This window comes from Trujillonella endophytica (assembly GCF_900110555.1).
Taxonomy (GTDB): Bacteria; Actinomycetota; Actinomycetes; order Mycobacteriales; family Geodermatophilaceae; genus Trujillonella; species Trujillonella endophytica.
The window spans coordinates 1-112,713 of record NZ_FOEE01000003.1 but is presented as its reverse complement, the minus strand read 5'-3'; the positions used below and the strand labels follow the sequence as shown (position 1 = coordinate 112,713).

Here is a 112,713-nt window from a genome sequence, read left to right as displayed (position 1 = left end):
CCGGGGCGCGGGGACAGAGCGTCATTCGGTGTACGGACCGCACCCGGGACATTGCTTCCCGTCACCCGAACGGGGCAAGCACCGACAATCACGAGAGAGTGACGAACCGTTATGTCGTTACGGTGTGTCACAGAAGTTCACGTGTGGGTCATCCATTTGCGTGACGAACGGGGCCTTTGGGATCTGGCGCACCGTCCACAGGTGGTGCCCATGGGACGCGCGGGTACGAGGTCCGTCGTCCACACCCGTCCCCAGCCCTGTCCACAACCGGTGGACGGCCACCTACGCTGCGCCGCGTGCGGGAGACTGACGGGTCGGCGACCGAACGGGGTTCGTCCCTGCCCCTGGTGCTGGTCTGCTGGCTCGTCGCCGCGCTGATGGCGCTCGGTGCGGTGGCCGCCTCCGACGCCTTCCTCGAGCAGCAGTCCCTGCAGTCGGTGTGCGACGCGGCGGCCCTGGCCGCGGCGAACCAGGCCGACGAGGCCGCCGTCTACGCGGGCGGGATCCCCGACGGCACGCTGCCGCTCACGCGGGCCGGGGCGCAGGCGGCGGTCGCCGACTCGCTGGCCGACGGCGGCACCACCCTGGACTCCTGGTCGGCGGAGACCGACGGCGCCGAGGTGACGGTGCGCTGCACCCGGCACGTCGAGATCGCCTTCGGCTGGCTGTTCCTCGGCGGGCAGCCGCTGGAGCGCACCGCCGTCGCCGGAGCCCGGGCCCCGACCGTCCCCTGAGCGGGCTCGAGCGGCCCCGGACGGCGAACGGCCCCCGACCGCGAGGTCGGGGGCCGTCGATGTACCGGTGGCGGGTGAAGGATTCGAACCTTCGTAGGCTAAGCCGACGGATTTACAGTCCGCTCCCATTGGCCACTCGGGCAACCCGCCGTGGTGGTACCCGGGGAAGAGTACAAGACGGGCTCCGTCCGTCCGCCGGACCCCACCGGTGGACCGCGGGCCGCAGGAGAGAGGTGGGGACGTGGCCGACTCGTCCTTCGACGTCGTCAGCAAGGTCGACCGGCAGGAGGTGGACAACGCGCTGAACCAGGCGGCCAAGGAGCTGTCCCAGCGGTTCGACTTCCGGGGCACCAACGCCTCGATCGCCTGGGCCGGCGAGGAGGGGGTCACCCTCAGCGCCGACACCGAGGAGCGGGTCAGCGCCGCGCTGGAGGTGTTCAAGGAGAAGCTGATCAAGCGGAGCATCTCGCTGAAGGCCCTCGACGCCGACGAGCCGCAGGCCTCCGGCCGGTCGTACAAGATCTCCGCCCGCATCAAGCAGGGGATCGAGTCCGACGTCGCCAAGAAGCTCGCCAAGCTGATCCGCGACGAGGGCCCCAAGGGCGTGCAGGCCCAGATCCAGGGCGACCAGCTCCGGGTCAGCGGCAAGAAGCGGGACGACCTCCAGGCGGTGCAGCAGCTGCTGCGCGGCGCCGACCTCGACGTCGCCCTGCAGTTCGACAACTACCGCTGAGCCGGCGCACCCGGGAGCCGCGCACGACGGCGGGGCTCCCGGGTCAGTGCTCCAGCAGGACGACGTCGAGGGCGACCACCGCGACCGGGTCGGAGACGACCTCGACGGCGATCACCCGACCGCCGGAGACGGTGAACTCCAGCGCCGCGCGCACCCGGCCGGCCGACACGACCACGGCCCCGGGGACCCCGTCGACCAGCGCGGCGCGCGCTGCATGCGCCTCACCGAGGAAGGCACGAGCGACCGCGTCGCGGCCGTCGAGCCGATCGACGCCCCCCAGCGCCGCGACCGGGGCGTCGGCGCGGACCACGACGTCCGGGTCCAGCACGGCCAGCAGCCGCGTCAGGTCGCCTCCGCGAGCGGCGGCCAGGAACGCCTGCACCACCTCCCGGCGACGCCCGGCGTCCGCGACCGCGGTCGCGCCCGGCGCAGCGTCCCGCACACGGCGCCGGGCACGGCTGGCCAGCTGACGGGCCGCGGCCGGCGTGCGGTCGAGCACCACGGCGACCTCGTCGAACGGGACGGCGAAGAGGTCGTGCAGCACGAAGGCGAGCCGCTCCGGTGGCGCCAGCGTGTCGAGCACGACGAGCAGCGCGCCGCCGACGGCGTCGACGAGCACGGCCTCGGCCTCCGGCTCGCGGCCGCCGCCGGGGTCCGACCCCCGTGCCTCCAGCGACTCCTCGCGTCGGGCGGCCCGGCGCCGGAGCTCGTCGAGGCAGATCCGCCCGACGACCGCGGTCAGCCAGGCACCCAGGTTGTCGACGCCGGCCGCACCGGTCCGCTGCAGGCGCAGCCAGGCCTCCTGGACGGCGTCGTCCGCCTCGTCCGCGGACCCGAGCAGCCGCTGGGCGACCGCTCGCAGGTGCCGGCGGTGGGCCTCGAAGCGCTCGGCCAGGAGCAGGTCGGCCCGCGCCGCGTCCTCGGTCACCCGTCACATCCTCCTGCCGCGTTCCGTCGAAGGGATGACGGCGACGCCGTCGAGCCCGTCCGGGCGGCCGGTGCCCGGCCGGCCGCCGACCCCCGCCGACAGGACCTCCCGTGACTCACGATCTCCGCAGCACCGTCCTCCTGCGCAGCGAGGAGACCGGCGGCGCCGTGTCCCTCGTCGAGAACGTCGTCCCGCCGCGCAGCGCAGGACCGCCGCTGCACCGGCACGACTTCGATGAGGCCTTCTACGTCCTGGACGGTGAGCTGGTGTTCCGTGTGGGCGAGGACCTGGTCGTCCGGACCCCCGGGCAGCTGGCCTTCGCCCCGCGCGGCGCCGCGCACGCGCTCGCGAACCGCCGCGACGCCCCCGCGCGGTACCTGCTGGTGTGCACCCCGGCCGGGTTCGAGCGCCAGTTCGCCCGGATGGCCGCCGAGGCGCGCGGCACCGAGCCGCCGCCCTGGGCCCTGCGGCCGGTCCCCGCCGTGGTTCCGCTCGGCCCACCGATCCCGCGGGACGTCCTCGACCGGCTGGGCTGAGCCGCGACGACCCAGGAAGCGCGACTCAGGCCAGCGGAGCCGTGCCCGCGGGGGCCGGCGTGACCGGCACCCAGTCCAGGTGCTTGCCGGTGCGCGCGTCGCCGGAGGAGCGGCCGCGCAGGTGGCGGCCCAGCCACGGCAGCACGTGCTCGCGGTAGTAGCGGACCTCGGCGCGCAGCCGGCGCGGGGTCTCGGGCCCCGGGTCGACGGCCGCGGCGGCGACGTCGTGGCCCAGCGTCGCCAGCACCAGCGACGCCACGCGCCGGTGCCCGGCCGGGCCGAGGTGGAGCCGGTCGGGCGACCAGTAGCCGGCGCGGCGGAGCTCGGCGTCGGCGAAGGCGTTGACGAAGGTCGCGCCGTGCCGGGCGGCGATCTCCTCCAGCGCGACGGTCAGCTGCGCGGCACGGCGGTGCATCGTGGCGCCGAACGGCAGCCGGCCCGACGGGTCCGCCCCGCTGATGAGCACCAGCTGCACGCCCGACTCGACGACCCGGCCCACCGCCTGCTCGGTCAGCCCCAGCAGGCGCCGCGCGTCGACCCCGGGCCGCATGATGTCGTTGCCGCCGCCGTTGAGGGTGAGGAGCGTGGGCGCCGGGGCCAGACCCAGCGCCGCCGGGACCTGCTCGGTGACGATCGGTGCCAGCAGCCGGCCGCGGACGGCGAGATTCGCGTACTGCACCGGACCGTCGGTGGCCGCGGCGAGCCCGCCGGCGACCAGGTCGGCCCAGCCACGGACCGCGCCGTCGGCCAGCTCGTCGCCGACCCCCTCGGTGAAGCTGTCCCCCACCGCCACGAACCGCACCGCACCGCTTCCCGTCCGCACGGGAGGCGAGCCTAGGACCGGTCCACGGCCATCTGCTCCAGCCGGGCGATGCGCTCGGCCATCGGCGGATGGGTGGCGAACCACGTGGCCAGCCCCCGGCCGCGGAACGGGTTGGCGATCATCAGGTGGCTCTGGGCGACCAGCCGGTCCTCCTGCGGCAGTGGCCGGGCGCCCGCCCCGCGTTCGATCTTGCGCAGCGCCGACGCGAGCGCGAGCGGGTCGCCCGACAGCTGCGCGCCCGTGGCGTCGGCCTGGTACTCGCGGCTGCGGCTGACCGCCAGCTGCACCAGTCCGGCGGCCACCGGGCCGAGGACGACCAGCAGGAGGGCGCCGAGCGCGTTGCCACCCCCGCGGTCGTCGCCGGCCCGGCCGCCGAACAGGGAGGCGAACATCGCCATGTGCGCCAGGTAGGTGATCACCGTGGCCATCGCGGCCGCCACCGAGCTGATCAGGATGTCGCGGTTGTAGACGTGGGACAGCTCGTGGGCCAGGACGCCGCGCAGCTCGCGGCGGTCGAGCAGCTCGAGGATGCCCTGGGTGCAGCACACGGCGGCCCGGCGCGGATTGCGGCCGGTGGCGAAGGCGTTCGGCTGCTCGGTCGGGCTGACGTACAGCCGGGGCATGGGCTGGCGCGCCTCGGTCGCCAGGTCGCGCACCATCGCGTACAGCTGCGGGGCCTGGGTCTCGGTGACGGGGAACGCCCGCATCGCCCGCAGCGCGAGCTTGTCGGAGTTGAAGTACGCGAACCCGTTGACGGCCAGCGCGACCACCAGGGCGACGGCGAGCCCGCCCCGGCCGCCGATGAGCGCACCCGCCGCGAGGATGAGCCCGCCCATCAGGCCCAGCAGCAGGGCCGTCTTCACGGCGTTGGTCCAGCGGTGCACGCCCGGTCAACGCGGCTCCGGGGGGCGCCGTTCCCCACGCCCCCGGACCGGTTGCGCCACGGCACGATGGACCGCGGGCCGAGGGGTTTCTGATGCGCGGGAGCCGCGGCCACGACGTCCGACGGCGGGCGATCGCACACCCTCACGTTCCCCCGAGTGTGCGATCCCACAGCACTGGTTCGTCACACCCACGTAACCTCGCCCGGTGGAGGTAATGCACTGATGACTGCGACCGACCCGGCCGTGACGGCGGGCAGCTCTGCGCCTGGTGGCCTCGTGAAGAGCGTCGTCGAGCTCGACCGCGTGGTGATCCGGCTCGCCGGTGACTCCGGCGACGGCATGCAGCTGACCGGAAACCGGTTCACGAGCGAGACCGCGTCCTTCGGCAACGACCTGTCGACGCTGCCCAACTTCCCCGCGGAGATCCGGGCACCTACGGGGACCCTGCCGGGGGTCAGCAGCTTCCAGCTGCACTTCGCCGACCACGACATCATGACGCCGGGCGACGCCCCCGACGTCCTCGTGGCGATGAACCCGGCGGCGCTGAAGGCCAACCTCGCCGACCTTCCCGGCGGCGGGCTGCTGATCGTCGACTCCGACGAGTTCACCTCGCGCAACCTGGCGAAGGTCGGCTACGCGGCCAACCCGCTCGAGGACGGGTCGCTGGAGGGCTGGCAGACCGTCGCCGTGCCGCTGACCAGCATGACGCTGGAGGCGCTCGCCCACTCCGGCCTGGGCAAGAAGGAGGCCGAGCGGAGCAAGAACATGTTCACGCTCGGGCTGCTGTCGTGGATGTACCACCGCCCGACCGAGGGCACGGTCCGCTTCCTCGAGCGCCAGTTCCGCCGCAAGCCCGACATCGCGGCGGCCAACATCGCGGCCTTCCGCGCGGGCTACAACTACGGCGAGACCACCGAGGCGTTCGCGGTCTCCTACGAGATCAAGCCGGCCCCGATGGCCCCGGGGAAGTACCGCAACATCTCCGGCAACCAGGCGCTGTCGCTGGGCCTCGTGGCGGCCGGCCAGCGCTCCGGGCTGCCGATCTTCCTCGGCGCCTACCCGATCACGCCGGCGTCGGACATCCTGCACGAGCTGTCCAAGCACAAGGCCTTCGGCATCCGGACGTTCCAGGCCGAGGACGAGATCGCCGGCGTGGCGTCGGCGATCGGCGCATCCTTCGGCGGCGCGCTCGGCATCACGACGACGTCCGGGCCGGGTGTCTCGCTGAAGTCCGAGGCGATCGCCCTGGCGGTGATGATCGAGCTGCCGCTGATCGTCGTCGACGTGCAGCGCGGCGGGCCCTCGACCGGCCTGCCCACCAAGACCGAGCAGTCGGACCTGCTGCAGTCGATGTTCGGGCGCAACGGCGAGGCGCCGCTGCCGGTGATCGCGCCACGCTCCCCCGGTGACTGCTTCGACGCCGCCATCGAGGCCGCGCGCATCGCGCTCACCTACCGGACGCCGGTGATCCTGCTGTCCGACGGCTACCTGGCCAACGGCTCCGAGCCGTGGGCGGTGCCGGCCGGCGCGGACCTCCCGGACCTCACCGGGGCGGTCGGTTTCGCGACCGAGCCCAACGGTGCCGACGGCGAGTTCCTGCCCTACCTGCGCAACCCGGAGACCCTCGCCCGCCCGTGGGCGATCCCGGGGACGGCGGGCATGCAGCACCGCGTGGGTGGGCTGGAGAAGGCCGACGGGACCGGCAACATCTCCTACGACCCGGAGAACCACGACTTCATGGTCCGCACCCGGCAGGCGAAGATCGACGGCATCGCCGCGTCGATCCCCGCCACCGAGGTCGACGACCCGGACGGCGACGCCCGGGTGGCCGTGATCGGCTGGGGTTCCACGTACGGGCCCATCGGTGCCGGCTGCCGGCGGGTCCGCCGCTCCGGCCGCAAGGTGGCGCAGATCCACCTGCGTCACCTCAACCCGTTCCCGGCCGATCTGGGCGAGGTCCTGCGGCGCTACGACCGGGTGGTCTGCCCGGAGATGAACCTCGGCCAGCTCGCGCTGCTGCTGCGGGCGAAGTACCTCGTCGACGTCCAGAGCCACACGCAGGTGCGGGGGCTGCCCTTCCGGGCCGCCGAGCTCGCCGCCGTGCTGCAGGACGTCATCGACTCCACCAGCGGCGCAGAACTCGCCGCGGACCCCACCGGAGGCGCGGAATGAGCACCATCGACCTCGGCATGCCCCTCGAGGGTCCGATCGCCGACGCCATCACCTCCTCGGTGGCGTCGCAGGGCGAGAAGCAGACCGCCCTCAAGGCGAAGGACTTCAAGACCGACCAGGAGGTGCGCTGGTGCCCCGGGTGCGGTGACTACGTCATCCTCAACGCGGTCCAGAGCTTCCTGCCCTCGCTCGGCATCGCCCGCGAGGACATGGTGATCGTGTCCGGGATCGGCTGCTCCTCGCGGTTCCCGTACTACATGAACACCTACGGGATGCACTCGATCCACGGCCGCGCGCCGGCGATCGCCACCGGCCTGGCCGCCTCCCGTCCCGACCTGTCGGTGTGGGTCGTGACCGGCGACGGCGACTCGCTGTCGATCGGCGGCAACCACCTCATCCACGCGCTGCGCCGCAACGTCAACATCACGATCCTGCTGTTCAACAACCGGATCTACGGGCTGACCAAGGGCCAGTACTCGCCGACCTCGGAGGTCGGGAAGGTCACCAAGTCCACCCCGATGGGCTCGCTGGACCACCCGTTCAACCCGGTCTCGCTGGCCCTCGGCGCGGAGGCGACCTTCGTCGGCCGGGCGATGGACTCCGACCGCAAGGGGCTCACCGACGTGCTGCGGCAGGCGGCCGAGCACCAGGGCACCGCGCTGGTGGAGATCTACCAGAACTGCAACATCTTCAACGACGGCGCGTTCGACCTGCTCAAGGACCCGACTACCGGCGTGCAGTGGTCGATCCCGCTGGTCCACGGCGAGCCGCTGGTCTTCGGGCCCGAGGGTGCCGCCTGCGTCGTCCGCGACGACGTCGGTGGTCTGCGGATCGCCGAGACCAACCAGGTCCGGCCCGAGGAGATCGTCGTCCACGACGCGCACCGGGCCGACCCGGCGTACGCGTTCGCGCTGTCCCGGCTCTCGAGCCAGGACCTGCGCTACACGCCGATGGGCGTCTTCCGCTCGGTGCAGAAGCCGACCTACGACGCGATGATGGCCGAGCAGCTCGACGTCGCCGCGGCGGAGGGGTCCGCCGACCTCGACGCGCTGCTGGCCGGCAACGACACCTGGACCATCTCCGCCTGAGGGCGGACCGTCCCGCAGGGCCCGTCTCCCGCTGGGGGGCGGGCCCTGCGGCGTTCCTACGCCGCGGTCACGCGGAGGAGCACGTCGTCGCCGCCGCCGTTGTCGGTGGTCACGTAGAGGGCGCCGTCGGTGCCCAGCCGCGGGCTGCGGAGCCGCCCGTGGACGTCCTCGAGCTCGGGGACGCGGAACTGATCCACCAGGACACCGTCCGCGTCCAGCCGTAGCGCCAGCAGGCCGGTGTCCTTCTGGACTCCGACGACCAGCAGCCCCTCGTAGGCACCCCAGCGGCCGCCGGTCAGGAACGTGCCGCCGGAGGTGGCGATCGTCGGGCGCCCGGAGCTCCACACCGCGCCGACGGCGCCGGGGAGGTCCGGGTCGGTCATGGGGACGGTCTCGTCGTAGCTGCCGCCGCCGTCCGGGTCCCAGCCGTAGTTGGCTCCCGGCCGCAGGAGGTTGACCTCGTCGTCGCGGTCGGGGCCGTGCTCGACCGAGAACACCTGCCCGCTGCCGGGACGCAGCGCGAGCCCCTGGACGTTGCGGTGCCCGAAGGTCCAGATCAGGTCCTGCGCGCCGTCACCGGAGCCGACGAAGGGGTTGTCGGGCAGGGCCGCGCCGGTCGCCGGATCGGCCCGTAGCACCTTGCCGGCCAGGGTGGTCAGGTCCTGCGGATTGGTGCCGACGGCGTTGTCGCCGGTGCCCACCAGCAGCGCGCCGTCGGCGGCGAACGCGAGGCGGCAGCCGCCGTGCCGGCCCGACCGCTCGTTCGCCGGGATGCCGCCGATCAGGGGATCGGCCACCCGCGTGGCCGTCGACCAGTCCTCGGCCATGGTCCACGCGACGACCTCGATGCCGGCCGCGGTGCCGTCCCGCGCGCCCTGGCAGGTGTAGAAGCGGCGGCTCTCCCCCGATGCCGGATCCGGCGCCCGGCCGAACGCCGGGTCCAGCGCCAGCCCCATCAGGCCGGTCTCGCCCTCGGCGAAGAGGTCCCCGAAGTCGGCGGCCACCTCCCGGACGGTGCCGTCGGGCAGGACGGCGGTCAGCCCGCCGGCCCGCTCGTCGACCAGGAGGGTGCCGTCGGGCGCCTGGGCGACGTCCCACGGGTGGTCGAGCCCGTCGAGCACGACGGTGACCTCCAGCGCGGGCGCCCCCTCCGGCGGACGGGCGGCCGCGGGGGCGTCGTCGCCCCCGCCCGTGCAGGCGGCGAGCAGCGCCAGCATCAGCACCCCCGCCGCCGACGCGCGCGCGGTGGGGGGCACGGGGTCACTCAGCTGGTGCGGGTCACGACGTAGTCGCAGAGCGCGGACAGCGCCTCGCGGACGTCACCGGGCGGCACCTCCGCCAGGCGCTCGCGGGCCCGATCCGCGTACTCCCGCAGGACCGCCGTGGCGCGCTCCAGCGACGCCGAGGACCGCAGGAGGCCCAGGGCCTCGGCGTGCTCGGCGTCGTCGGTCACCGGCGCGGCGACCAGCTCGCGCAGCCGCGCCTCGGCGGGGTCGTCCCCGGCGAGCACGAACAGCACCGGCAGGGTGGCGATGCCCTCCCGCAGATCGGTGCCCGGCGACTTCCCGGAGGTGCCGGCCTCGCTGACGATGTCGAGGAGGTCGTCGGAGATCTGGAAGGCGACGCCCACCTCCTCGCCGAACTCCGTGAGCGCCTCGACGAGCGCGGCGTCGACCCCGGCGAACGTGGCGCCGAACCGGGCGGCGGTGGCCACCAGGGAGCCGGTCTTGTCGGCCAGCACCTCGAGATAGTGGTCGACGGGGTCGTCGCCGGGCGCGGGGCCGACGGTCTCCCGGATCTGACCGGTGACCAGCCGCTCGAAGGTGCGCGCCTGCACGCGGACCGCCTCCGGGCCCAGGCCGGCCAGGAGGTCGGAGGCGCGGGCGAACAGGAAGTCGCCGGTGAGGATCGCGACGCTGTTGGTCCAGCGGGTGTTGGCGCTCGGGGCACCGCGGCGGACGGGGGCCTCGTCCATGACGTCGTCGTGGTACAGCGTCGCCAGGTGGGTCAGCTCGCAGACCACCGCCGACGCCGTCACCTCGGGCGCCGCCGGGTCTCCGAGCTGCGCGGCCAGCAGCGCCAGCATGGGCCGGAACCGCTTGCCGCCGGCGGCCATGAGGTGTCCGGCCGCCTCCCGCACGAAGGGATGCGGGCTGTCGACCGACGCCGTCAGCGCCGTCTCCACGCCGGCCAGCCCCTCCGCGAGGGAGTCCCCGAGGGCGCCCTCGGGGAGCCAGGCACCGATCGTGGACGCCGGGGTGGACGCGCGGTGCCAGGCCTGGACGGATGGCGTTGCGTCGACTGCGGCGCGGGCTCCGGTCATCAGCCGACGAGATTAGCCGCCTGGCCTGCGAGGTCGAGCACCGACCCGGGCACGACCCCCAGTACCAGGGTCGCCGCGGCCGTCACCGCGAGCACGATGGTCGTCGGCAGGCCGGGGACGCCGACCGTCGGGCCGTCGGGCGCCGGCTCGGAGAAGTACATGAGGACGACGACCCGCAGGTAGAAGAACGCCGCCACGGCGCTGGTCAGGAGCGCCACGACGACCAGCGGCCAGGCGCCGTCGTCGATGGCGGCACGGAACACCGCGAACTTCCCGGTGAAGCCGCTCGTGAGCGGGATCCCCGCCAGCGCCAGGAGGAACAGCGTCATGACGGCGGCGATCACCGGCGACCGCTGCGCCAGCCCCGCCCAGGAGGAGAGGTGGGTGGCCTCGCCGTCGCCGTCCCGGATCATGGTGAGGACGGCGAACGCGCCGATCGTCGTGAGCCCGTACACCAGCAGGTAGAACATCGTGGCCGACAGGCCCGGGCTGTCGCCGGTCGCGTCGAAGCCGAGGACACCGGTGAGCAGGAAACCCGCGTGCGCGATCGAGGAGTACGCCAGCATCCGCTTGAGGTCGGTCTGGGTGAGGCCCAGCACCGCGCCCACGATCATCGAGACGATCGCGATGCCGTAGATCAGCGGCCGCCACGTCCACTCGTCGGTGCCGAAGCCGACGTAGAGCAGCCGCAGGATGGCGCCGAAGGCGGCCACCTTCGTGCAGGCCGCCATGAAGGCGGTGACGGGGGTGGGCGCGCCCTGGTAGACGTCCGGCGTCCAGGTGTGGAACGGCGCGACGCTGGCCTTGAACATCAGCCCGACGATCAGCAGCGCCAGCCCCAGGACCAGCAGGGTGTCGCCGCCGCCGTCGGTCACCGCCTCCTGGACCGCGGACAGCCGCACGCTGCCGGTGGCGCCGTAGACGAGGGCGAGGCCGTACAGGAAGAAGGCCGAGGCGAAGGCGCCCAGCAGGAAGTACTTGACGGCCGCCTCCTGGGAGAGCAGCCGGCGGCGGCGGGCGAGGCCGCACATCAGGTACAGCGGCAGGCTGAGCACCTCGAGCGCGACGAACATGACCAGCAGGTCGTTGGCCGCGACGAACAGCATCATCCCGCCGAGCGCGAAGGTGGCCAGCGGGTAGACCTCGGTCTGCACCCGCTCGGAGGTGAGCAGCTCCCGGTCGCGCGGGCTGCCCGCAGGGACGGCGGCCGCGGCGACGAACGACGACCGCGCCGGGTCCAGCGCGCGCTCGGCGAACAGCAGGATCGACAGGGCGCCCAGGCCGGCGATGGTGGCCTGCAGGAAGATCCCGGCACCGTCGACGGCCAGGGCATCGCCCGCGGTCACGTCCGCGCCGTCGCCGGACAGCTCGCGGGTGCTGGCCAGCAGGATCGCGCTGAGGAAGCCGCCCACGGTGCCGACGAGCGCCACGGCGAGCTGCACCGGGTGGCGGACCTCGCGCCGCGCGAACGCCTCGACGAGCACGCCGATGCAGGCCGCGCCGAACAGGAAGAGCAGCGGCGCCAGGGCCGCGTAGTCGAGATCGGGTGCCTCGATCATCAGTTCCCCGCCTCCGTCCGGGCAGCGTCGGTGTCGGCCTGCGGCTCGGCGCCGCCCGGGTCGCCGCCGACGTCGGAGATCGTCGCGGCGACGGCCGGCTCGATCAGGTCGATCAGCGGCTGCGGGTAGACGCCGAGCACGATGATCAGCGCCACGAGGGGGGACGCCACGGCGATCTCCCGGCGGCTGAGGTCGGGGACCCGCCGGGCCGTCGCGGGCGCGGCGGTCACCGTGGCGGTGGCGGTCGCGCCGCCGGTGTCCCCGGCGGGACCGGCCGGTTCCCCGCCGTCCGGCGTCGCCAGGTCGTGCCCGCCCATCAGCCCGCGGGCCGGGCCGTGCATGGTGCGCTGGTACATGAGCAGCACGTAGAGCGCGGCCAGGATGATGCCGACGGTGGCCACGATCGTGAACACCGGGCGGCTGGGGTAGGAGCCGACGAGCACCAGGAACTCGCTCACGAAGCTGTTGGTGCCGGGCAGGGCCAGCGAGGCGAGTCCGGCGACGAGGAAGACACCGGCCAGCACGGGGGCCTGCGCGGCCACGCCGCCGTAGTCGGAGATGCGCCGGGAGCCGCCGCGGGCGATGAGCATGCCGACCACGAGGAACAGCAGGCCGGTCGCGAGGCCGTGGTTGACCATGTAGAGCACCGCGCCGGTGGCGGCCTCGGTGGTGAACACGAAGATCCCGAGCGCGATGAACCCGAAGTGGGCGACCGACGTGTAGGACACCAGCCGCTTCATGTCGCTCTGCCCCATCGCCAGCAGCGCCGCGTACAGCACCCCGGCGACGGCGAGGGCGAGCACGTACGGCGCGAAGTCGCGCGAGGCGTCGGGGAACAGCGGCAGGCAGTAGCGCAGGAAGCCGAACGTGCCCACCTTGTCCAGGACGCCGACCAGCAGCACCGCTCCCCCGACCGGGGCCTCGGCACCGGCGTCGGGCAGCCAGGTGTGGAAGGGCACCAGCGGCGCCTTGATCGCGAACGCGACGAAGAAGCCGAGGAACAGCAGCTTCTGCACGTCGGGGTCGATGTCGATGGCGTTCAGCACCTCGAAGGCGAAGCTGCCCTCGCCCTGGTTCGCGCTGACCACGTACAGGCCGATCACCGCGGCCAGCATGATCAGGCCGCCGACCAGGCTGTACAGGAAGAACTTGACCGCCGCGTACTGCCGTCGCGGACCGCCGAAGCTGCCGATCAGGAAGTACATCGGGACGAGCATCGCCTCGAAGAAGACGTAGAACAGGAAGACGTCGGTCGCGGCGAAGACCCCGACCATCAGCGCCTCGAGCAGCAGGATCCAGGCGAAGAACACCGTCATCGACCGCGTGCCGACCGGCTCGTCGTCCCACGAGGCCCCGATCACCACTGGCACGAGGACGCCGATCAGGAGCAGCATCACCAGGGCGATGCCGTCGACGCCCAGGGCGAAGGACACCCCGAAGTCCTCGATCCAGGAGACCGAACTGGTCAGCTGGAACCGGTCGCCGCCGGCGTCGAACGCCACGGTGGCCAGGACGGCCAGCAGCAGCACCACGAGGCTGACGCCGAGGGAGATCTGCTTGGCCAGCAGGTCGCGCCCCCTCGGGAGCGCCGCGACGACGGCCGCCCCGACCGCGGGCACCGCGATCATGAGCAGCAGGAACGGGAAGTCACTCATGGTCGCCTCCGCAAGCTACGGCTCGCCCGCCACGGTGGGCACGTTCTCGGCCGGTCGTCGTCCCGCGCGCAGTGCTCGGCTGTCCGCTCATCCGGCCGTCACCGCCAGCAGCGCGCCCGCGACCAGCACCGCGCCGCCGAGCATCCCCATCGCGTAGGTGCGCACGAAGCCGGTCTGGGCGCGGCCCAGCCGGGACGAGGAGCCGCCCAGCCCGGCCGCGAGCCCGTTGACCGCGCCGTCCACCCCGCGGTTGTCCACCCACACCAGCGCGCGGGTCAGCCACTGGCCCGGGCGCATGAACAGCGACTCGTTGATCGCGTCGGCGTACAGCGCCTTGCGCGCTGCGCGGGTGACCACCGAGACCCGCTCGGGCGCCACCACGGGCACCTCGCGCCGGCCGACGAACAGCCAGGCGGCCAGCACCCCGAGGACCATCACGGCGGTGACGACGGTCGCGACCACGGCGGGCGCGATGACGTGCTCGGCCTCGTGCGGCTCACCGAACACCGGGGCCAGCCACTCGTCGAGCGGGAAGACCTGCACGAGCAGGAAGCCGGCCGCGACCGAGCCGACGGAGAGCACGACCATCGGCACCGTCATGACCGACGGCGACTCGTGCGGGTGCGGCGCGGGCCGGCCGGGGGCCGAGGGCGCCCAGCGCGCCCGGCCGAAGAAGGTCATGAGCATGAGCCGGGTCATGTAGAAGGCGGTGAGCCCGGCGCCGAGGACGGCGACGCCGCCCAGCACCCAGCCCGACACCCCGCCGCGGTCGAGCGCGGCCTCGATGATCGCGTCCTTGGTCCAGTAGCCGGACAGGAACGGGAAGCCGATCAGGGCCAGGTAGCCCAGCCCGAAGGTGACGAAGGTGATCGGCAGCTTCCTGGCCAGCCCGCCGAAGCGGCGCATGTCCACCTGGTCGTCCATGGCGTGCATGACCGACCCGGCGCCGAGGAACAGGCCGGCCTTGAAGAACCCGTGGGTCAGCAGGTGGGCGATGGCGGCGGCGTAGCCGACCGGGCCGAGTCCGACGGCCAGGAACATGTAGCCGATCTGGCTGACCGTCGAGTAGGCCAGCACCTTCTTGATGTCGTCGTAGGCGCAGCCGGCGATCGCGCCGATCATCAGCGTGACCGCGCCGACGACCAGGACGACGGTGCGGGCCGTCTCGGTCAGGTCGTAGATCGGCGCCGACCGGGCGATCAGGTAGACGCCCGCGGTCACCATGGTCGCCGCGTGGATGAGGGCCGAGACCGGCGTCGGGCCCTCCATGGCGTCGGGCAGCCAGGCCTGCAGCGGGAACTGGCCGGACTTGCCGCAGGCGCCGAGGAGCAGCAGCAGCCCGATCGCGGTCACGGTGCCACCGGCGAGCAGGCCGACGGAGCCGAAGACGCCCTCGTAGGTGACGGTGCCCAGCTGGGCGAACATCACGAAGATCGCCAGGGCCAGGCCGACGTCGCCGACCCGGTTCATGATGAACGCCTTCTTGGCCGCCGTGGCCGCTGCCGGGCGCTCGTGCCAGAAGGCGATGAGCAGGTAGGAGGCCAGGCCCACGCCCTCCCAGCCGACGTACAGGGCGACGTAGTTGTCGCCGAGCACCAGCAGGAGCATCGCCGCGACGAAGAGGTTCAGGTAGGCGAAGAACCGCCGCCGGCGCGGGTCGTGCGCCATGTAGCCGATCGAGTAGACGTGGATCAGCGCGCCCACGCCGGTGATCAGCAGCGCGAAGACCGCCGACAGCGGATCGAACAGCAGCCCCGCGTCGACCTCCAGCGAGCCGGTGTCGATGAAGGTGAACAGGTGGACGGCGACCTGCCGGTCGTCGAGGGAGAACGCGCAGGCCAGCGCGATGACGAAGGCGATCGCCACGGTGGCGGTGCCCAGCAGGTGGCCCCAGCGGTCGGTGCGCCGGCCTCCGAGCAGCAGCACCGCGGCACCCGCGAGCGGGAGGGCGATCAGCAGCCAGGAGGCCGACAGCAGCCCGTCGGCGGGCACGGTGTCCATGTGTCCGGGATCCCCGTCTTCGTCAGTACTTGAGGAGGTTGGCGTCGTCGACCGACGCCGACCGGCGGGTCCGGTAGATCGACATGATGATCGCGAGCCCGACCACGACCTCGGCGGCGGCCACGACCATCACGAAGAAGGCCATGATCTGGCCGTCGACGGTGCCGGTGGCGCGGGCGAAGGTGACCAGCGTCAGGTTCACCGAGTTGAGCATCAGCTCCACGCACATGAACACGACGATCGCGTTGCGCCGCACGAGGACGCCGACGGCGCCGATCGTGAACAGCATCGCGGCGAGCACCAGGTAGTGGGCCAGGGTCACGAGCGGTTCCCCCCCGAGGCGCCGTCCCGGGTGCCCAGCGCGTCGTCCGGGCCGCCCAGCTGCGGCCGGCCCGTGGGATGTGGCATCTGGTCCACCTCCGCGGGCTCGATACCGGTGGCGAAGCTGTCCTCGGCCAGGGTCCCGTCGGGCAGCAGCGCGGGGGTCGCGACCGAGTTGGCGCGGGCGAAGACACCGGGGCCGGGCAGCGTCTGCGGCCGGTCGGTGGTGAGGAACCGGGCCCGCGAGAGCTCCTTCTGGGTGAGCCGGGTCCCGGGCTCGCGCTCGATGTGGGCGAGCACCATCGCGCCGAGGGCCGCGGTGATCAGCAGCGCGCTGGTCACCTCGAAGGCCAGCAGGTACCGGGTGAACAGCAGCTCGGCGATCGCCTCGATGTTGCTGGTCTCCCCGCCCTGGACGGCGTCCAGGCCCTCGGCGGAGAGGTCCTGCGTGGCCCGGGCGATCCCGGCGCCGACCAGTCCGGCGAAGCCGACGCCGAACACGATGGCCGCGATCCGCTGGCCGCGCAGGGTCTCCACGACCGAGTCGGAGGAGTCCCGGCCGACCATCATGAGCACGAAGAGGAACAGGATCATGATCGCGCCGGTGTAGACGATGATCTGCACCGCGCCGAGGAACGGCGCCTCCTGGACGACGTAGAAGACGCCGAGCGAGAGCATCGTGGTGACCAGCCACAGCGCCGAGTGGACGGCGTTGCGCGAGAACACCATCCCCAGCGCCCCGGCCAGTGCCAGGGGCCCGAGGATCCAGAAGACGACGGCCTCGCCCGTGCCCAGGGACACGCCCGTGTCCGCCGCCGCGGCCAGCGCCGTCACGGCGTCTCGCCGCGCTGGGTGGCGGCCAGGTAGTAGTCCTTCTCGTCCTCGCCCAGGCGCATGGGGTGCGGCGGCGACTCCATGCCCGGCAGCAGCGGGGCCATGAGCTGCTCCTTGGTGTAGATCAGGTCCCGTCGGTTGTCGTCGGCCAGCTCGAAGTCGTTGCTCATCGTCAGCGAGCGGGTCGGGCAGGCCTCGATGCACAGCCCGCAGAAGATGCAGCGCAGGTAGTTGATCTGGTAGACGCGCCCGTACCGCTCGCCGGGCGAGAAGCGGGCGTCCTCGGTGTTGTCCCCGCCCTCGACGTAGATGGCGTCGGCCGGGCACGCCCAGGCGCACAGCTCGCAGCCGACGCACTTCTCCAGGCCGTCGGGATGCCGGTTGAGCACGTGCCGCCCGTGGTAGCGCGGCTTGGTCACCTTGGGGACCTCCGGGTACTCCTCGGTCGTCACCTTGCGGAAGATCTGCGCGAAGGTGACGCCGAAGCCCTGCCCGGGGGCGGGGAGCAGGCTGCGGCGGCCCGCGGGCGCCGGGGCGGCGGACCGGCCGGCGGACCGCTCGACCTCGCCGCCCCGGGACGCCTGCGCGAGACCCTTCTCGCCGCCGCTCGTGGCCGGCGCGCGATCGGGTGCACGGTCAGGCATCGCCGTCCTCCTGTGCTTCGGGGCTGCGTGCGTCGGCGGGGAGCGCCGCACCGCTGGGGTCGTGGGCACGGCCGCCGCGGCGGCCGGTGGCCACCAGGCCGCCGTCGGCGCGGGCGGCCGCACCCACCGGCTCGGCGCGGCGCAGCCGCGGCGACGGCGGGACGACGAGGTCCATCGGCGGGACGGGGAAGCCGCCCTCGGCCCGGATCGGCCCGGTCCGCTGCGCCGGACGGCGCCGCGGCCCGGCCGGGGCCAGCACCTCGGGTTCGGGCTCGGTGGCCCGGATCGCGCCGGCGGTGGCCTTCTCCGCCGCGATCCGGGTGGTGCTGTTCTCCGCCCGGCCGAACATCCACAGGCCGCCCAGCACCAGCAGGGCGATCGGCACGCCGACGAACAGCGCCACCTGGCCGGTGGACAGGTCGGCCTCGCGGGACACGGTGCGCATGGTGGCGACGGCGAGGATCCAGACCAGCGCGGTCGGGACCAGCACCTTCCAGCCGAACCGCATGAACTGGTCGTAGCGCAGCCGGGGGAGCGTGCCGCGGAGCCAGATGAACACGAAGAGCGCGACGACGACCTTGAGGAAGAACCACAGCATCGGCCACCAGCCGGAGTTGGCGCCGTCCCAGATCGACAGCGGCCACGGGGCCCGCCAGCCGCCGAGGAACAGCGTCGCGGCCAGCGCGGAGACGGTGACCATGTTGATGTACTCGGCCAGGAAGAACAGCGCAAACTTCAGCGACGAGTACTCGGTGTGGAAGCCGCCGACCAGCTCGCTCTCGGCCTCGGGCAGGTCGAACGGCGCCCGGTTGGTCTCCCCCACCACCGCGATGGCGTAGATGACGAAGCTGACCGGGAGCAGCACGGCGAACCAGCTCGGGCCGGTGAACTCCCAGCCGAAGAAGGAGACCTCGTTGCCGTTCGCCTGGGCGGCGACGATCTCCGAGGTGGACATCGACCCCGCGTAGAGGAAGACGGCGACGATCGACAGCCCCATCGCGATCTCGTAGCTGACCATCTGCGCGGCGCTGCGCAGGCCACCGAGCAGCGGATAGGTCGAGCCGGAGGCCCAGCCGGCCAGCACGATGCCGTAGACGCCCATCGCCGAGCAGGCCAGGACGATCAGCACCCCGATGGGGGCGTCGGTGAGCTGGAGCGGGGTGCGCTCGCCGAAGATGCTGACGGACGGGCCCATCGGGATGACCGAGAACGCGAGGAACGCCGGGACGGCGGCGATCACCGGGGCCAGGAAGTACACCGGCTTGTCGGCCAGCGCCGGCATGATGTCTTCCTTGAACGCGAGCTTGAGGCCGTCGGCCAGGCTCTGCAGGTAGCCGCGGGGGCCGACCCGGTTGGGGCCGATCCGCTGCTGCATCCGCGAGACGACCTTGCGCTCGAAGACGATCGCGAACAGCGTCATCACCACGAGGACGACGAAGACGCCGACGACCTTGATGAGGACGATCCACCAGACGTCGGTGCCGAAGTCCTCGAGGGTCGGCTGCTCGGGGCTGGCCAGCAGGCTCACGCGGCACCTCCGGCGGCCGAGAGACGGACGACGCCGCCGGGGGCGGTGCCGAGCCCGGTGCGGACCTCGCTGCCCGGCGAGCGCATCGGCAACCAGACCACCCGGTCGGGCATCTCGGTGACCCGGACCGGGAGCGTCAGGGACCCTGCCGCGCCGGTCACCGTGAGGCGGTCGCCGTCGGTCAGTCCGAGCCGGGCCGCGGCCTCCCGGCCGATCCGGGCGACCGGCGGGCGGGCCGTGCCGGCCAGCTCGGGCTCGTCGCGCTGCAGGGTGCCGATGTCGATCAGCTGCCGCCAGGAGGCGAGCACCGCGTCGCCCTCCCCGAGCTCCGCGTCGGGGGCGGGGGCGACGTCCAGGCCGGTGACCGGCGCCTGGGTGGCGGGGAGGCCGAGCCGGCCCAGCTCCGCCCGCGCGGCCCCGACGTCGGGCAGGCCGAGGTCCACGCCCATGGCCTCGGCCAGCCCGTGCAGGACCCGGCCGTCGGGAAGCTGGCCGCTGCCGTGCAGCGTGGCGTCGAAGGACCGCACCCGGCCCTCCCAGTCGAGGTAGCTGCCGGCCTTCTCCGGCGCCGCGGCGACCGGCAGGACGACGTCGGCGTGGTCGGTGACCGCGCTGGGCAGCAGCTCCAGGCTGACCACGAACCCGGCCGAGGCCAGTGCCGCCTCGGCGAGCCGGGGGTCGGGCAGGTCCGCGGGGTCGACGGCGCCGACCAGCAGGCCGCCGAGCTCGCCGTCGCGGGCGGCGGTGAGGATGCCGGTGGTGTCCCGTCCGGGAGCGGTGGCCAGCGCGTCGGGGGCCAGCCCCCACAGCGCGGCGACCTCGCCCCGGTGCGTGGCGTCGGCGACGACGCGGCCGCCGGGCAGCAGGCCGGGCAGGGCGCCGGCCTCCACCGCCCCGCGCTCACCCGCCCGACGGGGCACCCACGCCACGCGGGCGCCGGTGACGCGGGCGAGCTCGGTCAGTGCGCTGAACGCGCCGGGGACCTCGGCCAGCCGCTCGCCGGCGAGCACGACGGCTCCCGGCTTCCGCAGCGCCTCGACCGCCGGTCCGCCCCAGGTGCCGGCGGCCAGCGCGGCCAGCGACCGGGCCTCGGTGCCCGGCAGCGTGCCCAGCACGGTGGCCTGCAGCTTCACGGCCGCGCGCGTGGCGAACGGGGCGAGGTCGAACACGGGCAGCCCGCGGGTGCGGACCGCGCGGCGCAGGCGGAGGAAGACGATCGGCGACTCCTCCTCCGGCTCGAAGCCGGCCAGCAGCACCGCCGGGGCCTCGCCCAGCTCGTCGTAGGTGACCGCGCCGGCCCCCGGGAACCGGCCGGCGACCCGGGCGGCGAGGAAGGCCTCCTCCTCGGCCGAGTGCGCGCGGGCGCGGGCGTCGACGTCGGCCGTGCGGAGGGCCACGCGGGCGAACTTGGCGTAGGCGTAGGCGTCCTCGACGGTCAGCCGCCCGCCCGGGAGCACGCCGACCCCGCCGGCGGCGCGGGCGGCCGCGAGCCCGGCGGCGGCCGCCGCCCACGCCTCGGGCCAGGAGGCCGGCTGCAGCACGCCGTCGCGCCGCACCAGCGGCGTCGTGAACCGCTCGGTGGCGGTGGCGTACCGGAACGCCCAGCGACCCTTGTCGCAGTTCCACTCCTCGTTGACCTGCGGGTCGTCACCGGCCAGCCGGCGCAGCACCCGGCCGCGGCGGTAGTCGGTGCGCTGGGCGCAGCCCGACGCGCAGTGCTCGCAGACGCTGTCCTCGCTGCGCAGGTCGAACGGGCGGGAGCGGAACCGGTACTGGGCGCTGGTGAGCGCGCCCACCGGGCAGATCTGGGTGGTGTTGCCCGAGAAGTAGGACTCGAAGGGCTCGTCCTGGTAGATCGCCACCTGCTCCAGCGCGCCGCGCTCGAACAGCTCGATGAAGGGGTCGCCGGCGACCTGCTGGGAGAACCGGGTGCAGCGCGCGCACAGCACGCAGCGCTCGCGGTCCAGCAGCACCTCGCTGCTGATGGGCAGCGGCTTGGGGTAGGTCCGCTTGACGTCGACGAACCGGCTCTCGGCGCGCCCGTTGCTCATCGCCTGGTTCTGCAGGGGGCACTCGCCGCCCTTGTCGCAGACCGGGCAGTCCAGCGGGTGGTTGATCAGCAGCAGCTCCATGGTGCCCTGCTGGGCCTTGTCGGCGACCGGGCTGGTCAGCTGCGTCTGCACCACCATGCCCTCGGTCACCGGCATGGTGCAGGAGGCCACCGGCTTGCGCTGGCCCTCCACCTCGACCAGGCACTGGCGGCACGCGCCGACCGGCTCGAGCAGCGGGTGGTCGCAGAACCGGGGGATCTGCACGCCGATCTGCTCGGCCGCGCGGATGATCAGCGTCCCCTTGGGCACCGCGACGTCGAAGCCGTCGATCGTGCAGCGGACGGCGTCGGGCGGGGTGTGCGGGCCCGGGGCGCCGGGCGGGATCGCCGCGGCCGGCTCCGGAGAGGTCGGCGTGAGGGTCACGAGGCGGCTCCGACGGGCTCGAGGCGGAGGGAACGGCCCAGACGCGCCTGCTCCTCGGGGGGCAGCAGCGCGATGTACTCGTCCCGGAAGTACTTCAGCGAGCTGGCGATGCAGCTGGTCGCGCCGTCGCCGAGGGCGCAGAACGAGCGGCCGAGGATGTTGTCGCAGGTGTCGGTCAGCAGGTCGAGGTCGGTGGCGGTGCCGCGCCCCTCGACCAGCCGCTCCAGGATCTGGACCAGCCAGTACGTGCCCTCCCGGCAGGGGGTGCACTTGCCGCAGCTCTCGTGCGCGTAGAACTCGGTGAACCGCAGGGTGGCCTCGACGATCGAGTCGGTCTCGTCGAACACCATGAGCGCGGTGGTGCCCAGCATCGAGCCCGCGGCGGCGACCGAGTCGAAGTCCAGCGGCACGTCGAGGTGCTCGGCGGTGAAGTACGGCGTCGACGAGCCGCCGGGGGTCCAGAACTTGAGCTCGTGGCCCGGGCGGATGCCGCCGGCCATCTCCAGCAGCTCGCGCATCGTCGTCCCCATGGGGGCCTCGTACTGGCCGGGACGCACGACCCGGCCCGACAGCGAGTAGATCTTCGGACCGGGCGATTTCTCCGGGCCGAAGGCCTTGAACCAGTCGGCCCCGCCCCGGACGACGAAGGGCACGCTGGCCAGCGTCTCGACGTTGTTGATCACCGTCGGGGCGCCGTAGAGGCCGGCGACCGCGGGGAACGGTGGCTTGAGCCGCGGCTGCCCGCGGTAGCCCTCGAGGGAGTCCAGCAGCGCCGTCTCCTCGCCGCAGATGTAGGCCCCGGCGCCGGCGTGCACCACCAGCTCGAGGTCGTAGCCCGAGCCCAGGACGTCGGTACCGAGGTAGCCGGCGGCGTAGGCCTCCTGCACGGCCGCGACCAGCCGGCGGTGGGCGTGCACGGCCTCGCCGCGGACGTAGATGACCGCGTAGTGGCAGCGGATGGCGTACGCGGAGATGATCACGCCCTCCACCAGCGAGTGCGGGTCGGTCATCATCAGCGGCAGGTCCTTGCACGTGCCCGGCTCGCCCTCGTCGGCGTTGACCACGAGGTACTTGGGCTTGGCCGCCGGGCCGGTCGGGGTCTCCCCCGGCTTGGGCTGCGGGATGAAGCTCCACTTCATGCCCGTCGGGAACCCCGCGCCGCCGCGCCCGCGCAGGCCTGAGTCCTTGACCAGGGTGACCAGCTCGTCGGGCTCCATCGTCAGCGCGGTGCGCAGCGCGGCGTAGCCCTCCAGCGACTCGTAGGTGGCCAGCTTCCAGGGCTGGTCGGCGCCCCAGCGCGAGGTGAGGACGGGGGTGAGGGGCATCGGTCAGGCCTTCCCGGTGGCGGGGCCCGGGGCGGACCGGGGGCGGGTGGCGGGGCCCGGGGCGGACCGGGGGCGGGCGGCGGGGCCCTGGCCACTCGTGCCCGGCTCGGTCCCCGCGGGGGTGTCGGTGCCGTCGTTCGCGTCGGCGAGGGAGCGCCCGGACGGCTCCGGGGCGCCGCGCTGGGCGGACTCGATCCCCGCCGCCTCCGCGGCCTCCCCGCCGGAGGAGGAGGTCGCCGACGCGCGGGGCATGGGCGGAGCCGCCTCGCCGCGCTCGTCGGCGAGGTGGACGCCGATCAGCGTGGGGCCGGCCGACCACGGGGCGTCGACGGCGGCTGCCTCGGCGCCGGCGTCCGCCCACTGGGAGAAGCCGGCCAGCTGCCGGGAGATGCCGCGGAAGTCGCTCAGCGGCGCACCCCGGGTGGGGTGCGGCTTCTCGCCGCGCCGCAGGGCGGCCACCAGCTCGCGCGCGCTCTCGACGTCCTGCTGGTCGTAGAACTCGTAGTCGACGGTCACCACGGGCGCGTAGTCGCAGGCCGCGAGGCACTCGGCGTGCTCGAGGGTGACCGAGCCGTCCGGCGCGGTCTCGTTGTGGTGCACGCCGAGGTCGGCGCTCAGGGCGTCCATGATCCGCTGGCCGCCGAGCACGTTGCACAGCGTGTTGGTGCAGACGCTGACCAGGTGCCGGCCGGTCGGGCTGCGCTTGTACATCGTGTAGAACGTCGCGACCGCGCCGACCTCGGCCTTGGTCAGGCCGAGCTCCTCGGCGCACAGCGTCACGCCCTCGGGCGAGACGTAGCCCTGCACGGACTGGACCAGGTGCAGCATCGGCAGCAGCGCCGAGCGGGCCTGCGGGTAGCGGGCCATGATCTCCCGCGCCTCGAGCCGGGTCTGCTCGGTCAGCGGCGGCAGGTCGGCCAGTGTCTCGGGCGAGGAGTCCACCGGGCTGGAGTCCAGCCCGGTCACCGCCGTGCCCTCCGCCGATCCGGGGAGTGCGCTCACGTCGTCTCCTCGCTGGCGCTCGTCGCCGTCGCTCGCGGCGCTGCTGTGTCTCCGGGGTGGCTCGCGAGCTCGCTCACCGGTCGACACCTCCCATCACGGGGTCGATCGAGGCGACCGCAGCGATGACGTCGGCGATCATGCCGCCCTCGCTCATGGCGGCCGTGGCCTGCAGGTTCACGAAACTGGGGTCGCGCACGTGGACGCGCCACGGGCGGGTGCTGCCGTCGCTGACGACGTGGTAGCCGAGCTCGCCGCGCGGGGACTCCACGGGCACGTACACCTGCCCGGCCGGGACCCGGAAGCCCTCGGTGACCAGCTTGAAGTGGTGGATCAGGGACTCCATCGAGCCGGCCATGATGTGCTGGACGTGCTCGTGCGAGTTGCCCATGCCGTCGGCGCCGAGCGAGAGCTGGGCCGGCCAGGCGATCTTCTTGTCCGCGACCATGACCGGCCCGGGCTCGAGCCGGTCCAGCGCCTGGGCGACGATCTTCAGCGACTCCTGCATCTCGGCCATCCGGACCAGGTAGCGGCCCCAGGCGTCGGAGGTGTCGGCGGTGGGCACCTCGAAGTCGTAGGTCTCGTAGCCCAGGTAGGGCTGCACCTTGCGCAGGTCCCACGGCAGGCCGGCGGCGCGCAGGATCGGGCCGGTCACGCCGAGGGCGACGCAGCCGGTGACGTCGAGGTAGCCGACGTCCTTGAGCCGGCGCTGCCAGATCGGCTGACCGGTGAGCAGCTTGTGGTACTCCGCCAGGCGCTTGGGCATGATCGTCAGCCACTCGCGGATGGACTCCACCGCGCCGGGCGGGAGGTCCTGCGCCAGCCCGCCGGGGCGGATGTAGGCGTGGTTCATCCGCAGGCCGGTGATCTCCTCGAGGAGGTCCAGGCACAGCTCGCGCTCGCGGAAGCCGTTGGTCATCGCGGTGAGGGCGCCGAGCTCCATGCCCCCGGTGGCCAGGCCGACCAGGTGCGAGGCGATCCGGTTGATCTCCATCACGAGGACGCGGATGGTCTGCGCGCGCTGCGGGATCTCGATGCCGAGCAGCTTCTCCACGGCCATGCAGTAGCCGGCCTCGTTGTAGAGCGGGGCCAGGTAGTCCATGCGGGTCACGAAGGTCGTGCCCTGGGTCCAGTTGCGGTACTCGGTGTTCTTCTCGATGCCGGTGTGCAGGTAGCCGATGGTCACCCGGGCCTTCGTGACCGTCTCGCCCTCGAGGTCGAGGATCAGCCGGAGCACGCCGTGCGTGGAGGGGTGCTGCGGGCCCATGTTGACGACGAGACGCTCCTCGCCGCCGCGGTCGGCGCCGAAGGTCTGGTCCCAGTCGCCGCCGGTGACGGTGTAGACCCGGCCCTCGGTGGTCTCGCGGGAGCCGGCGTACGGGTCCTGTGTGGTGGTCATGCGATGCCCCTCACCGGTAGGCGCGGCGGGTGTCGGGCGGCGGGATGGTGGCGTCGTGGTACTCCACCGGGACGCCGCCGAGCGGGTAGTCCTTGCGCTGGGGGAAGCCGTCCCAGTCGTCGGGCATGAGGATCCGGGTCAGCGAGGGGTGGCCGTCGAAGACGATGCCGAACATGTCGTAGGCCTCCCGCTCGTGCCAGTCCGCCGTCGGGTAGACGCCCGTCACCGACGGCACGTGCGGGTCCTCCGCGGTCACGGCCACCTCGAGGCGGATGCGCCGGCGGTAGGTCATCGACGTCAGGTGGTAGACGACGTGCAGCCGCGGCCGGCCGGGGGTGACCTCGGGGCCACCGCTGTCGAGGTAGTCGACGCCGGAGAGGCTGCTCAGCAGCTCGAAGCGCAGCGCGTCGTCGTCCCGGAGCGCCTGGACCAGGGTCGGCAGGTGCTCGCGCGCCACGAAGTAGGTGATCTCGCCGCGGTCGACCAGCACCCGCTGCACGGCGGCGGCGTAGGTGGCCTCCCCCACCGCCTCGATCAGCACGTCGGTGATCTCGTCGAACCAGCCGCCGTAGGGCCGGTCGGTGGAGTGCAGGGCGACCGCCCCGCCGGGCTCGACCCGGACGAGACCGCCGAACCCGGAGGTGTCGCCGCTGCCGCTGACGCCGAACGCGCCGCGCCGGAAGCCGTCGTCGCTGGTCACGACCGGCCCCGCACGTACGGCTCGGGCAGCAGCACCGCGTTGCCGCCGCGCTGATCGATCGCGAACTGGCCGGCGCGGCCCTCGGCCGCGGCCTGCTCGTAGGCCCGCCGGGCCGCCTTGTCGGCGCGCACGCTGGAGGGCATCTCCACCAGCAGGTCCGGCGCCGTGCCGTCCTCCCGGGCGCGAGCCAGCGCCTTCTCCCGCTTCGGACCGAGCGGCTCGTGCTGGATCTTGTAGTGCAGCTTGAGGATCGCGTCCATCAGCATCTCCGGCCGCGGCGGGCAGCCGGGCAGGTACATGTCCACCGGGACGACGTGGTCGACGCCCTGCACGATCGCGTAGTTGTTGAACATCCCTCCGGAGCTGGCGCACACGCCCATGGCGAGCACCCACCGCGGCTCGGGCATCTGGTCGTAGATCTGCCGCAGCACCGGCGCCATCTTCTGGCTCACCCGGCCGGCCACGATCATCAGGTCGGCCTGCCGCGGCGAGGCCCGGAAGACCTCCATGCCGAAGCGGGCCAGGTCGTAGCGCCCGGCGCCCGTGGCCATCATCTCGATGGCACAGCAGGCCAGGCCGAAGGTGGCCGGCCAGAACGACGACTTGCGCGTCCAGTTGACGAGCTTCTCCACCGACGTCAGCAGGACGCCGGAGGGCAGCTTCTCCTCGAGACCCATTATCGAACCGCCAGTCCCACGCTCAGTCCCATTCCAACCCCCCACGCCGCCACACGTATGCGTAGGCGATGAACACGGTCGCGATGAACACGACCATCTCGACCAGCCCGAAGACGCCGAGCGCGTCGTTCGCGACCGCCCACGGGTAGAGGAAGACGATCTCGATGTCGAAGATGATGAAGAGCATCGCGACGAGGTAGTACTTCACCGGGAAGCGGCCGCCGTGCAGCGACTGGTCGACCGGTTCGATGCCGCACTCGTAGGCCTGCAGCTTGGCCCGGTTGTAGCGGCGCGGGCCGATGAACGGGGCCGCCGCGACGGAGAAGAATGCGAACGCCGCGGCCAGGGCGAACAGGCCGACGATCGGCACGTAGGACGACAGCATCAGCGGCAGCCTACGGTGACGGCCATCACGGCCCGCGCGTGTCGCGGACGTTCGGTGGTCATTCGGTATCGGATCGTCATGTCGACCTCACGCTGCCGGGGTCAGTCGGGTCAGGACGGCCAGCGCCCGGTCGAACCGGTCGCCGTCGCGGCCGTCGGAGAGGTTGCCCATCAGCCGCAGCGCCCGGTGCACCAGTGCGGGGCGCCGGAGGCCGTGCGCGGTGGCGAAGCGGACCACCTCGGGGCGGGCGAGCAGTGCCAGGAAGCCCATGCCCAGCCGGTGGTGGGAGCCGTACTCCTCGCGCAGCCGGGCCGGGTAGCGGCGCAGCGCCGCCTCCCGCGCGGGGCCCTCGGGCAGCGCGAGCGCCGCGACGGCCGCCTCGGCGGCCATCCGGCCGGTCTCCAGCGCGTAGCTGATGCCCTCGCCGTTGAACGGGTTCACCGTGCCGGCGGTGTCACCGGCCAGCAGCAGCCCGCGGGTGTAGGCCGGGCCGCGGTGCAGCGCCATCGGCAGCCCCGCGCCGCGCAGCGGGGTGACGGCGTACTCCTCGCCGAGCTGCCACTCCGGCGGCAGCGTCGCCAGCCACCGGCGCAGCACCGCCCGCGGCTCCGCGCCGCTGCCCCGCCGGGTGTCGAGCAGGCCGAAGCCGACGTTGGCGGTGCCGTCGCCCATGCCGAACGACCAGCCGTAGCCCGGCATCGAGTCCGCGCTGGGCCCCGCCGCGGAGAGGTCGAAGGAGATGTCGAGGTAGGGGTCGGTGGCGCGCGGCGTGCGCACGTACCGGCGGACGGCGACGCCGAGCGGCCGGTCCTCGCGGCGGACCAGCCCCAGCGACTTGGCCAGCCGGCCGGACGTGCCCTCGGCGGAGACGACCAGCGGCGCGAGCCAGGTGGCGGGCTCGCGACCGGGGCCGACGAGAGCACGGACGCCGATCACGCGGCCCGCGTCGTCGAGGTGCGGATCGGTCACCTGGACGCCGGTGTGCACGCGGGCGCCCGCGGCCGCCGCGTGGTCGGCCAGCACGGTGTCCAGGTCGCTGCGGGTGCGGATGAGCCCGTAGGAGGGCCAGGACCGCAGCTGCGGCCAGTCGACCTCGACCACCTCGCCGCCGCCGAAGACCCGCAGCCCCCGATGGCGCACCCAGCCCGTGGTGTCGACCCCGAGGTCGTCGAGCGCCTTGACCCCGCGCGGCGTCAGGCCGTCGCCGCAGACCTTCTCGCGCGGGAAGTCGGCCTTCTCGAGGACCACGACGTCGAGGCCCGCCGCCGCCAGCGTCCGGGCCGCGGACGACCCGGCGGGCCCGGTGCCGACCACGACGACGTCGGCCCGCAGGCCGGCCCCGCGCGGCGCCTCGACGAGCGTGCTCGGCACGTCGATCCCCCTTCGCCGGTTCCCGGTGCGCTTGTGAACATTTTCACGAAGTCGCCGGGTCCGAGCCTACGCTGGCGTGTGAGCCAGGGAACAAGCCCCCCGTGACGAGGCTCACGTCGGCTGCTGCGGCCCGCCGGTCAGCGCGGCGCGCACGGCGTCGTCCTCGGTGGGCGAGAAGTCGGCGTAGACCTGACCGACCGCGCGGAAGCCGGCGGGCGCGGCGAGGCAGACCAGCGCGTCGACCTCCGCGGCCAGCTCCGCGACCACGTGCGGCGAGCCGACAGGGACGGCGACGACCACCCGGGCCGGCTGCTGCGAGCGCAGGGCGGCCAGGGCTGCGCGCACGGTCGACCCGGTGGCCAGGCCGTCGTCCACCAGCACGACGGTGCGGCCGCGGACCGGGACCGGCGGCCGCCCGGTGCGGTAGGCCTCGACCCGGCGGCGCAGCTCGACGAGCTCCCGGGCGCGCACGGCGGCGAAGGCGGCCTCGTCCACCCGGGCCGCCTCGAGGACCTCCGGGTTGCGGATCGTCTCGACGGCGTCGCCGACCGCCGCGATCGCGCCCATGGCCAGCTCCGGCCGCCCGGGCAGGCCGAGCTTGCGGACGACGAGCACGTCCAGCGGGGCGCCCAGGGCGGCGGCGACGGGCGCCGCGACGACGACCCCGCCGCGGGGGAGCCCGAGCACCACCGCGCCGTCGAGCCCCCGACCGGACAGCTCGACGGCGAGCGCCCGACCGGCTGCGGCGCGGTCGGCGAAGCGCATGCCCCAGCGTGGCACGCGGTGGGACTACGGGCGGCGGGCTCGGTGCAGGGCGACGATGCCGCCGGTCAGGTTCCGCCAGGCGACGTCGTCCCATCCCGCACCCTGGATGCGCCCGGCGAGCGTCGGCTGGTCCGGCCAGGCGCGGATCGACTCCGCGAGGTAGACGTAGGCGTCGGGGTTGCTGCTGACCGCGCGGGCGATCCGCGGCAGGGCCCGCATCAGGTACTCGAGGTAGACGGTCCGGAAGGGCGTCCACGTGGGGCTGGAGAACTCGCAGACCACCAGCGTGCCGCCGGGGCGGGTCACCCGGAGGAACTCGCGCAGGGCCGCGTCGGGGTCGGCGACGTTGCGCAGCCCGAAGGAGATGACGACGGCGTCGACGCTCGCGTCGGCCAGGGGCAGCGCCATGGCGTCGCCGGCCACCTTGGGCACCGCGCGGGCCGCGCCGGCGCGCAGCATCCCCTGGGAGAAGTCGCAGGCGATCGCGGTCACCCCGCCGGCGGCCAGTTCGACCGTGGAGACGGCGGTGCCGGCGGCCACGTCGAGCACCGTCTGCCCCGGGCGGGCGCGGACCGCCTCGCGGGTGGCCCGCCGCCAGCCGGCGTCCCGACCGCCGGAGAGGACCGTGTTGGTGAGGTCGTAGCGGCGGGCGACGCCGTCGAACATGGCCGCGACCTCGGCGGGCGCCTTGTCGAGCCCGGCCCGCCCGGGGCCGTGTGCGTCGTCTCGCCGGTCTCCCACGGCGACTGACGTTACAGAGCCTTCCACGGCGGCCCGGCCCCCCGGCTGCCTACTCTGGAGCCGTGACAGCAGCGGCCGTGACCTCGCGGAACACCGCCGCGTCCGCGGTCACCACGGTCGAGCTGCCCGACTCCCCCGACCTGCTGCGCCTGCTGCCGGCCGACGGCGGCCTGTCGTGGGTGCGCCGCGGCGAGGGCCTCGTCGGCTGGGGCGAGGCCGCGCGACTGGAGGTCTCCGGCCCGCGGGCGCTGGCCGAGGCCGCCGCCTGGTGGGACGACCTGTCCGGGCAGCTGTCGGCGCCGGACCCGGTCGGCGTCCCCGGCTCGGGGGCGGTCGCCTTCGCGAGCGTGGCCTTCGACCCCGCGGCGGGGACGTCGGTCTTCGTCGTCCCGGAGGTCGTCGTCGGCCGCCGCGACGGCGTTGCCTGGATGACCAGGATCGGCGATCCGCCTCCCCTGCCCGTGCGCACCGAGCCGGGCGCGGCCCCGGGGCGGCTGCGCTACGCCGACGGCGCGCTGGACCCTGCCTCGTGGTGCGCCGCGGTGGCCGCGGCGGTGCACCGGATCGGCGACGACGAGCTGGCCAAGGTGGTGCTCGCGCGGGACCTGCTCGTCACCGCCGACGTGCCGCTGGACCCCCGCCGGCTGCTGGACCGGCTGTCCGACCGCTTCCCCGACTGCTGGACCTTCGCCGTCGACGGCCTGCTGGGCGCAACGCCGGAGCTGCTGCTGCGCCGCACCGGCCGGGAGCTGTCCTCGCGCGTGCTGGCCGGAACGGCGCCGCGCGGCGCGGGGGCCGAGGACCAGCGGCTGGCCGCCGCCCTGCTCGGCTCGGCCAAGGACCGCGCCGAGCACGCCCTCGCCGTCGACTCGCTGGTCCGCGCGCTGGAGCCGTACTGCGGCGAGCTGGACGCCCCCGCGGAGCCCTCCCTCCTGACGCTGGCCAACGTGCGCCACCTGGCCACCGACGTCACCGGGACCCAGCGCCGGTCGGGCCGACGCGGCAGCGCGGGCCTGCTGGACCTGGTCGCCGCCGTCCACCCGACCGCCGCCGTCTGCGGCACCCCGCCCGACCGGGCCGCGGCACTGATCGCCGAGCTGGAGGGGATGGACCGCGGCCGCTACGCCGGACCGGTCGGCTGGCTCGACACCCGCGGGGACGGCGAGTTCGGCCTGGCGCTGCGGTGCGCGCAGCTCTCCCCCGACGACCCGGCGAGCGCCCGGCTGTTCGCCGGCTGCGGCATCGTCGCCGGCTCCGACCCGGCCGCCGAGCTGGCCGAGACTCAGTCCAAGTTCGCCGCGTTCCAGGCCGCGCTCGAGGGCTGAGCCGGCGCTACCGGTCGTCCTGGCCGCGCTCGATCTTCTCGGCCCTCTCGCGCATGGTCGGGCTCCGGCGCTCCAGCTGACCGTTCCGCCGCGCCAGCCGGGCCGCGTTGGCGATCCACGCGCCCAGCAGCCCACCGATCACCACGACGGCGACCACGATCCACACCCACGTCACGACGGAACCTCCTCCACCGGGCGCCCGCCGCGGAGTCCGCGGCCCCGATGAGCCCGTCCCCGACGCCCTACCCGCCGCGCCCCGGACCACGCATGGGTGGCGGGACGCGGCGGGCCGTCGATCAGGCCGTCACGCCCACCTCGGCGCAGTCCTGCGCCACCAGCACCTCGGCGTCGTAGATCTGCTCCGAGATCTCGTCGTCCGCGGGCTCGGCGCCGCTCGCCTGCGCCGCCGCGCGCTCGTAGGTGTCGGCCAGGTCCGCCATGTGGCCGCGCTGCGGCTCCGGCAGGGGGTCCAGCTCGCCCCGGATGGTGGACACCAGCTGCTCGATCGTCTCCAGGCCCGTGTCGAGGTCGGTGTCGTCGCTGAGCATCTCGCCGGCCTCCGCCACCGCCGGGATGACGACCTCGCAGGCCGCCTCGAGGGCGTCCTCGTCGCCCCCGGAGCCGGAGCTGGAGCTGGAGCCGGAACTGGAGCCGGAGTTGGAGCTGCTGCTGGAGCTCGTCGCGCTGCTCCCGCCGTCCTCGTCGTCGTCCTGGCTCAGCAGGAGGAACGTGACGACGCCGGCCGCGACGAGCACCACGGCGGCCACGATGGCCGCGATCAGGCCGGTGCGGTTCTTGCGGGGCGGCTGCCCGTACGGCGGCTGCCCGTACTGCGGGCCGTACGGCGACTGCTGGCCGTACGGGGGCTGCTGGCCGTACGGGGGCTGCTGGCCGTACGGGGGCTGTTGCCCGTAGGGGGGCTGACCGGGGGGCTGCTGGCCATAGGGTCCGGGCGGGCCGGGCGGTTGGGTCACGCCACGGACGCTAGGCCCGGTGGATCGGGCGGCGTCGCCGCCGCGCGGGTACGCCCGCCCGATCGGCTGACCCGGCCCGGCCCGCCGTCCACTCCCGGGTGAACGGCTCAGCGGCCGCGCCAGGCCGTCCACAGGGTGGCGTAGCGACCGCCGGCGGCGACCAGGTCGGCGTGGGTGCCCTCCTCGACCACCCGGCCGGCGTGGAGGACGACGACGCGGTCCGCGCGCACGGCCTGCGTCAGCCGGTGGGCCACGACGAGGGTGGTGCGGCCGGCCGTCGCGGCGAACGCCCCCTCCTCCAGCTCGCGGGCGCCGGAGCTGCCCGCCTCGGCCGTGGCCTCGTCGAGGACGGCGATCGGCGGGTCGGCCAGGACCAGCCGGGCCAGGGCGACCTGCTGTGCCTGGGCCGGGGTGAGCGCGGTGCCGCCCTCCCCCACGAGCGTCGCCGTCCCCCCGGGGAGCGCGGCCACCCAGCGGGCGCCGACCAGCCGCAGCGCCGCCTCGACGTCGTCGTCGGTGGCGTCGGGGCGGGCGAGCCGGAGGTCGTCGGCGAGCGTGCCGGCGAAGACGTGCACCTCCTGGCTGACCAGGGCCACCACGTCGCGCAGGCCCCGGCCCGGCAGCCCGGCGGCCGGCACCCCGTCGACGAGCACCTCGCCCGCAGTGGGGTCGAGCGCGCCGGCGAGGACGGCGGCCAGCGTCGTCTTCCCCGCCCCGCTGGCGCCGACCAGGGCCACCCGCTCGCCGGGGGCCAGGCGCAGGTCCACGTCGGCCAGCACCGGCGGCCCGTCGCCGTAGGCGTGCCCGATCCCGCGCAACTCGACGGCGGGGCGGTGCGAGCCATCCGGGCGCTGAGCGGGCACCTCGGTGTCGGGCAGGTCGACGACGCCGACGAGCCGCACCAGCGCCGCGCCCGCGGCCTGCACCTCGTCGAAGGAGAACAGCAGGGTGCCCAGCGGGCCGAACAGCCGGTGGAACAGCAGTGCCGCCGTCGTCACCTCTCCCACGGTGGCCCCGCCGCCGCGCACCAGCAGGAACCCGATGCCGAGGACGGCGGCCAGGCCGACGAACTCCGAGCGGTTCATCCGCCAGCCGAAGTCGGTGTAGAGCCGGAACACGCCGACGCCGACGTCGCGGGCGACCGCCGACCGCCGGGCGACCTCCGCCGCGTGCGGGCCGCTGCGCGCGTAGGCGCGGATGGTCTCGGCGCCCTGGACCGCGCCGAGCAGGCCGTCCGCGCGCTCGGCGACGACCAGCCGCTCCCGGGCGTACATCGGCGCCGACCGCGGCAGGTACCAGCGCAGGGCGAGGACGTAGGCCGGCAGCGCGAGCAGGCCGGCCACCGCGAGCCGCCAGTCGAGCACGCCGAGGCCGAGCAGGGTGAGCAGCACGGCGAGCGCGGCGTTGATCACCTCGGGCAGGCCCGTGGTCACCGACTCGCTGACCCGGGCGACGTCGTCGCCGACCCGGGACAGCAGGTCGCCGGGGCGCACCCGGTCCAGCGTGGCGGTGTGCAGGTGCAGCACGCGGGCGACGACGGCCTCGCGCACGCGTGCCAGCAGCGTCTCCCCGAGCCGGCTGACGGCCACCGCCGCGAGCCCGGTGAGGAGGGCGGCCAGCAGCGCCGCGCCGGCGAGCGCGAGCAGGAAGCCGCCGATCGACCCGCCCTCGGCCACCGCATCCACGAGCGCGCCGAGGACGGCCGGGGCGATCAGGCCGGCGGCGGCCGAGGCGATGCTCACGGCGAGCGCCGCGACCGCCAGCCCGGGGCGCTCCCGGGCGTAGCGACCGACGACCCGCGCCGCGCGCCGGCCGGTCGCCGTCGGCAGCAGGTCCGACGGCGGGGCAGCGGCGGCGGTCGACGGTCCCGCCGCGGTCGCCTCGGGGGCGGTCGCCTCGGCGGTCATCGCAGCACCGCCGTCCGGTAGGCGTCGGCCGCGGACAGCTCCGCGTGCGTGCCCTCGGCGACCACGCGGCCGCCGTCGATTAGGAGCACCCGGCCGCAGCGGCCCAGCAGCGCGGGGCTGCTGGTGACCAGCACCGTCGTCCGGCCGCGGCGCAGCGCCGCCAGCCCGGCGGCGATGGCCTCCTCGGTGACGGCGTCGACGGCCGTGGTGGGGTCGTGCAGCACGAGCACCGGCGGGTCGGTCAGCAGCGCCCGGGCGAGCGCGATCCGCTGCCGCTGGCCGCCGGAGAGGGTGCGCCCGCGGTCGGCGATCGCGCGCCGCTCGCCGTCGGGGTGCCCGGTGAGGACGTCGTCGGCCGCCGCGGCCGTCACGGCGGCGGCGAAGCGCTCGTCGGAGGCGGCGCCGGTGGGGTCGACCGCCGTCCGGACGGTGCCCTCGAACAGCACCACCGCGTGCGGCTCGACCAGCACCGCGCGGCGGGCGGCGGCCGGGTCGAGGTCGCGCGCGTCGACGCCGTCGACGAGGACCTCGCCGCGCACCTCCTCGGCGGCCACCCGCCCGGCGACGAGCGCGACCAGCGCCTCGGCGTCGCGGGGGTCGGGGGCGACGACGCCGAGCAGCTCCCCCGGCGCCGCGGTCAGCGACAGCCCGGTCAGCGGGCCGGTCGTGACCGCGCGCAGCTCCAGCCGGCCCTCGCCCCCGGGCGTCCGGGCGGCACCGCCCGAGGTGAGCACCGGCCGCGCCAGCACCTCGGCGATCCGGGCCGCGGACGCCCTCGCCTCGGCGAACTTCTGACCGGCGAAGCCGAGCAGGCCGATCGGCTCGGCGACGAACTGGGCGAGACCGACCACGGTGACGAGCTCGCCGATGCTGAGCTCGCCGTCGAAGGCCAGGGCCCCGGCGAACCCGGCGACGCCGGCGAGGAACAGGCCGCTGCCCAGCGTGGTGACGCCGCGGTAGACGCCGACGGCGCGCGCCGCGTGCAGCGTCGAGGCCAGCGCCGTGCCGCTGGTCCGCCGGTAGCGCTCGGTGGCCGCGTCCTCGGCGCCGATCCCCCGCAGGGCGCGGACGCCCTGCACGAGGTCGGTGGCCAGCCCGGCGGTGCGGGCGACGTCCTCCTGCTGCGCGGCGGTGCGGCGGGTCAGCAGCGGCGCCAGCAGCTGCAGCGCGCCGACCAGCAGCGGGGCGCCGACGAGCACGGCCACGCCCAGCGGGACGTGCACCACGAGCAGCGAGGCGGCCGCGACGACGAGGGCGGCGGTGCCGGCCACGACCAGCGAGGCGGCCTCGAGCACCCGGCCGACCCGGTCGGTGTCGGAGGTCGCGGTCGACAGCAGCTCGCCCGACGCGGGCGGGTCGGTCAGCCCGCGCGGGTCCAGCACCCGCTCGGTGAGCTCCACCCGCAGCAGGTGGGTCTCCTCCCACCAGGCCGCCACGACGGCCCGGGCGCCGAACCGGTAGGCCTGCGACAGGACGACGAACAGCAGGCCGGTGGCCAGCAGCGCGATCGCCAGCGCCGGCACGTCGCCGGTGGCCACCGCGCGGTCGATCGTCAGGCCGATGGCGACCGGGACGAGCGCCTCGCAGGTCTGGTGCAGCGACAGCAGGAGAACCGAGGCAGCCAGCCGGCGCGGGTGCCGGCGCAGGGCGCGGCGCAGCAGGGTGCGGGCCGTGGGAGGCAGGGCTCCTCCTCGGCAGCCGGACGATCAGGTCAGGGCACCCTAACCCGTGGCGTCCAGCGGGTTACTCCCGCAGCGCCGCCGCGGCCGCCTCCCGCAGCCGGCCGGCGAGCTCGGCCTCGGCACCCTGGTCGGTCCGGACCACGAGCACCCGCGGCCCGCCGGCGACCAGCGCGGCCGGGAGCGACGCCGCGTCCGGGACCGCGTCGGCCGCCCAGCCCAGGGCGCGGGCCACGGTGAGCAGGTTCCGGCCGTGCGGGGTGCCGAACACCCGGCGGTAGTCCGCCGCGTACTGGGGTCGGCCCGGCTCGAGCTGGGCGAAGATGCCGCCGCCGTCGTTGTCCGGGACCACGAGCGTGAGATCCGGCGCGGACTCCCCCTCGCCGAGCAGCAGGCCGGTCAGGTCGTGCAGGAACGTCAGGTCGCCCAGCAGCGCCGTGGTCGGCCCGCGCCCCGACCGCCGGTGCGCCAGCGCCGCGCCCACGGCGGTGGAGACGGTGCCGTCGATGCCCGCGACGCCGCGGTTGGCCAGCACGGCCAGGTCCCCCCGCGGCACCGCCAGCCGGTCCACGTCGCGCACCGGGGTGGACGAGCCGAGCACCAGCAGACCGCCGGCGGGCGCGGCGGCCACGAGGTCGCGGGCCAGACCGGCGGCCGTGGCGGGCGCCCGCGCGAGCACCGCGTCCACGGCCGCACCGACCCGGTCGGCGGCCGCCGTCCACGCCGCGGCCCAGCCGGCGTCGACCGGGCCACCGGCCACGGGCAGGCCACCGACGGCGCTCGCGCTGCGCCCGGCGTCGGCCCAGCGGGAGCCGGCGGGCACGACCTCCACCCGCACCGCGGGGTCGGCCAGCAGCGCGGCGACCGGGCGGGACAGCGTCGGCCGGCCGACCACGAGCACCCGCTCCGGGCGGTGCGCGGCCAGCCAGTCGGCCGCGCCGAGCAGCAGCGCCCCGCCGCGCAGGCCGGCGCCCCACGCGCCGCTGCTGGGCTCGGCCACGACGGGCCAGCCCTGCCGCCGGGCCAGCTCCGCGGCGGCCCGGCCGAGTGCGGCCGGGGCGTCGCCGGCGACGACGACCGTGCGGGCGGGGCCGGCCGGCAGCGGCGCGGGGTCCGGCGTTCCGGGGGCGCCGGCCGTCCACGGCGAGCCGTCGGCGCGACCGGCCCAGGCGCCGGTGGCGAGGGCCGGCCCGTCGGGGAGCAGCGGCTCGCGGAACTGCAGGTTCAGGTGCACCGGCCCGGGGTCGCCGGACACGACACCGCGGGCCACCAGCAGCGCGCGGGCCACCAGGGCGCGCCAGTAGCGGTTCTGCGGCTCCTCGCGACCGGCCTCGGGGACGCCGACGTCGGCCGCGAACCGGACCGCGCCGCCGTAGAGGCCGGGCTGGTCGATCGTCTGGTTGGCACCGGTGGCCCGCAGCTCCGGCGGGCGGTCCGCGGTCAGCGCCAGCAGCGGCACCCCGCTCGCATCGGCCTCCAGGACCGCGGCGTGCAGGTGCGCGGTCGCCGTCCCGGAGGTGGTGAGCACCGGTACCGGCCGGCCCGAGGCGCGGGCCAGGCCGAGGGCGAGGAAGGCCGCCGTCCGCTCGTCGACCCGCACGTGCAGGGCGAGCCGGCCGTCCCGCTCGGCGGCGGCCAGGGCCAGCGCGACCGGGGCCGACCGCGACCCGGGCGCGACGACGGCGTCGGTCACGCCACCGCGCAGCAGCTCGTCGACCAGCACGGTGGCCAGCGCGGTGGCGGGGTTCACGCGGCCGCCACCTCGGCCAGGCGCGCCCGCCAGCGGGCGTCGACGTCCGCGGGAGCGGCGAGCTCGGCCAGCCGGTCGGGGACGACGGCCCGCACCGGCAGCTCCCCGGCCACGGGCAGCAGGGGGTCGGCGGTGACGTCGCCGGTGAACAGCGCGACGGTGGCCAGGCCGCAGGCGAAGGGCAGGTCGGGCAGCGCGGCGGCCAGCGCGACCCCCGCGGCGATGCCGACCGAGCTCTCCAGCGCCGAGGAGACGACGCACGGCAGCCCGTGCGCCTCGGCCACCCGCAGCGCCGCCCGCACGCCGCCGAGCGGCTGCACCTTGAGGACGACGACGTCGGCGGCCGCGCGCAGGTCCACCCGCAGGGGGTCGGCCGAGCGGCGGACCCCCTCGTCGACGGCGATCCGCACGTCGAGGCGCCGGCGCAGCGCGGCCAGCTCCGGCAGGGTCGCGCAGGGCTGCTCGGCGTACTCCAGCCCGCCGGCCGCGGCGTCGAGCTCCCGCAGGCGGGCGACGGCGGTGTCGACGTCCCAGGCCGCGTTGGCGTCGATCCGCACCGCCCCGGCCGGCCCCAGCGCGGCGCGCACCGCCTCGACCCGGGCGAGGTCCTCGGCCGCGGCCTGTCCCGGCTCGGCCACCTTCACCTTCGCCGTCCGGCAGCCCGACGCCGCGACGATCGCGTGCGCCCGCTCCGGCCCGACGGCGGGCACGGTCACGTTCACCGGGACCGTCGCGCGCACCGGCGGTGGCCAGCCCTCGAGGGCGGCCTCCCGGGCGGCGGCCCACCAGCGGCGGCTCTCGGCGACGTCGTAGTCCCAGAACGGGCTGAACTCGCCCCAGCCGGCCGGGCCGCGCACCAGCACGCCGTCGCGGACGTCGATGCCGCGGAAGCGGGTGCGCAGCGGCACCGAGTACACGGACACGGCGTCGATCCCCGCCCCGTCCGCCATGGCCCGAGCGTAGGTGAGCCGCGCAGTAGCCTCGGACAACGTGGCCCGGCACCTGACCCTCGTGCCCGCGCCCGAGGACCCCCGCGCGCTCCTGGACCCGCTGCGCGCCTGCCTGGCGGGGAACGCGCCGCTGGCCGTGCTGCCGGCCGGGCCGCCGGCGACGGTCGCGTCCGCCCGCGCCGCGCTGCGCCCCGGCGAGCCGCTGGAGGAGGGTGCCGACCTCGTCGTCGTCACCTCGGGCTCGACCGGCGGCGGCCGCGGCGTCCTGCTGCCCGCCGCCGCGCTGCGGGCCTCCGGCCGGGCGACGCACGAGCGCCTGGGCGGGCCGGGCGCGTGGCTGCTGGCCCTGCCCGTCTCGGCGATCGCCGGGCTGCAGGTGCTGTGCCGCTCCCTGCTCGCCGGCACCGAGCCGACCGTGCTGCGCCGCGACGAGCCGCTGTCCGCCGCGGTCGACCGCATGCCCCCGGGCCGGCGGTACGCCTCGCTGGTGCCCACCCAGCTGCGCCGGTTCCTGGCCGGCGAGCCCGACGCCCTGCGCGCCCTGGACGCGGTGCTGGTCGGCGGCGCGGCCACGGACCCCGCCCTGCTGGCCCGCGCCCGCGCCGAGGGGGCGCCGGTGGTCACCACCTACGGGATGACCGAGACCGCCGGCGGCTGCGTCTACGACGGCGTGCCGCTGGCCGGGGTCTCGGTGCGCGCCGACGAGCGGGGCATCTCGGTTGCGGGGCCGGTGCTCGCGCTCGGGTACCGGGGGGAGCCTTCCGCGACCGCCGAGGCGTTCGGAGACGGCTGGTTCCACACCCGGGACTCCGGTGCACTGGTCGACGGCGTGCTGACGGTCTCCGGCCGGCTGGACGACGTCGTGGTGACCGGCGGGGTGAACGTCGCGCCGCAGGCCGTGGAGGGGGTGCTGCGCGAGCACCCGGCGGTCGCCGACGCTGTGGTCTTCGGCCGGCCCGACGAGGAGTGGGGGCAGCGGGTGGTGGCCGCCGTCGTCCCGGCGCCGGGCGCCGACCCCCTGCTCGCGCAGCTCCGGCCGTGGGTCGCCGACCGGCTCGGGGTCGCCGCGGCGCCGCGCGAGCTGCACCGCATCGCCGCCGTCCCGACCCTGCACACCGGCAAGCCCGACCGCCGCGGCGTCGCGGCCGCCGTGACCGGGGACGCGCGCTGATGGCCACGCCCGCGCAGTGGGTGGCCGGCGCCCGCCCCCGCACCCTGCCCGCCGCCGTCGCCCCGGTGCTCGTCGGCACCGGGGCCGCCGTCGCGCTCGACGGCTTCCGGCCCGCACCCGCCCTGCTGGCGCTGCTGGTCGCGCTCGCCCTGCAGGTGGCCGTCAACTACGCCAACGACTACTCCGACGGCCGCCGCGGCACCGATGCCGACCGCGTCGGACCGATGCGACTGGTCGGCTCGGGGGCGGCGACGCCGCGGCAGGTCCTCGCGGCCGGGCTGGCCTCCTTCGCCGTCGCCGGGGTGGCCGGGCTCGGGCTGGCCGCGCTGTCGAGCTGGTGGCTGGTCGCCGTCGGCGCCGTCTGCATCGCCGCCGCCTGGACCTACACCGGCGGCCCGCTGCCCTACGGGTACCGGGCACTCGGCGAGGTGATGGTCTTCGTCTTCTTCGGGCTGGTCGCGGTGGCGGGGACGACCTTCGTGCAGACCCGGGCCGTGGAGGGCCTCGCGCTCGCCGCCTCGGTGCCGATCGGCCTGATGTCGACCGCGCTGCTCGTGGTCAACAACCTGCGCGACATCGCCGGGGACGCCGTCGCCGGCAAGCGCACGCTGGCCGTGTTGCTCGGCGAGCGCGGCACCCGGGCCACCTACGCCGGGCTGCTGGTCCTCGCCTTCGCCGTCGTCGTCGCGATCGGCGTGATCCGCCCCTGGGCGCTGCTCGCCCTGCTGGCCGCGCCGCTGGCCGTGCCGCCGGTGCGGCTGGTGCTCTCCGGCGCCCGCGGGCCGGCGCTGATCGCCGGCCTGCAGGCCACCGGCAAGCTGACGCTGGCCACCGGCGTGCTGCTGGGCGCCGGCCTGGCCCTCAGCTGAGCCGCGCGGGCCTCAGTCCTCGTCGGCCGCGTCGCCGGACAGGCGGGCGCGCAGGTCCTCCTTCGCCGTCCGCCGGGCGATGCTGCGGGCGGCGAGGGCCTCGGTCAGCCGGTCGCGGACGCCGCGCAGCAGCAGGTACGAGGCCGGCATCGACAGCAGGAGCCCGAACAGCAGCGCCGGGATGCCCGGCAGGCCCGCCACCCAGATGACCGCGACCAGCGCGACCGTGATCAGCAGCCGGCCCACGGTGTAGAGCACCAGCGGCGGCCAGATCGACGGCGGCGTCGCCGGCCCGCCTGTCGGGGAGCCCGGGGTCGCCGGGTCGCTCGCGTCAGCCATGCCGGCCCTCCCACTTGGTCGAGAGCACCACGGTCGTCCGGGTGCGTGCGACTCCTCTGATCCTGTTCAACGCGCTGATGGCCTGCTCCAGTGCCGGGATGTCGGTCACCCGGACCTTCAGGACGTACCCCTCGCTGCCCGCGACCCGCCAGCAGTCCTCGACCTCCGGCATGGCGGCCAGCGCGGCCTCCACACCGGTCTCGTCGACCGAGTCGCTCTCGATGACGCTGATCAGCGCGGTGACGTCGAGCCCGACCGCCATGGGGTCGACGACCGCCCGGTAGCCGGTGATGACCCCCGCCGTCTCCAGCTTGCCGACCCGCTCGTGCACCGCGGGCGCGGAGAGGCCCACCTGGCGGGCCAGTTCGGCGTAGCTGGCCCGGCCGTTGGCCTGCAGCAGCTCGAGGAGCCGGCGGTCGACCGCGTCGATGACGTCCTCCGTCCCGGATCGGCTCCGGGGGCCCCGGCGCTCCCCCCGAGTATCGCCGCGGACGTACTGTGGTCCGTGCAGGGGGAGACGGAGAGGTGGCGCCGCATGGTGTTCCTGGTGTTCCTGGTGGTCTCGATCGCCGTGGTCGTGCTCGTCATGCGTGCCGCGGAGCGGTCCGGCGGTGCCGGCGGTCCCGGCCTGGGTGCTCCGCAGGCGCCGCGCCGTCCGCGGCCGCCGCGCAGCACGCGCCCGCTCGCCCCGGACGACGATCCCGACTTCCTGCGCGAGCTGGAGCGCCGCGCCAAGCGCGACGACGGCTCGCCCGCCTGAGCCCGCATCCCCCGGGGCGCCGTCCCCACCCCGGGTAGCGCGGCCCGCGACGCCGCACCTCCCGTGCAATTCCGCGCTTCTGCGCCGGGGCAGTTCCGCGCTCCTGCGCCGGGGCAATTTCGCGCTTCTGCGCCGGGGCAATTTCGCGCTTCTGCCCGGGGCGTCAGGCCGCGCGGCCGCCGAACAGCCGTCGCCAGCCCCGCGGGCGCTCCTGCTCGGGTTCGGCCTGGGGCGCGGGCCGCTCGGCAGGCTCTTCCGCGGTCGAGCCGGGCCAGCCCAGGGGAGAGCCCGCCGGCCCTTCGTCCTCGCGACCGGGCCAGCCGACCGGGCCGTCCCGCCGCTCCTCGGCGCCGCCCGCGTGCTGCGGGCCGGGCCCGGCCGTCTCCCGCCGGGCCAGCGCGGCGGCCACGAGCGGGTCGACGTCCGCGCCGACCGCTGCCGCGTGCCTACCCACCGTGACCAGTCCTTCGCCTGTCCATGCCTGCATCCCAGCACGGGCGAGGGGGTGCCGTCATCAACCGGCGTCCCCCGACCGGGGTCCGCTCACCCGGAGTGACGAGTCCGGCCCCGTTGCGGACCCCGGGCGGCAGGGCCCCCGCTCACTCGACGCCGGCGTAGCTGTGCAGCCCGGTCGAGACCATGTTGACGTAGAGCAGGTTGAAGATCATGACGCCGAGACCCACGACGTTCACCCAGGCGGCGGGCTTGCCGCGCCAGCCGGCCGTCGTGCGGGCGTGCAGGTAGGCGGCGTACACGACCCATGCGATGAAGGCCCAGGTCTCCTTCGGGTCCCAGCCCCAGAACCGGCCCCACGCGCTCTCCGCCCAGATGGCCCCGGCGATGACGGCGAAGGTCCAGATCGGGAAGCCGAAGACGGCGGTGCGGTGCGCGACCCGGTCGATCGCGGCCGCGCCGGGGAGCCGCCCCAGCAGGGTGCCCTCGGCGGCCGTGCCCGCGGCGACGCGGGCGTCGTGGCGCAGCCGCAGGAGGTACAGCACGCTGGCGATGCCGCTGACGAAGAAGATCCCGAAGCCCATGATCGCCGTCGACACGTGCACGGCCAGCCAGCTCGACCGCAGCGCCGCAACCAGCGGGCCGGCCTCCGCGTAGAGGAAGAGCCCGATCCCGACCATCGCCAGGACGACGGGCGCCAGGACGAAGACACCCAGGTGGCGCAGCGCGGGCCGGCGCACCGCCAGGACGACGAACGCCACGACCGCGACCAGCACGACGCCCGTCGCGAACTCGTACATGTTGCCCCACGGCAGCCGGTCGGTGGCCAGGCCGCGGAAGAGCAGGACCCCGGCGTGGGTGAGCGCGCCCAGGATCGTGAGCGCCATCGCGGCGATCCCGTAGCGCCGGACGGTGATCGGCTCCGCCGGGGCGGCGGAAAGGGCCGGCTCCGCGGGCGCGCCGGCGCCGACCAGCTCGCGCGCGGCGGCGGGGCGCCGGCCGAAGGCGAGCTGGGCGCAGAACGCCACGACCGCCAGCGAGTACAGCCCGACGCTGACGGAGAACAGGACGTTCGACAGGTCCTCGAGGGTCTGGTCGACGGTCACGGGGTGGGGACCTCCGGGTCCGGATCTGCCCCGCCGGGCGGCGGGGTGGGTCGTGCGGGTGCGCGGGCGGCGAGGGCCGCCCGGAGGTCGTCGGTCAGCCCGGCGAAGCGCTCCGTGCCCTCACCGCCGCCCCGCGTCAGCGAGCCGACGGTCAGCACGGTACCGGCGCCGTCCGCGGCCGGTCCGACGCGGGCGAACACGCGCTCGCGGCGCAGCAGGAGCATCGCGAGCAGGCCGACGAGGATCGCGATCGCCGCGCCCAGCACCCACCCCTGGCCGGGGTCGTGGGAGAGCTGGAGCGCGGCGAACTGGCTGTAGCCGGTGAACGTGATCGCGGTGCCGTCGGGCAGGGTCAGCGTCTCGCCCACGGCCAGGTTGGCCGAGCCGACCTCCTCGAGCGCGCCGCGGGCGATCTGCTCGGTGTCGATCGCGTACACCGACTGCGGCCGGCCGGTGTCCAGGCCGAGGTAGCCCTGGTAGGCGATGATCGCGACCCGCGGCTCGAGCGGCCGCGGATCGACGCTGGTGAGGATGCCGCCGCGGATCACGCCGGTCGGGGCGAAGAAGCCCTGCAGGGCGAGCTGGGACTCGGCGTCGGCGCCCAGGTCGGGCAGCTTCAGGGCGCCCTCGCTGGCCATCGTCGACTGGTTGGTCGGCAGGAACGGCGCGGAGACGTCGGTGAGCGTCGTGCCGCCGGGGGTGGCCACGGTGAAGCGGGGGGCGTAGCCGTGCCCGGTCAGGTAGACGCGGGCGCCGTCGACGCGCAGCGGGTCGTTGACCCCGATCGTCTCCGGCCGCCCGTCCTCGCCCGGCCCGCCGTAGGAGATGTCGGCGCGGAACGAGGACGCGGTCAGGTCGTCCTCGTACTCGGCGCGGAAGTCCTCGAGGTCGACGCAGAGCGGGGTGAGGTCACCGCCCTCCACGAGCGGGCCGGCGGAGTAGGTGTCGTACTGCTGGAAGGCGTTGCAGAAGCCCTGCCCCTCGGTCACGAGGATGCTGCCCTCGTACCCCCAGAGCTTCCCGCCGGCCAGCGCCACGAGCAGCGCCACGAGCGAGAGGTGGAACAGCAGGTTGCCGGCCTCCTTGGCATACCCCTTCTCGGCCGACAGTTCGTCGTCGGCTCCCCCGCCGCGGCGGACGACGCGGTAGCGCTTGCCCCGCAGCTCCTCCTCGACGGCGTCGAGGGCGGCCGGCCCCTCGAGCGGGCTGTCGAGCCGGGCGGCGTCGGGCAGCCGCAGCAGGTTGCGCGGCGCGGGCGGCGGGGGCCGGCGGAGCGCCCGCGCGTGCTCCAGGGCCCGGGGCAGCACGCAGCCGACGAGGGAGACGAACAGCAGCAGGTACACCGCGGCGAACCACGGCGAGCTGAAGACGTCGAACAGGTAGAGGCGGTCCAGCACCGGCGCGAGGTCCGGGTGGTCGGCGAAGTAGCGGGCGACGTTGGTCTGCGACAGCGAGCGCTGCGGCAGCAGCGACCCGGGGATGGCGGCCAGCGCGAGCAGGAACAGCAGGATGATCGCCGTCCGCATGGCGGTCAGCCGGCGCCACCAGCGCAGCAGCAGCGTCGCCGCGCGCCGGCCCGCGGACGGCGGGGCGGGCCGCGGCGGGGGCGCCGCGGCCTCGCGCGGCGGGGCGGTCACAGTCACGACCGACCTCGCTGACGCTCGGCCAGGCCGTGCCGTGGGGTGCTGTGCCACTGCTGTGACCTCGCGAGCTCGGTCACAGTGCGGACTCCCCGAGCCCGGTGGTGGCGAGCCAGGAGCGCAGCTGCTGCATCATCTCGGTCCACGCCCCGGTCACCAGCAGCAGGCCGACCAGTACGAGCAGGACGCCGCCGACCACGGTGACCGTGCGGGCGTGCCGGCGCAGGAACGAGGTCGCGCCCAGCGCCCAGCGGGCGCCGAGGGCGACCAGCACGAAGGGCACACCGAGGCCCGCGCAGTAGGCGACGGACAGGAAGGCCCCGCGCCCGGCGGTGCCCTCGGCGTAGGCGAGGCTGAGGACGGCGCCGAGCGTCGGCCCCAGGCAGGGCGTCCAGCCCAGGCCGAACACCACGCCGAGCAGGGGTGCGCCCAGGATCCCGGTGGCGGGGCGCACCGACAGCCGCTTGGTGCGCTGCAGCAGCGGCAGCCAGCCGAGGAAGCCCAGGCCGATCGCGATCACCACCACGCCCATGACCCGGGTGATGACGTCCTGGTGCACCAGCAGCAGCCGGCCGAGCGAGCCCGCGGCCGTCCCGAGCGCGACGAAGACGGCGGTGAAGCCGAGCACGAACAGCACCGCGCCGAGCACCACCTGCCGGCGGCCGGTGCGCCGGTCGACGGCGGTCGCCGTGGCCGTGCCCGTGCCGCTGCTCCCGGTGGCCGGGGTGCGCTCCGCCGTCCCCCCGGCCAGGCCGGCGACGTAGGAGAGGTAGCCGGGCACGAGCGGCAGCACGCAGGGCGAGGCGAAGCTGATCAGCCCGACCAGCGCCGCCACGGCCGCGGCGACGAGGAGCGGGCCGTCGGTGACCAGGCCGCTGAAGGTATCCCCCACCTCAGCCCTCCTCGAGCAGCCGGTCGAGCACGGTGCGCAGGTCCTCCTGCGGGATCCGGGCGGTGTACACGGCGGCCACCCGGTACTCGCGGTCGAGCACGATCGTGGACGGGATGGCGTTGGCCGGGAAGTCCCGGAAGGCCAGCGCCACCTCGCCGCGCGGGTCGAAGACCGACGGGAACTCGATGCCCTGGGTGTCGACGAACGCCTGCGCGAGCTGCTCGGGGTCCTTGACGTTGAGCCCGACGAACTCGACCCCGCGGTCGCGCACCTCGGCGTAGACCTCCTGGAACTCCGGCGACTCGGCCCGGCAGGGCGCGCACCAGGAACCCCAGAAGTTGAGGACGACGATCTCCCCGGACAGGTCGGCGGAGTCGAAGTCGCCCCCGCCCAGCAGGTCGCCGCTGAACTCGGGCGCGGTGGCCCGGTCGTCCACGGGGATGACCTCCCCGGAGGGGGTGCCCGCCTCGAAGCGGAACTCGCCGCCGTTGTTGACGTCGACGGCGGACCCCTCGCCGGTCGTGCAGCCGGCGGTGAGCAGCAGCGCGCCCAGCAGGGCGGGGATCCACCGGCTCCCGGGGGTGGTCATGCGCCCGCCACCGCGTCGGGGTCGGTGGCGCCCGCGGGCTCGGCGTAGGTGACGCCGGCGACCCGGTCGCCGGCGTAGGTCACCGAGGTGACGCTGGCCAGCGCGCACTCGCGGCGGCGCGGGTCGTGCAGGTAGCTGCGGCCCTCCAGGTGCAGCCGCAGCGTCCAGATCGGCAACTGGTGGCTGACGCACACCGCTGCGGACCCGCGGGCGGCGTCGCGCGCCGCCTCGACCGCGAGCAGCATCCGGGCCGCGATCTCGACGTAGGGCTCGCCCCACGAGGGCCGGAAGGGGTTGCGCAGCTTCCACCAGTGCCGCGGCTCGCGCAGCGCGCCGTCGCCGACGGCGACGCGCAGGCCCTCGAAGTCGCTGGCCGCCTCGATCAGCCGCGCGTCGGTGGTGATCGGCAGGCCGAGCGCCTCGGCGATCGGCGCGGCCGTCTGCTGGGCGCGCTCGAGCGGGCTGGCCACCAGGTGCGTGATCGGCGGGTCGGCGGCCACGCCGGTGAACCAGCGGGCGGCGTCGCGGGCCATCTCCTCGCCGGCGGTGGACAGCCGGTAGCCGGGCAGCCGGCCGTAGAGGATCTTCGCCGGGTTGTGCACCTCGCCGTGGCGCAGCAGGTGGACGACGGTCGTCTCGCTCATCAGCTGCTCACCTCGCTCGGGTCCTGACCGGTTGCCCGGGGCGCGTCGTCCGGCGTGGCCGCGGCCGCGGCCCGGGCGGCGGCCGGCAGCGCGTCGAGGACGTGCTCGACCGCGGCGTCGTCCAGGGCGGCGCTGACGAACCACGACTCGAACGCCGACGGCGGGAGGTACACGCCCCGGCCGAGCATGGCGTGGAAGAAGGCGGTGTAGCGGAACGCCTCCTGGCTGCGCGCGTCGTCGAAGTCGCGCACCTGCCGCTCGTCGGGGACGAAGAACACCGAGAACATCGACCCGGCCTGCTGCACCCGGTGCGACACCCCGGCGGCGAACAGCGCCGCGCTGGCCGCGCCGCGCAGGGTCACCGCGACCTCGTCGCAGCGGGCGTACACCTCGTCGGTGCACAGCCGCAGCGTGGTCAGGCCCGCGGCCACGGCGACCGGGTTCCCCGACAGCGTGCCGGCCTGGTACACCGGCCCGATCGGCGCCAGCTGGTCCATGAGGTCGGCGCGGCCGCCGAACGCGGCGGCGGGCAGGCCGCCGCCCATGACCTTGCCGAAGGTGAACAGGTCGGCGTCCACCGGGTCCAGGCCGTACCAGCCGGAGCGGGTCACGCGGAACCCGGTCATGACCTCGTCGAGCACCAGCAGCGCGCCGTGCGCGGCGGTGATCCGGCGCAGCTCGGCGTTGAAGCCCGACAGCGGCGGGACGACGCCCATGTTGCCGGGCGCGGCCTCGCTGACCACGCAGGCGATGTCGGCCCCGCGGGCGGCGAAGACGGCCTCGACCGCGGCCACGTCGTTGTAGGGCAGGACGACCGTGTCCGCGGCGGCGCCGGTGGTCACTCCCGGGGTGTCGGGCAGGCCGAGCGTGGCCACGCCCGAGCCGGCCGAGGCCAGCAGCGCGTCGACGTGGCCGTGGTAGCAGCCGGCGAACTTGACCACGAGCGGGCGCCCCGTCGCGCCGCGGGCCAGCCGGACGGCGGAGAGGACGGCCTCGGTGCCGGAGTTGACCAGCCGAACCCGCTCGACGGGCGGCATGCGGGCGATGATCTCGTCGGCGAGGTCGAGCTCGCCCTCGGTGGGGGCGCCGAACGAGGTGCCGCGGCGGGCGGCGGCCGTGATCGCCTCGACGACCTCGGGGTGGGCGTGGCCGAGGATGAGCGGGCCCCACGAGGCCACGAGGTCGACGTAGCGGCGACCGTCGGCGTCGGTGAGCCACGGCCCCTGGCCCTGGGCCATGAAGCGCGGGGTGCCGCCGACGGCCCGGAAGGCGCGGACCGGGCTGTTCACCCCGCCGGGGGTCACCTGGAGCCCGCGCGCAAAGAGCTCGGCGGAGACCGGGGCCTCGTAGGGGTAGGGAGAACTGTCCAGCGAGGTCACGGCCCCAGTGTCCCCTCCGTGCGGGGGGAGCCGGGTGAGGCCCCCGTCTCACCGGCACCCGGCACGGCGCCGCGGGCCGGTGCCGCGGCCAGCAGCGCCCGGGCGAGGGCGGCCGGGTCGCGGGTGGGCACGAGGACCGTGCGGCCGTCGGTCAGCCGCAGCGGCAGGCCCGTGCGGCCGCGCGGGAGCGACCAGCCACCGCCCAGCACCGGTGCGCCCGCGTCGACGCCGGCGGCACCCTCGCGGACGGCCTCGAGGTGGGCGGTGTCGACGTCGGCCACCAGCACGCGCTCCCGGCCGACCGAGAGGACGGGCTCGCCGACGTCGGTCCGGCCGACGCGCACCGTCCAGACCCGGTTGGCCGACAGCACCCCGGCCGCGACGACGCCGAGGACGGCGACCAGCGACAGCACCCACAGCAGCGGCGGCACGTCCGGGCCGGGCAGCGCCACGTCCAGGACCAGCAGCAGCCCGAGGGCCCCGGCGACCAGCCAGAACGGCCGCCAGGAACCCCCGGGCTCGACGTGCTCCATCAGTGCAGCGGGGCCTGCGCGCTCAGCGGCGCAGGAGGCGGGCCGCCTCGACCGCCCAGTAGGTGAGCACCGACCCCGCGCCGGCCCGCCGGATCGCGGTCAGCGTCTCCAGGATCGCCCGCTCGCGGTCCACCCAGCCGTTCGCCGCGGCGGCCTCGACCATCGCGTACTCGCCGCTGACCTGGTAGGCGCTCACCGGCACCCGGACCTCGTCGGCGACACGGGCGATGATGTCGAGGTAGGCCAGGGCGGGCTTGACCATGACGGCGTCCGCCCCCTCGGCGAGGTCCTGCCGGACCTCCCGCAGCGCCTCGTCGGCGTTGGGCGGGTCCATCTGGTAGGTCGACCGGTCGCCGAACTGCGGTGCGCCCTCGGCCGCCTCCCGGAAGGGTCCGTAGAAGCACGAGGCGTACTTGGCCGCGTACGCCAGCACCGGCAGCTCGGGGTACCCGTTGCCGTCCAGCGCCCGGCGGATCGCCGCGACCTGGCCGTCCATCATCCCGCTCGGGGCGATCACGTGGGCACCGGCCTGCGCCTGGGCCAGCGCCACGGAGGCATAGCGGTCCAGCGTCGGGTCGTTGTCCACCAGCCCTGCGGGGGTGACCACGCCGCAGTGGCCGTGGTCGGTGTACTCGCACAGGCAGAGGTCGGCCATGAGCACCAGCTCGTCGCCGAGATCGGCGAGCAGCTGCTGCAGCGCGACGTTCACCACGCCGTCGGCGGCGTCGGCCTGCGAGCCCACCGGGTCCTTGTCCGCGGGGATCCCGAACAGGATCAGCCCGCTGATGCCGGCCTCCGCGGCCTCGTGGGCGGCCTTCCGCAGCGACTCCTGCGTGTGCTGGACGACGCCGGGCATGGAGGAGATCGGCTGGGGGGCGTCGATGCCCTCCTTGACGAACACCGGCAGCACGAGGTCCGCCGGCGAGAGCCGCGTCTGGGCCGTCAGCCGCCGCAGCGCGGGCGTCGACCGCAGTCGACGCCCGCGCGCGAAGCCGGGACTGGCGCCGGTCACTTCCCGGAGCCCTCCTCCTCGGCGCGACGCGCCTCGGCGAAGGCGGCCAGCGCGTCGACCAGGGGCGCCACGGCCGCGGTCTCGGGCTGGACGTCGACGCGCAGGCCGAACTCCTGGGCGGTCGCCGCCGTCTGCGGGCCGATCACCGCGACCACGGTGCGGGCGTGCGGCTTGCCGGCGATGCCGACGAGGTTGCGCACCGTGCTGGACGAGGTGAAGCACACCGCGTCGAACCCGCCGCCCTTGATCGCCTCGCGGACCGCGGCCGGCGGCGGGGCGGCGCGGACCGTGCGGTAGGCGGTGACGTCGTCGATCTCCCAGCCGCGCTCCTTGAGCCCGGCCGCGAGGGTCTCGGTGGCGATGTCGGCGCGGGGCAGCAGCACCCGGTCGATCGGGTCCAGGACGTCGTCGTACTCGGGGAAGTCGGCCAGCAGGCCCTCGCTGGACTGCTCACCCGACGGCAGCAGCTCCGGCACGATGCCGAACGCGCGGACCGCCTCGGCGGTCTGCTCGCCCACGCAGGCCACCTTCACGCCGGCGAAGGCGCGGGCGTCGAGGCCGAGCTCGGCGAACTTCTCGCGGACGGCCTTCACGGCGTTCACCGAGGTGAACACGATCCAGCCGTAGCGGCCCGTGACCAGGCCCTTGATCGCGCGGTCCATCTGCGCGGGGCTGCGCGGCGGCTCGACGGCGATCGTCGGCACCTCGACCGGCACGGCGCCGTAGGCGCGCAGCCGGTCGCTCATGTCGCCGGCCTGGTCCTTGGTGCGGGGCACCAGCACGCGCCAGCCGAACAGCGGCCGGCTCTCCCACCAGGAGAGCTTGCCGCGCTTGTCGACGACGGTGCCGACCGTGGCCACGACCGTGCCGCCGACGGCGTCGAGGCCGGCGGTCTTCTCGGCCACCGCGGCCAGCCTGGCGGCGACGCTCTTCTGGTCGGTCGTCGAACCCGCGGTGGTGACGACCACGGGCGTGCTGCCGGGCAGCCCGCCCTCGACCAGCCGGGTGGCGGCGTCGGCCAGGTGCGCGGCGTCGCCGGTGAGCACCAGCGGCGCACCCAGGCCGTGCGCGGCCGAGGCCAGCGCGACCAGGTCGGCGGCGCCGCCCAGCTCGGCGGTGAGGCTCGTGCCTCCGAGGGCGACGCCGGCGAACGCCGGGACCGACGTGGTGGAGGCGACACCGGGCACCACGTCGAAGGGCACCGAGGTGCGGCCGACGGCGAGCACCTCCTTCACCACGGCGTCGGAGGTGAACGGGTCACCGGCGACGAGCCGGACGACCGTCTCGCCCTTCTTCGCGGCGGCGACGGCGGCCTTGGCCACCTCGTCGGGCTCACCGGTCGCGGTCGTCGGCTCGAGGTCGGGCCGGCTCTCGCGGACCGCCGCCGTGATCGCGGGCGCGACACCGGCGTCGACGACGAGGACGTCGGCGTCGGCCAGCGCCGCGGTCGCCCGGGCGGTCAGCATGCCGGGGTCGCCCGGGCCGGCGCCGACGAAGACGACCGTGCCGGCCGCTCCGCCGTTCTGCTTGCGGAAGCGCGTCATCGCGTGCTCCTGTTCCATGTCATTTGCTCTGCCCTCGTGCGGGCGTGTGCTGGGGTCTGGGTGGGAGCCGGGCCGCGGTGCCCGGCGGGGGGTGGGTTCGTGGGGTCGGTCACCGCGAGGCGGCCATCAGCTCGGCGGCGCCCCGGTCGAGCAGGTCGGCGGCGAGCTCGCGGCCCAGCCTCTCGGCGTCCTCGGCGGGGCCGGTGACCGAGCCGCGGACGCCGTCGCTGCCGTCCAGCGCCGTGACCGAGGCGCGGAGGAACAGCTCGGGGCCGTCCTCCCCCTCGGCGACCTCGGCGTAGGCGGCGACCGGCGCGCTGCAGCCGGCCTCGAGCGTGGCGAGGGTGGTGCGTTCGGCGAGCACGCAGGCCCGCGTGACGGCGTCGTCCAGCGGGGCCAGCAGCGCGCGGGTCGCATCGTCGTCCGCCCGGCACTCCACGGCGAGGGCGCCCTGCGCCGGCGCGGGGAGCACCTGCAGCGGGTCGAGCGTCTCGGTCACGGCGTCCAGGCGGCCGAGCCGGCTCAGCCCGGCGCGGGCGAGGACGACGGCGTCCAGGTCCCCGCTGCCCTCGACCCCACCGACCCGTGCCATGCGGGTGTCCACGTTGCCGCGGATCGGCACGACCTCCAGGCCGAGGCCGAGGGCGCGCAGCTGGGCGACCCGTCGGGGGGCGCCGGTGCCCACCCGGGCGCCGGCGGGGAGCTCGCCGAGGGTGAGGCCGTCGCGCGCGACGAGGGCGTCGCGCGGGTCCTCCCGCGGCGGGACGGCGGCGATGGTCAGCCCGGCCGCCGGCGCGGTCGGCAGGTCCTTGTAGCTGTGCACGGCCAGATCGACGGTGCGCGCCAGCAGCGCCTCGCGCAGCGCCGCCACGAACACCCCGGTGCCGCCGAGCTGGGAGATGGCGGCCCGGCTGCGGTCGCCCTCGGTGCTGATCGGCACCAGCTCCACGGGAACGCCGGTCGCCGCGGTGATCGCGTCGGCCACGGTCCGGCTCTGCGTGGTGGCCAGCCGGCTGGCGCGGGTGCCCAGGCGCAGGGGGACGGCGGACCCGGCGGTCACCGGCGAGCTCGCGGGCGCGGTCACGGGGCGCCTCCGGCGCGCAGGTCGTCGGGGTCGACGCTGACGGCCTCGGCCAGGCGGCTGCCCTCCGCGGGGACGTCGGTGTCGATGCCCAGGCCGAACAGCGCGCGCAGGGCGTCGGCGTAGTCGACCCCGCCCGGCGTGCTGGCCAGCTCCTTGACCCGCACGGTCGGCTCGTGCAGCAGCTTGTCCACCACGCGCCGGACGGTGCGGGCGATCTCCGAGCGGGCGCGCGCGTCGAGGTCGGGCAGCCGGGTGGACAGCCGCAGCAGCTCGGCGTCGACGACCTCGGCGGCCTGGCTGCGCAGCGCCGAGACGGTCGGCGCGACCGCGGCGGCCTGCCGCTCCGCGCGCAGCAGCGCGGTCTCGGCCTCGATCAGGGCGTGCGCCGCGGCGATGTCGTCGCGGGCGATCGCGCCGGCCAGGGAGCCGTGCCCCGCCCCGGCGTCGTCGTGCAGGAGCGCGCTCCGCTCGCCCTGCAGCAGCGCCAGGTCCACGACGTGCACGCCGGGCAGGCCCGCGACGGCGGGGTCGACGTCGCGCGGCAGCGCGAGGTCGACGACGGCCAGCGGCCGCCCGACGCGGTCGGTCATCGCGTCGGCGACCGTCTCGGTGCCGACGACGAGCCCGGTGGCCCCGGTGCAGGTGAGCAGCAGGTCCGCGGCGGCGAGAGCGGCCGGCAGGTCGTCGATGTCGACGGTGGCGCCGTCGACGGCGGCCGCGAGCCGGGCGGCGGACTCGGCGGTGCGGCTGGCCACGGTGACCAGGGCGCCGCGGCGCGACAGCGTGGCCGCCGCGAGCGCGCCCATCGAGCCGGCGCCGACGACGAGCACCGGCCGGCCGGCCAGCGGGCCGATCCGCTCCTCGGCGTGGTCCAGCGACACCGACACGAGCGAGGCACCGGCCTTGTCGATGCCGGTCTCGGCGTGCACCCGCTTGCCGACCCGCAGCGCATGCTGGGCGACCGGGTGCAGCGCCCGGCCCACGGTGCCGTGCGCGCGGGCCAGGGCGTAGGCGTTGCGCAGCTGGCCGAGCACCTGGGTCTCGCCGACGACCATGGAGTCCAGGCCGGCGGCGACGGTGAACAGATGGGTCACGGCCTGGTCCTCGTAGTGCACCGTGACGTAGGGCGAGAGCTCCTCGACGGTCGCGCCTGCCTGGCGGGCCAGCACGCGGCTCACCTCGGTGACGCCGCCGTGGAAGCGGTCGACCTCGGCGAAGACCTCGACCCGGTTGCAGGTGGCCAGCACGATGGCCTCGGCGACGTGGTCGTTGCCGATCAGCTCGTGCAGCGCCTTGACGGTGTCGTCGGCGTCCATCGCGAACTGTTCGAGCAGGGAGACCGGCGCCGTCTGGTGGCTGATCCCGACCGCGAGCAGGCTCATGCCATCCCTCCGAGCGCCGGTACGGGAGCGTCCCGCTGGGTGTCGAGGAACGCCAGCACCTGCAGCTCGACGGACAGGTCGACCTGACGGACGTCGACGCCCGCGGGCGCGGTCAGGGTCACCGGCGCGAAGTTCAAGATGCTCCTCACCCCGGCCGCGGTCAGCCGGTCGCACACCGACTGCGCCACCTCGGCCGGTGTCGCGATGACCCCGATGGTCGCCCGGGTCTCGGCGACGACCCGGTCCAGCTCGGTCACCGGGCGCACAGGCCGACCGCCGATGACCTGTCCGATCCGCTCCGGTGCGCTGTCGAACAGCCCCACGAACTCGAAGCCGCGGCTGCCGAAGCCGGCGTAGTCCGCCAGCGCCGAGCCGAGGTTGCCCAGGCCCACGAGCACGCAGGGGCGGGACCGCTCGACGCCCAGCACCCGGGCGATCCGGTCGCGGAGGCCGAGCACGTCGTAGCCCACACCCCGCACGCCGCACGGGCCCAGGTGGGAGAGGTCCTTGCGCAGCCCTGCCGGGTTCACTCCCGCCGCGCCGGCCAGCTCACCGGAGGAGACGCCGGCCCGGCCGCCGTCGGCGAGCCCGGTGAGCACCCGCAGGTACACGGCCAGGCGGGCGACGGTGGCCTCCGGGATGCGGGGCCGGGACGGGTTCACGGGGGAATGTCTCCACAGCGGGCGCGCCGTCTGCCCGGCGGCTGCCAGGGAGGGACGGACGACATCGGGGACCGGGCGGGAGACCGACCGGCGGTGCCCACGTTAACCGCTTGTGAACGCAGGAACAAAGTCACTGCCGGGCGCTCGGGCCTCCGGACAGCGCAGACGTCCGCCGCTGTGGTGGAGACCATACCCGGACGGTCGACGGCCCTCCTCGCCCCCCGCCACTCGCAGTCTCGCGGCGGGCCCCTGCGAGGAGGCCGTCAGGAGAGGCCGAGATCCCGGCGCAGCCGCGGGGCGTCGACGGTGAAGTAGGAGTGCTCCCGACCGTCCAGCAGCACCACCGGCACGCGGTCGCCGTACTCGGCCTGCAGGCCGGGGTCGGCGTCGACGTCCACCGGGATCACCGTGAGGCCGGCCTCCGCGGCGATCGGCGCCAGCCGGTCCGCGGCCTCCTCGCACAGGTGGCAGCCGACCCGGGTGAGCAGCCGCAGCCGCCCCTCGTCAGCCATCGCCGGCCGCCCCGGCCGGTTCCAGGTCCGGCTCGTCGGCGGCCCGGGTCAGGCCCAGCTCGCGCAGCCGCGCCCGGCTGACCTTGCCGGTCAGGGAGTGCGGCAGCGAGGCCAGGAAGTGCACGGAGGTGGGCACCTTGTACCGCGCCAGCGACCTCGCGGCGTGATCGCGGAGCTCCTCGAAGGTCGCGCCGGCGCCCGGCTCCAGGACGACGACGGCGCGCACGGCCTGCCCGGTCCGGGCGTCGGGTACGCCGATGACCGCGCTCTCGAGCACCGCGGGATGGGCGTCGAGCACCCGCTCCACCTCGGCCGGGTAGACGTTGAACCCGCTGACGAGAACGAGGTCGCTGCGCCGGTCGACCAGGTGCAGGTCGCCGTCGGCGTCGCGGTAGGCCAGGTCACCGGTGGCCAGCCAGCCCTCGGCGTCCGGCCCGTCGGCGCCGTCGGGCCAGAAGCCGGCGAACAGGTTGGCGCCGCGCACGCAGATCTCGCCGGGCCCCTCGTCGGCGACGTCCTCGGTGGGCGCCTCCGGATCGACCTCGTGGGTCGCGGTGTCCCGCAGCTGGATCTCCACGCCGGGCAGCGGGCCGCCGATGCACGCCGGCTTGGGCCGCCCGGTCGCCAGGGTGCTGGCCACCACCGGGCAGGCCTCGGTCAGGCCGTACCCCTCGTGCACGGTGATCGCGGCCCGCTCCCGCATCGCCGTCCAGATCTCCTCGGGCAGCGGCGCGGCACCGGAGGAGGCGATCCGCACGGCGGCGAAGGCGCGGCGCAGGTCCGCGTCGGAGCCCGCGGCGTCGGCCGCGGCCAGCCAGGCCTGGTACATCGGCGGCGCCCCGGGGACGGCGGTGACGTGCTCGGCGGCCATCAGCGCCAGCGACGACCGGGGGTCGAAGACCTCCATCAGCACCGCGCACGCGCCGGCCGCCGCGACCAGCCCGAAGCCGGCGTTGAGCCCGTAGACGTGGAACAGCGGCAGGACCAGCAGCACCCGGTCGTCGGGGCGCACCGGCGGCGGTTCCATCGCCAGGCACTGCTCCTGGTTGGCGCGCAGCGCCGCGGTGGTGAGCATCGCGCCGCGCGGCCGGCCGGTCGTGCCGCTGGTGTAGGCGAGGAACGCCAGCCCCGCGGGCTCGGCCTCGACGTCCGGGGCCGCGCCGTCGTCCTCCGGCGGGCCGACGCAGACCGGCACCCCGGCGACCTCCTCCCGCTCCTCCCCGGCCACCAGCAGCGCCGCGCCGGAGTCGCCGAGCACGTGCTCGAGCTCGGGATCGGTGTAGGCGGTGTTGACCGGGACGACGACGAGCCCCGCGCGCAGCGCCCCCAGCGCGGCCCGCAGCCAGGCGATCCCGTTCGGCAGCTGCACGGCGACCCGGTCGCCGGGGGCGAGCCCGCGACGGGCGTAGCCGGCGGCGGCGCGATCGACCAGTGCGTCCAGCTCGGCCCAGCTCAGCCGTGTCTCCCCCGTGACCACGGCGGGAGAATCCGGACGCTCGCGGGCCGCGGCGCGGACCAGCGCGGCCAGCGAGGGCGGGGCTCCGGACACTCGGCATCTCCTCGGGTCGCGCGCGGCGGGATCCACCCACCCGGAGGACCCGGCGCGGGGCCGCACCCGGGTCGCGTGGACGGGCTCGGTCGATGTTGTCACCATGTGACCAGCACCGCAGCACGCGCGCTCCCCCCGGCGGGCGCGATCTGCAGACGAACGGTCCCGGGTCCGCGGGCCGACGAGGAGGTCGACGCCCGCATGGCCGCCTCGCGCCCCGTGGACGAGCGCGCAGACGCCGTCCCCGAGGTGGGCGCGGGGCTGCCGCCCGCCCCGCGCCGGCCCTCCCCCGGGCCCCGGGCCCGGCCGACCCCGCACCCGCGGGTCAGCGAGGAGGTCGCGCCCCCGGACGCCGGGCCCACCGGGCCCGCCGACGACACGGCGCCGGCCCCCGAGGCCGATCCGGAGGACGCCGCGCTGGTCGCCGAGGTCGCCGCGCTCGAGGAGTCGCTGCCCGCCGGCTCGGTGGACGTGTGGGGCCTGGTCCGGGACGCCCAGCGGGGGGACGCCGAGGCGTTCGGCCGGCTCTACGACCACTACGTGACGATGGTCTTCCGGTACCTGTACCACCGGGTCGGGGACCGGACGCTGGCCGAGGACTTCACCAGCGAGACCTTCGTGCGGGCGCTGCGGCGCATCGACTCGCTGTCGTTCCAGGGCCGGGACGTCGGTGCCTGGCTGGTGACGATCGCGCGCAACATCGTCCGCGACCACGTGAAGAGCAGCCGGTACCGGCTCGAGGTGAGCACCGCCGACATGCGGGACGCCGACCGCGCCACCGAGGGCCCCGAGGACGCGGTGGTCTCCCGGCTGACCCACGAGCAGCTGCTCGCGTGCGTGCGGCAGCTGGGCAGCGAGCAGCAGGAGTGCATCTCGCTGCGCTTCCTGCAGGGGCTGTCGGTGGCCGAGACCGCGGCGGTCATGGGGAAGAAGGACGGCGCCATCAAGGCGCTGCAGCACCGGGCGGTGCGCCGGCTGGCCGCCCTGCTGCCGGAGGGACTGCGGTGATCCCCGGCACGCGAGAGGGCGATCTTCCAGTTACTCACGCGTACCCCGTAACGGCCACCCGGGGCTCGTCGTTGGCTGTTCGGAGGCGGGTCGGACCAGGCCGGACCCGTCCCGGACCGACCGGAGAGACGCGATGACGACGGAGGACGGTGGGGCGCGGGTGCGCGACCGCCGCGCCGGCGTGCGCGACCGGGACGAGGTGGTCGTCGGCCGGCTCGGGCACCTCGCGGCCGCCCTCGACGACGAGCCCTCACCGGGCTTCCGCACCGCGACGCGCGCGCGGTTGGTCGCCATGGCCGCCGTCCGGTCGCCCGAGCCCGAGCGACCCGGCGTCGACCGGCGGCTGCTCCGCGGCCGCGCCGCCGACGGACCGCCGCCGCGCTGGCGCACCCGGGTCACCGCCGGCCTGGCCGGCGCGGCGCTGGCGGTCAGCGCGCTCGGCACCCTCGTCGCGCTCGCCGCCGACGCCGAGCCCGGCGACCTCCTCTACGACCTCAAGCGCGGCACCGAGCAGACCCAGCTGGCGCTGGCCGGGGACGACCGCGCGCTGACGCTGCTGCAGTTCGCCGGTACCCGGCTCGAGGAGCTCGCCGCCGCCCGGGACGACGCGGATCTGGTCCGCGAGACCCTGGCCACGATGGACGCCCAGACCGCCGAGGGCGCCGCCCTCCTGGTCGGCTCGGCCGTGGACTCGGGGTCGTCGGAGCCGCTGGACCGACTGGCCGGCTGGAGCGATGGGCAGGCGGCGGGGCTCGCCGCGCTCCGGCCCGAGCTACCGGCCTCGACCGCCGACGCCGCACAGTCCTCGCTGGAGCTGCTGGACGCCGTCCAGGCCCGCGTCGCCGCGGTCGAGGCCGCGCTCGGCTGCCCGGGGTCCCCGGCCCCCGTCGGCAGCGACGACCTCGGGCCCATCCCCGGCATCTGCCGGGCGGAGACCCCGAGCGCACCGCCCTCGGCGGGCGGCGGCCCCACGCCGGCGGCGCCGACAGCGACCCCGAGCACGGCGCCCGCGCCGCCCGCAGCCCCGCTCCCCTCGGCGGTCCCGCAGCCCGGCGGCGGGACCACCGGCCCCGACGGCTCGGATCCCGGCTCGGATCCCGGCTCGGGTTCGGCTTCGGGCTCGGGCTCGGGCTCGGGCTCGGACGGGCCCGGTGCCCTGCTTCCGTCGCTGCCCGCGCTGCCCTCGCGGCCGGCCGCGGCCACGCCGCCGGTACCGAGCCCGACGCCGGCCGCGCCGCGCACGCCACCGCCGCTGATCGATCTGCCGCTGCCCATCTGCATCCCGCGGCTGATCTGCTGACCGTTCGGGCGGAGGGCGCCGCCGCGGCCCGTTAGGGTCGACGCGGAGTGTGTCCGCTGCGCCCGGCGGCGGGCGCGGAGCCGAGGAGGTCGCCCGTGCCGGTCCTGCCCTTCCGCGGCCGCCGGGCCCCCGAGACCTCAGGTGCCGGCGAGGAGACGAGGGCGTCGGTCGCCGGTGCCGCGTCGGCCGCCGCGGCCGACGTCGAGCCGCCGCCGGCGGTGGTCCAGGACCTCGCCGCCGCCGCGTTCTTCGACGTGGACAACACGATGATGATGGGCGCGTCGCTGTTCTGGTTCGCCCGCGGCCTGGCCGCGCGGAAGTACTTCACCGCCCGCGACCTGGCCCTCTTCGCCTGGCAGCAGGCGAAGTTCCGCATGGCCGGCAACGAGAGCGCCGACGACATGCACACCATCCGGGAGAACGCCCTGGCCTTCGTGACCGGGCGGCCGGTGAGCGAGATCATCGCGGCCGGCGAGGAGATCTACGACGAGCTGATGGCCGACCGCATCTGGGCCGGCACGCGGGTGCTGGCGCAGAAGCACCTCGACGCCGGGCAGCGGGTCTGGCTGGTCACCGCCACTCCGGTGGAGCTGGCCAGCATCATCGCCCACCGGCTCGGCCTGACCGGCGCGCTCGGCACCGTCTCCGAGATCAAGGACGGCCAGTACACCGGGCGGCTGGTCGGTGAACTGATGCACGGCGAGGCGAAGGCCGAGGCGGTCCGCGCCCTGGCCGAGCGCGAGGGCCTGGACCTCTCGCGCTGCACCGCCTACAGCGACTCGTCCAACGACCTGCCGATGCTCACGCTGACCGGTACCGCGGTCGCGGTGAACCCGGACACCGAGCTGCGCGCGGTGGCACGCTCGCGCGGCTGGCAGATCCGGGACTTCCGGACCGGGCGCAAGGCCGCCAAGATCGGCATCCCCACGCTGGCCGCGGCGGCGCTCTCGGGCGGCGTGGTGGGCGGCGCGCTCGCCTTCCGCCGCCGCAAGCAGCCGCTCCTGCTGCCGCCCCCACCCCCGAAGCGCCTGCTGTCCCGGTTGTTCTGAGGAGCGGGGGCCCGAAGGGTCCCGCGACGAAGAACAGGGAGGCGCGGCACGGTGCCGGGGACGGCACCTGCGCGCGGAGCCCGACGCGCGGCGCCCTGCGAGTGGTCGTGCCCGGTGACGGGCCCGAAGGGTCCTCGCCGGGTGCGACGGACGGGATCAACGCACGCCGGGGACGGCACGTGGCCGCGGTTGCGGTCCGGAGAACCGCGATGACATCGGGCTCAGCCGAAGACGGAGGAGCGCTTGAGCAGGAGCTGGTAGAGCGACTGCTGGATCGTCTCGCGGACCTGGTCGGTCAGGTTGAACACCAGCATCGGGTCCTCCGCGGCGGCGGGCCCGTAGGACGCCGTCTCGATCGGCTCGCCGAACGCGATCAGCCACTTCGACGGCAGCGGCACCAGGCCGAGGGGCCCCAGCAGCGGGAACGTCGGGGTGATCGGCAGGTAGGGCAGGCCGAACAGCCGCGCGACGGTCTTCGCGTTGCCGATCATCGGGAAGATCTCCTCGGCCCCGACGATCGCGCAGGGGATGATCGGCGCCCCGGTGCGCAGAGCCGCTGTGACGAAACCCCCGCGACCGAACCGCTGCAGGGTGTAGCGCTCGCGGAACGGCTTGCCGATCCCCTTGAAGCCCTCGGGGAAGACGCCGACCATCTCGCCGTCGCTCAGCAGCCGCTCGGCGTCCTCGCTGCAGGCGAGCGTCGAGCCGAACTTGCGGGCCATCGCCCCGACGAACGGCAGCTCGAAGACCAGGTCGGCGCCGAGCAGCCGGAACCGGCGGTGCGCGGGGTGGTCGTCGTGCAGGGCGACGGTCGTCATCAGCGCGTCGACCGGCACGGTGCCGGAGTGGTTGGCCACGATCAGCGCGCCGCCGGTGTCCGGCACGTTCTCGACGCCGTGGGTCTCCACGCGGAACCAGCGGTTGAACAGCGGCCGCAGCATCGGCAGCAGCACGTGATCGGTGAGGTCCGGGTCGAACCCGAACTCGTCGGTCGCGTAGTCGCCGGTCAACCGGCGGCGCAGGAACTCGAGGACGTCGGTGAGCTGCTCGTCCCAGCTCGGGGCCGACGGCGGGGGCAGGTGCGGCTCGTCGTCGTCCGGCCGCAGCGGGATCACGCGCGCCTCAGGCATCGCGCACCGCCCGGAGGCCGGGCATGGGCGGCGACGGACGCAACCGGCCCCCCACCGAGGCGGCCGTGGAGCCCAGCCGCCCGATCACCTGCTCTGCTCGCGCGGCCACGCCGGCGACGAGGTCGGGCGAGACGACCGGCGGCACGGTCCGCGCGTAGTCCGCGAGCGCCTGCACGGTGGTGTACCGGGGGGTGTAGCCGAACTCGGTTCGGAGCACGGAGGTGTCCACGACCCGGCCGAAGTTGAGGAAGCGCATCTGCTCGGGGGAGTAGTCGATGAACCCGAACCGGCGGGTGAGCCGGCCGAGGGACCCCAGGGTCGGCGAGGGCAGCGGCACCTGGAGGCGGCCGAGCCGGCGGATCACCTGGGAGAGCAGCAGCGTCCCCTCGCCGCCGACGTTCATCGTTCCGGTGAAGTCCCCCGTGGTGGCGCGGGTCAGGACGGCGAGGGCGTCGTCCTCGTGCAGCAGCTGCACGCGAGCGTCGTAACCGAGCGCCGTCGGGACCACCGGCATCCGCAGGAAGCCGGTGAGCAGCGAGTCGATCCGCGGCCCGATGAAGTTGGTGAAGCGCAGCACCGTCACGCCCACGTCGGGCCGGCGGCGCGCGAAGGAGCGGACGTAGCCCTCGATGTCGAGGCTGTCCTTGGCGAAGCCCCCCGACGGCACCCGGCGCGCCTGCATCGCCTCCGTGAAGACGGCGGGGTCTCGCGGGGAGGCCCCGTAGACGGCGCTGGTGGACTTGAGCACCAGGCGGCGCACCGACGGCGCCCGCTGGCAGGCCGCCAGCAGCTGCATCGTGCCGATGACGTTGAGCTCCTTCATCGGCCCGCGCCCCCCGGACCCGGCCGGGGTGGAGCTGATGTTCATGTGCACGACGGTGTCGACGCCCGCTCCGGCGATGACCTTGCCGATCAGCGGATTGCGGATGTCGGCGCGGACGAACTCGGTGCGGCCCAGCCGGCGCAGCATGTCGGCCGAGGGGGGCACCGTGTCGACCCCGATAACCCGCCCGATGGACGGGTCGTGCGCGAGCTCGGCCGCCAGCGCGCCCCCGAGCCATCGGCTGACGCCGGTGACCAGGACGACCGCGGGCGGCACGAGCGTCAGCTCACTTCTTGTTGCGACGCTGGACGCGCGTCTTCTTCAGGAGCTTGCGGTGCTTCTTCTTCGCCATCCGCTTGCGGCGCTTCTTGATGACCGAACCCATGGTCTGTGCTCCCGACGTCTGCTGTTGCGGCACCGTGGCCCGGTGGCCGGGAGGTACCGCGGAGGGTGATCAGCTCGCAGTGGCCGGACGAGGGCGCACCCCCGAGCCACATCGAGTCGAGAGTACCCGGCACCCCCGCGGCGATGATGCCGCGGGAGCCGGAGACACCCCAGGAGAGCGACGGCCCGTGCTACCCGGCCCCGTTCCGCCGAGTGGGCCCCGGAGGGGTCCGCGTAGGTGGGACGGTGGGGCTCAGCCCGACCGGGGGACGGCACGTGGCCGCGGTGTCGTTCCGCCGAGTGGGCCCCGGAGGGGTCCGCGTAGGTGGGACGGTGGGGCTCAGCCCGTCCGGGGGACGGCACGTGGCCGCGGTGTCGTCCGGAGGACGACGGTGTGATCGCTCAGGCGATGTCGGTGTAGGCGTCGCGCAGGTAGTCCTGCACGGCGCGCTCCGGGACGCGGAACGACCGGCCGACGCGGACGGCGGAGAGCTCGCCGGCGTGGACGAGGCGGTACACGGTCATCTTCGAGACGCGCATCATGCTGGCGACCTCGGCGACGGTCAGGAAGGTGACCGAGGCGCGGGGGGCAGGGGCGGCCGGGCGGCCGACGGGCATGGCGGCCGGGTGGGCCGGGCCGACCGGACGGGCCATGGTGGCCGCCGAGACCGGGCGACCGACGGGCCGCGGTGCGGGGATGCCCGGACGGGGGGCGTACTGCTGGGCGGAGTGGCGCTGGGGCATGGTCACGATGTCGTCTCCGGACTAGCACGTATCGGGCGCCGGCTTCCCCACCGGCTACGGGACACGCACGTGCTGATACAGAGAGTAGGGGGGCCGCCGTGACTGATGCGACGTATGAAACGGACATGCGGACCGGTCCGTCCTCGGCAGAACTACACCTATGTAGCTCTGTCGACATGTGTCCGGGCGAGTCGCACCGACCCCAGGCGTGACACGTGCCGCAGCCTCCCCACGCGCTCGCCGTCGGCCGCTAGTCTTCCGGGTTCGGCGCGGCGCCCAGCTCGCGCGACCGGGCGCACGAGGCCTCGGCGGCGGCGACCAGCGCGGCGCGGACGCCGAGCCGGTCGAGCTCCCGGATCGCGGCCGCCGTCGTCCCCCCGGGGCTGGTGACCGCCTCCCGCAGCTGGACCGGGTGCTCGCCGGAGTCCCGCAGCATCACCGCCGCGCCCAGCGCGGTCTGCACCACCAGGTCGGTGGCCAGCGACCGGGACAGCCCCAGGAGCACGCCGGCGTCGACGAGGGCCTCCACGGCGTAGAAGAAGTAGGCCGGCCCGCTCCCCGACAGCGCGGTGACCGCGTCCTGCTGGGCCTCGGGCACCCGCCGGACCTGACCGACGGCGCCGAGGAGCTCCTCGGCGCGGTCGAGGTGCTCCCCGCCGGCGTGCGCGCCCGCGGAGACGACGCTCATCCCCTCCCCCACCAGCGCCGGGGTGTTCGGCATCGCCCGGACGACGGGGACGCCGGGCGGCAGCGCCGCCTCGATGCGGGACGTCGGGACGCCGGCGGCCACGGAGAGGACGAGGTGCGCCGGGTCCACGGAGCCGGCCAGCAGACCGAGCAGCGCGTCGACGTCCTGGGGCTTCACCGCCAGCACCAGGACCTCGGCCCGGGCCAGGGCCTCGGGCACCTCGAGCACCTGGACGCCGTGCCGGGCGGCGAGTTCGGCGGCCCGCTCCGCGCTGCGCTCGCAGACGACGACGTCCGCGGCGCCGAGCCGGCGGACCAGGCCGGCCAGCAGCGCCTCGCCCATCCTGCCGCCGCCGAGGACGGCCACCCCCGACCGCCGCGCTCCCTGCGTCATCGCGTACTCCCACCCTCCGGCTCCGGCTCGTGCTCCGGCCGCAGGTCGGCGGCGCGCGCACGGTGCGAACGGTAGCCGGGGGCCGCCGCAGGACCGGGTGTGCCGTGCCAGGCGCCGGGGTAGCCGCCGCCCCATGGCGGACGAGCTGAACGGGATGAGGATCGCGGTGCTGGCCACCGACGGCGTGGAGCAGGTCGAGCTGGAGCAGCCGTGGCAGGTGCTGGAGGAGGCCGGTGCGGAGCCCGAGCTGATCTCGCTGGAGGGCGGCGAGATCACCGCGTACCAGCACATCGACAGGGGCGACCGGAAGAAGGTCGACACGACGGTGGCCGACGCCGACCCCGACGACTACGCCGCGCTCGTGCTGCCGGGCGGGGTCATCAACGGCGACTTCGTCCGCGCCGACGCCGACGCGGTCGCCTTCGTGAAGGCATTCTTCGACGCCGGGAAGCCCGTCGCCGCGATCTGCCACGCACCGTGGGTGCTCGCCGAGGCCGGCGTCCTCCGGGGGCGCCGCCTGACGTCCTGGCCGTCCCTGCAGACCGACCTGCGCAATGCCGGCGCCACGTGGGTCGACGAGGAGGTCGTGGTCGACGGCACGCTGGTCACCAGCCGCAAGCCCGACGACCTCGAGGCCTTCGGCGCCGCGATCGTGGAGGTCTTCGCGAAGGCCGACGAGATCGCGGACGACGACGAGGAGTGACGCGGGCCCCGGCCCCTAGGAGCTGCCCAGCAGGGCCGCGGCCGGCGCCACGGTGAGCAGCGTTCCGGCGAACACCAGGACGACGACCAGCCGCAGCCCCAGCGCCTCGCCCCCGAACCGGTGCCGCCACGCGCCGACCGCGCCCACGAGCGCCGTGACGGCCAGCGGGGCGATGAGGACCGTGACCCGCGGCAGCTGCTCCCAGAGCACGGTGAACAGCAGGTAGATGCCCACCCCGCCGGCGAGGGCGACGACGAGCTCGCCGGCGAAGCGCAGCCACGCGAGGGCGCCGCCGGCCGGCTCGTCGTCCAGCAGCGGCGGGTCGTCGTCGCGCACGACGGGGATCGGGCCGGTCGACGGATCCGCGCCGTCCGGGCCGGAGGCGCCGGGCACCCCGGGCTTGCGCGAGGTCCGCAACCCCGAGATGGCCGCCGTCGAGGGCCCCTCGGGCGCCCGGCCCCGGGGGACGGCCAGGTCGGCGGTCGGCCGGGCGGAGCCGCCCAGCGGATCGGCCGGCGTGCGGACCCGGGCCTTCACGGGGTCGGCGGGCGGGATCGGCGGCGTCTTGCCGGTGTCGGCCGCGCGGCGGCCGAAGGGCGCCGCCTCCGCGACCCGGCCGGTGTCGGCGTCCCCGCCGTCCCCGCCGCGCGTGCCCCGCTGCCGGACGGCGGGCTGCTCGCCCGTCTCACCGCGGCGGCGGCGGCCCGTCCGGGGGGAGTCGACCCCGGCCTCCCGCAGGATGTCCGCCAGCGACCGGCCCCCGGTCTCGGGGTCCCTGCGCGGGTCGGACATCACAAGCCTCCCAAGGAGTCCAGCCGCCGGAGGATGACGCCCTCCCGCAACGCCCACGGACAGATGCGGACGAACGGTACGTCCAGGACCCGCATCGCGGCCTGCGCCACCACGGCGCCGGCGGGGACCTGGTGCGCGCGGTCGGGCGACACGCCGCGCAACTCGGCCAGCGCGGAGCTCTCGATCCGCGCGACGAACCCCAGCAGCTGCCCCAGCCCGACGGTGGAGAGCTCCCGGGGCACCCGCAGCCCCGCGGAGTAGGGCGCCGCGCCGGTCAGCCGGGCGAGAGTCCGGAAGGTCTTGCTGGTCGCGACGACGAGGTCCGGCTCGCCCACCGCCCGCAGCTTCTCCGCGGCCGGCTCCAGCAGGTCCTCGGCGTGGAGCCTTAGCTCGTCCAGGGCGGCCAGGTCCGGCCGGCCCCCGCGCGCGGCGGCCGGCAGGAAGCGGCGGGTCATCCGGCCCGCCCCCAGCGGCAGCGACAGGGCGACGTCGGGGTCTTCGTCCATCCCGGCCGCGAGCTCCAGCGACCCGCCGCCGATGTCGAGCACCAGCAGCCGCCCGGCGCTCCAGCCGAACCACCGGCGGACGGCGAGGAAGGTCAGCCGCGCCTCGTCCTCCCCGGTGGTCACCTGCAGGTCGACGCCCGTCTCGGCCCGCACGTTCTCCAGCACCTCCAGGCCGTTGCGGGCGTCCCGCACCGCCGAGGTCACCAGGCCCAGGAGCTCCTCGCAGCCCAGCTCCTCCGCCTGGTCGCGCGCCTCGCGCACCGCCTTGACCAGTGCCTTCTCCCCCGCCGCGGACAGCAGGTCGTCCGCGCCGACGTGCTCGGCCAGGCGCAGCAGCCAGCGGTCGTCGTGCGTGGGCGTGGGGTGCCCGCCGCGGTGGGCGTCGACCACCAGCAGGTGCACGGTGTTCGATCCGACGTCCAGCACCCCGAGCCGCATGCGGTCAGTCTGCCCGGCGTGCCGTCCGGCGGCCGCGCGGGCGGTCCCTGGCGCGCCCGTCCCTACTCTGGGGCCGTGCTGCACGAGAGCCCGGCCGGGGTCCCCCCCGAGGTGGACCCCGACTTCGCCCGGGAGTGGCTGGAGTTCCCCGACCCCGCCGACCCCGGCCGGGTGGTCCGGGCGGACCTGACCTGGCTCACCTCGGCCTGGACCTGCGTGTTCGGCCGCGGCTGCGCCGGGGTCGTCGAGGGGCGGGCCGACGACGGCTGCTGCAGCCACGGTGCGTTCTTCAGCGAGGCCGACGACCTGCTCCGCGTGACGGCGGCGGTGGCCGAGCTCACCGACGAGGACTGGCAGCTCGCGCCGGTCGGGCGCGGCGCGTGGACCGAGGTGGACACCGCCGACGACCCGCCGGACCCCGATGCCGGGGCCGACACGGAGGACGCGGCCCGGTCCGTGCGCACCCGCCTGGTCGACGGCGCCTGCGTCTTCCTCAACCGGCCCGGCTTTCCCGGCGGGGCGGGCTGTGCCCTGCACCGGATGGCGCTGCGCGAGGACCTGCACCCGCTCACCACCAAGCCCGACGTGTGCTGGCAGCTACCGGTGCGCCGGGAGCAGGAGTCGGTGGAGCGGCCCGACGGCAGTCGGGTGCTCGTCACGACGCTCGGCGAGTTCGACCGCCGCGGCTGGGGCCCAGGGGGCGCCGACCTGCACTGGTGGTGCACCGGCTCCCCCGCGGCGCACGTCTCCCGCGAGCCGATGGTGCTCACCTACGCCGCCGAGCTGACCGCACTCATCGGGGCGGCCGCCTACGCCGAGCTCCGGCGGCTGGCCGAGGTGCGCCTGGACCTGGGCATGGTCGCCCCGCACCCGGCCAGCCCGGCGCCCGTCCCGGTGGTGCTGCAGGTCCGTCGTCCGGGTGGAACCGGAACGTCAGAGGTGCGGGATCGCTGACCTGCGCGGCGGCGCCACTACCCTCTCGGCAGACCGACCGACGAGTGAACGGCGAGGCCAGTGACCGAGGACCACGCGACCGCGGGCCCTCCCCCGGCTCCTCCTGCCGCAGGGCGGGCCGCTGCGCCGTCGGACAACGCGCTCAAGGCGCTGGTGCGCATCCCGGTGTTCCGCCGGCTCTGGCTGGCCATCACCGTCTCCAGCCTGGGCGACTGGCTGGGCCTGCTGGCGACCACCGCGATGGCCCAGCAGCTCACCCGCGAGGAATCCCTGGCCGTCCAGGGCGCGGCCATCTCCGGCGTCATCCTCACCCGACTGCTGCCCGACCTGCTGCTCGCCCCGCTGGCCGGCGCCTTCGCCGACAAGCTCGACCGCCGCGTCACCGCGGTGATCGGTGACCTGCTGGCCCTGACGCTGTACCTGTCGATCGCCTTCAGCTACGAGCTGACCTGGCTCTACATCGCCCAGTTCCTCGTCGAGGCGGTCGGGCTGTTCACCAACCCGGCCAAGCAGGCGATGCAGGTCGCGATCGTGCCGCGGGAGCGGCTCGCCGTGGCCAACCAGCTGATGCAGTTCTCCATCTACGGCGCCGTCCCCATCGCCGCGCTGGCCTTCGCCCTGCTCTCGACGCTGACCCGCGCCGTCTCCGACGGCCCCGGCGCGGAGCAGACGGCGATCCAGGTCGCGCTCGTGTTCGACGCCCTGACCTACGGCGTCACCGCCTCCACCATCTTCCTGTCCCGGCACCTCATACCCGGGCGAGCCGCCGAACGCAGCGAGTCGAGCAACGTCTTCACGCTGGTGGCCGAGGGGGTGCGGTTCCTCCGCAGCCAGCCGCACATGCGGGCGCTCTACATCGGCACGATCGGCGCCTTCGGGGCCGGCGGGCTGATCATCGGCGTCGCCCAGCTCTACATCGCGACGCTGCGGGCGGGGCCGGCCGGTTACGGCATCCTCTTCGGCATCGTCTTCACCGGGCTGGCGCTCGGCATGCTGGTGGGCCCGCGGATCCTGCCGACCGTCCCCCGGCGCACGCTGTTCGCCCGCGCGATCGGCATGGCGGGCGTGTTCCTGCTGGCGATGTCGCTGCTGCAGGACTTCGTCCTGGCCACCGGGGCCGCCTTCTTCGTCGGCCTGTTCGCCGGCATCAGCTGGATCATCGGCTACACCCTGATCGGCCTCGAGGTGGAGGACCGGCTGCGCGGCCGGGTGTTCTCCTTCGTCGTCTCGTCCGTGCGCATCGTGCTGCTGCTCGCGGTGGCGATCGGGCCCGGGCTGGCCGGCGTCCTGGGCTCGCACGACATCGGGATCGGCGACCTGGTCTTCAGCGTCACCGGCCCGGGGCTCACCCTGCTGGTCGGCAGCGCCATCGCGCTGCTGGTCAGCGTCTACGCGACCCGGCAGGTGGCACCCCGGCACCGCGGCCGCTCGCGGATGCTGCTGCGCCTGCTGTGGGGCGCCTCCGACATCCTCACCGTCGCGCCCCGCTCGGCCGGGCTCTTCGTCGTGGTCGAGGGCGCCGACCGGGAGCTGACCCGCCGCTACACCGAGTCGCTGGCCGAGGTGGTCCGCGACCGGGGCTGCCCCGTCGTCGTCACCTCCGAGCCGAGCGACACCGACCTGGGCCGCCGGGTCGGCCGGTTGCTGTACCCGCCGCCGGCGGCGACGTCGCACGAGCCGGGATGGCCGACGCCGGCCGCGCCACGGGCCGGCACCGAGGACGGCCCGCGGGTGGAGGCCTACACCGCGGCGCTGCTCGCGGCGGCCGACCGGGCCGAGCACGTCGCCACGGTCATCCGGCCGGCGCTGGCGGCCGAGCAGGTCGTGCTCAGCGCGCACTACGTCGACGCCTCGATGGCGTTCCACGGTGCCGGTCAGGGCCTCGACGCCGACCGCATCCTGCGGACGTCGATGTGGGCGACGCGCGGCCTGCTGCCCGACCTGACCGTGGTCGTGGACGCGCCGGTCACCGAGGCGCCGGCCGACGCCGACCCCGCCGCGGTGCGCCGGGCGTTCCTCGAACGGGCCGAGGCCGCGCCCGACCGGTACGTCGTCGTGGCCGGCGGGCGGCTCGATCTCGAGCTGAGGGCGACCGGCTCGATGGTCACCCTGGCCGTCCGGGAGCGGCTGGCCACGCTGCTGGCACTGCGCATGCCCGGCGCCACCGCCGTCCGGCCGGGCACGGCGGCACCGGCGCCGGTGGCCGACCCCGCGCGCTGAACCGGTCCCGCTACGCCGCCGCGTCGTCCCCGGCGGCCTCGCGGCGCACGGTGCGGAAGGTCTGCCGGAACGCCCGCGGGGAGACCCCCCGCCGCCGGGTGAACTGCTCGCGGAAGCCGGCGGCGGTGCCGAAGCCGACCAGCCGGGCGATCTCCTCGACCGGGGCGTCGCTCTCCTCGAGCAGCGCCTCGGCCGCGGCCAGCCGCCGGCCGAGCAGCCAGGCGTGCGGGGTGGTGCCGGTGGTCGCCTTGAACCGCCGGGCGAAGCTGCGCGGGCTCATCAGGGCCCGCCGGGCCAGCACCTCCACCGTGATCTCCTCGCCCAGGTGGCGCACCGCCCACTCGAGGACGACCCCGAGCCGGTCGTCCTCGCACGCGGCGACCGGCGCGTCGATGAACTGCGCCTGGCCACCGTCGCGGTGCGGCGGCACGACCATCTCGCGGGCCAGCGCGTTCGCCGCCGCCGAACCCCACTCCCGGCGCACGAGGTGCAGCATCGCGTCGACGCCGGCGGCCGTGCCCGCGCCGGTGATGACCTGGCCGCAGTCGACGTAGAGCACCGCCGGGTCGACGTCGACGGCCGGGTAGCGGGCGGCGAGCTCGCCGGCGTAGCGCCAGTGGGTCGTGGCCCGGCACCCGTCGAGCAGGCCGGCGGCGGCGACCGCGAACGCCCCCGTGCAGTGGCTGACGATGATCGCGCCGCGGGCGTGTGCGGCGCGCAGCGCGTCCAGCAGCTCTGCCGGCGGGGCCACGTGGATGCCCTCCCAGGCCGTCATGAGGAGGACGTCGGAGACGGCCAGCCGCTCGAACCCGTGCTCGACGGTGATCGGCAGGCCGATGTCGGTGCGCAGCACCCCCGGCGCCTCGCTGACCAGCGCGAAGTCGAAGCGCGGCAGGCCCATGTGGGTGCGGTCGTAGCCGAACACCTCCGCCGCGACCCCGATGCCGAAGGTGCCCATGAGCCGGTCGGCCACGATCGCGCTGACGACGATCGGCCGCTGCGTGTCGGTCATGACGCCACTATGGCAGGAATGACGCGATCGGTGTCACTCCCGCCACTCGTCGGCGGGACGTCCGCCGGACAGGCTGATCGCATGTTGCTGATCACCTGCCCCGTCACCCGGACCGACGAACTGGTCGCCGACCGCCGGATCCGGTCGGTCACCAGCCACCCGACCCACCTGGCCATGGCCGTGGAGTGCCCCGCGTGCGGGAGCGTGCACGTCTACCGGACGGGCCGGCGCTGGGAGGAGGCCCGCCGCCGCGTCGCCGAGTCCGGCACCGCTCGCGCCGCCACCGCCGCCGCGACCGCCGCCTCGGCCCGCGCTGCGCACGAGCTCACCCGCGCCTAGCATCGAACACATGAGCGAAGCCAACAGCACCGAGAAGGACCCGCAGGACTGGGTGACCGGCGACGAGCCGGCCACCGGCGCCCAGAAGAGCTACCTCGGCACCCTGGCCCGCGAGGCGGGCGAGGAGGTGCCCGACGACCTCACCAAGGCCGACGCCTCGGTGCGGATCGACGAGCTCCAGGAGGAGACCGGCCGCGGCCGGTGACCCGGCCTCAGGCCTCGAACTTGTAGCCGAGACCGCGGACGGTCACGAGGAACTCGGGGTTGGCCGGGTCCGGCTCGATCTTGGCGCGGAGCCGCTTGACGTGGACGTCGAGGGTCTTGGTGTCGCCGACGTAGTCCGAGCCCCAGATGCGGTCGATCAGCTGGCCGCGGGTCAGCACCCGCCCGGCGTTGCGCAGCAGGAGCTCGAGCAGGTCGAACTCCTTCAGCGGCAGCGACACCGGCCGGCCGGCCACGGCGACGACGTGCCGGTCGACGTCCATGCGCACCGGACCGGCCTCCAGCGCCCCGTCGTCCGTCACCTCGGGCTCGCCCCGGCGGCGCAGGACGGCGCGGATCCGGGCGACGAGCTCGCGCGCGGAGTACGGCTTCGTGACGTAGTCGTCGGCGCCGAGCTCGAGCCCGACGACCTTGTCGATCTCGCCGTCCTTCGCGGTCAGCATGATGATCGGCACGTTGCTGCGGCTGCGCAGCGTCCGGCACACCTCGGTGCCGGAGAGGCCGGGCAGCATGAGGTCGAGCAGGACGATGTCCGCGCCCTGCCGGTCGAACTCCTCGAGCGCCTCCGGTCCGGTCGCCGCGACGACGGCGTCGAAACCCTCCCGTCGCAGCATGTAGGACAACGCGTCGGAGAAGGACTCCTCGTCCTCCACCACCAGCACCCGGGTCATGTCCGTCCTTCCGTGGGTCCGCCCGCGGTCGAGGCGACGGACGTGGGTGAGCCGGGACCGGAGGCCCCGGGAAGAAGCTCGTCGGCGGGCGCGGCGTCCGGGGCCCCGGCGGGTGCGGGCTCGGTGCCCGGGCTGCCCGCCAGCGGGATGCGCAGGGTGAACGTGGACCCCAGCCCCTCCTCGCTCCACACGGTGACCGAGCCGCCGTGGTTGCTGGCCACGTGCTTGACGATCGCCAGCCCGAGGCCCGTGCCGCCGGTGCTCGAGGCGCGGGACTGGTCGACCCGGTAGAAGCGCTCGAAGACCCGGGAGCGGTCCTCGCGGGGGATGCCGATGCCGCTGTCGGTCACCGCGATCTCCGCGAAGCCCGAGCGGGCCCGCGCCGCCACCGCGATGCGCGTGCCCTCCGGGCTGTAGTGGACGGCGTTGGCCAGCAGGTTGGTCACCGCGGTCGTCAGCTGCGCCTCGACGCCGCGCACCACCAGCCCCTGCTCGCCGCCCACCACGAGGTCGATCCGCTTGGCCGCCGCGGCAAGGCCCGTGCGATCGGCCGCCTCGTGCAGCACGGTGTCGACGTCCACCGGCGCCAGCTCGGGCAGCGGGTCCCCGCCCTGCAGTCGGGAGAGGTCGATGAGCTCGCGGACGAGCCGGGCCAGCCGGTCGGCCTCGTGCGACATGCGGGCGGCGAAGCGCTGCACCGTCTCCGGGTCGTCGGCGGCGTCCTGGACGGCCTCGGCCAGCAGCGCCAGCGCACCCACCGGCGTCTTGAGCTCGTGCCCGACGTTGGCGACGAAGTCCCGCCGCACCTCCTCCACCCGGCGCGCCTCGGTGACGTCCTGCAGCACCAGCGCGACCGGGCCGGGCACCGGCGCCGGGCCGCTCTCCAGGCGCACACCGTGCACACCGACCAGGCGCGGCCCGGAGCCGACCAGGTCACCGGGCAGGGCGACGTCGGCCCGGCGGCTGCCGCCGTCGCGGACGTCGCGGACGACGTGCAGGAGCTCGGGCACCAGCAGGCGCGTGCCGCGCACGATGCCCAGGGCCCGGGCGGCCGGGTTGGCCAGCACGACGGCCTCGTCCACGTCCACGACGACCACCGCCGGGTCCATGAGATCGACCAGCCGCCGGGCGAGCAGCTGCTCGATCGTGGGCTCGGGGTGCACCGGCGCAGGTTCCTCGGCGAGTCGACGGCGCGTCACGACGACGACCGCGACCAGGGCAGCACCCAGGACGAGGCCGGTCACGAGGGCGACCAGAGGGCTCACGCGGCCGATGCTAGGCCGCGCCCGACCCCCGTCATCCCCCGTGCGAGTGGCGCCACGACCGGGCGGCCGGACTGTTCACGTGCCCGTGCCCCCGCGTTCACCTCGCAGGTCGGACGGCGTCGGGGGGCCCGGCCTACCCTCGGTTCCTGAGTGCGGGTGCCGGAACACCGGGCCCACCCGAGACCGCCCCGGCCCCGGCCGCGGGCCGGCGAGGAGGAGTCAGCCGTGCGCGAGCACTACCGCGAGGAACTCGAGGACATCAACGCCTCCCTGGTCGAGATGGCCAACTCGGTGGGCTCGGCCATGAGCACGGCCACCACCGCCCTCCTGGACGCCGACGTCGCCCTCGCCGACCGGGTCATCGCCGGCGACGAGCACATCGACGCGGTGCGGGAGAGCATCGAGCAGCGCTGCTTCGCCCTGCTCGCCCGGCAGCAGCCGGTCGCGACCGACCTGCGCACCGTCACCGCGGCCATGCGGATCGTCGCGGACCTCGAGCGCATGGGCGACCTCGCCGTCCACGTCGCCAAGGTGGCGCGGATGCGGTTCCCCGACCCCGCGGTGCCGCAGGAGGTCCGCCCGCTGTTCCTGGAGGCCGGCCACATCGCCGAGGGCCTGGTCAGCAAGACCGCGACGGTCATCGCCAAGCTCGACGTCGAGGCCGCCGCGCAGCTCGAGGCCGACGACGACCTCATGGACCGGATCCACCGGCAGCTGTTCACCGAGCTGCTCGCCGACACCTGGCCGCACGGCATGGAGCAGGCGATCGACGTGACGCTGCTCGGCCGGTACTACGAGCGCTTCGCCGACCACGCCGTCAGCGTGGCCCGCCGCGTCGTCTACCTGGTGACCGGCGAGATGGAGATGCGCGGCTCCGTCTGAGCGCAGCCCTCCCGGCCCCCGCTCGTCGGCGCTACTTCTTGCCCTGGTTCTTGACGGCCTCGATCGCGGCCGCGGCGGCCTCGGGGTCGAGGTACTGCCCGCCCGGCGTGGTCGGCCGCAGGTCGTCGTCCAGGTCGTAGCGCAGCGGCACCCCCGTCGGGATGTTGAGCCCGACGACCTCGTCCTCGCCCATGCCGTCGAGGTGCTTCACCAGCGCGCGGAGGCTGTTGCCGTGCGCCGCGACCAGCACGGTCTGCCCCGCCCGCAGGTCCGGGACGATCGCGTCGTACCAGTACGGCAGCATCCGGACGACGACGTCGGCCAGGCACTCGGTGGCCGGCCGGACCTCCGGCGGCAGGAAGGCGTAGCGCGCGTCGCCGTCCTGGCTGAACTCGCTGGCGGGGTCGATCGGCGGCGGCGGGGTGCCGTAGGACCGGCGCCAGGTCATGAACTGCTCCTCGCCGTACTCGGCGAGCGTGGCGGCCTTGTCCTTGCCCTGCAGCGCGCCGTAGTGGCGCTCGTTCAGCCGCCACGAGCGCTTCACCGGGATCCACTGCCGGTCGGCCTCGTGCAGCGCGAGCTCCGCCGTCATGATCGCGCGGCGCAGCAGCGACGTGTGCGAGACGTCGGGCAGCAGGCCGTGCTCGGCCAGGAGCCGGCCACCGCGGGCTGCCTCGGCGCGGCCCTTCTCCGACAGGGGCACGTCCACCCAGCCGGTGAAGAGGTTCGCCTTGTTCCACTCGCTCTCGCCGTGGCGGAGCAGCACCAGAGTCCCGGTCACGGCGGCCATCCTGCCCGACGGCGCCCGGCGCCCGTGGAGCCGGTCGGGGTCAGGCGCCCGAGCGCGGACGGCGGTCGGGGTCGGCGAAGTCCGCGAACGCCTCCAGGTTGCGCAGGGACTCCCCGCGCTTGACCCGCCACGCCCACTCCCGGCGGATCGACGTGCCGAAGCCGATCTCCAGCATCGTGTTGAAGTGGTCGTCGGCGTAGCTGAGCACGGCGCCGAGCACCCGGTCGAGCTCCTCGGCGGTCACGGCGGCGTGCGGCAGCCGGCCGGTCAGGTAGATGTCGCCGACGGCGTCGATGGAGAAGGCCACCCCGTACATGCGCGCGTTGTGCTGCAGCAGGTAGGTCCACAGCTGCTCGCGGTTCTCGTCGGGCTGGCGGCAGACGAAGGCCTCGACGCGCAGCGCGTGCTCCCCCACCACCAGCCCGCAGACCGTCTTCAGCTTCTTGGTGCCCGGCAGGTCGACCAGCCACTGCCCGGGCGCGGGGTGCTCGTGCTCCAGCTCGGCGTCGGCCAGGGCGGCCGCGATCACCGCGTCCAGCTCCTCGACCGGCCGCCGCGTCACCGGGCCACCTGCGCGCCGCCGACGACCCGGAGCCCGCCGCCGCGGTGCCCGAGCGCGGTGCCGGCCATCTCGGCGGCCGCGGCGGAGTAGGCCTCCACCAGCGAGTCGGCGGTGCGGTCCCAGGAGAAGGCGGCGGCGTGCCGGCGCGCTCCCGCGGAGAGCAGCTCCCGGCGGCCGAGGACGGCCCGGACGGCGGCGGCGTAGTCGGCCGGGTCGCGACCGGCCACCAGCACGCCCGACACCCCGTCCCGCACCGCCGTCGGCAGGCCGCCCACGGCCGCCGCGACGACCGGGGTGCCGCAGGCCTGTGCCTCCAGCGCGACCAGCCCGAAGGACTCGTTGTGACTGGGGACGACGGCGACGTCGGCGGCCCGGTAGTGCTCGGCCAGGCGGTCCGGGGGCTGCGGCGGGAGGAAGTGCACGAGGTCGGCGATGCCCAGGCGGGCGGCCAGCTCCTGCATCCGGCGGGGGGCGTCCAGGCCGGAGCCGCTCGGGGCGCCGATGACCTGGACGCGGAGCCGCTCGCGCAGCGCCGGGTCGTCGGCGAGCATCCGCGCCGCCGTCTCCAGCAGGAGGTCCGGCGCCTTGAGCGGCTGGATGCGGCCGACGAACAGCAGCACGACCGCGTCGGCCGGGACGCCGACCGACCGGCGGGCCGCGGCGCGGTCGCCGGGCCGGAACCGGTCCAGGTCGACGCCCGGGGGCACCACGAGCGTGCGGCGGGGGTCGGCGCCGTAGTGCTGCACCAGCTGGCGCGCCTCGTCCTCGGTGTTGGCGATCAGCCGGTCGGCCTCGTCGACCACCTGCTCCTCGCCGATCACGCGGGAGCGCGGCTCGGGCCGGTCACCGGCCGCCAGCGCCGCGTTCTTCACCTTGGCGAGCGTGTGCGCGCTGTGGATCAGCGGCACGCTCCAGCGGTCGCGGGCCAGCCAGCCGACCTGCCCGGAGAGCCAGTAGTGCGAGTGGACGACGTCGTAGTAGCCCGGCTCGTGCTGCGCCTCCTCGCGCAGCACCGCGGCCGTGAAGGCGCACAGCTGCGCGGGCAGCTCCTCCTTGCCGAGGCCCTCGAACGGCCCGGCGGGGACGTGCCGGACGACGACGCCGGGGCTCATCTCCACCACGGGCGGCAGGTCGCTGGACGTGGCGCGGGTGAAGACGTCGACGGCGATGCCCCGGGCCGCGAGCCGCCGCGACACCTCGACGATGTAGACGTTCATGCCTCCGGCGTCGCCGGCACCGGGCTGGTCGAGGGGGCTGGTGTGCACCGACAGGGTGGCCACCCGGCGAATCGGACCGGGGACGTGCAGGCGGGACACCACGCGCGTGCGACCTCCTGCTCGGACCGACGAGGGTCGGGTGCACGCGCCCCGCGGCACCCCTGTCGACCTCCCATCCTGCAACAGCGCCAGGATGTCCACATGTCCGGTGTGTCACTCCCCCCTGCTGACCTGCCCGGTTCCGGCCGCACCGCCGTGGTCACCGGCGCCTCCAGCGGCATCGGCGCCGCGACCGCGGAGCGCCTGGCCGCCGAGGGTTTCCACGTCGTCCTGGGCGCGCGCCGGCTCGACCGGCTGACCGAGCTCGCCGACCGGATCGGCGGGCGGGCCCTCCCCCTGGACGTGACCGACCCCACCTCGGTCGACGCCTTCGTCGCGGCGCTGGACCGGGTCGACGTCCTGGTCAACAACGCCGGCGGCGCCTTCGACGCGAAGCCGGTGGCCGAGGCCGACGTCGACTCCTGGCAGCGCTCCTTCGAGGTGAACGTGGTGGGCGCGGTCCGGCTGACCAAGGCGCTGCTGCCGGCGCTGCGCGCCTCGGGCGCGGGCGACGTCCTGTTCGTGGGCTCGACGGCGGGCATGATCAGCTACGAGGGCGGCGCCTCCTACACCGCCGCCAAGCACGGGGTGCACACGCTCGCCGAGACGCTGCGGCTGGAGCTGTGCGGCGAGCCGATCCGGGTCATCGAGATCGCGCCGGGCATGGTGCGCACCGACGAGTTCGCGCTCAACCGCACCGGCTCCGCCGAGGCCGCCGAGGCCGTCTACCGCGGGGTGCGCGAGCCGCTGGTCGCCGCGGACGTCGCCGACTGCATCGCCTGGACGCTCACCCGCCCGCACCACGTGAACGTCGACCTGCTCGTCGTCCGCCCGCGCGCCCAGGCCGCGCAGCACAAGGTCCACCGGGAGTAGCCCTCCCGGTCCCGCCGAGATCGGCGATCTCGGCGGCATCCCGTGCTCCAGGCGCCGAGACCGCCGATCTCGTCAGGTGCGGGCCTTCCGCAGGGCGCGGCGGATCGCGGCCACCACCTCGTCCGGGCGCCCCAGCACGTCGGCCGAGGTGAAACGCAGCACGACCCAGCCGGCGGCCACGAGGGCGTTCTGCCGACGGAGGTCGGCGACGAACACGTCCCGCTCGCGGTGGACGTCGCCGTCGAACTCCACGAGCACCCTGGCCTGGGGCCAGGCGAGGTCCGCCCGCCCGAGGAACCCGCCCTCCGCCGTCCGGACGACGTGCTGGAGCTCGGGCGCGGGTAGGCCCGCCGCATGCACGAGCCAGCGGGTGATGGACTCCATCGGGGACTCCGCTCGCGGGTCGCCCAGGGGCAGCACCAGGCGCGCACGGGCCACCCCCCGCCCGGTGGGACGCCGCTCGATCTGCGCGGCCAGCTCCTCCGGCCCGCACCACCGGGCCAGCACCTGGTCGGTGACCGCCAGCAGCGCCTGGGGAGGAAGCACGCCGGCCAGGTCCCGCCACGTCCGTGCAGGCGTCGTGACCGGCAGGTCACCGCGGCGGGTGACGTCGCCCTCGCCCAGACCCGTGCGGTGCACGCTGCGGTCCCGCCGGCCCTCGGCCCGGGACCCGGTCGGCACGATCAGGTGCACGCGGTGGTCGACGCGGTCGACCAGCGGCACCTCGACGCCCCACAGCGCGGCCGCGGTGAGGTGGCTGACGACCGTGTCCGCGGGCGCCGTCAGGAGGACCGCAGCCACGCGATGGCGCAGGTCCGCGCTCATGCCTCGGGGCAGGTAGGTGTCCCGCGACAGGCGTTCGACGGCGGGATGCCTCAGCTCGCGGTCGGAGATGCCGGCAGCCAGGGCGCCGGACCTGGTGACGGGACCGAGGACACGGGAGCGCGGACGTCGGCTGGGCACCGCGGCAGGGTGGCCGAGGAGGGCACCTCCCCGCTTGCGCCGTCCACAACCCCGCCGAGATCGGCGATCTCGGCGGCATGAGCCGGCGATGGTGCCGAGATCGCCGATCTCGGCGGGGGGAGCAGGCGGAAGGCCCACTCCCCTACGGCCGGACGGCGGTGGGTTCGCGCTCGAGCGTGACGCCGAAGCGGTTCTGCACCGCGGCGACGACGTCGTCGGCGAAGGCGAGCAGCTCGGCGGCGGTCGCGCCGGGCTCGGTGGTCAGCGCGAGGCTGTGCCGGGGGGAGGTGCCCACGCGGCCGCGGCGGGTGCCCCGGCCGAAGCCGGCGGACTGCACCAGCCAGGCGGCGCTGAGCTTGACCGCGCCGTCGCCCGCGGGCCAGCCGGGGCACCCCTCGACGGCGCGCTCGGCGGGCACCACGGGGTTGGTGAAGAAGGAGCCGGCGCTGCGGGTGTCGGGGTCAGCCGGGTCCCAGACCATGCCCTTGCCGCGGCGCAGGCCCAGCACGGCCTCGCGGACGGCGGCCAGCGGCGCGACCTCGCCCAGCTCCAGGCCCAGCGCCCGGGCCAGCTCCGCGTAGCCGACCGGCCGGGAGACCGCGGACTCCACCAGCGCGAACCCCACGGTGAGGACGACGAACCGGCCCGGGTCGCGCTTGAGCCGGCTGTCCCGGTAGGCGAACCCGCACTCGGCGTTGGTCAGCGTCCGCTCGCGCTTCTCGGCGCGGTCCCACACCCGCACGGCGGTGACGACCTGCGCGACCTCCTGCCCATAGGCGCCGACGTTCTGCACGGGCGTCGCGCCGGTGGACCCCGGAATGCCGGCCAGCGCTTCGATCCCGGCCAGCCCCGCGGCCACGGCGTGCGCGACCACGGCCTCCCAGGGCTCGCCGGCCTGGACCTCCAGCTCGGCGCCACGCTGCGCGATCCCGCGGGAGCGCACCCACACCACGTCCCCGGGCCACCCCTCGTCCGGCGCGACGACGTTCGAGCCGCCGCCGAGCAGCAGCAGCGGGCGGCCGGCCTCGTCGGCGTCACGTACGGCGGCGACGAGCTCGGCGGCGTCGGTGACCTCCACCAGACGCTCGGCCGGCCCGCCCACGCCGAGGGTGGTGAGCGTCGCGAGTGGGACGTCGGAGCGGACCTGCACGCGCCCACGCTAGCCGCGACTACCCTCGGGACCGGTGAGCGAGGCGAGCGGTGGCGACCACAAGCGCCGCGCCGTCCTCCCCGCGGGTGGCCCCCGCAAGGCCAACCCCCGGCTGGCGGCCGGGCGGGCCCGCGCGCTCGGGCTGCCGACGCGGGGGACGACGAACGCCAACCGGCTGCGGCGGGTGGACCGCTGGCTGGTCGCCACCCAGGTGCCCCGGCTGCGCGACGCCGCCCACCCCCTCGTCGTCGACCTGGGCTACGGCGCGTCGGCGGTGACCACGGTGGAGCTGGCCGAGCGGCTGGCGCCCCGCGTCCCCGGGCTGGAGGTCGTCGGCCTGGAGATCGACGCCGAGCGGGTCGCCGCGGTGGCCGCCGACCGGGATCCGCCCCGGCTGGACTTCCGGCTCGGTGGCTTCGAGCTGGCCGGCCTGCGCCCGGTGCTGGTGCGCGCGTTCAACGTGCTGCGCCAGTACGACGAGGAGTCCGCGGCCCGCGCGTGGCAGACCGTGTGCGCCGCGCTCGCGCCGGGTGGCCTGCTCGTGGAGGGCACCTGCGACGAGTGGGGCCGGCGCTCGGCCTGGGTCGCCCTCGACGCCGACGGGCCGCTCACGCTCACCCTCGCCGCACGCGTCTCGGACCTGGAGCGCCCGTCCGACCTCGCCGAGCGGCTGCCGAAGGCGCTGATCCACCACAACGTGCCGGGCGAGCCGGTGCACGATTTCCTGCGCGCGTTCGACGCCGCCTGGGCCTCCGCCGCGGGGCTGTCGGCGTTCGGCCCGCGCCAGCGCTGGGCCGCGGCCGCGCAGTCCCTGGCCGATTCCGGCTGGCCGCTGGTCGGATCCACCCGCCGCTGGCGCGACGGCGAGCTGACGGTGCGCTGGTCGGCCGTGGCACCGGCCGGGCAGGGGACGCCGCGGTGAGCCGGCGGGCCGCCGACCCGCTGCCGCCGCCGGGGCGCGTGCCGGTGGCCGGGGGCATCGCCGAGCTGCTGGGCGACGCCGACCGGGACGGCGCCTGGGTGCTGCTGGTCGGCGGCACGCCGCAGTCGCACGTCGACCTGGCCGATCCCGCGCACCTGGAGTTCGAGTACGTGCGGCGGATGGGCCACGTGCTGGACCTGGCTGCCGACCCGGGCGCCGCCCTGGACGTGCTGCACCTGGGCGGCGGGGCCCTGACGCTGGCCCGCTACGTCGCGGTGACCCGCCCGGGCTCCCGGCAGCGGGTGGTCGAGGTCGACGAGCCACTCACCGAGCTTGTCCGCGCGCACCTGCCACTGCCGCGGGGCGCGCGGGTGCGGGTGCGGGCGGCCGACGCCCGCGCCGGGCTGGAGGCGACGCACGCCGACAGCGCCGACGTCGTCGTGTGCGACGTCTTCGCCGGGGCGCGCACGCCCGCGCACCTGACGACGATCGAGTTCGCCGCGCAGGTCCGGCGGGTGCTGCGGCCGGGCGGGGTCTACGCCGCCAACGTCGCCGACGGCCCGCCGCTGCGCTTCGCGCGCGGCCAGGTGGCCACGCTGCGGGCGGTGTTCGACCACGTCTGCCTCGTGGCCGAGCCCGGCACCTTCCGCGGCCGCCGGTTCGGCAACCTGGTCGCGGTCGCCTCCGACCGCCCGCTGCCCGTCGCCGCGCTCACCCGGCGCTGCGCGGGGGACCCGATGCCGGCGCGGGTCGTGGAGGGCGCCGACCTGGACCGCTTCACCGGGGACGCCCTCCCCGTGACCGACGCGGCGGCCGTGCCCTCGCCGGAGCCACCGCCCGGCGTCTTCGCCTGAGGGCGCGGCCTACCAGCCGGTGTTGCCGCGGCGCAGGCCGCGGACGGCGGGGCGCACGTCGACCAGGTACACGATCGCGGCGATGACCGCGGGCAGGCCGAGGAACGTCAGCGGCGACTTCGTCAGGAAGATGACGGCCGCGGCCAGCCCGGTGATGGCCAGCCAGATCGGCTTGGTGAGCTTGCCGGCGGCGACGTAGCCCACGGCGGGGCGGACGAGCGCGTCGGCCAGGGCCCAGACGGTGAGCGCGAGGGTCCCGTAGTACAGCGCGAGGTACACGAGGCCCTGGAACTCCATGGCGGCAGGGTACCCGCGGCACCCGCCCGGCCGGTGTCCCGCGCGGGAGCGGCACCGGACGCGACAGGGCCCCGGAGCGCTCGTGGCAGCTCCGGGGCCCTGGCCGGTCCCGACGGTTCGTCGGTGCTCGCGTCGGTCAGACGGTCGGCTCGGTCCGCTTCGTCGAGCGGGTGCCGTTGACGCGGGCCGAGGTGCTCGCGGTCGCCTTCGAGCGGGCGGGGGTGGTGCGCTTCCTGACCGGCTTGGCAGCGGGCTGCTCGGCGGCCTCGAGGCCGGCCTTGGCGGAGTCCGCGGCCTCGTCGACGGCGTCCTCGACCTTGGCAGCGGCCTTCGTCGCCTTCGCCGCGGTCTTCTGCGCGACCGAGGTCACCTTGTCCGACGCCTCGGCGACGGTCTCGGCGCCCTCCTCGAGGACCTCCTCGAGGGAGTCCTCGACGGCGTCGACGGCGCGCTCTGCACGGGCGACGACCCTGCGGAAGGTCGGCTGGCGGCGGAGCTCGTCGACGACCCCGGCGCCACGCTCGGCGAGGGTCTCCAGCGTGCCGGCGGCCTGCGTGCGGGCGGTGTCGACCAGCCCGGTGACGGTGGCGCGCACGGTCTCCGGCTTCACCAGCCCGCCGAACTGGACGGCGGTGGTGCGGGCGGTCTGGACGGCGCCGCGGGCGCGGCCGGCGGCCTCCTCGGCGCGGGTGCGGGCCTCCTTGGTGGCCAGGTCGACCTGCACCTGGGCCTCGCCGGGCAGGGCCTCGGCGCGGGAGACCAGCGAGCCGACGAGGGCGCGGGCGCGCTCGACGGCCAGGTCGCCGGCGCCGACGAGGGCCAGGACGGGGGTGCGGCCGCGCTCGGCGAGCTGCTCGCCGTAGGTCTTGAGGATCTCGGTGGTGGTCATGCGGACTCCTTCGAGGGGTCGGGGGTCGTCGAGTTCGGGGTGCTGGGCTTCTGCGTTGCTGCGTGCTCGCGGACGTAGGTCTCGTACAGCTCCAGGAGCACGGCCCGGTGCCGCTCGGAGAGCGCCTCGTCGGCGCGGAGGGCGGCGATCGTGTCCGGGTTGCCCGACCGGCGGTCGAGGATCCCGGCCTGCTCGTAGAGCGTCTCGGCCGAGATCTGCAGCCCCTTGGCGATGGCCGCGAGGATCTCCGCCGACGGCTTGCGCAGACCACGCTCCACCTGGGACAGGTACGGGTTGCTCACCCCTGCCGTGCGGGCGAGCTCCCGGAGCGACACCCGGGCGGCGTTGCGCTGCTCCCGGATGAAGTCGCCGACCTGCGAGCCGGTCGCGCTGACCTCGGACTTCGAGGCTGCGACGGTGCCGGCGACGCTGCCCGCGAGCTGGTCCACCTTCTCGCGGACGGTGCTCACCTGCTCGCGGACGAACTCGGTCGGTGTCTGCACGGACACGACGCTAGCCGGATGTGCTAGCTCCTGCAAGCGGTTGAGCAAGCACTCGGCGTGAGACCCCTCACACCTCCGCGGTTCGGCTCAACTGTCCGCGCGGCCACCGGTCAGCGCGGCGGCCGCGCGGACCTCGCCGACGACGCCGTCCCCGCCGCTGACCGGGGTCAGCACCCAGGGGGCCAGCGGCTCGGGCGGGACGCCGAGGCGGCGCAGCCCGGCCGCGAGGGCGGGGCCCCGGCCGCGGTCGCCGCCGTCGTCCAGCTTGAGCGCGACCGCACCCCGGCCCGGCAGCGCGGCCACGTGCACGCCGTCCGCACCGCCCTTGACCAGCAGGCCGGCGACGGCGGCCATGAGACCCGTGTCCTCCCGGCCGGTCCCGGCCACGTACCAGGGCTGCGCCCGCGCGGCGTCGGCCACCCGCCGGCCGGGGCTGCCGGCAGGAGCGGCGACCAGGGAGAGCACGCCGCGGGCCAGCCCGGTCAGCGACAGCGCGTGCTGCGGCGCGCCGCAGCCGTCCACCACGACGGCGGACACGGGCTCGCCGGCGGCCTCGCCCAGCCGCGCCTCGATCGCCTGCTGCAGCGGATGCTCGCGCTCCAGGTAGCCCGCCGTCGGCCAGCCGGCGGCGACGCAGGCGGCCAGCATCGCCGCGTGCTTGCCGGAGCAGTTCATCGCCAGCCGCTCCGGGAGTCGGCCCCCGGCCAGCCAGGAGGCGCGGGTCTGCTCGTGCTGGGGCAGCGCCGCCGGGCAGCCCAGGTAGTCGGGCGCCAGGCCGGCGGCGGCCAGGATTCCGGCGGCCAGGTCGCGGTGGGCGTCCTCGCCGCTGTGCGAGCCGGCGGCGATGGCCAGCTCCTCGGCCGAGGCCGGCGACCAGCCCGCGTCCAGGTACGTGGTGGCCTGCACGAGCTTGTTCGACGAGCGCGGCAGGATCGGGCGGTCGACGTCCCCGAGGGCGGTGACGACCGTCCCGTCGGCGGCGAGGACGACGAGCGAGCCGCGGTGCACCGACTCGAGGAACCCCGACCGCCAGACCTCGACGAGGACCGGCGTGTCGGGCCAGGAGCTCACCACGACGGCCCCGTCCGGAGGCTCGCGCGGAGGACGGGGCCTGTCACCTAGCGCCCTTCGTCGGCCAGCAGCGCGGCGACGTCCGCCTCGCCGTTGCGGTAGCGGCGGGCCAGCTCCCCGGCCAGCCCGTCCATCACCTGCTGCACGCCCCGCCGGCGCTCCGACAGCTGCCCCTCGGCCGCCGCGAGGGCGCGGGCCGACCGCTCCAGGTCGGCGTCGGACAGGTCGCTGATGGCCAGCAGGTCCACCCCGGGGGTCAGGGCGTTGACCCACGACTCGTACTCCTCCGGCGCGGCCGGCTGCACGGTCTGGTGCCGCCCGAGGCCGTGCGCGGGCCCGCGGCCCTTCTCGGCGAGGATCTCCGGGAGCAGGTCGACCAGCGACCGCCCGTCGTGCTCGGCGCGGCGCTGCACCTCCCGGCGCAGGATGTCCAGCCGCCCCTGCAGCAGTCGCCGCGTGTAGGAGAGGTTGACCTCCTCCTGCTCGGCCTGGCGCCGCAGCCGGCGGACCTCGGCCATCGAACTGCCGACCGCGTTCTCGAGGAAACCGGGGTCGAGCAGCGCGTCGACGGCGGCGCCGCCGGCGGGCAGGGGCTGGGTCGTCATCGGATCTCCACGGAGGTCGGGTCGGGGGCGGTTCGGGGCGCGACCGGCCCGGCGGGCGGGCCGAGCAGCAGGTCACGGGCGGCGAAGGGGGGCAGCGGCGGGCGCTGGGCGATCCGCGCCAGCCCGGCCGCGCGGGCCACCAGCTGCAGGTCGGCGCGGGCAGGGTCGCCGGGCTCCGGCGTGTCGGCCGTGCCGGCCCGCACGTGACCGCCGGCCGAGAGGGCGGCCAGCAGCACGGGGATCGCGGCGGCGCCGCGGCCGGCGGCGGACCACAGCGCGCCGGCCGGGAGCCGCTCCAGGCAGGCGGCGACCGAGGCGAGCGTGCCCGGCAGCCCCCCGCGCGCGCCCAGCAGGAGGGCGACCCGCACCGGGCCGGGGCCGTGCGCCAGCCCGGCCAGGACGTCGAGGTCGGCCAGCGAGCCGGCCTCGTACACCGGCGTCGCGCCCCGGCGGGCCACCTCGGCGAGGACCTCGTCCAGCAGCGCGTCGGTGGCGCCCAGCGGCACGGTGACCAGGTCGGCGCCCAGCGCCGGATCGGCCGCCTGCACGAGCAGGTCGGTCTCCTCGCGCAGGGCGGCCAGGGCCTCGCGGGCGGCGGCGGGCTCCAGGGGCGGCAGCACCAGCACGGTCGCGCCCACGGCCTGACAGGTGCGCCCGGTGGTGGCCAGCACGTCCGGCGCGGCCGGGGCCGGCGCCAGGGTCACGAGCGTCCCGGAGGTTCCCGCTGCGTCCGGCGAAGTCACCGCTGGATGGTCGCAGACCGGACCGCCCGCACCCGCTCCCGGGCCGCGGCCTGCTCCGCGTCGAGGGCCGCCGGGGCGTCGTCGGGGTCGATCGAGGCGCGCGAGCCGGCCACGGTCAGCTCGGCGTCCGCGGCGACGGACTGCTTGACCAGCGCCAGCGCGACGACGCCGAGTTCGTGGTGCCGGACGACGGTGCCGACGCGACCGACCTCCCGCGCCCCCAGCAGCACCGGGGTGCCGGGCGCCGCCAGGTCCTCGCTCACGCCGTCCAGGTGCAGCAGCACCAGCCGGCGCGGAGGCCGGCCCAGGTTGTGCACCCGGGCGACGGTCTCCTGCCCGCGGTAGCAGCCCTTCTGCAGGTGGACGGCGGTGCTCAGCCACGGCAGCTCGTTGGGGATCGTGCGGTGGTCGGTGTCCACGGCCAGCCGCGGACGGCGGGCCGCCACCCGCAGCGCCTCGAGGGCGTCCAGCCCCGCGGCGGCGGCCCCGGCGCCGAGCAGCGCGTCGGCGGTGGCGTCGAGGGCGGCGCGCGGCACGAGGAGGTCGACCACGGGGGCGCCGTCGTCGACCGGCGGCATCCGGCGCACCCAGCCGCCACCCGGCAGGGGGGCGACGGCGGTGGGCTCCGCGGGCACCGGGAACCCGGCCGCGGCGAGCACGTCGTCCCCGCGCGGGCCGATGAGCGACAGCAGGGCCCAGTCGGCGGTGACCAGCGCCGGCTCGACGCGGAGCATGAACCGCATCCGGTCCAGGAAGGTGTGCAGCGCCGCACCGGCGCCGGGCTCGACGTCCAGCCAGACCACGCCGTCGAGCTCGGCGAGCACCATGTGGTGCTCGACGTGCCCGTTCGGGGAGAGCAACAGCGCCTCGGTGCCGGTGCGGTCGGCGAGCCGTTCCAGGTGCTGGCTGGTGAGGCTGTGCAGCCAGGTCAGCCGGTCCGCGCCGGGGACGGTGAGCACGTCGCGGTCGCTGCGGTCGACCAGCCCGGCGCCCTCGGCGAGCAGCCGCTGCTCGCGCAGCGGGTCGCCGTAGTGGGCGGCCGTCGCGCCGCCCTCGGTGGCGACGGCACCGGGGCGGGCGAGCAGGGGGGATGGGTTCACGGTGCGTCCTCGTTCTCGCGGCAGGCCCGGCACGTGCCCGACAGGGCGACGTGTCCGATGTCCAGACTGAAACCCAGATCGGCCGCCAGACGTTCCGCCGCGGCGTCGAGCACGTGCGGATCAGCCGACTCGATCGCGCCGCAGGCGGAGCAGACGACGTGCAGGTGCGGGTGCTCGAACGCGTGGTAGACCGGCGCGCCCTTGCCCAGGTGGGTGTGCCAGACCAGGCCGAGGCGCTCCAGCAACTCGAGGTTGCGGTAGACGGTGGAGGTGTCCGGCGCCGCCCCGCCGGGGCCGGCCTCCTCGCGCAGCCGGGCGCCGATGGCCTCGGGGGTGGCGTGCTGGAGCGCCGCGACGGCGGCGAGCACCTGCTTGCGCTGGGGGGTCAGCCGCAGGCCGCGGGCGCGGAGCCGCTCGGCGAGCGGCTCGGCCTCGGGGGCGGGGGTCTCGGCCATGGTTCGACCCTATGCCCGGGGGGCCCTATGCCCGGGCCAGCCGGACGAGGGCGGGGAAGAGGTCGGCGTAGTCGGCGACCGCGATGCCGTCCACCGACGGCGCCGGCTCGCCGGTGACCCCGTCGATCCCGCCGGCGGCGACCGCCGCCGACAGCAGGGCGGCGTCCAGGTCGGGGGTGAGCAGCGCCAGCAGGCGGTCCGCCCGGTCCGGCACGGCGCGGGCGAGCGCCGCGACCACGCCGTAGCAGCCCCAGTTGGAGGTCCCCGCGACGACGAGGTGGTCGACCGGCGTGCGGCAGGCGATCTCGGCGCCGTGCGCGACCGCGGCGGCCACCACCTCCGGCGGCACGACGCCCATGCCGATCTCGTTGCCACCGTCGCCCACCGCGCCGGTGGGGACGCCCGGCGCGAGGAAGGCCGCGTGCAGCGGCGCGGTGGAGGCGGTGATGTCGACCGCGCGCATGGTCAGGACCCGGCCGGACCGATTCGGGCCCAGGCGCTCGACCGCGACGAGCGCGCCGAGGTCGAGCGCGGAGACCGCCGTCCGCACGTCGTCCTCGGTGGCCGCCCGGCCGACCACGACCGCCGGACCGCACCCGGCCGCGGCCAGGCACGCGTCGACCACCGGCCCGCACCAGTCGTCGGTGAGCACGACCGGCTCCCCGCCCAGCGAGGTCAGCGCCCGGGCGAGGACGGCGGTGCCCACGGGGCCGTCGGTCTCCGCAGCCGGCAGCGGGGCCCAGGCGATGTGTACGCCGGTGACCAGGCCGATCCGGCGTCCGGCCGTGGCCGCCCCGGCCAGCACCGCCGCCAGCCGGCCGAGCTGCCCGGCCGCGTGCGCGGCCAGCGCGGCGACGTCCCGCGCGCCGGGGCGCAGCAGCGCCCGCTCGAGCGGGTCCAGCGCTACTCCACCGGGGGACGGCCGGCGGCCAGGGCCTGCTGCAGCGGGGCGAGGTACCGCTCGGGGACGGCGTGCCCGCCCCGCGGCGGCAGGAAGCCGGCGACGGTCGACCCCGTGGCGGCGGCGAACGCGGCGGCCTCCTCGCCCAGGGCGCGCACGACGGGCCGGTCCCCCCAGGCCCGGGTGCCCGCGAGGAAGGCCATCGCGGCGGCGCTCTCGGCCCGCTCGCCGACGCAGTCGAACGGCTTGTCCGTGGCCCAGAGCACCCGGAAGCCGTCGACGAGGGCGGGGTCGTCCAGCGGGTTCCCACCGAACATCCGCTCCGCCTCGGCCGGGGTCAGGAAGACCGCGAACATCAGGAAGGTGAACAGGCACTTGTCGCAGTGCAGGCACCAGCGCTGCGTCGCCTCCCCGCCCATGTGCCGCTGGGTGTAGGAGCGGTTGCAGGACAGGATGTGCTCGCGCAGCGGGAGTGCGGCGACGGCTGCCACCGTGGCGAGCTCCGACAGCTGCCGGGTGAGGCTGAAGTAGCCCACCCCCACCTCGGCGGCCCCGGCGGCGAACAGCCGCTCGAACTCGTAGGACTTGGAGTACTGGTGGTTCACCGGGACCCCGCCGACCGACAGCGTCTCCTCGTCGGCGGAGCGCTCGTTGGCGAAGACGACCGGATCGAAGCCGCCGAGGACGGCGACCAGCGTCGAGATCGCCGAGTTGATCGCGGTGACGGGCACGTGCCCGTTGCGCCCGCCCTCCGCCGTCCGCCGGTGCAGCAGGGGGTCCAGCCGGCGGCGCACCCCGAGCAGCGGCGCCCCCGCGGCGCCGGCGACGTCGCGCTGCGCGTCGGTCGGGTTGACCGCCAGCGCCGTCCCGTCGGGCAGGACGACGAGCGCCAGCGCCGAGTCCTTACCGCCGCCCACCGGCAGCAGGGGGCCGGCGGTCCCGCCCGAGGCGGGGAGCGCCGGGGCGTCGCGCACCTCGACGTCCCAGCGGACGACGTGGGGCAGCGGCAGCCGGTTCACGGCGGCGAACTCCCCCAGCCCGGGGCCGTAGGCGGCCTCGGCGACGGCGAGCTGCGCCTTGGTGATCGGCCGGCGCACCACGACGCGGCCGGACGCCCGCAGCTTGTAGTAGCTCGTGCCCATGACCAGGTGCACGAGGTCGAGGGCGGCGTCCAGCTCCGCCGACGGCGCGGCGGGCAGCAGCGCGGGGTCCAGGGTCAGCCGCTCGGTGAACTCGTCGTCACCGAGCCGGTAGCTGAAGGCGGCCTCGCCGGTGGCGAGGTCGAGCGTGCGGTCGGTGATCTCGAAGGGGGCGGTCGGATCGGTCATCGGGCGGCTCCTGGGAGGGCGGTCGCGCCGGCGGCGAGCACGAGCTCGGTGAACCGGGCGGCCAGCTCCTCGTAGTTGCGGAAGCGGTTGTAGCTGGGGGCACCGGGCGAGAGGAGGACGACACCGCCGGGCGCCGTCGTCCCGATCGCCGCGGCGACCGCGTCGTCCAGCGACGCCGCCTCGGTGACGGCCACCTCCGCCCCACCGGGGGTCCGGCGGACGTCGGCGGCCAGCCGCGCGCCGGTGTCGGGCACGGTCACCAGCGCGACGGCGTCGCTGCGGGCTGCCAACGCCGACGCCAGCCCCGTGTAGTCCAGCCCGCGGTCCTGGCCACCGGCGATGAGCGTCACGGGCCGGCCGGCGAGCGCGTCGAGGGCGGCGAGCACCGAGACCGGGGTGGTGCTCAGGGTGTCGTCGACGAACGTCACGTCGCCGCGGCGGGCGACCGGGGACAGCCGGTGCGGCAGGGCCCGGAAGCCGCCGACGGCGCCGAGGACGGCCTCGGCGGACGCCGCGAGGTCGACACCGAGCAGCGCGCACGCGGCGAGGGCGAGCCGCGCGTTGTCCCGGTTGTGCTCGCCCAGCAGGTGCTGCGGGGCCAGCGCGCCGGCGAGGTCCGCGGGCACGAGCGCCGCCGGGTCGACCAGCTGCGCCGGGTCGAGGTACCGCCCGGCCAGCTCCCGCGCCTGCGGGGCCACGGCCACCGACCGCGGCGGGCAGGCGCTGAACACCCGCAGCTTGTCGCGGTAGTAGGTGGCCGCGTCGCCGTGCCAGTCCAGGTGCTCGGGGGCCAGCGAGGTGAGCGCGCCGAGGCCGGTGAAGTCGGGCACCGCGGCGGCCTGGTAGCTGGAGATCTCCACGACCAGGGTGCGCTGCTCCGCCGTCCCGTCGAGGAGGACGTCCAGCAGCGGGGTGCCGATGTTGCCGGCGTGCACGGCCGGCCGGCCGGCGGCCTCCAGCACGGCCGCGGCCAGCGCGCTGGTGGTGCTCTTGCCCTTCGTGCCGGTCACGCACAGCGTCGGGACGGCCCGGCGCGCGAACTCGGCCAGCGCGATGCCCGTGCCGGTCGTCACGCACGTCCGCTCGGCGAGCTCGCGGGCCTCCGGCCGGTAGGGGCTGATCCCCGGGGACCGGACGACGAACGCGCAGCCGGCCAGGTCGGCGACGTCCGCGGAGACGGTGACGCCGGTGGGCAGCCCCGCCGGGTCCACCGGGCGGGCGTCGACGACGTGCACGCCCGCGGCCCCGGCGGTGAGCGCCGCACGGACGGCGGCGTGCCCCTCGCGCCCGTGGCCCCACACGCCCACGCGCGTGCCGGCGAGCTCCTCGAGCCGGACGGAGCGCTCCCGCGGCGGTGCGGCGGGGGCGGTTTCCACGCCTGCCCACTCTACGGACCCCCGGCCGCGTCCCCCGGGTCGTCGCGGTCCGGCGCCGGTAGGCTGGCCCGCGGTGTGCCGGGAAGTCTGGTCGGCGTCTGCTCCTCGGTGAGCAGACCAGAGCCGACCCCATCGCCTGGAGCCGCCCCGTGCCGAGTACCGCCTCCGGAGTCCCGCCCGTCCTCTCGCGCGGGACCTGGCCCGAGGCGCGACGGATCGCCGAGGTCCTGCGCCAGGAGACCGTCGGCGGCGTCCTCCTCCTGATCGGCGCGCTGATCGCCCTCGTCTGGGCGAACTCGCCCTGGTCGGCCGCCTACGAGACCCTGCGGGACACCCGGGTGGGGCCGTCGTCCCTGCACCTGGACCTGACCCTAAGCACCTGGGCGGCCGACGGCCTGCTCGCGATCTTCTTCTTCGTCGCCGGCCTAGAGCTCAAGCGGGAGTTCGTCGCCGGCGACCTGCGCGATCCCCGCCGGGCGGCGATCCCGATCGCGGCGGCAGTGGGCGGCATGGCCGTGCCGGCCCTGTTCTTCGTGCTGTTCAACCTGGGCCGCGACGACGGTGCCCTGAGCGGCTGGGCGATTCCCTCGGCCACCGACATCGCGTTCGCGCTCGCCGTCCTCGCCGTGGTCAGCACGCATCTGCCGGCCGCGCTGCGGATCTTCCTGCTGACGCTGGCCGTCGTCGACGACCTGCTGGCGATCGTCGTGATCGCGATCTTCTACACGGAGGAGCTGGCCGTCGGACCGCTGCTGCTGGCGCTGGTCCCGCTGGCCGTCTTCGGCGTCCTGGTGCAGAAGCGGGTCCGGAGCTGGTGGCTGCTGCTCCCCCTGGCCGCGGCGACGTGGGTGCTGATGCACGAGTCCGGGGTGCACGCGACCGTCGCCGGCGTGCTGCTGGCCTTCACCGTGCCGGTGGTGCGCAGCGACGCCGCTGGGGGGCCAGAGGCGGGCCCGGGGCTGGCCGAGCACTTCGAGCACCGCCTGCGACCCCTGTCGGCGGGGGTGGCGGTGCCGGTGTTCGCCTTCTTCTCCGCCGGCGTGGCGTTCGGCGGGCTGTCGGGGCTGGGCGCCTCGGCCACCGACAGCGTGGCGCTGGGCATCGCCGTCGGGCTGGTCGCCGGCAAGGCCGTCGGCATCACCGCGGCCACCTGGCTGGTCTCCCGCTTCACCCGCGCCGAGCTGGACGAGAGCCTGGGCTGGCCCGACGTCGTCGGGCTGGCGCTGCTCGGCGGCATCGGTTTCACGGTCTCGCTGCTGATCACCGAGCTCGCCTTCGGCCTGGGGTCGGACACCTACGAGCACGCCAAGGTGGGCATCCTCGCAGGCACGGTGGCGGCCGCGCTCCTGGCCACCGTGCTGCTGCGGCTGCGCAACCGCCGCTACCGGGCGATCGCGGAGGAGGAGGCGGTCGACGCCGACGCCGACGGCATCCCCGACGTCTACCAGCGGGGGCCCGCCGGCGGTTCCGCGGACGGCTGAAAAAGCGCGTTGCCGACCCCCCGGACGCGTCGTACCGTCGAGGTACACGAGAGAGGAGGTGGTCCGTAACTTGCATGCTTACAGGACACGTGAGGTGGCTGTCCGCTAGCCGCCGTCCAGATGGGCCGCCCGTTCGGAGTGGAATCCGAACGACGGCACGATCGCCCGTCCGTCGTACGGCGGCGAGCGAGAACCGGACAGTCACCCGACCCCCGGGCCGCCGACCGAGTCCAGTCGGCCCGCGCGCAGCTCCCCTGGTCTCCAGGGCACGGCGCCGCGGAGCAGCCCGGGGGTTGTCCGTCCTCCGGGTAGGTTCCGGGCCGTGCTCCTCGCCGGCCGCCCCGCCGAGACCGACCTCTCCCCCGCAGCCTGGCTGGCCGACGCCGTGCGCGCCGGCCGCCCCGGCACCGTCGCCGCCCTCGTGCCGGCCGGCTACCCCGCCTACGCGCGCCTGCTGCACCCCGCCGTCCGCTACGAGGGGGACGACGACGTCGACGTCCGCTGGGACGAGGTCGCGGCGTTCAACGGCCGCACCGCCCACCGGCTGATGCAGTGGCCGGGCGTCACCGGCTCCTGGGACTACGTCGGCGAGGACGACCAGCCCGACCTCTGGAACGACACCCCCGCCCCCGGCCACCTGCCCGCGCACGTGGCCGTCGAACTGGCGGCGCTGCTGACCGGCGCCACCACCACCCCCGACCGCTGCTTCTTCGGCGCGTGCGACGAGACGGGCACCGACGCCCCGCGCCTGGTGCTGCCCTCGTGCGAGCTGCTGCTGCTGGCCGGTCCGATCACCCTCGCGGCGGCGAACATGGCGCCCGAGCCTCAGGAGCAGAGCCCGGCACTGTGGTGGCCGGCCGACCGCGCCTGGTGCGTGGCCACCGATCCAGAGCTGATGAGCACCTACGTCGGCGGCCCGGTCGAGGTCCTGGACGCGCTGCTCGGGTCGCGGCTCGAGGTGCACCCGGCGCGGCCCGACGACCAGGTGGACTACGCCGCCGACACCGTCAACCCGGTCGCCCCCCGCACCTGAGCGCCCCCTCTTCCGTGCAGAAGCGCGAAATTGCCCGGGGCAGAAGCGCGGAATTGCGCCGGGGCAATAGTGCGAAGTTGCCCCGGGGCAATAGCGCGGAATTGCCCTGGGGCAGAAGCGCGGAATTGCCCGCTACAGGACGGCGAGCTCGGACTCCAGGTCGTCGAGACCCAGCGACCCCTGCGACAGCGCCGCCATGTGCCAGGCCCGTAGGTCGAAGTCGCCGCCGCGGTTCCGCCGGGCCGCCGCCCGCCCCGCCAGCCACGCCCGCTCGCCGAGCTTGTAGCTGATCGCCTGCCCCGGCACCCCGAGGTAGCGCACCAGCTCGCTGTCCAGGAACGCCGTGGTGCTGCCGCTGTGCTCGCCGAGGAATGCGCGGGCGAGCTCCGGCGTCCACGGCCGGCCACGGGCGTCCGCGAGCACCCCGTCGGCGTCGGCGGGCACGGGCAGGCCCAGGTGCATGCCCAGGTCGACGACGACGCGCATCGCCCGCAGCTGCTGCCCGTCCAGGTAGCCCAGCCGCGCCCACGGCTCGGTCAGGTACCCGAGCTCGTCCATCAGCCGCTCGGCGTAGAGCGCCCAGCCCTCGATGTCCGCACCGACCATGCCCACCGACGTCTGGAAGGTCGACAGCTCGCCCGCGCGCAGCACCCACTGGGCCAGCTGCAGGTGGTGCCCCGGAACGCCCTCGTGGTACCAGATCGAGACGAGGTCCCAGAGCGGGAAGCGCTCGCGACCCAGCACCGGCAGCCAGGTGCGGCCCGGGCGCGCGAAGTCCTGCGACGGCTGGGTGTAGTAGGCGCCGGCCGCGCTGCCCGGCGGGGACACCACCGCCTCCACCCGGCGCAGCGGTGGCGCGATGTCGAAGTGCACGCCGTCCAGGGCGTCGATGGCGCGGTCCATCACCCCCTGCAGGTACGCGCGGGTGGCCTCGACCCCCGCCACCGCGGGCCCGTGCCGCTGCGCCCACTCCATGGCCTCGCGCGGTCCCGCCCCCTCCAGCGCCTCGCCCGCAGCCCGCCGCTGCTCGGCCAGCAGGCGCCGGTGCTCGTCCCAGCCGAAGGCGTAGGCCTCCTCCAGCCGGCGGCCGGCCCCCAGCTCGGCACCGGTCCAGCGGCGGGCGGCCAGGGCGTAGCGCTCGCGACCCACGGCGTCCGGCGTCCCCTCGGCGCGCGGCAGGTACTCGTCGCGCAGGAAGTCGCGCACCTCGGCGACCGCGCCGTCGGCGGCCGCCGCGGCGGCGTCCAGGTCGCGGCGCAGCGCCGCCGGGCCCGCCGCGGCGAAGGTCCCGAACCACGGCCCGGACAGCCACGTCTCGAGCTGCCCGAGGACGGTGGTCACCTGCCGGGGCGCCACGAGCAGACCCCGGCCGGCACCCTCGCGCAGCGTCGCGACGAACCCCCGGTAGGCGCCGGGCACCTGGGCCATGCGGCGGGCCAGGACGGACCAGTCCTCCCCGGTCGACGCCGGCATGAGCATGAAGACCTGGCGGATCGCGTGCACCGGGCTGAACAGGTGGGACAGCTCCCGCAGGCCCTCACCGGCGTCGTGCAGGGCCAGGTCGGCGCCGAGCCGCTCGCGCAGCAGCCGGGCGCAGCGCCGCTGACCGGGGTCGGTCGCCGGCGCGGCCGCCAGCTCGGCGAGGGTGCGGCGGGCCAGCTCGGCGCGGGCCTCGAGCCCCGCGGGGGAGGGGTCGGGCAGCCGGTCGGCACCGGCGGGGTCCCCCAGCGACGTGGCGACCAGCGGGTCGAGCCGGCACAGCTGCGCGACGTAGCGGTCGGCGACCTGCCGCGGGGTCGGCGCCGGACCGCTCACCGGAGGCGGTCGAGCCGCGCCGACATCGTGGGCCGGAGCGGGGCGTCGCCGGTGGCGCGGTCGATGGCGTACATGAGCGCGCCCTCCACGACCCCGTAGAGGCGCACGGCGCGGGTCACGTCCGGCCCGTCGGGGGTGTGCGCCAGCACGTCGGAGGTGAGCTCCCAGCTCGTCGTCGTCCGGGCCCGGCCGACGTAGAGCTCCACGAGCCCCGCGGGGTCGACGACGAGCAGTTCGACGTCGTCGGACCCGCGCGGACGCCAGAAGCCGGCCTCCCGCGCGGCCGGCCCGGCCGGCTTCCCGTCGTCGTCGATCAGCCACGTGCGCGACTCGTAGGCGAGGAAGCCGCGGCCGTCGTGGGCGAACCGGGCCCACTGGCCGAACCGCCGGTCACCGGCCTCGCCGACGCTCACCCCCTCGCCGTGCCACTCCCCCAGCAGCGGCAGCAGCCCGAGGAGGTCGTGGGCGACCTCCGGACCGGTCCGGACGTCGACGGTGTCCTCGACCGGCAGTTCGGTCGGGCCGGTCATCGACGCGCCCCGCGGGGACGTCGGGCGAGGCGGACGGCGCCGTACCCGCTGCCGAGGGCAGCCAGCGACACGAGGGCGACGAGGACCCAGGCAGCGACCATGGGCTCCACCGTAGGACGCCGCCCCGTCCCCCTGCTCACGCAGCCGGAGGTGCCGCCCCGACGGTGGCGGCGACGACCCGCTCCCACGGCGTCGCCGTCAGGCCGAAGGTCTCGGTCGTCGCGGCGGCGTCCATCAGGTACGGCTGGTCGAACTGGTGCCGGACGTCGACGATCTCGCGCATCATCGGCGAGACGGCGGCGACGGCCCGCAGCACCGGCCACGGGATGCCGCTCACCGGCACCGCGGGCCGGCCCGCAGCGGCGCAGAGGTCGACGATGGCCGCGCGCTGCGACCGCGGCGGGCTGCTCGGCACGTGCCACGCCCGGCCCAGCGCCCGCTCGTCGGTGCCGAGGGTGGCGAGCGTCGCCGCGACGTCGTCCAGGAAGCTCCACGAGCGCGGCGCGTCCGGGTCCCCGACCACCCAGGCCCGGCGGCCGCGGCGCACGGCGGGGAGCTGGCGGACGAGGTGCGAGTGCTCCGGGGGCACCTGGGGACCGACGAAGTCCGCCGCCCGGGCCTCGCTCATCCGGATCCGCCCGGCCTCGTGCGCGGCGAGGGCGTCGGCCCACATCCGGTTGCGCACCCGGCCCTTGGTGTCGGTGGCGGCGAGCGGGGAGTCCGGGGTCATGACGCCGTCCGGGCGGCCGTAGCCGTACAGGTTGCCCATGGTCACCAGGACGGCGCCGGTCCGTTCGGCGGCGGCGATCAGGGCGGCCGCCACGGGCGGCCAGTCGACCGGCCAGCGGGTGTAGGCGGGGTTCACCGCGTTGTAGACGGCGGCCGCGCCCCGGGCGGCCTCGGTCAGGCCTCCGGCGTCGGCGGCGTCGACCCGGCGGTGCTCGATGCCGGGCCCGGAGAGGCGCGCCGCGGGGCCACCGCTGCGCGAGAGCACCCGCACCTCGTGCCCTCGGGCGGCGAGCAGCTCCGCCGTCGTCGTCCCCACCGGCCCCTTGCCCACGATCACGTGCAGCGCCATGACGGCCTCCCGGTCAGTTCGAGAGCAGTGCTCTCGGTGTAGATCGACCGTCGCACAACCGCTCCGAGCGAGTCAAGAGCGATGCCCTCTCTTGTGTTCACCGCTCTCCACGCGCACGATGGGGCGTGCCTACCGCCCGCGAACGCGTCCGCCTCGAGATCACCGGCGAGATCGTCGAGGCCGCGCGCCGGCAGCTCGCGGAGGTGGGGGCGGCGGCGCTGTCCCTGCGGGCCGTCGCCCGGGAGCTCGGGATGGCGTCCTCCGCGGTCTACCGCTACTTCCCGAGCCGCGACGACCTGCTGACCCGCCTGATCATCGACGGCTACGACACGCTGGGTGCCGCCGCCGAGGCCGCCGACGACCCGGCCGCCCCACCGGCCGAGCGCTGGCTGGCGGTCTGCCGCGCCGTGCGGTCGTGGGCGCACGGCCACCCGCACGAGTACGCGCTCCTCTACGGCTCGCCGGTGCCCGGCTACGCGGCCCCGCCGGACACCGTCCCGGCGGCGGCGCGCGTCGGCGTCGTGCTGGGCCGCGTCCTCGGCGACGCCGCCCGGGCCGGCGCCCTGCCCGAGCCCGCCGGCGGGGGCGGCCCGGCGCTGGTCACCGCCGAGGCCGTCGCCGTCCTCGGCGGGGAGCACCCGTCGCTGGACGACGCCGCGCGGGTCCGGGCGCTGCTCGCCTGGAGCGCCGTCTACGGAACGATCAGCTTCGAGCTGTTCGGCCACCTCGTCGGCTCGCTCACCGACGGCGACCGGTACTTCGACCGCGCCATGAGCGAGCTCGCGCGGCTGATCGGACTCTGACGTGCCCTTCACCGCCAGCCACGCCGCTGCCGTCCTGCCGCTCGTGCGCACCCGACTGCCCCCCTCGGCGCTGGTGGCCGGCAGTGTCGCGCCCGACCTGCCCTACTTCCTGCCCGTCGGGCCGGACGTGCCCACGCACACCGCCGCCGCCGTGGTGGGCGTGGACCTCCTCCTCGGGCTCCTGCTGTGGGCCGGCTGGCACGGGCTGGTCGCGACCCCGGCCCTCCACACGGCTCCGCGGAGGCTGCGCGCGCGGCTGGCAGGGCGGGTCCGGCCGGGCCTGCGCCACCGACTGACCGCGGCCGGCCCGCTGGCCCTCGTCGTCGTGGCCGTCGTGGTGGGGGCGGCCACCCACGTGGTCTGGGACGAGTTCACCCACGGCGGCCGGTTCGGCACCGAGCACCTCGCCGTGCTGGCCGACAGCTGGGCCGGGCGGCCGGGGTACCGCTGGGCGCAGGACGCGAGCGGGGTGCTGGGTGCGGTCGTGCTGGCCGGCTGGCTGGTCCGCTGGTGGCGGCGGACGCCTCCGGGCCCGGTCGAGGACCGGGCAGGGCGCTGGGAGCCCGCGGCAGTGGTCGCCGCCACGGCCGTGCTGGCCGGTGTGTCCGCGCTGCCCGGGGAGGAGGATCTCCGCCTGGCCGCCATCGACGCCGCGTTCCGGGGCGGCGGGTGCGCGCTGGCCGCCGTCGTCGTCCTCTCGCTGGCCTGGCACCTGCGCGGACGCGCGACGGCCGCCCTGCGCCGACCCCGGTACTAGCCGCCCGGGCAGTCGCTGTCGCCGCCGCTGCGCTCCTGGCACACGACACCGCGCTCCGGCTGCGGGGCCTCGTCCGGATCCGCGTACCCCGCCGCCAGGGTGACGCCGAGGGCGACGACGCCCGCGACGGTCAGCGCGCAGCCGAACGCGATCGCGTGAACCCGGCGGCGGGCGCGCAGGCTGACGACCAGACCGATCGCGGGGAGGACGAGGGCCACGACCGCTGCCCAGGCGTACCGCTCCCGCGCCCGCGCCTTCTCCGCCGCCGTCGGCGCCTCGCCGAAGAACGTGAGGGTCTCGCCGAGGCCGGCCAGCAGGAGCCCCACCGGGACGAGCACCCAGGCGACCCAGAGCAGCCCGAGCAGCAGGGCCGCCAGCAGGCCGTCCGCCGCGTCGTCCGGGGCGCGCACCCCCTGCGGGGCCGGCGTCTGCTGCACCGGCCGATCCTGCACCATCCCGTACACGAACGGCGCCCCTCCCCGCCGGAGCGGAGAAGGGCGCCATTGGTGATCCCGGCCCACCTGCAGGGGGCAGGGAGTCCCTTACTCGATGACGAGGGTCGTCTCGTTCAGGCCGACCTCGGCGGCGAGGACGCGCTCGCCCTTGCCGACCTGGGCCAGCGAGCGGAGCTTCCACTCACCGGGGGCGGCGAAGAAGCGGAACTCGCCCTCGGGGCTGGTCACGACCTCGGCGGTGAACTCGTCGGTCGAGTCCAGCAGCCGGACGTAGGCGCCGGCGACCGGGGCGCCGTCGTGCCACACCTGGCCCTGGATCACGGTCTGGTTGCCGACCTCGATGAGGGTGTTGCCCTGCTTGGGTGCTGCGCACATGTCTGGTCCTCAGCTCACTTCTCGATCGGGACGCCGACGAGCGAGCCGTACTCGACCCAGCTGCCGTCGTAGTTCTTGACGTTGGACTTGCCGAGCAGCTCCTGGAGCACGAACCACGTGTGGCTGGAGCGCTCGCCGATCCGGCAGTAGGCGATGGTCGGCAGGCTGTCGTCGAAGCCCTGCTCGGCGTACAGCGCCGCGAGCTGCTCGTCGGACTTGAAGGTGCCGTCCTCGTTGGCCGCCTTGCTCCACGGGATGTTGATGGCCGAGGGCACGTGGCCGGGCCGCTGCGACTGCTCCTGCGGCAGGTGCGCCGGCGCCAGGATCTTGCCGGAGAACTCGTCGGGCGAACGGACGTCGACGAGGTTGGCCTTGCCGATCGAGGACACGACCTCGTCGCGGAAGGCGCGGATCGAGAAGTCCGGCTCGCCGGCCTTGTACTGGGTGGCCGGGCGCTCCACCGTGTCCTTGGACAGCGGGCGGCCGTCGAGCTCCCACTTCTTGCGGCCGCCGTCCATCAGCTTGACGTCGCGGTGGCCGTAGATCTTGAAGTACCAGTACGCGTAGGCGGCGAACCAGTTGTTGTTGCCGCCGTAGAGGACCACGGTGTCGTCGTTGCCGATGCCGCGCGCCGACAGCAGGGCCTCGAACCCGGCCTTGTCGATGTAGTCGCGGCGCAGCGGGTCCTGGAGGTCCTGCTTCCAGTCCACCTTGACGGCGCCCTCGAGGTGGCCGCCGTCGTAGGCGCTGGCGTCCTCGTCGACCTCGACGAGGACGATGCCGGGGTCACCGAGGTGCTCCTGGACCCAGTCCACGGTGACGAGCACGTCGTTTCGGCTCATGGGGGGTGTTCCTCCCTGTTGGGGTTGGTCGTGCGGTCAGGCGGTGCGGGCGGGCAGGGCCCGCCGGAGGAGCAGGTGCAGCTCGCAGCCCAGGCAGAAGCCCGTGGCCGCGTTGAGCAGGGCCGCCACGAGCGCGAGCCCGGTGGCGACGGCGCCCAGGACCGGCACGCCGAGCAGGTACCCGGCGGCTCCGGTCAGGGCGAAGACGAGTCCGACGAGCTGGGCGAACCGCAGCGGCGCCTCGGGCTCCCGCTCCCGGCCGGGTCGCAGCCGCGGCGCGAACAGGACCCGGAAGGCGACGGCGTACGGGGCGCGCCGCATGCCGGCGAAGGCACCGATCGCGAAGACCACCGCCTGGGCGGCGACCAGCCAGCCGGCGCCGAGGAGGAGGGCGACGGCCAGGACGGCGCTCGTGACCCACGCGGCGAAGCGGGGGCCGCGCACGTCGACGGACGGGTGCTCGGATGGCATGGCGGTACTGACTCCCGGGACGGCGGTCGGGGCGCGTCTGGGCAGGGGTTCTGCCCTCAGGGAGTCGGACACAGGCAGCTGCCGACGCGGCACAGGTCGACTGTGCGGCGCGAGGTCAGCAGGATGCCCACGCGGCGAGGGTAGCCGATCACTCCCGGGCCTCGGTGCGGGCCTCGGTGCGGGCCTCGGTGTGGGCCGCCACCACGGCGGTCAGCTCCTCCGGGCGCGGGGCCCCGCTGCTGCGCCCGATCAGCCGGCCGGTGCGGTCGAGGTAGAGCAGCGTGGGGGTGCGCCGCACGTCCAGGGCGCGAACGGCGTCCAGGTGGCTCTCGGCGTCCACGTGCACGTAGGCCAGCCCCGGCCGGGTGCGCTGCAGCTGCAGCAGGCGGGCACGGGTGGCGCGGCAGGGCGCGCAGAAGGCGGTCGAGAACTGGACGACGGTCAGGTCCGCCTCGGCCGGGTGCACACCGAGCCCGGCCAGGACCGCCGCCTCGTCCATCCCGACCTCCTGCTCGGCACCGGCCCGGCGCAGCGCACCGCTGCGAGCCCGCAGCCACCACGCGAGCGCCGCGGTTGCCAGCAGCGCGATAGCCAGCGCGGCGATGCCCGTCGTGTCCATCGTCGGCAGCAGCACCGCGGCCGCCCCGCCCATTCCCGACCGGGTCAGCCGCCACCGAGCACGGTGTCCCGCGCGCCTCCGGTGACGTGCACCCCGTCGCCCTCCGGCGTGACGCCGGTCAGCTCCAGCCCGAATGGCAGCTCGAGGGCGTAGCGCAGGTCCAGCAGGTCGCTCGCCGCGTCCACCACGGCGCCGGGCAGGTCCACCCCGGCCGCGCCGGCGTCGTCGACGTCGAGCACCAGTTCCTGCCCGTCGAGGGTGACCGTGCCCACCGCGGTGAGCGGCACCTCGTAGCCCAGCACCTCGACGGTCGTGGTCACCCGCAGCCCCGCGCCCTCGGGGACCAGCTCGGTGTCGGTCCCCAGCTCGCGGGAGAGCAGCGCGTAGGAGAGCGTCACCGTGCCGTCGATGCGCTCGACGGGGATCTCCCCGACCGCCCCGCCGAGCACGTCGGACAGCGGCACCTGCACACCGCGCAGCCGGACGTCGGCCGTGGTGCCCTCCGGCTCCCCCAGGTCGCCCGCGGACAGCCGGATGCGCACGTCCTCGTACTCGCCGCCCACCGCCTGGGTCAGGAACGGCCGGCCCTCGATCGAGACGTCGGGCGCGCCGGCCAGCCCGCCGCGCTCGGCGATCGCCTCGGCCACGCGGTCCTCCGCGACGCCGACCGCGATCCGGTCGCCGACCACGAGCAGGCCGAGGCCGACCACGAGCGCGATCAGCAGAACCCGCACGCCGGGCCTCAGAACGCCAGGCGCAGCGCCAGGGCGAAGGCGACCGGGGCGCACGCGGCGATCGGGAGGACGGCCTGCAGCACCGGTGCGGCGACCGCCCGACCGCGGACGTCGCCGGCCGAGGCGGCGACGACGTAGCTGCCGGCCAGCCCGACCAGGGCCGCCACCCCGGCCAGCACGAGCCCGACCGTGACCGACGACAGCGTGTCCCCCAGCCCGCCCGGCGCGTGCCGCAGCATCGCGACCGCGACCCCGGCCAGCAGCGCGACCAGCAGGCCCAGGACGCCGCGGTCGACGCCGGCGGCCACCTGCGGCCGGGGCAGCACGGCGTCCACCAGGTGCGCGGCGACCAGCGCCGCGCCGACGACGAGCGCGGCCGTGGCGGCGGCGCGGTTCCCGCCGGCGGCGTCGGGGAGCCGCAGCAGCACCGCGAGCCCGCAGACGGCGCAGACGAGCAGCAGCGCACCGGCCAGCGACCCCACGACGTCGCCGCGGGGCGGCCGCCGCAGCATCTGGTGCAGCACGGCGGCGGCGAAGGCGACGCCCGGCACGACCAGCAGCTCCCCGAGCTCCGGGTCCTCGGGCAGCACGAGCCGCAGGTCGGCCGCCACCGCGGCCGCCACCCCCAGCGCCACCACCCCTGGCCCGCCGCGCACCCCGGTCGCCGGCACCCAGGCCGCGACCAGCGCCGCCTGGAGCACGACGACGGCCACCAGCGTGCCGTGCTCGGCAACCTGATCGGGGAGCAGCACGAGGAGGGCGGTGCCCACGGCGGCCACGAGCGCCGCCGGCAGGTGCTGCACGCGGGCCCACCCCTCGACGGAGGGCGCGGCGGCGGTCACGGGGCCTCCTCGCTGGCGGTCGTCGGCCGCGCGACGGCGGCGGTGCTGGGTCCCCGGGGGAACCCGTCGGTGACCCGATCGTCGCAGACCGCAGGCGCCCGATCCGCTCGCCGAGCGGAAGGGCGGCGCCGCGCTCGGCGTGTCCGGGGCCGGCCGCCGTCCGCGGTCGCCGCCTCCTCCGCACCGCTCCCGGTGAGGGCTCGCCCGCGCCCTCTCCGCGGCGGGCCACCGCTTCCGGCGGTCCGTCGGTTATCCTCCGGTTTCACCCGACAGCGCTGTCGTGGCCCCCGGATGCACCGCCATCCCAGGCTCCGTGAGGAGACGACATGCGACTCGTGCTCATGACCGCAGCGCGCCAGGCGACGACCGAGGTGCTGCCCGCGCTCGGGCTGCTCGGCCACCAGGTGCGCGTGGTGGCTCCGGAGCTGTCCAGCCTGCTCGACGGCGACTCCGGTGACGTGGTCCTCGTGGACGCCCGGCACGACCTCATCCAGGCGCGGACGCTGTGCGGCCTGCTGTCGTCCACCGGTGTGGCGTCGGCGCTCGTCGCCGTCCTCGCCGAGGGCGGCCTGGTGGCCCTGTCGGCCGACTGGGGCGTCGACGACGTCCTGCTCGACACCGCCGGGCCGGCCGAGGTCGACGCCCGCCTGAAGTGGGCGACCGCGCGGCGGCTGGCCGCGGCGACGCCCGCGGACGGCGCCGACGGCGGCGTCACCCAGGCCGGCGAGCTGGTCATCGACGAGCACAGCTACTCGGCCAAGCTGCGCGGGCGCCCGCTGGACCTGACCTACAAGGAGTTCGAGCTCCTCAAGTACCTGGCCCAGCACCCGGGCCGGGTGTTCTCCCGCGCGCAGCTGCTGCAGGAGATCTGGGGCTACGACTACTTCGGCGGCACGCGCACCGTCGACGTCCACGTCCGCCGGCTGCGGGCCAAGCTCGGCATCGAGCACGAGGCGCTCATCGGCACGGTGCGCAACGTCGGCTACAAGCTCGACCAGCAGGTCGCCGACGCCACCGCCGCGGCGGCCCGTGCCGACACCGCCGAGGCCCCGGCCGCCGACCGGACCACCGCTCCCCTCCGCTGAGGCCGCGCTGACCGTCGATCCGTTCGCCGTCCGGGACGTCCCCCGGCTGGAGGCCGCCCAGGTCGAGGCCGTGCTGGCGCTGCTGCGCGCCGCCACGGCGGCCGACGGCGTGCGGCCGCTCTCCGAGGACGCCGAGCTGCGCCTGCAGCACGGCGGCGGCGCGGGCGGGCGGGACGTGCTCGTCGAGATCGGGGACGCCGTCGTCGGCTACGCCCGCTTCGAGGGCGGCGACCCCGGCGACACCGACGACACCGACGACGCCGAGGGCGAGCTCGTGGTGCACCCGGACGCGCGGCGCCGCGGCGTCGGGCGGGTGCTGCTCGCCCGGCTCGAGGAGCTGGCCGGGCACCGCCCGCTGCGGGTCTGGGCGCACGGCGACCTGCCCGGCTCGGCCGAGCTCGCCGCCGCCGGCGGGTACGACCGCGCGCGGGTGCTCCTCCAGATGCGACGCGACCTCGCCGGCGTCGACCCCGATCCGCGGCCGTCGCTGCCCGACGGCGTGCGGGTGCTCCCGTTCGTCCCGGGCCGGGACGAGCAGGCGTGGCTGGGGGTCAACGCCCGCGCGTTCGCCGCGCACCCCGAGCAGGGCGGCTGGACGGCGGCCGACCTCGCGCTGCGCGAGGCCGAGCCCTGGTTCGACGCGGCCGGGTTCCTCCTGGCCTGGCGCGGTGACCCGGGCGCCGACGGGGAGCTGCTGGGCTCCCACTGGACCAAGGTCCACCCACCCGGGGACGCCGGCGACGAGGCCATCGGCGAGGTCTACGTGCTGGGCATCGCCCCCTCGGCCCAGGGCACCGGCCTGGGCCGGGCGCTGACCGACCTGGGGCTGGCCCACCTGCGCGGTCGCGGGCTGCGCGAGGTGCTGCTCTACGTCGAGGCCGACAACGTGCCCGCCGTGACGCTGTACGAGAAGCGGGGCTTCACCCGCTTCTCCGTCGACGTCTCCTGGCGGCGCGCGCACTGACCCCGGCCGCCCCCGGCCAACCGTCCGTTCCTGCCGCATCCCGGCGTCCCGCGCCACCGGACGCGCGGTCGTTCACCGCCTGGACGTGAGCTGCTTCTCACCCGGTCGGCAAGACCTCCGATCGCGTTCACCTCGCGTTCACCGATCGACCCGGATGCGGCCACCTCGGCTCCCTAGCGTTCCTCTTCGTTGGATCAGCGCTGCCCGGCAACGAGGTCCGGGCACCCTTCGAAAGGCACTGACTTGAAGCTGCGCAGCAGCACGCGCGCCCTCACGATCTCCGCCGCACTCGCCGCCACCCTGGCGCTCGCGGCGTGCGGAGCCTCCAACGAGTCCGACGACTCCAACTCCGGCTCCGACGGCGGTGGCGACACCCAGGAGCTGAGCGGCGAGCTCGTCGGCGCGGGCGCCAGCAGCCAGCAGGCCGCCATGGAGGCCTGGCAGGCGGGCTTCGAGGGCGAGTACCCGGGTGTGCGGTTCAGCTACGACCCCGCCGGCTCCGGCGCCGGGCGCGAGCAGTTCATCGCGGGCTCCACGGCCTTCGCCGGCTCGGACGCCGCCCTGGACGACGAGGAGCTGGCCCAGGCGCAGGAGCGGTGCGCCGGCGGCGAGGTCTTCGAGCTGCCCAACTACATCTCGCCGATCGCCGTGATCTTCAACCTCGAGGGGGTCGACGAGCTCGACCTGTCGCCGGCCACCATCGCGGGCATCTTCACCGGCGCGATCACGTCGTGGGACGACCCGGCCATCGCCGCGGACAACCCGGACGCCACGCTGCCCGGCACCGCCATCACCCCGGTCCACCGCGCCGACGACTCGGGCACCACCGACAACTTCACGGACTACCTGTTCCAGGCGGCCGGGGACGTGTGGACCTCCGAGCCCGACGGCGAGTGGCCGCTGCCGGGTGGCGAGGCCGCGAACCAGACCTCGGGCATGGTCGAGGTCGTGGGCAGCGTCGACGGTGCCATCGGGTACGCGGACGCCAGCCGCGCCGGGGACCTGGGCGTGGCGAACGTCGCCGTCGGCGAGAGCTTCGCCGCCCCCACCCCCGAGGCCGCCGCGGCGGTGGTCGAGAACTCGCCGGCGGTCGAGGGGCGCGGTGAGTACGACTTCGCCATCGAGCTCAACCGGCTGACCGAGAGCGCCGACGAGTACCCGATCGTCCTGGTGAGCTACCACCTCGGCTGCATCACCTACGACGACCAGGAGACGGCCGACAACGTGGCCGCGTTCATGGGCTACGTGATCAGCGAGGACGGTCAGGCTGCCGCCGCCGAGAACGCCGGCAACGCCGAGATCTCCGACGCCCTGCGCGAGCAGGCGCAGACCGCGGTCGACGCCATCACCGCCGGCTGAGATCCGCCCACCGCGGTGGCCCGGGACGTCCGACCGGCGTCCCGGGCCGCCGCACCGCCCGGACCCGGGCACCCGCACCCACGAACGACCCCCACGGAGCAGCGGTGACCGTCACGAAGGCCCCGACCGAACCCCCGGCGCAGCAGCGGACGATCCGCCGGCCGGGTGACCGGATCTTCGCCGGCGCCGCCCGCGGCTCCGGCATCTTCATCCTGCTCGTGCTGGCCGGTGTCGCCGCCTTCCTCATCAGCGAGGCGATCCCGGCCTTCACCGCGTCCTCCGAGGAGATCCCCGGCGGAGAGGGCCTCGGCGACTACGTCTGGCCCCTGATCGCCGGCACCCTCCTCGGCGCCGTGATCGCACTGCTGGTCGCCACCCCGCTCGCGGTCGGCATCGCGCTCTACGTGACCTACTACGCCCCGCGGCGGATCGCGACGGCGCTGGGCTACGTGATCGACCTCCTCGCCGCCATCCCCAGCGTCGTCTACGGCTTCTGGGGCCTCGCCGTCCTCGCCAAGCAGCTCGTCCCGTTCCACGAGTGGCTGGACGACACGCTGGGGTTCATCCCGTTCTTCGCGGGGCCGGCGTCGACGACCGGCCGCACCATGCTGACCGTCGGCCTGGTGCTGGCGGTGATGATCCTGCCGATCATCTCCGCCATCGCCCGCGAGGTGTTCGGCCAGGCGCCGGCGCTGCACCGCGAGGCCGCGCTCGCCCTGGGCGCCACCCGCTGGGAGATGATCCGGATGGCGGTGCTGCCCTACGGCAAGTCGGGCGTGATCGCCGGCGCGATGCTCGGCCTCGGCCGGGCGCTCGGCGAGACCATGGCGGTGGCCATCATCCTGTCCGGCGGAGCGGGCGCCACGCTCAACGTGATCAGCAACTCCAGCCCCTCGACGATCGCGTCCAACATCGCGCTGAGGTTCCCCGAGGCCACCGGGCTCGGGGTCAACACGCTGATCGCCAGCGGCCTCGTGCTCTTCGTCATCACCCTCGCGGTCAACATGCTCGCCCGCTGGGTCGTCAACCGGCGCGCCGACTTCTCCGGAGCCAACTGATGAGCACCGACACCCAGGCCGCGCCGCCGGCCGCCACGCCGCAGGAGGGCCCGGTCAGGGTCCAGCGCAAGCTCCCGCGGTACGCCCCCTTCGGCCTCTTCGCGGGCGGTGTCGCCGTCGGCGCCGCGCTCTCGGCGCTCACCGGCTTCAGCGTCATCTCCACCGTGGTCTACGGCGTCGTCCTGGGCACCGTGGCGGTCTACGCCGCCTCCCGCGCCGTGGAGGGGCGCCGCAAGGCGACCGACCGGCTGGTCACCAGCCTGGTGACCACCGCGTTCGGCATCGCGATGGTCCCGCTGGTCTCGCTGGTCTGGACCGTGCTGGACAACGGCCTGGCCCGCTTCGACGGGCAGTTCTTCAGCAACTCGATGTACCGGGTCGTGGGCGAGGGCGGCGGCGCCTACCACGCCGTCCTGGGCACGCTGATCATCACCGCGCTGGCCACGGCCATCTCCGTGCCGATCGGGCTCATGGCCGCCATCTACCTCGTGGAGTACGGCACCGGGCGGCTGAAGAAGGCGATCACGTTCTTCGTCGACGTCATGACCGGCATCCCGTCGATCGTGGCCGGCCTCTTCGCGTTCGCGCTGTTCACCCTGCTGTTCGGCAACGACTTCCGCGCGGGTGTCATGGGCGCGGTCGCCCTCTCCGTGCTGATGATCCCGGTCGTCGTCCGCTCCTGCGAGGAGGTCCTCAAGCTCGTGCCGAACGAGCTGCGCGAGGCCAGCTACGCCCTGGGCGTGCCGAAGTGGCGCACCGTCATGAAGGTCGTCCTCCCGACCGCCGTCGCGGGCCTGGGCACCGGCATCACGCTGGCCGTCGCCCGCGTGGTCGGCGAGACCGCGCCGCTGCTCATCACCGTCGGCCTGATCACCGGCACGAACCTCAACCCGTTCGACGGCCGCATGGCGACCCTGCCGGTGTTCGCCTACTACCAGCTGACCCAGCCCGGCGTGAACGAGCAGGCGTTCCTCGACCGGGCCTGGACGGCGGCGCTCCTGCTCATCATCCTGGTCATGGCGCTCAACGTCGTCGCCCGCCTGATCAGCCGCTTCTTCGCCCCCACGACCGGTCGCTGACCGACTCGGCACCGATCGACTGACCCGGAGGACACGCACGTGGCCAAGCGCATCGAGGTCTCGGACCTCAACATCTACTACGGCAACTTCCTGGCCGTGGAGGGCGTCAACGTCTCCATCGAGCCGCGCAGCATCACCGCGCTGATCGGCCCCTCGGGCTGTGGCAAGTCCACGTTCCTGCGCTCGATCAACCGGATGCACGAGGTGCTGCCCGGCGCGCGCGTGGAGGGCAAGGTCGTCATGGACGGCCAGGACCTCTACGGCAGCGACGTCGACCCCGTCGACGTCCGCCGGCAGATCGGGATGGTCTTCCAGCGGCCCAACCCGTTCCCGACCATGTCGATCTACGACAACGTCATCGCCGGCAACCGCCTGAACAACAAGCGGATGAAGCGCGCCGAGACCGACGAGCTGGTCGAGCGGTCGCTGCGCGGCGCGAACCTGTGGAACGAGGTCAAGGACCGGCTCGACCGCCCCGGCTCCGGCCTGTCCGGCGGCCAGCAGCAGCGGCTGTGCATCGCCCGCGCCATCGCCGTCGAGCCCGACGTCCTCCTCATGGACGAGCCCTGCTCGGCGCTGGACCCGATCTCCACGCTCGCCATCGAGGACCTGATGACCGAGCTCAAGGAACGGTTCACGATCGTCATCGTCACGCACAACATGCAGCAGGCCGCCCGCGTGAGCGAGCAGACCGGCTTCTTCAACCTCAACGGCGTCGGGCAGCCCGGCCGGCTGATCGAGTTCAACCCGACCGAGAAGATCTTCAGCAACCCCGACGAGAAGGCGACCGAGGACTACATCTCCGGCCGCTTCGGCTGACCGGTCCGCCGCCCGGCACCCGGGGAGTCGCCGTCAGCACCGGACCCGGCCTGGTCCGCCGGCTCGGCACCGCCGACGCGGTGCTGATCGGCCTGGGGTCGATGATCGGCGCGGGCGTGTTCGCCGCGTTCACCCCCGCCGCGGCAGCCGCCGGTGCGGGCCTGCTGATCGGCCTGGCGATCGCGGCGGTGGTGGCCTACTGCAACGCGATGGCCTCGGCGCAGCTGGCCGCGCAGTACCCGACCTCCGGTGGCACCTACGTCTACGGGCGGGAGCGGCTGGGCGAGTGGTGGGGCTTCCTGGCCGGCTGGGGATTCGTGGTCGGCAAGACCGCGAGCTGCGCGGCGATGGCACTCACGTTCGCCGCCTACGCGGCGCCGGCGGGCTGGCAGAAGCCGGTGGCGGTGGCCGCGGTGCTCACGGTGACGGCGGTCAACTACCGCGGCGTCACGCGCACCGCCGGACTCACCCGGATCGTCGTGGCCGTCGTCCTCGCCGCGCTGGCCGTCTCGGTCGCGGCCGTGCTGCTGGGGGGCGGGGCGAGCGCCGAGGGCCTGCGCCCGGACCCGTCGGCCGAGGGCGGGTGGTACGGGGTGCTGCAGTCGGCGGGCCTGCTGTTCTTCGCGTTCGCGGGCTACGCCCGCATCGCCACGATGGGCGAGGAGGTCCGCGACCCCGAGCGCACCATCCCCCGGGCGATCGGGCTCGCGCTGGGCGGCGCGCTCGTCGTCTACGCGTCGGTCGCGGTGGTCCTGCTCGCCGCGCTCGGCCCCGACGGCGTCGCCGCCACCCCGACGCCGCTGGCCGACGCCGTGGAGCGCGGATCGTGGGCATGGGTCTCGCCCGCGGTCGGTGTCGGGGCGGCCGCCGCCTCGCTCGGGGCGCTGCTGGCACTCGTCGCCGGCATCGGGCGCACCGGCCTGGCCATGGCGCGACAGGCCGACCTGCCGCGGTTCCTCGCCGCCGTGCACCCGCGCTTCCGCGTCCCCCATCGCGTCGAGGTGACCGTCGCGGTCGCCGTCTGCGCGCTGCTGCTGGTGGCGGACCTGCGCGACGCGATCGGGTTCTCCTCGTTCGGCGTCCTGCTCTACTACCTCGTCGCGAACGTCGCGGCGTTCACGCAGCACGCGGAGCATCGCCGGCGCCCGCGGTGGCTGCAGGTCCTCGGCGCGGCGGGCTGCCTGGCGCTGGTGGCCACGCTGCCGTGGACGGCGGTCGTCGCGGGCCTCGCGGTGTTCGCCGTCGGCGTGGCCTACCGGGTGGGCCGGCTGCGGCTCGCGCGCTGAGATCCGGTCCTGCCGGTCAGCCGCAGCCGACCGTCGCCGAGGCGGTCCGCGGCTCCGCCGCGAGCACCTCCGAGGCCGGCTCCGCCGACGCGTCGGGGGCGCCGGACGGGGCGCTGGACGGCGGAGCGGGGGGCGGCACCGGGACGACGGTGGTGTAGTCCGGGCCGAGGACGAGCCGGACGGTGTCCCCGAGGGCATCGCTGGGCTCGAGCACCGCGCCCGGCACCGCGGCGGCCACCGTCCGGGCCTGGGCCGCGACGCCGGGCCCGTGGCGCACGACCGTCCGGTCCACCCCGCCGGGCTCGTTGCCGACCGCGCCGACGACGAAGCCCTGCTGGCGCAGCGCCTCCGCGACGGTGCTCGCCAGCCCGGCCGTGGCGGTGCCGTTGCGGACCTCGACCGACACCTCGGACGCGAGCACGGTCGCGGGCGGCTCGGGGGCGGTTGCCGGCTCCTCCGCGGGCTCCGGCGCGGGCGCCTCGTCGGCGGGTTCCGGGGCCGGGACGGCCTCCTCGAGCTGGGCCCCCGGCGGCAGGACGCCGTCCTCGATCACCGACTCGAACAGCAGGCGCGTCGCCGGCCGGTCCAGCAGCACGTACCCCTGCTCGGCGCCGGCGGGCACGTAGCCCACCTGGGCCACCGGGAGGGCCGCGCGCTGCACGGCGTCGCCGGACAGGTCGCCGAGCGTTCCGGCCAGGGTGCGCAGGTCCCCGAGGTTGGTCGACTCGTCGACGGTGAGCGCGTCGGCGGTGCTGGTCAGGAACGAGGTGAGCCGGACCGGGTTGCCGAGCACGCCCCACGACATGGCCTGCCGCAGCGTCGACGTGAGCACCACCTGCGCGCGCTCGGCGACCGCGGTCCCCCCGGCGTCGGCGGCGGGGTCCCCGGGGCGCAGCCAGCCGGCCGCCCGCTCGCCGTCGAGGTGGGAGGCCCCGGCCGGCAGCGGGTCGGCCGCCGCGGCCCAGGCCCCGGTGACCGTCGGGAGGCACACGGGGATGCCGTCGAGCGCGTCCACCATGTCCGGCAGCCGGGCCAGGTCGACGCCGAGGTAGTGGTCGACCCGCAGGCCGGACAGCTGCTGCACGGCCCGCACCATGCAGGCGGGCCCGCCCTCGAGCAGCGAGTCGCCGAACGCCTCGGTGACCGGCTCCCGGACGTCGCCGTCGGCCGCCCGGCAGGCCGGGGTGTCGACCAGCGCCGTCGGCGGCAGGCTGACCAGCACGGCCGACTCCTCGTCCGGCGCGACCCGGGCCAGCAGGGCGGCGACGCCATCGGGCCCCTCGGCTCCCGGCAGGCCGGTCCCGACGACCAGGTAGGTCGCCGCGCCCTCCTGCAGCTGCGGGGCGACGATCTCCGGCCCGTCGAGGGCGAGCGCGTCGACCCGCTCGATGCTGTTGTCGACGTAGACGTAGAGCCCCAGGTGGTAGGCCAGCACGAGGGCGACGAGCGCCGCAGCGCCCTGCGCGAGCCGGACCATCCGTCGTCGACCGGGGCTGCGCGCGGCGCGGCGGGCGGCGCGGCTCTCCTTGCGCGGCGGCCGGGGCGCAACCGTCGCCCCGGAGCGGCCGGGGGCGTCGAGCCCGGGGATCGGCGGCAGCGGCCTGCCCGGACGGGCCGGCGACTGCCCGCCGGGACCACCACCGGGCAGCGGCGGGACCGGCTGGCTGAACCGGACGCCGGGCGGCGGGACGGGGCCGCCGCGGTGCCCCCCCGCCGGCGCACCCGCGGGCGGCGGGGCGATCGGACGGATGCCGCCGACGTCCGCGACGGGTCCGGGAGCGGCCGGGACCGGCGGCACGGCCGGCCGCGGGAGAGCGGACGGTGGCGAGCTTGGTTGCCGGAGGGCGGCCGCCTGGAGGACGGCGGCCGGCACCGGGCGCACGGACGGCGACGCGGGGGCCAAGGGCGCCGAGCGCGGCGGCCCCGCAGCGGCCGGCGGAACGGGAGGGAACCCGCGAACGGGCGGCGGGGTGTCCGCGGCCCCGCGGGCGGGCGGGCGGCCGGGGGACGGCGGGACCGCGGGCCGGGGGCCGCGGTGGGCGGGCAGCGACTCACCGGGCAGCAGCGGGATCGGAACCTCACCGGTGCGGCGGGCCGCACGGCGGCCGCTCGGGCCGGAGCCCCGGCGGGCGATCAGCTGCTCGAGGGTCAGCGGCTCGCTGTCCCGGCCGACCGCACCGTCGCCGGCACCGCCGCCCTCAGCTCGCGAGTCCCCCACCGCGTCGACATCCCATCGTCGTGGTCCGTGCCGGCCCCCGTACCCGCGCGCGCACGAGCACTCCGCACACGCTTCGTGGGCGGCTCCTCACGATACGTCCGATCGGGGCGCCGGACGGGTGACGCGCGGAGATCGCCCGGCGGCGAATCGGTCACGGCCGTAGCGTCGGGCCGTGCGCCTCCCCTCCATCCCCGGCCCCTCCGACGTCCTGGCAGCGGTGGACGGTCTCCGCGAGGGACTGTCGGAGGCGGTCGCGCTCGTGCCGCGGGTGGTGACCGCGGTGGGCCGGATCGAGGGGCTCCTGGACCGGGTGTCGGGCGTCGTCTCGTCCGTCGAGGGCCTGCTGGCCCGGGCCGACGGCGCCATCAGCGCCGTCGGCGACACCCAACGCAAAGCCGACGAAGCCATCAGCGCCGTCAGCGACACCCAACGCAAAGCCGACGCCGCCATCGACGCCGTCAGCGACACCCAACGCAAAGCCGACG

At 75.6% G+C, this 112,713-nt stretch carries 114 protein-coding genes, 1 tRNA gene and 1 pseudogene; 33 read left to right on the top strand and 83 right to left on the bottom strand.

Annotated elements, in window-relative coordinates; genetic code table 11:
* Positions 1–296 precede the first annotated feature (296 nt).
* Positions 297–734 carry a pilus assembly protein TadG-related protein gene (locus BMY88_RS05740; protein ID WP_091941121.1) on the top strand — a complete coding sequence of 146 codons (438 nt, stop codon included), beginning with the start codon at positions 297–299 and terminating at the stop codon, positions 732–734.
* 68 nt (positions 735–802) lie between these two features.
* Here BMY88_RS05740 and BMY88_RS05735 read toward each other — a convergent pair.
* Positions 803–884, bottom strand: a tRNA-Tyr gene (locus BMY88_RS05735).
* A 91-nt stretch (positions 885–975) separates the two neighbouring features.
* On the opposite strand from BMY88_RS05735, the gene BMY88_RS05730 reads away from it, so the two are divergent.
* Positions 976–1,467: a YajQ family cyclic di-GMP-binding protein gene (locus BMY88_RS05730; protein ID WP_091941119.1), complete on the top strand. Its 492-nt coding sequence runs from the start codon at positions 976–978 to the stop codon at positions 1,465–1,467.
* A gap of 43 nt (positions 1,468–1,510) precedes the next feature.
* Here BMY88_RS05730 and BMY88_RS05725 read toward each other — a convergent pair whose 3' ends face one another.
* The gene (locus BMY88_RS05725) at positions 1,511–2,395 is read right to left on the bottom strand and encodes a sigma-70 family RNA polymerase sigma factor (RefSeq protein ID WP_211435513.1); all 885 of its coding nucleotides are present in this window, start codon (positions 2,393–2,395) and stop codon (positions 1,511–1,513) included.
* A gap of 110 nt (positions 2,396–2,505) precedes the next feature.
* On the opposite strand from BMY88_RS05725, the gene BMY88_RS05720 reads away from it, so the two are divergent.
* Positions 2,506–2,931: a cupin domain-containing protein gene (locus BMY88_RS05720; protein WP_091941117.1), complete on the top strand. Its 426-nt coding sequence runs from the start codon at positions 2,506–2,508 to the stop codon at positions 2,929–2,931.
* A 25-nt stretch (positions 2,932–2,956) separates the two neighbouring features.
* Here the strand turns inward: BMY88_RS05720 and BMY88_RS05715 are convergent, their stop codons facing one another.
* The gene (locus BMY88_RS05715; RefSeq protein WP_244524470.1) at positions 2,957–3,754 is read right to left on the bottom strand and encodes an SGNH/GDSL hydrolase family protein; all 798 of its coding nucleotides are present in this window, start codon (positions 3,752–3,754) and stop codon (positions 2,957–2,959) included.
* A gap of 11 nt (positions 3,755–3,765) precedes the next feature.
* The gene (gene htpX, locus BMY88_RS05710) at positions 3,766–4,638 is read right to left on the bottom strand and encodes a zinc metalloprotease HtpX (protein ID WP_091941113.1); all 873 of its coding nucleotides are present in this window, start codon (positions 4,636–4,638) and stop codon (positions 3,766–3,768) included.
* Positions 4,639–4,860: 222 nt separating this feature from the next.
* Between htpX and BMY88_RS05705 the strand changes: the two genes are divergently transcribed.
* Together BMY88_RS05705 and BMY88_RS05700 are read left to right on the top strand one after the other, a co-directional pair.
* The gene (locus BMY88_RS05705; RefSeq protein ID WP_091941111.1) at positions 4,861–6,810 is read left to right on the top strand and encodes a 2-oxoacid:acceptor oxidoreductase subunit alpha; all 1,950 of its coding nucleotides are present in this window, start codon (positions 4,861–4,863) and stop codon (positions 6,808–6,810) included.
* The gene (locus tag BMY88_RS05700) at positions 6,807–7,898 is read left to right on the top strand and encodes a 2-oxoacid:ferredoxin oxidoreductase subunit beta (RefSeq protein WP_091941109.1); all 1,092 of its coding nucleotides are present in this window, start codon (positions 6,807–6,809) and stop codon (positions 7,896–7,898) included. The genes BMY88_RS05705 and BMY88_RS05700 overlap by 4 nt, the downstream gene beginning before the upstream one ends.
* A gap of 56 nt (positions 7,899–7,954) precedes the next feature.
* Here BMY88_RS05700 and BMY88_RS05695 read toward each other — a convergent pair whose 3' ends face one another.
* The 19 genes from BMY88_RS05695 to BMY88_RS05605 all read right to left on the bottom strand — a co-directional run bounded on the left by BMY88_RS05695 (position 7,955) and on the right by BMY88_RS05605 (position 29,599).
* A complete protein-coding gene (locus tag BMY88_RS05695; RefSeq protein WP_244524468.1) occupies positions 7,955–9,154 on the bottom strand; it encodes a PQQ-dependent sugar dehydrogenase in 1,200 nt (399 codons plus the stop codon).
* An 8-nt stretch (positions 9,155–9,162) separates the two neighbouring features.
* A complete protein-coding gene (locus BMY88_RS05690) occupies positions 9,163–10,221 on the bottom strand; it encodes a polyprenyl synthetase family protein (protein WP_091941106.1) in 1,059 nt (352 codons plus the stop codon).
* Positions 10,221–11,780 carry an NADH-quinone oxidoreductase subunit NuoN gene (gene nuoN / locus BMY88_RS05685; RefSeq protein WP_091941104.1) on the bottom strand — a complete coding sequence of 520 codons (1,560 nt, stop codon included), beginning with the start codon at positions 11,778–11,780 and terminating at the stop codon, positions 10,221–10,223. Before nuoN ends, BMY88_RS05690 begins: the two co-directional genes overlap by 1 nt.
* On the bottom strand, positions 11,780–13,435 hold the full coding sequence (locus BMY88_RS05680) for an NADH-quinone oxidoreductase subunit M (RefSeq protein WP_091941102.1): 1,656 nt from the start codon (positions 13,433–13,435) through the stop codon (positions 11,780–11,782). Before BMY88_RS05680 ends, nuoN begins: the two co-directional genes overlap by 1 nt.
* An 87-nt stretch (positions 13,436–13,522) precedes the next feature.
* Positions 13,523–15,436 carry an NADH-quinone oxidoreductase subunit L gene (gene nuoL / locus BMY88_RS05675; protein WP_091941100.1) on the bottom strand — a complete coding sequence of 638 codons (1,914 nt, stop codon included), beginning with the start codon at positions 15,434–15,436 and terminating at the stop codon, positions 13,523–13,525.
* A gap of 22 nt (positions 15,437–15,458) precedes the next feature.
* The gene (gene nuoK, locus BMY88_RS05670) at positions 15,459–15,758 is read right to left on the bottom strand and encodes an NADH-quinone oxidoreductase subunit NuoK (protein WP_091941098.1); all 300 of its coding nucleotides are present in this window, start codon (positions 15,756–15,758) and stop codon (positions 15,459–15,461) included.
* A complete protein-coding gene (locus tag BMY88_RS05665; RefSeq protein ID WP_091941096.1) occupies positions 15,755–16,591 on the bottom strand; it encodes an NADH-quinone oxidoreductase subunit J in 837 nt (278 codons plus the stop codon). Before BMY88_RS05665 ends, nuoK begins: the two co-directional genes overlap by 4 nt.
* Entirely contained in the window at positions 16,588–17,235 is a 648-nt protein-coding gene (gene nuoI, locus BMY88_RS05660; protein ID WP_211435512.1) for an NADH-quinone oxidoreductase subunit NuoI, read from the bottom strand. The genes BMY88_RS05665 and nuoI overlap by 4 nt, the downstream gene beginning before the upstream one ends.
* A complete protein-coding gene (nuoH, locus tag BMY88_RS05655) occupies positions 17,228–18,763 on the bottom strand; it encodes an NADH-quinone oxidoreductase subunit NuoH (RefSeq protein WP_091941094.1) in 1,536 nt (511 codons plus the stop codon). The genes nuoI and nuoH overlap by 8 nt, the downstream gene beginning before the upstream one ends.
* A complete protein-coding gene (locus BMY88_RS05650) occupies positions 18,760–21,237 on the bottom strand; it encodes an NADH-quinone oxidoreductase subunit G (protein WP_091941092.1) in 2,478 nt (825 codons plus the stop codon). Before BMY88_RS05650 ends, nuoH begins: the two co-directional genes overlap by 4 nt.
* The gene (gene nuoF, locus BMY88_RS05645) at positions 21,234–22,562 is read right to left on the bottom strand and encodes an NADH-quinone oxidoreductase subunit NuoF (protein ID WP_091941090.1); all 1,329 of its coding nucleotides are present in this window, start codon (positions 22,560–22,562) and stop codon (positions 21,234–21,236) included. Before nuoF ends, BMY88_RS05650 begins: the two co-directional genes overlap by 4 nt.
* Positions 22,563–22,565: 3 nt before the next feature.
* On the bottom strand, positions 22,566–23,564 hold the full coding sequence (nuoE, locus tag BMY88_RS05640) for an NADH-quinone oxidoreductase subunit NuoE (protein WP_091941087.1): 999 nt from the start codon (positions 23,562–23,564) through the stop codon (positions 22,566–22,568).
* A gap of 73 nt (positions 23,565–23,637) precedes the next feature.
* Positions 23,638–24,960 (bottom strand): NADH-quinone oxidoreductase subunit D, encoded by a 1,323-nt coding sequence (locus BMY88_RS05635; protein ID WP_091941085.1) that lies wholly within the window; start codon positions 24,958–24,960, stop codon positions 23,638–23,640.
* 10 nt (positions 24,961–24,970) lie between these two features.
* Positions 24,971–25,660, bottom strand: coding sequence for an NADH-quinone oxidoreductase subunit C (locus BMY88_RS05630; RefSeq protein ID WP_091941083.1), 690 nt, complete (start codon positions 25,658–25,660; stop codon positions 24,971–24,973).
* Complete coding sequence (locus tag BMY88_RS05625) at positions 25,657–26,337, bottom strand: NuoB/complex I 20 kDa subunit family protein (protein WP_091941081.1); 681 nt, start codon at positions 26,335–26,337, stop codon at positions 25,657–25,659. Before BMY88_RS05625 ends, BMY88_RS05630 begins: the two co-directional genes overlap by 4 nt.
* A gap of 22 nt (positions 26,338–26,359) precedes the next feature.
* Positions 26,360–26,722, bottom strand: coding sequence for an NADH-quinone oxidoreductase subunit A (locus tag BMY88_RS05620; protein WP_091941079.1), 363 nt, complete (start codon positions 26,720–26,722; stop codon positions 26,360–26,362).
* Positions 26,723–26,809: 87 nt separating this feature from the next.
* On the bottom strand, positions 26,810–28,093 hold the full coding sequence (locus BMY88_RS05615; RefSeq protein ID WP_170860976.1) for a geranylgeranyl reductase family protein: 1,284 nt from the start codon (positions 28,091–28,093) through the stop codon (positions 26,810–26,812).
* Positions 28,094–28,204: 111 nt separating this feature from the next.
* On the bottom strand, positions 28,205–28,873 hold the full coding sequence (locus tag BMY88_RS05610) for a phosphoribosyltransferase (RefSeq protein ID WP_244524467.1): 669 nt from the start codon (positions 28,871–28,873) through the stop codon (positions 28,205–28,207).
* Between the two features lie 9 nt (positions 28,874–28,882).
* A complete protein-coding gene (locus BMY88_RS05605) occupies positions 28,883–29,599 on the bottom strand; it encodes a demethylmenaquinone methyltransferase (RefSeq protein WP_091941073.1) in 717 nt (238 codons plus the stop codon).
* A 62-nt stretch (positions 29,600–29,661) separates the two neighbouring features.
* Between BMY88_RS05605 and BMY88_RS05600 the strand changes: the two genes are divergently transcribed.
* Positions 29,662–30,924, top strand: a complete 1,263-nt coding sequence (locus tag BMY88_RS05600; RefSeq protein ID WP_091941071.1) for an isochorismate synthase — start codon at positions 29,662–29,664, stop codon at positions 30,922–30,924.
* A 7-nt stretch (positions 30,925–30,931) separates the two neighbouring features.
* On the opposite strand, the gene BMY88_RS23730 is transcribed toward BMY88_RS05600, so the two are convergent.
* From BMY88_RS23730 to BMY88_RS05575, 6 genes are all read right to left on the bottom strand, one after another.
* Complete coding sequence (locus BMY88_RS23730) at positions 30,932–31,099, bottom strand: hypothetical protein (protein WP_170860975.1); 168 nt, start codon at positions 31,097–31,099, stop codon at positions 30,932–30,934.
* Between the two features lie 121 nt (positions 31,100–31,220).
* On the bottom strand, positions 31,221–31,898 hold the full coding sequence (locus BMY88_RS23275) for a hypothetical protein (protein ID WP_139220410.1): 678 nt from the start codon (positions 31,896–31,898) through the stop codon (positions 31,221–31,223).
* A gap of 107 nt (positions 31,899–32,005) precedes the next feature.
* The gene (locus BMY88_RS05590; protein WP_091941069.1) at positions 32,006–33,805 is read right to left on the bottom strand and encodes an ABC transporter ATP-binding protein; all 1,800 of its coding nucleotides are present in this window, start codon (positions 33,803–33,805) and stop codon (positions 32,006–32,008) included.
* Positions 33,802–35,412: an ABC transporter ATP-binding protein gene (locus tag BMY88_RS05585; RefSeq protein ID WP_280138701.1), complete on the bottom strand. Its 1,611-nt coding sequence runs from the start codon at positions 35,410–35,412 to the stop codon at positions 33,802–33,804. The genes BMY88_RS05590 and BMY88_RS05585 overlap by 4 nt, the downstream gene beginning before the upstream one ends.
* 136 nt (positions 35,413–35,548) lie before the next feature.
* A complete protein-coding gene (gene menD / locus BMY88_RS05580) occupies positions 35,549–37,234 on the bottom strand; it encodes a 2-succinyl-5-enolpyruvyl-6-hydroxy-3-cyclohexene-1-carboxylic-acid synthase (RefSeq protein ID WP_091941065.1) in 1,686 nt (561 codons plus the stop codon).
* The gene (locus BMY88_RS05575) at positions 37,231–38,184 is read right to left on the bottom strand and encodes an o-succinylbenzoate synthase (RefSeq protein ID WP_091941063.1); all 954 of its coding nucleotides are present in this window, start codon (positions 38,182–38,184) and stop codon (positions 37,231–37,233) included. Before BMY88_RS05575 ends, menD begins: the two co-directional genes overlap by 4 nt.
* A 40-nt stretch (positions 38,185–38,224) precedes the next feature.
* On the opposite strand from BMY88_RS05575, the gene menE reads away from it, so the two are divergent.
* Both menE and BMY88_RS05565 read left to right on the top strand, forming a co-directional pair.
* Complete coding sequence (gene menE, locus BMY88_RS05570; protein WP_091941061.1) at positions 38,225–39,355, top strand: o-succinylbenzoate--CoA ligase; 1,131 nt, start codon at positions 38,225–38,227, stop codon at positions 39,353–39,355.
* Positions 39,355–40,224: a 1,4-dihydroxy-2-naphthoate polyprenyltransferase gene (locus tag BMY88_RS05565; RefSeq protein ID WP_091941059.1), complete on the top strand. Its 870-nt coding sequence runs from the start codon at positions 39,355–39,357 to the stop codon at positions 40,222–40,224. Before menE ends, BMY88_RS05565 begins: the two co-directional genes overlap by 1 nt.
* 12 nt (positions 40,225–40,236) lie before the next feature.
* Here the strand turns inward: BMY88_RS05565 and BMY88_RS05560 are convergent, their stop codons facing one another.
* Both BMY88_RS05560 and BMY88_RS05555 read right to left on the bottom strand, forming a co-directional pair.
* Complete coding sequence (locus tag BMY88_RS05560) at positions 40,237–40,563, bottom strand: DUF4229 domain-containing protein (protein WP_091941057.1); 327 nt, start codon at positions 40,561–40,563, stop codon at positions 40,237–40,239.
* On the bottom strand, positions 40,556–40,993 hold the full coding sequence (locus tag BMY88_RS05555; RefSeq protein WP_091941636.1) for an AsnC family transcriptional regulator: 438 nt from the start codon (positions 40,991–40,993) through the stop codon (positions 40,556–40,558). Before BMY88_RS05555 ends, BMY88_RS05560 begins: the two co-directional genes overlap by 8 nt.
* 105 nt (positions 40,994–41,098) lie before the next feature.
* On the opposite strand from BMY88_RS05555, the gene BMY88_RS05550 reads away from it, so the two are divergent.
* Positions 41,099–41,323 (top strand): hypothetical protein, encoded by a 225-nt coding sequence (locus BMY88_RS05550; RefSeq protein WP_091941634.1) that lies wholly within the window; start codon positions 41,099–41,101, stop codon positions 41,321–41,323.
* 163 nt (positions 41,324–41,486) lie between these two features.
* Here the strand turns inward: BMY88_RS05550 and BMY88_RS05545 are convergent, their stop codons facing one another.
* The 15 genes from BMY88_RS05545 to BMY88_RS05475 form a co-directional block, all read right to left on the bottom strand.
* Positions 41,487–41,777 (bottom strand): hypothetical protein, encoded by a 291-nt coding sequence (locus BMY88_RS05545; RefSeq protein WP_091941054.1) that lies wholly within the window; start codon positions 41,775–41,777, stop codon positions 41,487–41,489.
* Positions 41,778–41,922: 145 nt separating this feature from the next.
* Entirely contained in the window at positions 41,923–42,882 is a 960-nt protein-coding gene (gene ccsB, locus BMY88_RS05540) for a c-type cytochrome biogenesis protein CcsB (RefSeq protein ID WP_091941052.1), read from the bottom strand.
* Positions 42,879–44,525: a cytochrome c biogenesis protein ResB gene (gene resB, locus BMY88_RS05535; protein ID WP_091941050.1), complete on the bottom strand. Its 1,647-nt coding sequence runs from the start codon at positions 44,523–44,525 to the stop codon at positions 42,879–42,881. Before resB ends, ccsB begins: the two co-directional genes overlap by 4 nt.
* A gap of 73 nt (positions 44,526–44,598) precedes the next feature.
* Positions 44,599–45,414 (bottom strand): cytochrome c biogenesis CcdA family protein, encoded by an 816-nt coding sequence (locus BMY88_RS05530; RefSeq protein WP_091941048.1) that lies wholly within the window; start codon positions 45,412–45,414, stop codon positions 44,599–44,601.
* A gap of 1 nt (position 45,415) precedes the next feature.
* Positions 45,416–46,003 (bottom strand): TlpA family protein disulfide reductase, encoded by a 588-nt coding sequence (locus BMY88_RS05525; RefSeq protein WP_091941046.1) that lies wholly within the window; start codon positions 46,001–46,003, stop codon positions 45,416–45,418.
* Complete coding sequence (locus BMY88_RS05520; protein ID WP_091941044.1) at positions 46,000–46,647, bottom strand: histidine phosphatase family protein; 648 nt, start codon at positions 46,645–46,647, stop codon at positions 46,000–46,002. The genes BMY88_RS05525 and BMY88_RS05520 overlap by 4 nt, the downstream gene beginning before the upstream one ends.
* A complete protein-coding gene (gene hemL / locus BMY88_RS05515) occupies positions 46,647–48,026 on the bottom strand; it encodes a glutamate-1-semialdehyde 2,1-aminomutase (protein ID WP_091941042.1) in 1,380 nt (459 codons plus the stop codon). The genes BMY88_RS05520 and hemL overlap by 1 nt, the downstream gene beginning before the upstream one ends.
* Positions 48,023–48,559: a hypothetical protein gene (locus BMY88_RS05510; protein WP_244524466.1), complete on the bottom strand. Its 537-nt coding sequence runs from the start codon at positions 48,557–48,559 to the stop codon at positions 48,023–48,025. Before BMY88_RS05510 ends, hemL begins: the two co-directional genes overlap by 4 nt.
* A 22-nt stretch (positions 48,560–48,581) precedes the next feature.
* Complete coding sequence (gene hemB, locus BMY88_RS05505; protein WP_091941038.1) at positions 48,582–49,571, bottom strand: porphobilinogen synthase; 990 nt, start codon at positions 49,569–49,571, stop codon at positions 48,582–48,584.
* A complete protein-coding gene (locus BMY88_RS05500; protein WP_091941037.1) occupies positions 49,568–51,115 on the bottom strand; it encodes a uroporphyrinogen-III synthase in 1,548 nt (515 codons plus the stop codon). The genes hemB and BMY88_RS05500 overlap by 4 nt, the downstream gene beginning before the upstream one ends.
* Positions 51,116–51,224: 109 nt before the next feature.
* Positions 51,225–52,199: a hydroxymethylbilane synthase gene (gene hemC, locus BMY88_RS05495; protein WP_244524465.1), complete on the bottom strand. Its 975-nt coding sequence runs from the start codon at positions 52,197–52,199 to the stop codon at positions 51,225–51,227.
* Positions 52,196–53,581: a glutamyl-tRNA reductase gene (locus BMY88_RS05490; RefSeq protein ID WP_091941035.1), complete on the bottom strand. Its 1,386-nt coding sequence runs from the start codon at positions 53,579–53,581 to the stop codon at positions 52,196–52,198. The genes hemC and BMY88_RS05490 overlap by 4 nt, the downstream gene beginning before the upstream one ends.
* A complete protein-coding gene (locus tag BMY88_RS05485; RefSeq protein ID WP_091941033.1) occupies positions 53,578–54,243 on the bottom strand; it encodes a redox-sensing transcriptional repressor Rex in 666 nt (221 codons plus the stop codon). The genes BMY88_RS05490 and BMY88_RS05485 overlap by 4 nt, the downstream gene beginning before the upstream one ends.
* Before the next feature lie 263 nt (positions 54,244–54,506).
* Positions 54,507–54,755 (bottom strand): glutaredoxin family protein, encoded by a 249-nt coding sequence (locus BMY88_RS05480; RefSeq protein ID WP_091941031.1) that lies wholly within the window; start codon positions 54,753–54,755, stop codon positions 54,507–54,509.
* Entirely contained in the window at positions 54,748–56,304 is a 1,557-nt protein-coding gene (locus tag BMY88_RS05475) for an AMP-binding protein (protein WP_244524464.1), read from the bottom strand. The genes BMY88_RS05480 and BMY88_RS05475 overlap by 8 nt, the downstream gene beginning before the upstream one ends.
* A 201-nt stretch (positions 56,305–56,505) precedes the next feature.
* On the opposite strand from BMY88_RS05475, the gene BMY88_RS05470 reads away from it, so the two are divergent.
* From BMY88_RS05470 to BMY88_RS05460, 3 genes are all read left to right on the top strand, one after another.
* Positions 56,506–57,312 carry a sigma-70 family RNA polymerase sigma factor gene (locus BMY88_RS05470; RefSeq protein WP_091941026.1) on the top strand — a complete coding sequence of 269 codons (807 nt, stop codon included), beginning with the start codon at positions 56,506–56,508 and terminating at the stop codon, positions 57,310–57,312.
* Between the two features lie 133 nt (positions 57,313–57,445).
* Entirely contained in the window at positions 57,446–58,612 is a 1,167-nt protein-coding gene (locus tag BMY88_RS05465; protein WP_091941024.1) for a DUF5667 domain-containing protein, read from the top strand.
* Between the two features lie 95 nt (positions 58,613–58,707).
* Positions 58,708–59,661 carry an HAD family hydrolase gene (locus tag BMY88_RS05460; RefSeq protein ID WP_091941022.1) on the top strand — a complete coding sequence of 318 codons (954 nt, stop codon included), beginning with the start codon at positions 58,708–58,710 and terminating at the stop codon, positions 59,659–59,661.
* 221 nt (positions 59,662–59,882) lie between these two features.
* Here the strand turns inward: BMY88_RS05460 and BMY88_RS05455 are convergent, their stop codons facing one another.
* From BMY88_RS05455 to proC, 5 genes are all read right to left on the bottom strand, one after another.
* A complete protein-coding gene (locus tag BMY88_RS05455; protein ID WP_091941019.1) occupies positions 59,883–60,791 on the bottom strand; it encodes a lysophospholipid acyltransferase family protein in 909 nt (302 codons plus the stop codon).
* Complete coding sequence (locus BMY88_RS05450) at positions 60,784–61,890, bottom strand: NAD-dependent epimerase/dehydratase family protein (protein ID WP_091941017.1); 1,107 nt, start codon at positions 61,888–61,890, stop codon at positions 60,784–60,786. Before BMY88_RS05450 ends, BMY88_RS05455 begins: the two co-directional genes overlap by 8 nt.
* A gap of 10 nt (positions 61,891–61,900) precedes the next feature.
* Complete coding sequence (locus BMY88_RS05445; RefSeq protein ID WP_012854759.1) at positions 61,901–61,999, bottom strand: 30S ribosomal protein bS22; 99 nt, start codon at positions 61,997–61,999, stop codon at positions 61,901–61,903.
* A gap of 401 nt (positions 62,000–62,400) precedes the next feature.
* The gene (locus BMY88_RS23725; protein ID WP_170860994.1) at positions 62,401–62,742 is read right to left on the bottom strand and encodes a helix-turn-helix domain-containing protein; all 342 of its coding nucleotides are present in this window, start codon (positions 62,740–62,742) and stop codon (positions 62,401–62,403) included.
* Positions 62,743–62,992: 250 nt separating this feature from the next.
* On the bottom strand, positions 62,993–63,823 hold the full coding sequence (gene proC, locus BMY88_RS05435) for a pyrroline-5-carboxylate reductase (protein WP_091941015.1): 831 nt from the start codon (positions 63,821–63,823) through the stop codon (positions 62,993–62,995).
* 133 nt (positions 63,824–63,956) lie between these two features.
* On the opposite strand from proC, the gene BMY88_RS05430 reads away from it, so the two are divergent.
* Positions 63,957–64,526: a type 1 glutamine amidotransferase domain-containing protein gene (locus BMY88_RS05430; protein WP_091941013.1), complete on the top strand. Its 570-nt coding sequence runs from the start codon at positions 63,957–63,959 to the stop codon at positions 64,524–64,526.
* Positions 64,527–64,541: 15 nt separating this feature from the next.
* Here BMY88_RS05430 and BMY88_RS05425 read toward each other — a convergent pair whose 3' ends face one another.
* Entirely contained in the window at positions 64,542–65,318 is a 777-nt protein-coding gene (locus BMY88_RS05425) for a hypothetical protein (protein WP_091941012.1), read from the bottom strand.
* Positions 65,318–66,262 carry a Ppx/GppA phosphatase family protein gene (locus BMY88_RS05420; protein ID WP_091941010.1) on the bottom strand — a complete coding sequence of 315 codons (945 nt, stop codon included), beginning with the start codon at positions 66,260–66,262 and terminating at the stop codon, positions 65,318–65,320. Before BMY88_RS05420 ends, BMY88_RS05425 begins: the two co-directional genes overlap by 1 nt.
* Positions 66,263–66,337: 75 nt before the next feature.
* Here BMY88_RS05420 and BMY88_RS05415 point away from each other — a divergent pair, with 75 nt between their 5' ends.
* Complete coding sequence (locus tag BMY88_RS05415) at positions 66,338–67,216, top strand: DUF3109 family protein (RefSeq protein ID WP_091941008.1); 879 nt, start codon at positions 66,338–66,340, stop codon at positions 67,214–67,216.
* A 60-nt stretch (positions 67,217–67,276) separates the two neighbouring features.
* The gene (locus tag BMY88_RS05410; protein WP_091941005.1) at positions 67,277–69,436 is read left to right on the top strand and encodes a bifunctional MFS transporter/dTMP kinase; all 2,160 of its coding nucleotides are present in this window, start codon (positions 67,277–67,279) and stop codon (positions 69,434–69,436) included.
* Between the two features lie 10 nt (positions 69,437–69,446).
* On the opposite strand, the gene BMY88_RS05405 is transcribed toward BMY88_RS05410, so the two are convergent.
* Entirely contained in the window at positions 69,447–70,448 is a 1,002-nt protein-coding gene (locus tag BMY88_RS05405) for a helix-turn-helix domain-containing protein (RefSeq protein WP_091941003.1), read from the bottom strand.
* Between the two features lie 81 nt (positions 70,449–70,529).
* Between BMY88_RS05405 and BMY88_RS05400 the strand changes: the two genes are divergently transcribed.
* Positions 70,530–70,787 (top strand): hypothetical protein, encoded by a 258-nt coding sequence (locus BMY88_RS05400; RefSeq protein ID WP_091941001.1) that lies wholly within the window; start codon positions 70,530–70,532, stop codon positions 70,785–70,787.
* Positions 70,788–70,797: 10 nt separating this feature from the next.
* Positions 70,798–70,992 (top strand): DUF3072 domain-containing protein, encoded by a 195-nt coding sequence (locus BMY88_RS05395; protein WP_091940999.1) that lies wholly within the window; start codon positions 70,798–70,800, stop codon positions 70,990–70,992.
* Between the two features lie 7 nt (positions 70,993–70,999).
* Here BMY88_RS05395 and BMY88_RS05390 read toward each other — a convergent pair whose 3' ends face one another.
* Positions 71,000–71,680, bottom strand: coding sequence for a response regulator transcription factor (locus BMY88_RS05390; protein WP_091940997.1), 681 nt, complete (start codon positions 71,678–71,680; stop codon positions 71,000–71,002).
* Positions 71,677–72,945: a sensor histidine kinase gene (locus tag BMY88_RS05385; RefSeq protein ID WP_091940995.1), complete on the bottom strand. Its 1,269-nt coding sequence runs from the start codon at positions 72,943–72,945 to the stop codon at positions 71,677–71,679. Before BMY88_RS05385 ends, BMY88_RS05390 begins: the two co-directional genes overlap by 4 nt.
* Before the next feature lie 225 nt (positions 72,946–73,170).
* On the opposite strand from BMY88_RS05385, the gene phoU reads away from it, so the two are divergent.
* The gene (gene phoU, locus BMY88_RS05380) at positions 73,171–73,827 is read left to right on the top strand and encodes a phosphate signaling complex protein PhoU (protein ID WP_091940993.1); all 657 of its coding nucleotides are present in this window, start codon (positions 73,171–73,173) and stop codon (positions 73,825–73,827) included.
* A 31-nt stretch (positions 73,828–73,858) separates the two neighbouring features.
* Here phoU and BMY88_RS05375 read toward each other — a convergent pair whose 3' ends face one another.
* Genes BMY88_RS05375 through mshA form a run of 3 tightly spaced genes read right to left on the bottom strand, consistent with a single transcriptional unit; the run spans position 73,859 to position 76,459 of the window.
* Entirely contained in the window at positions 73,859–74,617 is a 759-nt protein-coding gene (locus tag BMY88_RS05375; protein ID WP_091940991.1) for a phosphoglyceromutase, read from the bottom strand.
* A 40-nt stretch (positions 74,618–74,657) separates the two neighbouring features.
* Entirely contained in the window at positions 74,658–75,179 is a 522-nt protein-coding gene (locus BMY88_RS05370; protein ID WP_091940989.1) for a YbjN domain-containing protein, read from the bottom strand.
* Positions 75,176–76,459, bottom strand: a complete 1,284-nt coding sequence (mshA, locus tag BMY88_RS05365) for a D-inositol-3-phosphate glycosyltransferase (protein WP_211435509.1) — start codon at positions 76,457–76,459, stop codon at positions 75,176–75,178. Before mshA ends, BMY88_RS05370 begins: the two co-directional genes overlap by 4 nt.
* 138 nt (positions 76,460–76,597) lie before the next feature.
* On the opposite strand from mshA, the gene BMY88_RS05360 reads away from it, so the two are divergent.
* On the top strand, positions 76,598–77,368 hold the full coding sequence (locus BMY88_RS05360) for an SDR family oxidoreductase (RefSeq protein ID WP_091940985.1): 771 nt from the start codon (positions 76,598–76,600) through the stop codon (positions 77,366–77,368).
* A gap of 72 nt (positions 77,369–77,440) precedes the next feature.
* On the opposite strand, the gene BMY88_RS05355 is transcribed toward BMY88_RS05360, so the two are convergent.
* Both BMY88_RS05355 and BMY88_RS05350 read right to left on the bottom strand, forming a co-directional pair.
* A complete protein-coding gene (locus BMY88_RS05355; protein ID WP_139220409.1) occupies positions 77,441–78,331 on the bottom strand; it encodes a DUF559 domain-containing protein in 891 nt (296 codons plus the stop codon).
* Positions 78,332–78,473: 142 nt separating this feature from the next.
* A complete protein-coding gene (locus BMY88_RS05350; RefSeq protein WP_091940981.1) occupies positions 78,474–79,481 on the bottom strand; it encodes a UDP-N-acetylmuramate dehydrogenase in 1,008 nt (335 codons plus the stop codon).
* A 34-nt stretch (positions 79,482–79,515) separates the two neighbouring features.
* Between BMY88_RS05350 and BMY88_RS05345 the strand changes: the two genes are divergently transcribed.
* Positions 79,516–80,403, top strand: a complete 888-nt coding sequence (locus tag BMY88_RS05345; RefSeq protein ID WP_091940979.1) for a class I SAM-dependent methyltransferase — start codon at positions 79,516–79,518, stop codon at positions 80,401–80,403.
* Complete coding sequence (locus tag BMY88_RS05340; protein WP_091940977.1) at positions 80,400–81,257, top strand: spermidine synthase; 858 nt, start codon at positions 80,400–80,402, stop codon at positions 81,255–81,257. The genes BMY88_RS05345 and BMY88_RS05340 overlap by 4 nt, the downstream gene beginning before the upstream one ends.
* A gap of 9 nt (positions 81,258–81,266) precedes the next feature.
* On the opposite strand, the gene BMY88_RS05335 is transcribed toward BMY88_RS05340, so the two are convergent.
* From BMY88_RS05335 to murD, 11 genes are all read right to left on the bottom strand, one after another.
* On the bottom strand, positions 81,267–81,554 hold the full coding sequence (locus BMY88_RS05335) for a DUF2516 family protein (RefSeq protein ID WP_091940975.1): 288 nt from the start codon (positions 81,552–81,554) through the stop codon (positions 81,267–81,269).
* A gap of 136 nt (positions 81,555–81,690) precedes the next feature.
* A complete protein-coding gene (locus BMY88_RS23720) occupies positions 81,691–82,443 on the bottom strand; it encodes a hypothetical protein (protein ID WP_091940973.1) in 753 nt (250 codons plus the stop codon).
* Positions 82,440–82,946 carry a helix-turn-helix domain-containing protein gene (locus BMY88_RS05325; RefSeq protein ID WP_091941628.1) on the bottom strand — a complete coding sequence of 169 codons (507 nt, stop codon included), beginning with the start codon at positions 82,944–82,946 and terminating at the stop codon, positions 82,440–82,442. Before BMY88_RS05325 ends, BMY88_RS23720 begins: the two co-directional genes overlap by 4 nt.
* An 87-nt stretch (positions 82,947–83,033) precedes the next feature.
* Positions 83,034–84,017, bottom strand: a complete 984-nt coding sequence (locus BMY88_RS05320; protein WP_211435508.1) for an asparaginase — start codon at positions 84,015–84,017, stop codon at positions 83,034–83,036.
* Between the two features lie 47 nt (positions 84,018–84,064).
* Positions 84,065–84,622, bottom strand: coding sequence for an RsiG family protein (locus BMY88_RS05315; protein ID WP_091940969.1), 558 nt, complete (start codon positions 84,620–84,622; stop codon positions 84,065–84,067).
* A complete protein-coding gene (locus BMY88_RS05310) occupies positions 84,619–85,365 on the bottom strand; it encodes a 3-keto-5-aminohexanoate cleavage protein (protein WP_091940967.1) in 747 nt (248 codons plus the stop codon). Before BMY88_RS05310 ends, BMY88_RS05315 begins: the two co-directional genes overlap by 4 nt.
* Positions 85,362–86,465 (bottom strand): CAF17-like 4Fe-4S cluster assembly/insertion protein YgfZ, encoded by a 1,104-nt coding sequence (gene ygfZ / locus BMY88_RS05305; protein ID WP_091940965.1) that lies wholly within the window; start codon positions 86,463–86,465, stop codon positions 85,362–85,364. The genes BMY88_RS05310 and ygfZ overlap by 4 nt, the downstream gene beginning before the upstream one ends.
* Positions 86,462–86,920: a Fur family transcriptional regulator gene (locus tag BMY88_RS05300; RefSeq protein ID WP_091940963.1), complete on the bottom strand. Its 459-nt coding sequence runs from the start codon at positions 86,918–86,920 to the stop codon at positions 86,462–86,464. The genes ygfZ and BMY88_RS05300 overlap by 4 nt, the downstream gene beginning before the upstream one ends.
* 25 nt (positions 86,921–86,945) lie before the next feature.
* A complete protein-coding gene (locus BMY88_RS24300) occupies positions 86,946–87,797 on the bottom strand; it encodes a glutamate cyclase domain-containing protein (RefSeq protein WP_280138700.1) in 852 nt (283 codons plus the stop codon).
* A 26-nt stretch (positions 87,798–87,823) separates the two neighbouring features.
* The gene (locus tag BMY88_RS24295) at positions 87,824–89,149 is read right to left on the bottom strand and encodes a MurL-like N-terminal domain-containing (RefSeq protein WP_244524463.1); all 1,326 of its coding nucleotides are present in this window, start codon (positions 89,147–89,149) and stop codon (positions 87,824–87,826) included.
* On the bottom strand, positions 89,146–90,525 hold the full coding sequence (murD, locus tag BMY88_RS05290; RefSeq protein WP_091940959.1) for a UDP-N-acetylmuramoyl-L-alanine--D-glutamate ligase: 1,380 nt from the start codon (positions 90,523–90,525) through the stop codon (positions 89,146–89,148). Before murD ends, BMY88_RS24295 begins: the two co-directional genes overlap by 4 nt.
* Positions 90,526–90,674: 149 nt before the next feature.
* Between murD and nhaA the strand changes: the two genes are divergently transcribed.
* The gene (nhaA, locus tag BMY88_RS05285) at positions 90,675–92,006 is read left to right on the top strand and encodes a Na+/H+ antiporter NhaA (protein ID WP_091940957.1); all 1,332 of its coding nucleotides are present in this window, start codon (positions 90,675–90,677) and stop codon (positions 92,004–92,006) included.
* Between the two features lie 322 nt (positions 92,007–92,328).
* Entirely contained in the window at positions 92,329–93,039 is a 711-nt protein-coding gene (locus BMY88_RS05280; RefSeq protein WP_091940955.1) for a hypothetical protein, read from the top strand.
* A 132-nt stretch (positions 93,040–93,171) separates the two neighbouring features.
* Here the strand turns inward: BMY88_RS05280 and BMY88_RS05275 are convergent, their stop codons facing one another.
* The 3 genes from BMY88_RS05275 to BMY88_RS05265 all read right to left on the bottom strand — a co-directional run bounded on the left by BMY88_RS05275 (position 93,172) and on the right by BMY88_RS05265 (position 96,462).
* Entirely contained in the window at positions 93,172–94,854 is a 1,683-nt protein-coding gene (locus BMY88_RS05275) for a DUF885 domain-containing protein (RefSeq protein WP_091940953.1), read from the bottom strand.
* Positions 94,851–95,384: a heme-binding beta-barrel domain-containing protein gene (locus tag BMY88_RS05270; protein ID WP_091940951.1), complete on the bottom strand. Its 534-nt coding sequence runs from the start codon at positions 95,382–95,384 to the stop codon at positions 94,851–94,853. The genes BMY88_RS05275 and BMY88_RS05270 overlap by 4 nt, the downstream gene beginning before the upstream one ends.
* A 136-nt stretch (positions 95,385–95,520) precedes the next feature.
* The gene (locus BMY88_RS05265; protein WP_091940949.1) at positions 95,521–96,462 is read right to left on the bottom strand and encodes an NAD(P)H-binding protein; all 942 of its coding nucleotides are present in this window, start codon (positions 96,460–96,462) and stop codon (positions 95,521–95,523) included.
* Positions 96,463–96,587: 125 nt separating this feature from the next.
* Between BMY88_RS05265 and BMY88_RS05260 the strand changes: the two genes are divergently transcribed.
* Entirely contained in the window at positions 96,588–97,265 is a 678-nt protein-coding gene (locus BMY88_RS05260) for a TetR/AcrR family transcriptional regulator (protein ID WP_091940947.1), read from the top strand.
* A gap of 1 nt (position 97,266) precedes the next feature.
* On the top strand, positions 97,267–98,022 hold the full coding sequence (locus BMY88_RS05255; protein WP_091940945.1) for a DUF4184 family protein: 756 nt from the start codon (positions 97,267–97,269) through the stop codon (positions 98,020–98,022).
* Here the strand turns inward: BMY88_RS05255 and BMY88_RS05250 are convergent.
* The 7 genes from BMY88_RS05250 to BMY88_RS23715 form a co-directional block, all read right to left on the bottom strand.
* Positions 98,019–98,459, bottom strand: coding sequence for a hypothetical protein (locus BMY88_RS05250; RefSeq protein ID WP_139220408.1), 441 nt, complete (start codon positions 98,457–98,459; stop codon positions 98,019–98,021). The genes BMY88_RS05255 and BMY88_RS05250 overlap by 4 nt on opposite strands.
* Before the next feature lie 105 nt (positions 98,460–98,564).
* Entirely contained in the window at positions 98,565–98,852 is a 288-nt protein-coding gene (locus BMY88_RS05245; RefSeq protein WP_091940941.1) for a DUF1416 domain-containing protein, read from the bottom strand.
* 14 nt (positions 98,853–98,866) lie between these two features.
* The gene (locus tag BMY88_RS05240; RefSeq protein WP_091940939.1) at positions 98,867–99,694 is read right to left on the bottom strand and encodes a sulfurtransferase; all 828 of its coding nucleotides are present in this window, start codon (positions 99,692–99,694) and stop codon (positions 98,867–98,869) included.
* Between the two features lie 36 nt (positions 99,695–99,730).
* A complete protein-coding gene (locus BMY88_RS05235) occupies positions 99,731–100,165 on the bottom strand; it encodes a DUF4395 domain-containing protein (protein WP_091940937.1) in 435 nt (144 codons plus the stop codon).
* A 148-nt stretch (positions 100,166–100,313) separates the two neighbouring features.
* Complete coding sequence (locus BMY88_RS05230) at positions 100,314–100,817, bottom strand: TlpA family protein disulfide reductase (RefSeq protein WP_244524462.1); 504 nt, start codon at positions 100,815–100,817, stop codon at positions 100,314–100,316.
* Positions 100,818–100,828: 11 nt separating this feature from the next.
* Positions 100,829–101,518 (bottom strand): LmeA family phospholipid-binding protein, encoded by a 690-nt coding sequence (locus BMY88_RS05225; RefSeq protein WP_091940935.1) that lies wholly within the window; start codon positions 101,516–101,518, stop codon positions 100,829–100,831.
* 8 nt (positions 101,519–101,526) lie between these two features.
* Complete coding sequence (locus BMY88_RS23715; RefSeq protein ID WP_091940933.1) at positions 101,527–102,360, bottom strand: hypothetical protein; 834 nt, start codon at positions 102,358–102,360, stop codon at positions 101,527–101,529.
* A gap of 326 nt (positions 102,361–102,686) precedes the next feature.
* On the opposite strand from BMY88_RS23715, the gene BMY88_RS05215 reads away from it, so the two are divergent.
* From BMY88_RS05215 to BMY88_RS05185, 7 genes are all read left to right on the top strand, one after another.
* Positions 102,687–103,445 carry a winged helix-turn-helix transcriptional regulator gene (locus tag BMY88_RS05215; protein ID WP_091940931.1) on the top strand — a complete coding sequence of 253 codons (759 nt, stop codon included), beginning with the start codon at positions 102,687–102,689 and terminating at the stop codon, positions 103,443–103,445.
* Complete coding sequence (mshD, locus tag BMY88_RS05210; RefSeq protein ID WP_244524461.1) at positions 103,390–104,409, top strand: mycothiol synthase; 1,020 nt, start codon at positions 103,390–103,392, stop codon at positions 104,407–104,409. Before BMY88_RS05215 ends, mshD begins: the two co-directional genes overlap by 56 nt.
* Before the next feature lie 243 nt (positions 104,410–104,652).
* Complete coding sequence (pstS, locus tag BMY88_RS05205; RefSeq protein WP_091940929.1) at positions 104,653–105,768, top strand: phosphate ABC transporter substrate-binding protein PstS; 1,116 nt, start codon at positions 104,653–104,655, stop codon at positions 105,766–105,768.
* Between the two features lie 104 nt (positions 105,769–105,872).
* Positions 105,873–106,826: a phosphate ABC transporter permease subunit PstC gene (pstC, locus tag BMY88_RS05200; RefSeq protein WP_091940927.1), complete on the top strand. Its 954-nt coding sequence runs from the start codon at positions 105,873–105,875 to the stop codon at positions 106,824–106,826.
* Positions 106,826–107,905 (top strand): phosphate ABC transporter permease PstA, encoded by a 1,080-nt coding sequence (gene pstA, locus BMY88_RS05195; protein WP_091940925.1) that lies wholly within the window; start codon positions 106,826–106,828, stop codon positions 107,903–107,905. Before pstC ends, pstA begins: the two co-directional genes overlap by 1 nt.
* A 39-nt stretch (positions 107,906–107,944) precedes the next feature.
* Positions 107,945–108,724, top strand: coding sequence for a phosphate ABC transporter ATP-binding protein PstB (gene pstB / locus BMY88_RS05190; RefSeq protein ID WP_091940923.1), 780 nt, complete (start codon positions 107,945–107,947; stop codon positions 108,722–108,724).
* A complete protein-coding gene (locus BMY88_RS05185) occupies positions 108,721–110,010 on the top strand; it encodes an APC family permease (protein WP_280138699.1) in 1,290 nt (429 codons plus the stop codon). The genes pstB and BMY88_RS05185 overlap by 4 nt, the downstream gene beginning before the upstream one ends.
* A gap of 16 nt (positions 110,011–110,026) precedes the next feature.
* Here the strand turns inward: BMY88_RS05185 and BMY88_RS05180 are convergent, their stop codons facing one another.
* On the bottom strand, positions 110,027–111,487 hold the full coding sequence (locus BMY88_RS05180; RefSeq protein ID WP_244524459.1) for an LCP family protein: 1,461 nt from the start codon (positions 111,485–111,487) through the stop codon (positions 110,027–110,029).
* 913 nt (positions 111,488–112,400) lie between these two features.
* On the opposite strand from BMY88_RS05180, the pseudogene BMY88_RS05175 reads away from it, so the two are divergent.
* Positions 112,401–112,713: pseudogene (locus BMY88_RS05175) on the top strand (hypothetical protein); the annotation flags it as partial.

What these genes read in the sequence shown, in the direction of transcription:
- BMY88_RS23725 (WP_170860994.1), bottom strand. Translation starts at nt 62,742, where the DNA reads ATGCCCCAGCGCCACTCCGCCCAGCAGTACGCCCCCCGTCCGGGCATC.
- BMY88_RS05395 (WP_091940999.1), top strand. Translation starts at nt 70,798, where the DNA reads ATGAGCGAAGCCAACAGCACCGAGAAGGACCCGCAGGACTGGGTGACC.
- BMY88_RS05215 (WP_091940931.1), top strand. Translation starts at nt 102,687, where the DNA reads ATGCGACTCGTGCTCATGACCGCAGCGCGCCAGGCGACGACCGAGGTG.
- BMY88_RS05500 (WP_091941037.1), bottom strand. Translation starts at nt 51,115, where the DNA reads ATGACGCGCTTCCGCAAGCAGAACGGCGGAGCGGCCGGCACGGTCGTC.
- BMY88_RS05480 (WP_091941031.1), bottom strand. Translation starts at nt 54,755, where the DNA reads ATGGCTGACGAGGGGCGGCTGCGGCTGCTCACCCGGGTCGGCTGCCAC.
- BMY88_RS05510 (WP_244524466.1), bottom strand. Translation starts at nt 48,559, where the DNA reads ATGGAGCACGTCGAGCCCGGGGGTTCCTGGCGGCCGTTCTGGCTGGTC.
- BMY88_RS05520 (WP_091941044.1), bottom strand. Translation starts at nt 46,647, where the DNA reads ATGAGCGAGACGACCGTCGTCCACCTGCTGCGCCACGGCGAGGTGCAC.
- nuoF (WP_091941090.1), bottom strand. Translation starts at nt 22,562, where the DNA reads ATGCCCCTCACCCCCGTCCTCACCTCGCGCTGGGGCGCCGACCAGCCC.
- BMY88_RS05405 (WP_091941003.1), bottom strand. Translation starts at nt 70,448, where the DNA reads ATGACCGACACGCAGCGGCCGATCGTCGTCAGCGCGATCGTGGCCGAC.
- nuoN (WP_091941104.1), bottom strand. Translation starts at nt 11,780, where the DNA reads ATGATCGAGGCACCCGATCTCGACTACGCGGCCCTGGCGCCGCTGCTC.
- BMY88_RS05690 (WP_091941106.1), bottom strand. Translation starts at nt 10,221, where the DNA reads ATGACCGGAGCCCGCGCCGCAGTCGACGCAACGCCATCCGTCCAGGCC.
- pstA (WP_091940925.1), top strand. Translation starts at nt 106,826, where the DNA reads ATGAGCACCGACACCCAGGCCGCGCCGCCGGCCGCCACGCCGCAGGAG.
- BMY88_RS05635 (WP_091941085.1), bottom strand. Translation starts at nt 24,960, where the DNA reads ATGACCACCACACAGGACCCGTACGCCGGCTCCCGCGAGACCACCGAG.
- BMY88_RS05315 (WP_091940969.1), bottom strand. Translation starts at nt 84,622, where the DNA reads ATGACGACCCAGCCCCTGCCCGCCGGCGGCGCCGCCGTCGACGCGCTG.
- BMY88_RS05680 (WP_091941102.1), bottom strand. Translation starts at nt 13,435, where the DNA reads ATGAGTGACTTCCCGTTCCTGCTGCTCATGATCGCGGTGCCCGCGGTC.
- BMY88_RS05465 (WP_091941024.1), top strand. Translation starts at nt 57,446, where the DNA reads ATGACGACGGAGGACGGTGGGGCGCGGGTGCGCGACCGCCGCGCCGGC.
- BMY88_RS05525 (WP_091941046.1), bottom strand. Translation starts at nt 46,003, where the DNA reads ATGACCACCCCCGGGAGCCGGTGGATCCCCGCCCTGCTGGGCGCGCTG.
- BMY88_RS05375 (WP_091940991.1), bottom strand. Translation starts at nt 74,617, where the DNA reads ATGGCCGCCGTGACCGGGACTCTGGTGCTGCTCCGCCACGGCGAGAGC.
- BMY88_RS05565 (WP_091941059.1), top strand. Translation starts at nt 39,355, where the DNA reads ATGGCCACGCCCGCGCAGTGGGTGGCCGGCGCCCGCCCCCGCACCCTG.
- BMY88_RS05430 (WP_091941013.1), top strand. Translation starts at nt 63,957, where the DNA reads ATGGCGGACGAGCTGAACGGGATGAGGATCGCGGTGCTGGCCACCGAC.
- BMY88_RS05560 (WP_091941057.1), bottom strand. Translation starts at nt 40,563, where the DNA reads ATGGCTGACGCGAGCGACCCGGCGACCCCGGGCTCCCCGACAGGCGGG.
- BMY88_RS05400 (WP_091941001.1), top strand. Translation starts at nt 70,530, where the DNA reads ATGTTGCTGATCACCTGCCCCGTCACCCGGACCGACGAACTGGTCGCC.
- BMY88_RS05455 (WP_091941019.1), bottom strand. Translation starts at nt 60,791, where the DNA reads ATGCCTGAGGCGCGCGTGATCCCGCTGCGGCCGGACGACGACGAGCCG.
- BMY88_RS05235 (WP_091940937.1), bottom strand. Translation starts at nt 100,165, where the DNA reads ATGCCATCCGAGCACCCGTCCGTCGACGTGCGCGGCCCCCGCTTCGCC.
- BMY88_RS05625 (WP_091941081.1), bottom strand. Translation starts at nt 26,337, where the DNA reads ATGGGTCTCGAGGAGAAGCTGCCCTCCGGCGTCCTGCTGACGTCGGTG.
- BMY88_RS05180 (WP_244524459.1), bottom strand. Translation starts at nt 111,487, where the DNA reads ATGGTCCGGCTCGCGCAGGGCGCTGCGGCGCTCGTCGCCCTCGTGCTG.
- BMY88_RS05590 (WP_091941069.1), bottom strand. Translation starts at nt 33,805, where the DNA reads ATGACCGCCGAGGCGACCGCCCCCGAGGCGACCGCGGCGGGACCGTCG.
- BMY88_RS05425 (WP_091941012.1), bottom strand. Translation starts at nt 65,318, where the DNA reads ATGTCCGACCCGCGCAGGGACCCCGAGACCGGGGGCCGGTCGCTGGCG.
- BMY88_RS05265 (WP_091940949.1), bottom strand. Translation starts at nt 96,462, where the DNA reads ATGGCGCTGCACGTGATCGTGGGCAAGGGGCCGGTGGGGACGACGACG.
- BMY88_RS05300 (WP_091940963.1), bottom strand. Translation starts at nt 86,920, where the DNA reads ATGGCCGAGACCCCCGCCCCCGAGGCCGAGCCGCTCGCCGAGCGGCTC.
- BMY88_RS05700 (WP_091941109.1), top strand. Translation starts at nt 6,807, where the DNA reads ATGAGCACCATCGACCTCGGCATGCCCCTCGAGGGTCCGATCGCCGAC.
- BMY88_RS05420 (WP_091941010.1), bottom strand. Translation starts at nt 66,262, where the DNA reads ATGCGGCTCGGGGTGCTGGACGTCGGATCGAACACCGTGCACCTGCTG.
- BMY88_RS05445 (WP_012854759.1), bottom strand. Translation starts at nt 61,999, where the DNA reads ATGGGTTCGGTCATCAAGAAGCGCCGCAAGCGGATGGCGAAGAAGAAG.
- BMY88_RS05575 (WP_091941063.1), bottom strand. Translation starts at nt 38,184, where the DNA reads ATGGCGGACGGGGCGGGGATCGACGCCGTGTCCGTGTACTCGGTGCCG.
- nuoL (WP_091941100.1), bottom strand. Translation starts at nt 15,436, where the DNA reads ATGGACACCGTGCCCGCCGACGGGCTGCTGTCGGCCTCCTGGCTGCTG.
- BMY88_RS05360 (WP_091940985.1), top strand. Translation starts at nt 76,598, where the DNA reads ATGTCCGGTGTGTCACTCCCCCCTGCTGACCTGCCCGGTTCCGGCCGC.
- BMY88_RS05245 (WP_091940941.1), bottom strand. Translation starts at nt 98,852, where the DNA reads ATGTGCGCAGCACCCAAGCAGGGCAACACCCTCATCGAGGTCGGCAAC.
- BMY88_RS05390 (WP_091940997.1), bottom strand. Translation starts at nt 71,680, where the DNA reads ATGACCCGGGTGCTGGTGGTGGAGGACGAGGAGTCCTTCTCCGACGCG.
- BMY88_RS05240 (WP_091940939.1), bottom strand. Translation starts at nt 99,694, where the DNA reads ATGAGCCGAAACGACGTGCTCGTCACCGTGGACTGGGTCCAGGAGCAC.
- proC (WP_091941015.1), bottom strand. Translation starts at nt 63,823, where the DNA reads ATGACGCAGGGAGCGCGGCGGTCGGGGGTGGCCGTCCTCGGCGGCGGC.
- BMY88_RS05550 (WP_091941634.1), top strand. Translation starts at nt 41,099, where the DNA reads ATGGTGTTCCTGGTGTTCCTGGTGGTCTCGATCGCCGTGGTCGTGCTC.
- BMY88_RS05335 (WP_091940975.1), bottom strand. Translation starts at nt 81,554, where the DNA reads ATGGAGTTCCAGGGCCTCGTGTACCTCGCGCTGTACTACGGGACCCTC.
- nuoI (WP_211435512.1), bottom strand. Translation starts at nt 17,235, where the DNA reads ATGCCTGACCGTGCACCCGATCGCGCGCCGGCCACGAGCGGCGGCGAG.
- BMY88_RS05705 (WP_091941111.1), top strand. Translation starts at nt 4,861, where the DNA reads ATGACTGCGACCGACCCGGCCGTGACGGCGGGCAGCTCTGCGCCTGGT.
- BMY88_RS05270 (WP_091940951.1), bottom strand. Translation starts at nt 95,384, where the DNA reads ATGACCGGCCCGACCGAACTGCCGGTCGAGGACACCGTCGACGTCCGG.
- BMY88_RS23720 (WP_091940973.1), bottom strand. Translation starts at nt 82,443, where the DNA reads ATGACCACCACCGAGATCCTCAAGACCTACGGCGAGCAGCTCGCCGAG.
- BMY88_RS24295 (WP_244524463.1), bottom strand. Translation starts at nt 89,149, where the DNA reads ATGACCGATCCGACCGCCCCCTTCGAGATCACCGACCGCACGCTCGAC.
- BMY88_RS05490 (WP_091941035.1), bottom strand. Translation starts at nt 53,581, where the DNA reads ATGAGCCTGCTCGCGGTCGGGATCAGCCACCAGACGGCGCCGGTCTCC.
- BMY88_RS05620 (WP_091941079.1), bottom strand. Translation starts at nt 26,722, where the DNA reads ATGCTGTCGTCCTACGTGCCGATCGTCGGCCTGTTCGCCCTGGCCGCG.
- BMY88_RS05230 (WP_244524462.1), bottom strand. Translation starts at nt 100,817, where the DNA reads ATGGGCGGGGCGGCCGCGGTGCTGCTGCCGACGATGGACACGACGGGC.
- BMY88_RS05470 (WP_091941026.1), top strand. Translation starts at nt 56,506, where the DNA reads ATGGCCGCCTCGCGCCCCGTGGACGAGCGCGCAGACGCCGTCCCCGAG.